The organism is Pedobacter insulae (genome assembly GCF_900113525.1).
Lineage (GTDB): Bacteria > Bacteroidota > Bacteroidia > Sphingobacteriales > Sphingobacteriaceae > Pedobacter > Pedobacter insulae.
On the sequence record NZ_FOPP01000005.1, the window covers coordinates 1 to 115,343 of the forward strand.

General features: G+C 38.1%; 113 protein-coding genes (1 of these 113 running past the window's edge). 58 read left to right on the forward strand and 55 right to left on the reverse strand.

The genetic code is table 11. The features are described from left to right. The 5 genes from BM207_RS19110 to BM207_RS09480 form a co-directional block, all read left to right on the forward strand. On the forward strand, window positions 1–1,097 hold a 1,097-nt coding region (locus BM207_RS19110; RefSeq protein WP_177217095.1), incomplete at its 5' end, for a hypothetical protein. Between the two features lie 51 nt (window positions 1,098–1,148). After that, complete coding sequence (locus tag BM207_RS09465; protein ID WP_090993354.1) at window positions 1,149–1,523, forward strand: hypothetical protein; 375 nt, start codon at window positions 1,149–1,151, stop codon at window positions 1,521–1,523. Between the two features lie 101 nt (window positions 1,524–1,624). Then, a complete protein-coding gene (locus BM207_RS09470) occupies window positions 1,625–2,017 on the forward strand; it encodes a hypothetical protein (RefSeq protein WP_143095943.1) in 393 nt (130 codons plus the stop codon). 15 nt (window positions 2,018–2,032) lie between these two features. Then, window positions 2,033–2,512 carry a hypothetical protein gene (locus BM207_RS09475; RefSeq protein ID WP_090993356.1) on the forward strand — a complete coding sequence of 160 codons (480 nt, stop codon included), beginning with the start codon at window positions 2,033–2,035 and terminating at the stop codon, window positions 2,510–2,512. After that, the gene (locus BM207_RS09480; protein ID WP_090993357.1) at window positions 2,509–2,901 is read left to right on the forward strand and encodes a hypothetical protein; all 393 of its coding nucleotides are present in this window, start codon (window positions 2,509–2,511) and stop codon (window positions 2,899–2,901) included. Before BM207_RS09475 ends, BM207_RS09480 begins: the two co-directional genes overlap by 4 nt. A 214-nt stretch (window positions 2,902–3,115) precedes the next feature. On the opposite strand, the gene BM207_RS09485 is transcribed toward BM207_RS09480, so the two are convergent. Together BM207_RS09485 and trmB are read right to left on the reverse strand one after the other, a co-directional pair. After that, window positions 3,116–3,442 carry an MGMT family protein gene (locus BM207_RS09485; protein ID WP_090993358.1) on the reverse strand — a complete coding sequence of 109 codons (327 nt, stop codon included), beginning with the start codon at window positions 3,440–3,442 and terminating at the stop codon, window positions 3,116–3,118. Beyond that, entirely contained in the window at window positions 3,442–4,092 is a 651-nt protein-coding gene (gene trmB / locus BM207_RS09490) for a tRNA (guanosine(46)-N7)-methyltransferase TrmB (protein ID WP_090993916.1), read from the reverse strand. Before trmB ends, BM207_RS09485 begins: the two co-directional genes overlap by 1 nt. A 106-nt stretch (window positions 4,093–4,198) precedes the next feature. On the opposite strand from trmB, the gene BM207_RS09495 reads away from it, so the two are divergent. Together BM207_RS09495 and BM207_RS09500 are read left to right on the forward strand one after the other, a co-directional pair. Continuing rightward, the gene (locus BM207_RS09495) at window positions 4,199–6,028 is read left to right on the forward strand and encodes a M61 family metallopeptidase (protein ID WP_090993359.1); all 1,830 of its coding nucleotides are present in this window, start codon (window positions 4,199–4,201) and stop codon (window positions 6,026–6,028) included. A gap of 27 nt (window positions 6,029–6,055) precedes the next feature. Beyond that, a complete protein-coding gene (locus BM207_RS09500; protein ID WP_090993361.1) occupies window positions 6,056–7,369 on the forward strand; it encodes a M20/M25/M40 family metallo-hydrolase in 1,314 nt (437 codons plus the stop codon). Here the strand turns inward: BM207_RS09500 and BM207_RS09505 are convergent. Both BM207_RS09505 and BM207_RS09510 read right to left on the reverse strand, forming a co-directional pair. Beyond that, on the reverse strand, window positions 7,359–7,859 hold the full coding sequence (locus BM207_RS09505) for a GNAT family N-acetyltransferase (protein WP_090993363.1): 501 nt from the start codon (window positions 7,857–7,859) through the stop codon (window positions 7,359–7,361). The genes BM207_RS09500 and BM207_RS09505 overlap by 11 nt on opposite strands. Then, window positions 7,856–8,419 carry a thiamine pyrophosphokinase gene (locus BM207_RS09510; protein ID WP_090993365.1) on the reverse strand — a complete coding sequence of 188 codons (564 nt, stop codon included), beginning with the start codon at window positions 8,417–8,419 and terminating at the stop codon, window positions 7,856–7,858. Before BM207_RS09510 ends, BM207_RS09505 begins: the two co-directional genes overlap by 4 nt. Window positions 8,420–8,493: 74 nt before the next feature. On the opposite strand from BM207_RS09510, the gene BM207_RS09515 reads away from it, so the two are divergent. Continuing rightward, on the forward strand, window positions 8,494–8,985 hold the full coding sequence (locus BM207_RS09515) for a DUF1579 family protein (RefSeq protein ID WP_245768068.1): 492 nt from the start codon (window positions 8,494–8,496) through the stop codon (window positions 8,983–8,985). Here BM207_RS09515 and BM207_RS09520 read toward each other — a convergent pair. From BM207_RS09520 to BM207_RS09530, 3 genes are read right to left on the reverse strand one after another with little or no spacing between them, the layout of a single operon-like run. Beyond that, window positions 8,978–9,820: a hypothetical protein gene (locus tag BM207_RS09520; RefSeq protein ID WP_090993369.1), complete on the reverse strand. Its 843-nt coding sequence runs from the start codon at window positions 9,818–9,820 to the stop codon at window positions 8,978–8,980. The two genes, BM207_RS09515 and BM207_RS09520, sit on opposite strands and share 8 nt — an antisense overlap. A gap of 20 nt (window positions 9,821–9,840) precedes the next feature. Continuing rightward, entirely contained in the window at window positions 9,841–10,254 is a 414-nt protein-coding gene (locus BM207_RS09525) for a hypothetical protein (RefSeq protein ID WP_090993372.1), read from the reverse strand. A gap of 11 nt (window positions 10,255–10,265) precedes the next feature. Further along, a complete protein-coding gene (locus BM207_RS09530) occupies window positions 10,266–11,255 on the reverse strand; it encodes a hypothetical protein (RefSeq protein WP_090993374.1) in 990 nt (329 codons plus the stop codon). A 188-nt stretch (window positions 11,256–11,443) separates the two neighbouring features. Here BM207_RS09530 and BM207_RS09535 point away from each other — a divergent pair, with 188 nt between their 5' ends. After that, entirely contained in the window at window positions 11,444–12,376 is a 933-nt protein-coding gene (locus BM207_RS09535) for a hydrogen peroxide-inducible genes activator (RefSeq protein WP_090993376.1), read from the forward strand. Here the strand turns inward: BM207_RS09535 and BM207_RS09540 are convergent. From BM207_RS09540 to BM207_RS09550, 3 genes are all read right to left on the reverse strand, one after another. Continuing rightward, window positions 12,373–12,813, reverse strand: coding sequence for a hypothetical protein (locus BM207_RS09540; RefSeq protein WP_245768069.1), 441 nt, complete (start codon window positions 12,811–12,813; stop codon window positions 12,373–12,375). The two genes, BM207_RS09535 and BM207_RS09540, sit on opposite strands and share 4 nt — an antisense overlap. 124 nt (window positions 12,814–12,937) lie before the next feature. Then, a complete protein-coding gene (locus tag BM207_RS09545; RefSeq protein WP_090993380.1) occupies window positions 12,938–13,546 on the reverse strand; it encodes a superoxide dismutase in 609 nt (202 codons plus the stop codon). Window positions 13,547–13,614: 68 nt separating this feature from the next. Continuing rightward, the gene (locus BM207_RS09550; protein ID WP_090993381.1) at window positions 13,615–14,100 is read right to left on the reverse strand and encodes a nucleoside deaminase; all 486 of its coding nucleotides are present in this window, start codon (window positions 14,098–14,100) and stop codon (window positions 13,615–13,617) included. A 123-nt stretch (window positions 14,101–14,223) separates the two neighbouring features. Here BM207_RS09550 and BM207_RS09555 point away from each other — a divergent pair, with 123 nt between their 5' ends. Further along, window positions 14,224–15,411 carry a class I SAM-dependent rRNA methyltransferase gene (locus BM207_RS09555; RefSeq protein WP_090993383.1) on the forward strand — a complete coding sequence of 396 codons (1,188 nt, stop codon included), beginning with the start codon at window positions 14,224–14,226 and terminating at the stop codon, window positions 15,409–15,411. Here BM207_RS09555 and BM207_RS09560 read toward each other — a convergent pair. From BM207_RS09560 to BM207_RS09605, 10 genes are all read right to left on the reverse strand, one after another. Continuing rightward, complete coding sequence (locus BM207_RS09560; RefSeq protein WP_090993385.1) at window positions 15,408–15,659, reverse strand: DUF6814 family protein; 252 nt, start codon at window positions 15,657–15,659, stop codon at window positions 15,408–15,410. The genes BM207_RS09555 and BM207_RS09560 overlap by 4 nt on opposite strands. 48 nt (window positions 15,660–15,707) lie before the next feature. Next, a complete protein-coding gene (locus BM207_RS09565) occupies window positions 15,708–17,237 on the reverse strand; it encodes an MFS transporter (RefSeq protein WP_090993918.1) in 1,530 nt (509 codons plus the stop codon). Between the two features lie 60 nt (window positions 17,238–17,297). Then, the gene (locus BM207_RS09570; RefSeq protein ID WP_090993387.1) at window positions 17,298–18,059 is read right to left on the reverse strand and encodes an SDR family NAD(P)-dependent oxidoreductase; all 762 of its coding nucleotides are present in this window, start codon (window positions 18,057–18,059) and stop codon (window positions 17,298–17,300) included. A gap of 90 nt (window positions 18,060–18,149) precedes the next feature. Beyond that, window positions 18,150–18,521 carry a helix-turn-helix domain-containing protein gene (locus BM207_RS09575; protein ID WP_090993389.1) on the reverse strand — a complete coding sequence of 124 codons (372 nt, stop codon included), beginning with the start codon at window positions 18,519–18,521 and terminating at the stop codon, window positions 18,150–18,152. Beyond that, entirely contained in the window at window positions 18,522–19,577 is a 1,056-nt protein-coding gene (locus tag BM207_RS09580; RefSeq protein WP_090993390.1) for a nucleoid-associated protein, read from the reverse strand. Between the two features lie 33 nt (window positions 19,578–19,610). After that, on the reverse strand, window positions 19,611–20,537 hold the full coding sequence (locus BM207_RS09585; RefSeq protein ID WP_245768070.1) for an NAD(P)/FAD-dependent oxidoreductase: 927 nt from the start codon (window positions 20,535–20,537) through the stop codon (window positions 19,611–19,613). Window positions 20,538–20,616: 79 nt separating this feature from the next. Continuing rightward, window positions 20,617–21,405, reverse strand: a complete 789-nt coding sequence (locus BM207_RS09590) for a TerC family protein (protein ID WP_090993394.1) — start codon at window positions 21,403–21,405, stop codon at window positions 20,617–20,619. Window positions 21,406–21,482: 77 nt separating this feature from the next. Further along, complete coding sequence (locus BM207_RS09595) at window positions 21,483–22,637, reverse strand: hypothetical protein (RefSeq protein ID WP_090993396.1); 1,155 nt, start codon at window positions 22,635–22,637, stop codon at window positions 21,483–21,485. Beyond that, window positions 22,634–23,164: a hypothetical protein gene (locus tag BM207_RS09600; protein WP_090993399.1), complete on the reverse strand. Its 531-nt coding sequence runs from the start codon at window positions 23,162–23,164 to the stop codon at window positions 22,634–22,636. The genes BM207_RS09595 and BM207_RS09600 overlap by 4 nt, the downstream gene beginning before the upstream one ends. Next, window positions 23,161–23,712: an RNA polymerase sigma factor gene (locus BM207_RS09605; protein ID WP_090993401.1), complete on the reverse strand. Its 552-nt coding sequence runs from the start codon at window positions 23,710–23,712 to the stop codon at window positions 23,161–23,163. The genes BM207_RS09600 and BM207_RS09605 overlap by 4 nt, the downstream gene beginning before the upstream one ends. 149 nt (window positions 23,713–23,861) lie before the next feature. Between BM207_RS09605 and aspS the strand changes: the two genes are divergently transcribed. Beyond that, on the forward strand, window positions 23,862–25,607 hold the full coding sequence (gene aspS / locus BM207_RS09610) for an aspartate--tRNA ligase (RefSeq protein ID WP_090993403.1): 1,746 nt from the start codon (window positions 23,862–23,864) through the stop codon (window positions 25,605–25,607). A gap of 159 nt (window positions 25,608–25,766) precedes the next feature. Here aspS and BM207_RS09615 read toward each other — a convergent pair whose 3' ends face one another. Next, window positions 25,767–28,250: a M14 family metallopeptidase gene (locus BM207_RS09615; RefSeq protein ID WP_090993405.1), complete on the reverse strand. Its 2,484-nt coding sequence runs from the start codon at window positions 28,248–28,250 to the stop codon at window positions 25,767–25,769. Window positions 28,251–28,390: 140 nt separating this feature from the next. Here BM207_RS09615 and BM207_RS09620 point away from each other — a divergent pair, with 140 nt between their 5' ends. Next, entirely contained in the window at window positions 28,391–29,692 is a 1,302-nt protein-coding gene (locus BM207_RS09620) for a UDP-N-acetylmuramoyl-tripeptide--D-alanyl-D-alanine ligase (protein WP_090993407.1), read from the forward strand. Here BM207_RS09620 and BM207_RS09625 read toward each other — a convergent pair. Genes BM207_RS09625 through BM207_RS09635 form a run of 3 tightly spaced genes read right to left on the reverse strand, consistent with a single transcriptional unit; the run spans window position 29,689 to window position 32,690 of the window. Further along, entirely contained in the window at window positions 29,689–30,183 is a 495-nt protein-coding gene (locus BM207_RS09625) for a gliding motility lipoprotein GldH (protein ID WP_090993409.1), read from the reverse strand. The two genes, BM207_RS09620 and BM207_RS09625, sit on opposite strands and share 4 nt — an antisense overlap. Beyond that, window positions 30,152–31,540 (reverse strand): PSP1 domain-containing protein, encoded by a 1,389-nt coding sequence (locus tag BM207_RS09630; protein WP_177217096.1) that lies wholly within the window; start codon window positions 31,538–31,540, stop codon window positions 30,152–30,154. The genes BM207_RS09625 and BM207_RS09630 overlap by 32 nt, the downstream gene beginning before the upstream one ends. Window position 31,541: 1 nt before the next feature. Beyond that, window positions 31,542–32,690 (reverse strand): DNA polymerase III subunit, encoded by a 1,149-nt coding sequence (locus BM207_RS09635; protein WP_090993411.1) that lies wholly within the window; start codon window positions 32,688–32,690, stop codon window positions 31,542–31,544. A 96-nt stretch (window positions 32,691–32,786) separates the two neighbouring features. Here BM207_RS09635 and BM207_RS09640 point away from each other — a divergent pair, with 96 nt between their 5' ends. From BM207_RS09640 to BM207_RS09680, 9 genes are all read left to right on the forward strand, one after another. Then, the gene (locus tag BM207_RS09640; protein WP_090993413.1) at window positions 32,787–33,215 is read left to right on the forward strand and encodes a MarR family winged helix-turn-helix transcriptional regulator; all 429 of its coding nucleotides are present in this window, start codon (window positions 32,787–32,789) and stop codon (window positions 33,213–33,215) included. A 13-nt stretch (window positions 33,216–33,228) separates the two neighbouring features. Next, entirely contained in the window at window positions 33,229–35,655 is a 2,427-nt protein-coding gene (locus tag BM207_RS09645; RefSeq protein ID WP_090993415.1) for an outer membrane beta-barrel protein, read from the forward strand. A gap of 83 nt (window positions 35,656–35,738) precedes the next feature. Next, on the forward strand, window positions 35,739–39,572 hold the full coding sequence (locus tag BM207_RS09650) for a TIM-barrel domain-containing protein (RefSeq protein ID WP_090993417.1): 3,834 nt from the start codon (window positions 35,739–35,741) through the stop codon (window positions 39,570–39,572). A gap of 1 nt (window position 39,573) precedes the next feature. Then, complete coding sequence (gene ruvX, locus BM207_RS09655) at window positions 39,574–39,984, forward strand: Holliday junction resolvase RuvX (protein WP_090993419.1); 411 nt, start codon at window positions 39,574–39,576, stop codon at window positions 39,982–39,984. Between the two features lie 69 nt (window positions 39,985–40,053). Continuing rightward, window positions 40,054–40,689: an O-methyltransferase gene (locus BM207_RS09660; RefSeq protein ID WP_090993421.1), complete on the forward strand. Its 636-nt coding sequence runs from the start codon at window positions 40,054–40,056 to the stop codon at window positions 40,687–40,689. Window positions 40,690–40,708: 19 nt separating this feature from the next. Continuing rightward, window positions 40,709–41,389, forward strand: coding sequence for a glucosaminidase domain-containing protein (locus tag BM207_RS09665; protein ID WP_090993423.1), 681 nt, complete (start codon window positions 40,709–40,711; stop codon window positions 41,387–41,389). Continuing rightward, window positions 41,389–42,255, forward strand: coding sequence for a glucosaminidase domain-containing protein (locus tag BM207_RS09670; protein ID WP_090993425.1), 867 nt, complete (start codon window positions 41,389–41,391; stop codon window positions 42,253–42,255). Before BM207_RS09665 ends, BM207_RS09670 begins: the two co-directional genes overlap by 1 nt. Before the next feature lie 48 nt (window positions 42,256–42,303). Next, window positions 42,304–43,062 carry a hypothetical protein gene (locus BM207_RS09675; protein ID WP_090993427.1) on the forward strand — a complete coding sequence of 253 codons (759 nt, stop codon included), beginning with the start codon at window positions 42,304–42,306 and terminating at the stop codon, window positions 43,060–43,062. Window positions 43,063–43,128: 66 nt separating this feature from the next. Then, window positions 43,129–44,121, forward strand: coding sequence for a DUF3078 domain-containing protein (locus BM207_RS09680; protein ID WP_090993429.1), 993 nt, complete (start codon window positions 43,129–43,131; stop codon window positions 44,119–44,121). Between the two features lie 5 nt (window positions 44,122–44,126). Here the strand turns inward: BM207_RS09680 and BM207_RS09685 are convergent, their stop codons facing one another. The 3 genes from BM207_RS09685 to BM207_RS09695 all read right to left on the reverse strand — a co-directional run bounded on the left by BM207_RS09685 (window position 44,127) and on the right by BM207_RS09695 (window position 49,050). Continuing rightward, window positions 44,127–46,556, reverse strand: coding sequence for a DUF5916 domain-containing protein (locus BM207_RS09685; RefSeq protein WP_090993431.1), 2,430 nt, complete (start codon window positions 46,554–46,556; stop codon window positions 44,127–44,129). 68 nt (window positions 46,557–46,624) lie between these two features. Continuing rightward, the gene (locus BM207_RS09690; protein WP_245768071.1) at window positions 46,625–48,688 is read right to left on the reverse strand and encodes a M56 family metallopeptidase; all 2,064 of its coding nucleotides are present in this window, start codon (window positions 48,686–48,688) and stop codon (window positions 46,625–46,627) included. Beyond that, window positions 48,685–49,050 carry a BlaI/MecI/CopY family transcriptional regulator gene (locus BM207_RS09695; protein WP_245768072.1) on the reverse strand — a complete coding sequence of 122 codons (366 nt, stop codon included), beginning with the start codon at window positions 49,048–49,050 and terminating at the stop codon, window positions 48,685–48,687. The genes BM207_RS09690 and BM207_RS09695 overlap by 4 nt, the downstream gene beginning before the upstream one ends. Window positions 49,051–49,222: 172 nt before the next feature. On the opposite strand from BM207_RS09695, the gene ffh reads away from it, so the two are divergent. From ffh to BM207_RS09710, 3 genes are all read left to right on the forward strand, one after another. After that, window positions 49,223–50,560: a signal recognition particle protein gene (gene ffh / locus BM207_RS09700; RefSeq protein WP_090993433.1), complete on the forward strand. Its 1,338-nt coding sequence runs from the start codon at window positions 49,223–49,225 to the stop codon at window positions 50,558–50,560. A gap of 174 nt (window positions 50,561–50,734) precedes the next feature. Next, window positions 50,735–52,273, forward strand: a complete 1,539-nt coding sequence (locus tag BM207_RS09705) for a YifB family Mg chelatase-like AAA ATPase (RefSeq protein WP_090993435.1) — start codon at window positions 50,735–50,737, stop codon at window positions 52,271–52,273. A 121-nt stretch (window positions 52,274–52,394) separates the two neighbouring features. Then, complete coding sequence (locus BM207_RS09710) at window positions 52,395–53,138, forward strand: zinc ribbon domain-containing protein (RefSeq protein ID WP_090993437.1); 744 nt, start codon at window positions 52,395–52,397, stop codon at window positions 53,136–53,138. A gap of 60 nt (window positions 53,139–53,198) precedes the next feature. On the opposite strand, the gene BM207_RS09715 is transcribed toward BM207_RS09710, so the two are convergent. From BM207_RS09715 to BM207_RS19115, 3 genes are read right to left on the reverse strand one after another with little or no spacing between them, the layout of a single operon-like run. Next, window positions 53,199–55,343 carry a peptidase domain-containing ABC transporter gene (locus BM207_RS09715; RefSeq protein ID WP_090993439.1) on the reverse strand — a complete coding sequence of 715 codons (2,145 nt, stop codon included), beginning with the start codon at window positions 55,341–55,343 and terminating at the stop codon, window positions 53,199–53,201. Continuing rightward, the gene (locus BM207_RS09720; RefSeq protein WP_090993441.1) at window positions 55,333–56,505 is read right to left on the reverse strand and encodes an HlyD family secretion protein; all 1,173 of its coding nucleotides are present in this window, start codon (window positions 56,503–56,505) and stop codon (window positions 55,333–55,335) included. Before BM207_RS09720 ends, BM207_RS09715 begins: the two co-directional genes overlap by 11 nt. Before the next feature lie 42 nt (window positions 56,506–56,547). Then, on the reverse strand, window positions 56,548–56,718 hold the full coding sequence (locus BM207_RS19115; protein ID WP_177217097.1) for a hypothetical protein: 171 nt from the start codon (window positions 56,716–56,718) through the stop codon (window positions 56,548–56,550). A 218-nt stretch (window positions 56,719–56,936) separates the two neighbouring features. On the opposite strand from BM207_RS19115, the gene BM207_RS09730 reads away from it, so the two are divergent. Further along, window positions 56,937–57,191, forward strand: a complete 255-nt coding sequence (locus BM207_RS09730) for a helix-turn-helix domain-containing protein (RefSeq protein WP_090993445.1) — start codon at window positions 56,937–56,939, stop codon at window positions 57,189–57,191. Between the two features lie 5 nt (window positions 57,192–57,196). Continuing rightward, window positions 57,197–58,678: a hypothetical protein gene (locus BM207_RS09735; protein WP_090993447.1), complete on the forward strand. Its 1,482-nt coding sequence runs from the start codon at window positions 57,197–57,199 to the stop codon at window positions 58,676–58,678. A 22-nt stretch (window positions 58,679–58,700) separates the two neighbouring features. Here BM207_RS09735 and BM207_RS09740 read toward each other — a convergent pair whose 3' ends face one another. From BM207_RS09740 to rsfS, 4 genes are all read right to left on the reverse strand, one after another. Beyond that, window positions 58,701–59,774, reverse strand: coding sequence for a 3-oxoacyl-ACP synthase III family protein (locus BM207_RS09740; protein ID WP_090993449.1), 1,074 nt, complete (start codon window positions 59,772–59,774; stop codon window positions 58,701–58,703). Window positions 59,775–59,908: 134 nt separating this feature from the next. Then, a complete protein-coding gene (locus BM207_RS09745) occupies window positions 59,909–60,553 on the reverse strand; it encodes a LutC/YkgG family protein (RefSeq protein ID WP_090993451.1) in 645 nt (214 codons plus the stop codon). Between the two features lie 82 nt (window positions 60,554–60,635). Continuing rightward, window positions 60,636–62,744, reverse strand: coding sequence for an ATP-dependent zinc metalloprotease FtsH (gene ftsH / locus BM207_RS09750; RefSeq protein WP_090993454.1), 2,109 nt, complete (start codon window positions 62,742–62,744; stop codon window positions 60,636–60,638). A gap of 28 nt (window positions 62,745–62,772) precedes the next feature. Further along, window positions 62,773–63,147 (reverse strand): ribosome silencing factor, encoded by a 375-nt coding sequence (rsfS, locus tag BM207_RS09755; protein ID WP_090993455.1) that lies wholly within the window; start codon window positions 63,145–63,147, stop codon window positions 62,773–62,775. A gap of 44 nt (window positions 63,148–63,191) precedes the next feature. On the opposite strand from rsfS, the gene BM207_RS09760 reads away from it, so the two are divergent. From BM207_RS09760 to pfkA, 4 genes are all read left to right on the forward strand, one after another. Continuing rightward, window positions 63,192–63,968 carry a biotin--[acetyl-CoA-carboxylase] ligase gene (locus BM207_RS09760; protein ID WP_090993457.1) on the forward strand — a complete coding sequence of 259 codons (777 nt, stop codon included), beginning with the start codon at window positions 63,192–63,194 and terminating at the stop codon, window positions 63,966–63,968. A gap of 55 nt (window positions 63,969–64,023) precedes the next feature. Further along, window positions 64,024–64,473 carry a protein-disulfide reductase DsbD N-terminal domain-containing protein gene (locus tag BM207_RS09765; RefSeq protein ID WP_090993459.1) on the forward strand — a complete coding sequence of 150 codons (450 nt, stop codon included), beginning with the start codon at window positions 64,024–64,026 and terminating at the stop codon, window positions 64,471–64,473. Window positions 64,474–64,701: 228 nt separating this feature from the next. Beyond that, window positions 64,702–66,390, forward strand: coding sequence for a protein-disulfide reductase DsbD family protein (locus BM207_RS09770; protein WP_090993461.1), 1,689 nt, complete (start codon window positions 64,702–64,704; stop codon window positions 66,388–66,390). A 7-nt stretch (window positions 66,391–66,397) separates the two neighbouring features. Continuing rightward, window positions 66,398–67,381, forward strand: a complete 984-nt coding sequence (gene pfkA / locus BM207_RS09775) for a 6-phosphofructokinase (RefSeq protein WP_090993463.1) — start codon at window positions 66,398–66,400, stop codon at window positions 67,379–67,381. A 47-nt stretch (window positions 67,382–67,428) separates the two neighbouring features. Here pfkA and BM207_RS09780 read toward each other — a convergent pair whose 3' ends face one another. The 4 genes from BM207_RS09780 to BM207_RS09795 are packed head-to-tail and all read right to left on the reverse strand — an operon-like array spanning window position 67,429 to window position 69,828. After that, the gene (locus tag BM207_RS09780; protein ID WP_090993465.1) at window positions 67,429–67,752 is read right to left on the reverse strand and encodes a heavy metal-binding domain-containing protein; all 324 of its coding nucleotides are present in this window, start codon (window positions 67,750–67,752) and stop codon (window positions 67,429–67,431) included. A gap of 54 nt (window positions 67,753–67,806) precedes the next feature. Next, complete coding sequence (locus tag BM207_RS09785) at window positions 67,807–68,652, reverse strand: acyl-CoA thioester hydrolase/BAAT C-terminal domain-containing protein (RefSeq protein WP_090993467.1); 846 nt, start codon at window positions 68,650–68,652, stop codon at window positions 67,807–67,809. 59 nt (window positions 68,653–68,711) lie between these two features. Further along, window positions 68,712–69,281, reverse strand: coding sequence for a Crp/Fnr family transcriptional regulator (locus BM207_RS09790; protein WP_090993468.1), 570 nt, complete (start codon window positions 69,279–69,281; stop codon window positions 68,712–68,714). Window positions 69,282–69,309: 28 nt separating this feature from the next. Then, window positions 69,310–69,828 (reverse strand): 5' nucleotidase, NT5C type, encoded by a 519-nt coding sequence (locus BM207_RS09795; protein ID WP_090993926.1) that lies wholly within the window; start codon window positions 69,826–69,828, stop codon window positions 69,310–69,312. A gap of 139 nt (window positions 69,829–69,967) precedes the next feature. Here BM207_RS09795 and BM207_RS09800 point away from each other — a divergent pair, with 139 nt between their 5' ends. From BM207_RS09800 to BM207_RS09840, 9 genes are all read left to right on the forward strand, one after another. Further along, window positions 69,968–70,621: a 30S ribosomal protein S16 gene (locus tag BM207_RS09800; RefSeq protein ID WP_090993469.1), complete on the forward strand. Its 654-nt coding sequence runs from the start codon at window positions 69,968–69,970 to the stop codon at window positions 70,619–70,621. Window positions 70,622–70,861: 240 nt separating this feature from the next. Further along, the gene (rimM, locus tag BM207_RS09805) at window positions 70,862–71,389 is read left to right on the forward strand and encodes a ribosome maturation factor RimM (protein ID WP_090993471.1); all 528 of its coding nucleotides are present in this window, start codon (window positions 70,862–70,864) and stop codon (window positions 71,387–71,389) included. Window positions 71,390–71,394: 5 nt separating this feature from the next. Beyond that, complete coding sequence (locus tag BM207_RS09810) at window positions 71,395–72,027, forward strand: hypothetical protein (RefSeq protein ID WP_090993473.1); 633 nt, start codon at window positions 71,395–71,397, stop codon at window positions 72,025–72,027. A 155-nt stretch (window positions 72,028–72,182) separates the two neighbouring features. Beyond that, window positions 72,183–73,067, forward strand: coding sequence for a hypothetical protein (locus BM207_RS09815; RefSeq protein ID WP_090993475.1), 885 nt, complete (start codon window positions 72,183–72,185; stop codon window positions 73,065–73,067). Beyond that, window positions 73,057–73,257: a helix-turn-helix transcriptional regulator gene (locus tag BM207_RS09820; protein ID WP_090993477.1), complete on the forward strand. Its 201-nt coding sequence runs from the start codon at window positions 73,057–73,059 to the stop codon at window positions 73,255–73,257. Before BM207_RS09815 ends, BM207_RS09820 begins: the two co-directional genes overlap by 11 nt. Before the next feature lie 107 nt (window positions 73,258–73,364). After that, on the forward strand, window positions 73,365–74,039 hold the full coding sequence (trmD, locus tag BM207_RS09825) for a tRNA (guanosine(37)-N1)-methyltransferase TrmD (RefSeq protein WP_090993479.1): 675 nt from the start codon (window positions 73,365–73,367) through the stop codon (window positions 74,037–74,039). A 126-nt stretch (window positions 74,040–74,165) separates the two neighbouring features. After that, window positions 74,166–74,513, forward strand: coding sequence for a 50S ribosomal protein L19 (rplS, locus tag BM207_RS09830; RefSeq protein WP_055133060.1), 348 nt, complete (start codon window positions 74,166–74,168; stop codon window positions 74,511–74,513). Window positions 74,514–74,642: 129 nt separating this feature from the next. Further along, window positions 74,643–75,869 carry a Glu/Leu/Phe/Val dehydrogenase dimerization domain-containing protein gene (locus BM207_RS09835; RefSeq protein ID WP_090993481.1) on the forward strand — a complete coding sequence of 409 codons (1,227 nt, stop codon included), beginning with the start codon at window positions 74,643–74,645 and terminating at the stop codon, window positions 75,867–75,869. A 5-nt stretch (window positions 75,870–75,874) separates the two neighbouring features. Then, window positions 75,875–77,005 carry a mechanosensitive ion channel family protein gene (locus BM207_RS09840; protein ID WP_177217098.1) on the forward strand — a complete coding sequence of 377 codons (1,131 nt, stop codon included), beginning with the start codon at window positions 75,875–75,877 and terminating at the stop codon, window positions 77,003–77,005. A gap of 48 nt (window positions 77,006–77,053) precedes the next feature. Here BM207_RS09840 and BM207_RS09845 read toward each other — a convergent pair whose 3' ends face one another. Genes BM207_RS09845 through BM207_RS09855 form a run of 3 tightly spaced genes read right to left on the reverse strand, consistent with a single transcriptional unit; the run spans window position 77,054 to window position 80,484 of the window. Next, window positions 77,054–77,710, reverse strand: coding sequence for a phosphatidylserine decarboxylase family protein (locus tag BM207_RS09845; protein WP_090993483.1), 657 nt, complete (start codon window positions 77,708–77,710; stop codon window positions 77,054–77,056). 52 nt (window positions 77,711–77,762) lie between these two features. Continuing rightward, the gene (gene hpt, locus BM207_RS09850) at window positions 77,763–78,299 is read right to left on the reverse strand and encodes a hypoxanthine phosphoribosyltransferase (RefSeq protein ID WP_090993485.1); all 537 of its coding nucleotides are present in this window, start codon (window positions 78,297–78,299) and stop codon (window positions 77,763–77,765) included. A gap of 25 nt (window positions 78,300–78,324) precedes the next feature. Then, window positions 78,325–80,484: a transglycosylase domain-containing protein gene (locus BM207_RS09855; protein WP_090993487.1), complete on the reverse strand. Its 2,160-nt coding sequence runs from the start codon at window positions 80,482–80,484 to the stop codon at window positions 78,325–78,327. Window positions 80,485–80,604: 120 nt separating this feature from the next. Here BM207_RS09855 and BM207_RS09860 point away from each other — a divergent pair, with 120 nt between their 5' ends. The 3 genes from BM207_RS09860 to BM207_RS09870 all read left to right on the forward strand — a co-directional run bounded on the left by BM207_RS09860 (window position 80,605) and on the right by BM207_RS09870 (window position 82,659). Continuing rightward, the gene (locus BM207_RS09860; RefSeq protein ID WP_177217099.1) at window positions 80,605–81,681 is read left to right on the forward strand and encodes an Mrp/NBP35 family ATP-binding protein; all 1,077 of its coding nucleotides are present in this window, start codon (window positions 80,605–80,607) and stop codon (window positions 81,679–81,681) included. Window positions 81,682–81,715: 34 nt separating this feature from the next. Beyond that, window positions 81,716–81,961: a NifU family protein gene (locus BM207_RS09865; RefSeq protein WP_090993490.1), complete on the forward strand. Its 246-nt coding sequence runs from the start codon at window positions 81,716–81,718 to the stop codon at window positions 81,959–81,961. Between the two features lie 116 nt (window positions 81,962–82,077). After that, complete coding sequence (locus BM207_RS09870; protein ID WP_245768074.1) at window positions 82,078–82,659, forward strand: peptidase associated/transthyretin-like domain-containing protein; 582 nt, start codon at window positions 82,078–82,080, stop codon at window positions 82,657–82,659. 4 nt (window positions 82,660–82,663) lie between these two features. On the opposite strand, the gene def is transcribed toward BM207_RS09870, so the two are convergent. Next, window positions 82,664–83,221, reverse strand: coding sequence for a peptide deformylase (gene def / locus BM207_RS09875; RefSeq protein ID WP_090993494.1), 558 nt, complete (start codon window positions 83,219–83,221; stop codon window positions 82,664–82,666). A gap of 41 nt (window positions 83,222–83,262) precedes the next feature. Beyond that, window positions 83,263–84,492 (reverse strand): M16 family metallopeptidase, encoded by a 1,230-nt coding sequence (locus tag BM207_RS09880; RefSeq protein WP_090993496.1) that lies wholly within the window; start codon window positions 84,490–84,492, stop codon window positions 83,263–83,265. 135 nt (window positions 84,493–84,627) lie between these two features. Between BM207_RS09880 and htpG the strand changes: the two genes are divergently transcribed. The 9 genes from htpG (at window position 84,628) to BM207_RS09925 (ending at window position 94,602) form a co-directional block, all read left to right on the forward strand. Further along, window positions 84,628–86,514, forward strand: a complete 1,887-nt coding sequence (htpG, locus tag BM207_RS09885) for a molecular chaperone HtpG (RefSeq protein WP_090993498.1) — start codon at window positions 84,628–84,630, stop codon at window positions 86,512–86,514. A 126-nt stretch (window positions 86,515–86,640) separates the two neighbouring features. Next, window positions 86,641–87,861: a metallophosphoesterase gene (locus BM207_RS09890; RefSeq protein WP_090993500.1), complete on the forward strand. Its 1,221-nt coding sequence runs from the start codon at window positions 86,641–86,643 to the stop codon at window positions 87,859–87,861. 104 nt (window positions 87,862–87,965) lie between these two features. Then, window positions 87,966–90,782 (forward strand): outer membrane beta-barrel protein, encoded by a 2,817-nt coding sequence (locus tag BM207_RS09895; RefSeq protein ID WP_177217100.1) that lies wholly within the window; start codon window positions 87,966–87,968, stop codon window positions 90,780–90,782. 141 nt (window positions 90,783–90,923) lie between these two features. Next, on the forward strand, window positions 90,924–91,619 hold the full coding sequence (locus BM207_RS09900; RefSeq protein ID WP_090993504.1) for a DUF4397 domain-containing protein: 696 nt from the start codon (window positions 90,924–90,926) through the stop codon (window positions 91,617–91,619). Window positions 91,620–91,691: 72 nt separating this feature from the next. Next, window positions 91,692–92,261 (forward strand): RNA polymerase sigma factor, encoded by a 570-nt coding sequence (locus BM207_RS09905; protein ID WP_090993506.1) that lies wholly within the window; start codon window positions 91,692–91,694, stop codon window positions 92,259–92,261. Further along, window positions 92,248–93,507, forward strand: a complete 1,260-nt coding sequence (locus tag BM207_RS09910; protein ID WP_090993508.1) for a porin family protein — start codon at window positions 92,248–92,250, stop codon at window positions 93,505–93,507. Before BM207_RS09905 ends, BM207_RS09910 begins: the two co-directional genes overlap by 14 nt. Before the next feature lie 5 nt (window positions 93,508–93,512). Next, a complete protein-coding gene (locus tag BM207_RS09915; RefSeq protein ID WP_090993509.1) occupies window positions 93,513–94,100 on the forward strand; it encodes a TlpA family protein disulfide reductase in 588 nt (195 codons plus the stop codon). A gap of 8 nt (window positions 94,101–94,108) precedes the next feature. Next, entirely contained in the window at window positions 94,109–94,369 is a 261-nt protein-coding gene (locus BM207_RS09920; protein WP_090993511.1) for a hypothetical protein, read from the forward strand. Continuing rightward, entirely contained in the window at window positions 94,366–94,602 is a 237-nt protein-coding gene (locus BM207_RS09925) for a hypothetical protein (RefSeq protein WP_090993513.1), read from the forward strand. The genes BM207_RS09920 and BM207_RS09925 overlap by 4 nt, the downstream gene beginning before the upstream one ends. Window positions 94,603–94,608: 6 nt before the next feature. Here BM207_RS09925 and BM207_RS09930 read toward each other — a convergent pair whose 3' ends face one another. The 4 genes from BM207_RS09930 to BM207_RS09945 all read right to left on the reverse strand — a co-directional run bounded on the left by BM207_RS09930 (window position 94,609) and on the right by BM207_RS09945 (window position 96,971). After that, on the reverse strand, window positions 94,609–95,034 hold the full coding sequence (locus BM207_RS09930) for a hypothetical protein (RefSeq protein ID WP_090993515.1): 426 nt from the start codon (window positions 95,032–95,034) through the stop codon (window positions 94,609–94,611). A 122-nt stretch (window positions 95,035–95,156) separates the two neighbouring features. Then, the gene (locus tag BM207_RS09935) at window positions 95,157–96,254 is read right to left on the reverse strand and encodes a Nif3-like dinuclear metal center hexameric protein (protein WP_090993517.1); all 1,098 of its coding nucleotides are present in this window, start codon (window positions 96,252–96,254) and stop codon (window positions 95,157–95,159) included. Between the two features lie 56 nt (window positions 96,255–96,310). Next, a complete protein-coding gene (locus tag BM207_RS09940) occupies window positions 96,311–96,673 on the reverse strand; it encodes a TM2 domain-containing protein (protein WP_090993519.1) in 363 nt (120 codons plus the stop codon). Window positions 96,674–96,692: 19 nt separating this feature from the next. Continuing rightward, window positions 96,693–96,971 carry a DUF2752 domain-containing protein gene (locus BM207_RS09945; RefSeq protein ID WP_090993521.1) on the reverse strand — a complete coding sequence of 93 codons (279 nt, stop codon included), beginning with the start codon at window positions 96,969–96,971 and terminating at the stop codon, window positions 96,693–96,695. A 180-nt stretch (window positions 96,972–97,151) separates the two neighbouring features. On the opposite strand from BM207_RS09945, the gene mfd reads away from it, so the two are divergent. Beyond that, entirely contained in the window at window positions 97,152–100,487 is a 3,336-nt protein-coding gene (gene mfd / locus BM207_RS09950; protein WP_090993523.1) for a transcription-repair coupling factor, read from the forward strand. Window positions 100,488–100,489: 2 nt separating this feature from the next. Beyond that, entirely contained in the window at window positions 100,490–100,702 is a 213-nt protein-coding gene (locus BM207_RS09955; RefSeq protein ID WP_090993525.1) for a DUF3820 family protein, read from the forward strand. A gap of 161 nt (window positions 100,703–100,863) precedes the next feature. On the opposite strand, the gene BM207_RS09960 is transcribed toward BM207_RS09955, so the two are convergent. The 3 genes from BM207_RS09960 to BM207_RS09970 all read right to left on the reverse strand — a co-directional run bounded on the left by BM207_RS09960 (window position 100,864) and on the right by BM207_RS09970 (window position 105,404). Further along, window positions 100,864–103,590 carry a M14 family metallopeptidase gene (locus BM207_RS09960; protein WP_090993528.1) on the reverse strand — a complete coding sequence of 909 codons (2,727 nt, stop codon included), beginning with the start codon at window positions 103,588–103,590 and terminating at the stop codon, window positions 100,864–100,866. Between the two features lie 90 nt (window positions 103,591–103,680). Further along, complete coding sequence (locus BM207_RS09965; RefSeq protein WP_090993530.1) at window positions 103,681–104,490, reverse strand: phosphatidate cytidylyltransferase; 810 nt, start codon at window positions 104,488–104,490, stop codon at window positions 103,681–103,683. After that, a complete protein-coding gene (locus tag BM207_RS09970) occupies window positions 104,487–105,404 on the reverse strand; it encodes a CPBP family intramembrane glutamic endopeptidase (protein ID WP_090993532.1) in 918 nt (305 codons plus the stop codon). Before BM207_RS09970 ends, BM207_RS09965 begins: the two co-directional genes overlap by 4 nt. 53 nt (window positions 105,405–105,457) lie before the next feature. Between BM207_RS09970 and dusB the strand changes: the two genes are divergently transcribed. Together dusB and apaG are read left to right on the forward strand one after the other, a co-directional pair. Then, window positions 105,458–106,465 carry a tRNA dihydrouridine synthase DusB gene (dusB, locus tag BM207_RS09975; protein ID WP_090993533.1) on the forward strand — a complete coding sequence of 336 codons (1,008 nt, stop codon included), beginning with the start codon at window positions 105,458–105,460 and terminating at the stop codon, window positions 106,463–106,465. A 30-nt stretch (window positions 106,466–106,495) separates the two neighbouring features. Then, window positions 106,496–106,882 carry a Co2+/Mg2+ efflux protein ApaG gene (apaG, locus tag BM207_RS09980; protein WP_090993536.1) on the forward strand — a complete coding sequence of 129 codons (387 nt, stop codon included), beginning with the start codon at window positions 106,496–106,498 and terminating at the stop codon, window positions 106,880–106,882. 7 nt (window positions 106,883–106,889) lie between these two features. On the opposite strand, the gene BM207_RS09985 is transcribed toward apaG, so the two are convergent. Then, the gene (locus BM207_RS09985; RefSeq protein ID WP_090993540.1) at window positions 106,890–107,585 is read right to left on the reverse strand and encodes a zinc metallopeptidase; all 696 of its coding nucleotides are present in this window, start codon (window positions 107,583–107,585) and stop codon (window positions 106,890–106,892) included. 84 nt (window positions 107,586–107,669) lie between these two features. Between BM207_RS09985 and BM207_RS09990 the strand changes: the two genes are divergently transcribed. Continuing rightward, window positions 107,670–108,809 carry an NAD(P)/FAD-dependent oxidoreductase gene (locus BM207_RS09990; RefSeq protein ID WP_090993542.1) on the forward strand — a complete coding sequence of 380 codons (1,140 nt, stop codon included), beginning with the start codon at window positions 107,670–107,672 and terminating at the stop codon, window positions 108,807–108,809. 21 nt (window positions 108,810–108,830) lie between these two features. On the opposite strand, the gene purU is transcribed toward BM207_RS09990, so the two are convergent. Beyond that, a complete protein-coding gene (purU, locus tag BM207_RS09995; RefSeq protein WP_090993544.1) occupies window positions 108,831–109,670 on the reverse strand; it encodes a formyltetrahydrofolate deformylase in 840 nt (279 codons plus the stop codon). A 58-nt stretch (window positions 109,671–109,728) separates the two neighbouring features. Here purU and BM207_RS10000 point away from each other — a divergent pair, with 58 nt between their 5' ends. Then, entirely contained in the window at window positions 109,729–111,003 is a 1,275-nt protein-coding gene (locus tag BM207_RS10000) for a DNA recombination protein RmuC (RefSeq protein ID WP_090993546.1), read from the forward strand. Window positions 111,004–111,005: 2 nt separating this feature from the next. Here BM207_RS10000 and BM207_RS10005 read toward each other — a convergent pair whose 3' ends face one another. From BM207_RS10005 to nadA, 3 genes are all read right to left on the reverse strand, one after another. Continuing rightward, window positions 111,006–111,809 (reverse strand): alpha/beta hydrolase, encoded by an 804-nt coding sequence (locus BM207_RS10005; RefSeq protein WP_090993548.1) that lies wholly within the window; start codon window positions 111,807–111,809, stop codon window positions 111,006–111,008. A gap of 2 nt (window positions 111,810–111,811) precedes the next feature. Continuing rightward, window positions 111,812–112,852 (reverse strand): thiamine-phosphate kinase, encoded by a 1,041-nt coding sequence (gene thiL / locus BM207_RS10010; protein ID WP_090993550.1) that lies wholly within the window; start codon window positions 112,850–112,852, stop codon window positions 111,812–111,814. Between the two features lie 178 nt (window positions 112,853–113,030). Further along, on the reverse strand, window positions 113,031–114,029 hold the full coding sequence (nadA, locus tag BM207_RS10015) for a quinolinate synthase NadA (protein ID WP_090993552.1): 999 nt from the start codon (window positions 114,027–114,029) through the stop codon (window positions 113,031–113,033). Between the two features lie 445 nt (window positions 114,030–114,474). Here nadA and nadB point away from each other — a divergent pair, with 445 nt between their 5' ends. Further along, window positions 114,475–115,343, forward strand: the 5' portion of a protein-coding gene (gene nadB, locus BM207_RS10020; protein WP_090993554.1) for an L-aspartate oxidase. Its footprint extends 718 nt past the window's final position; only the first 869 of its 1,587 coding nucleotides appear in the window; the start codon lies at window positions 114,475–114,477; its stop codon lies beyond the right edge, outside the window.

A 115,343-nucleotide genomic window follows, 5' to 3' on the forward strand; every position in this document is an offset into this window, starting at 1 on the left:
AAATAGACCCCGCCCGCAAGAAGGAGATGCTCAACTATAAAAACGGCCCAAAAGTTGAAATCATCAACCTGGCCCAGTTCCAGAAAAAAGCCAACCTCAGTGCGCTCGGCAATTTAAAGCAGGAGTTCATGACCGCTTTGCCCTCGAAGTCAAAAAAAATGTCCATCCATACTGACCAAACCTACCTTGGTTTCAGCATCGCTACCGACAGCATCAAAGTGATTAAGGCAAATGGCCATACGATGTACGTTTTCCCTGTAGAACTTCCCAGTAAAAGAGCCGTTGCCTTTCAAAACCTAACGATAGACGAGGGGCCCGATGGAACCATCGCTTTTGTAAACACCTACACCCCTACAAAAAAATGGATAGCGGAGTGGAGGAAGGGGCATAGCGGTAAGTTTGAGGGGGACATAAGCATTACCTATCTCAACCTCAACAACGGAACAGCACCCAAAACAACCAAAGCCCCGACCAAAAGCGGCATCAAAAACCCAAACACAAGCCTTGTTGCCCAGATATGCACTTCTATAGATTATTTCTATGAAATACCTTACGCTTGCGGATCAGGACAACATGCACCTTGGGACACAGGCTGTTACCTGGAAGGGGATGCCAGAGCGGGCTATGTTTACATAGAGTATCGGGTTACAACTTGTGTTGACGATCCGAATCCAGGAGGTGGCAGTGGAGGTACCACCCCTACACCTCCGGGTGATTATAATCCATGTCCAGATGACCCACCCATGGTCTCTTCTAAAAAAACATTGAGAAATAAGGTCATGGTTCTCCCCCCTACGGATTGCGATGAGGTGGTAGACTGTGCCGGGGTAATGGGAGGAAGTGCCTATGTGAACCCCAACTGTGGAACCTGTATGGGTGGTACCACGGGGATAACAGCGTGTCCGCCAGAGATTATCAATAATGTGGAGGATACCTGTTTAAAGAAAACTGTAGCTGCTGTGCTGAATAATGACGTTAAAGGTAAAATAAGCGAGATAATTGCAAACTTAGATAAAAATCTGAGTGTAAAAGTAAAAATATTTGATGCTGAAACAATTAGTGGTGGAGCAGATGGCAACAATACTAATAGTCAATAGCATATAGACCCGAGTACTGGGAAAGTCACAGGTTTTTCCACCGATATTACATTGAGCAAAGATATATTAATTTCATCATCCAAGGAGTTTACTTGTGCTGTTTTAATACATGAGGTTTTACATGCCTATTTCAGACAAACGACCGCTAAGGAAGAGGCTTTCAACGAATTAGACCATCAAACTATCGCCAGTAGTTACATCGAACCAATGGCCGAATTTATCTCTGGGCTTTATGGAATTAGCCTGCCGGACGCCATGGCGCTTTCGTGGAATGGGGTTCGTGGAACAAAAGCCTTTAGAGACGCTACTTCGTTTACAATAGGAAGTGGAACGGGCGTTGCAACTCTTTCAAAACAAGACGTGCTGGACCAAATTAGAGATTATACACTTAAATTAAATGGAAAGGGTCAGGGATTATGTCAATAAATAAGATATCATTGACCTTGTCTATAATTCTTATAATTTCTGGGTCTTGTGTCTGTGCACAGAAACTAGATTCAAACAAGATTAACAATATAAAAATGGCCGTGAAGAAAATAGTAGGTGAGTCTACTAATGCCTACAAAGTAAAGGACTCAACAGCCATTTATAGTTACACCATCACCATAAATGTTCAAAGGGAAAAAAACATGCAGAAGATTACTACTTCTATTAATAATCCCGAAGTCCAATTATTCTTTGATGGAATGGAAAAACTTAAAGAGATAGACTACTTGCCGTTAATGGGTAAAAGGAAAAAAATGACTTTCTTCTTCTCTACATATTTGCTCGTATATGGATCCGAAAGTAATAGAAACACGGTAAATCTCTCAGAAGTTCCAAAGGCTATACGCTATTTGTTCATTCCAAATAAGAATGAAATGTATGACTTAGGTGAAATGGGTATTAAATTAGATAAGAAAGTCTACTATAATCAATAAAAGGTAAATAATAAATTGAAGGGTAATGGGGTAGTCACGGGAATAACGGCGTGTCCAGAACCTAGAGACATTCGCAATAAAACCACTGATACATGCATTTCTAAAACTGTTGAAACTGCATTAAGCGCCAACAAAGATATAGAAGGAATGCTAGCTGGAATAATACAAAGGTTCGATGCAAGTAAGACAGTGACCATAAATATTTTTAACGGATCTACACAAAATGACGCTCCCGGTCAATATCAAGGCGAAGGTTTTGTTAATAATGTTTTTCAAGCAAATATTACCCTTAATACAACCTTGATGTCCGGATCGTCTAAGGAATATGCGATTTCTGTTCTAATTCATGAATTTGTCCATGCATATATCCACACATCAGGGAACCCTATACTACAATCAGATCACAATACCATCGCCAGCAAATATATAACACCCATGGCTTCCTATCTGACCCAATACTTTGAATGGATAGCTATTAAATATAAAACCCGATGATAAAAAAAGTAATAATTGCGATGACGGTGCTTATTTTTTTTATACTGTCAAATTATCCCCCTCTAGATTTAGTTTTTCACACCTTTACAAATGAAGGCTACTATAAATACACCAATTATGATGGCAGTAATATTATGCAAGAGGGCGTCCATAAAAATTATGGTCTTGATAGAATAAAGAGATTGCATCAATTTTGGCTTAATAAAAACCATGAAGCACCAGATAAAGCCTTATATCGCGTTTTTTGGAAAAACCCATTAGCTTTTTGGCGGTGGAAGAACTATTTTCAAGACGAGCGATATAAATTGCCATATAAAGATTGGGATGAAATTAAAGCATTAGCAGAAAAAAATAAGTCAACTACTAAAAATCCCAATAATTCATACTAATAAAGCCAATTATTTGAGCTAAACGATAAACGGTGGTGAGACATATATTCCTAAAGAATTATTTTGAGATTACTACCTTAGGGATTATGCTTATCTAATTCCACAAGAAAGTGTATCATTTTTTGGCATTGTAGATAGAGTGGTCCATGATATCTCATGAGTCCTCTTTATGAATGCATATAGTTTAATATTGGCTCTTTCGCTATCTACGTTCCTAAAGTTCCTCCAACGGATTCCAGCATATCTTTTTAAAATCTTTTACTTTATCATTCTCTACTTTAACCCCTTCTTGTTCTAACATTTGCTGCATTAATGTTGGTGGTGAAAAATGAAACTTACCCGTTAACAAACCACTGCTATTCACTACCCGGTGGGCTGGCACCTTAGGGTGAGCAATGCCTGCGTTACTCATCGCATAGCCAACCATTCTGGCCGAACCTCCGGCTCCCAAAGCTTTGGCGATAGCACCATATGAACTTACCCTTCCCTTTGGAATTAATCTCACAATTTCGAAAACCTGCTCATAAAATGATGCGTCCATTAGGCAAAAGAAAATTGAATATAATTAATATTTTTATCGTGTTTTAAATAAATGCGCTCGTAGTGGGTTTTGATGGATAAAACTTCGTCGGCAAACTCAGATTGATATAAATGAGCTGTATTTTTATGTGTAATTAGGTTTAGTTCTGCTACTTTTTCACAGGTATAGGCATACAACCCATCATTATCTGTTTTGAGGTTTACTTTACCATCAGGTTTTAACAAGATGCGGTATTTAGCTAAGAACCCAGGGAAAGTTAATCGCTTTTTCTCACGACTTATTTGGGGCTGGGGGTCGGCAAATGTAATCCATATCTCATCAATTTCTCCAGGCTCAAAATATTCTAAAATATCTTCGATCTGGATTCTTAAAAAAGCCAGATTAGCAATCCCTTCATCAACGCCGGTTCTGGCACCTCTCCAAATTCTGTTTCCCTTTAAATCTATTCCAATAAAGTTCTTTTCCGGGAACATTTTAGCCAGGTTTACCGCATATTCTCCTTTCCCACAGGCCAATTCCAATACAATTGGATTATCATTTTTGAAATGCTCTTTTGCCCATTTGCCCTTCATCACTTTGCCTAAATGCAATTGATAAACATTCGGGAATGTGTCTATTTCGAAGAATTTTCTTAATTTATCTTTACCCACTTTATAAATTTTAGCGAATACAAAAGTAGGATTGTCAACGTAATAATCTTTATATAATTTAATTTTTACATCGTTAAGCATTAACTTCAAGCAATTAATTTATAATATGAAAAGATCATTACTTGCTGTTGGACTATTTTTAGCTTCATTTTCTGTCAATGCACAACAAGAAATCAGCTACGAATTAAGTTTTCCAAACGCCATCCATCATGAGGCCGAAATTACGATGTCAGTTCCCAATGTTCCCACAGGTACGTTGAAAGTGAGAATGAGCCGTTCTTCTCCCGGAAGATATGCTACACACGAGTTTGGCAAGAACGTTTACCGTTTTAAAGCTTTTGATGAACAAGGTAAAAAGCTTACCGTTCTGCAGTTGGCGGGCGACGAATACAGCATCCCAAACCATGGTAATACCGTAAAAATAACCTATACCCTATTTGGAAACTGGATAGATGGAACTTATGCAGGATTTGATGAAACTCATGCCCATATGAATATTCCGGCAACATTCGCCTATCCCATAGGAATGGATAAAAGACCCCGTACAGTTAAATTTAATTTAACCAACAAGCAAAACTGGAAAGTGGCTACCCAACTTAAGCCCTTAACCAACGGCGTTTATTATGCTCCTAATTTCCAGTATTTTATGGATAGCCCGATAGAGTTAGCTTCCTATCATACGGCCAGTTGGAACGTTAAAAATCCTGATGGAAAAACGCAAACCATCCACCTGGTATCTCATTCAAAGGACGATCAAAAAACAATTGATAATTATGCCGAGATGCTGAAAAAGATGGTCGACGAACATTTTGCTGTCTGGGGAGAATTTCCTGCCTACGATTACGGCAATTATTACTTTTTACATGATGTGTATCCTGATTACGCCGGCGACGGAATGGAACATCGCAACTCTACTGTAATTGTGCAACGCACTCCGAAAATTGCAGGCTATGAATCTAATCTTTTAGGTACTTTCTCACATGAATATTTCCACAGCTGGAATGTGGAAAGACTAAGACCAAAAACGTTAGAGCCTTTTAATTTTGAGCATTCGAATATGAGCGATGAGCTTTGGCTAGCGGAAGGGTTTACACAATATTATGGCAATTTATTATTAACAAGGGCTGGATTTAAATCGGTGGAAAATGCCTCGCAAACCTTCAATGGAATTATCAATACTGTCTTAAACTCGTCCGGGGCCAAAAACTTCTCCCCAATTGAAGCCAGTAGATACGCGGTATTTGCCGATGCGGGCGTATCGATTGATCAAACCAACAAGAACAATATATTCACCTCTTACTATACCTACGGAGCCTCCGTGGCCTTAGCTTTAGATCTCCGTTTAAGGGCTGAATTTAAGCTTACGCTTGATGATTATATGCGTGCGTTATGGAAAGCTTATGGGAAACCAGAGATTCCTTATACGGTGCCTGATTTAGAGAAAACCTTAGGGCTGCTGACTAAAAACACAGCTTTTGCCAATGATTTCTTCAAAAAATATGTATATGGAACGGAAAAGAACGACTACGCAAAACTGTTACTTCATGCGGGCTTCATCTTACGCAAGGCCGATCCCAATGGAGCTTATACCGGCATGGGCAGGGTAACTTTCGAAAATGGGAAAGCGACCTTAGGGTCTACCATGGCGGGTACTCCGGCATATGAGGCAGGGTTAGATTTTGGCAGTATGCTGTTAACAATGGATGGCATTGCCATTAAAGATCAGGCTTCTTTGAACAGTGTAACAAAAGACCATAAACCTGGCGACACTATTAACGTTACCTATAGCTATTATGGAGAAGAGAAAACAACAAAACTTACTTTTAGCGAAAATCCAGTGCTAGAAATAATTCCAATTGAAAAAACTGGCGGATCACTTACCCCGGCAATGCAAACTTTCAGAGATAGCTGGTTAAACAGTCAAGTAAAAAAATAATCAACCCGACAAATTAAACATACAATCATGATCAAAAAAACCATTTACCTGTTATCCTTATTGCTTACAACCTCGGTTGTATATGCGCAAGACATCAATAAAATTATCAGCAAAGAATATGTAGACCACCTCATCAAAACCCTTAGCAGCGACGAAATGCAGGGCAGAAGAACCTTCACCCCAGGTATAGATAAAGCCGCAACCTTTATTGAAGCTGAGTTTAAAAAGATTGGCCTGAAACCCCTTAGTGGAGCAAATTCCTATCGTCAAACCTTTTTTAAATATCAATTAACGCCCGTTTCGACACAAGTAACTATTGATGGGCAAATTGTCGCTCCAGAAAATATTTTTGTCGCAGGAAACAATAGCGAGCAGCTAACTTTTGATCAAAGTAATAGTGAAAATTTTGTCACATTAGACACCTCTAAAACTTTTCAATCTCAATATAGAGCTTTGGCCCGAGGTGGTAAAAAACAGATTGTTCTTTTAGATGCGAAATTTGCTAATGAATTTAAAAGTCTAAAAAACAGTCCTGCACGCCCTACCATCGTAGATGAAGTAATGCCTGCAAAACCTGCCGCCACCATTTTCGTTTTAGGAAAGCAAACTGCCTCCACCTTTAAGGTAGAATTGAAAAATAAAGTTGAAAAACTGCCATTATTTAATGTAGCGGGAGTGATACCGGGCAAATCTAAAGCTAAAGAACTGGTTGTTTTTTCGGGCCACTATGATCACATGGGAATTGTTAAGGCAAAAGACGGCGACAGTATAATGAACGGCGCAGACGATGATGCATCGGGTACTTCGGCTATGATCGCCTTAGCTAAATACTATAAAGCATTAAACAACAACGAAAGGACTTTAATTTTTGTAGCTTTTACAGGTGAAGAGATGGGGATGTTTGGCTCACGATATTTCTCACAACAATTAAATCCCGACGATGTTGTGGCGATGTTTAACATTGAAATGATTGGAAAGGACAGCAAATTTGGTAAAAACACCGCATTTATTACCGGTTACGAGAAATCTGACCTTGGCAAAATCTTGCAAAAAAATCTTGAAGGAACAGAATTTACTTTTCATCCAGATCCCTATATTGCACAGAGTTTATTTTACCGAAGTGACAATGCCACCTTAGCGGCTTTGGGTGTACCTGCGCACACCATATCAACAGATCAGATTGATACCGATAAGCATTACCATCAGGTTACGGACGAGTATAAAACCTTAGATGTAGAAAATATTTTATCTACTATTAAGGCAATTGCCAAAAGCGCTGTTAGTATTGTAAAAGGGGTAGACACACCTTCGCGCATCCCAAAATTAGAGGCTAACCGATAAGCGACCGTTCCATTACATAATCATTCATAAAGAAACCGTTACCAATATCAAGGTCAACGGTTTCTTTAATTTTAAAGCCAGCCATTATGTAGAAATCTTTCGCTTTATTATTTCTATTTACATTCAATTGCAGTGATTTTCCCCCATTGGCCACCGCTAAATTTACAACCTCGTTCATCAATATCTTTCCAACGCCTTTACCATGCAATTCGGGCAAAACATATAATTTATGGAGTTTATAGGTACTGCTTTGCTCATCAATAAGGGAAAACCCCGCAAAGCCCACATCTTTTCCATTTTCTGAGGCGATGATAAAAGTATGGCCGTCCTGCAATTGGGTTAACAATTCCTCCGCGTTATACATTTTATCGAGCATAAACCTCAATTGTTCTTTACTAATATAAGCGCTATATGTTTGAGGCCAGATTTGTTCGGCTAAATTGTTAATGATTGTAATCTCTGCTGCTTTCGCATTTCTTAAATGGATCATAATAGCTCACTCAAAAATAAATAATCGGTCGTAAAGTTAAAGTCCACAAATCCATCTTCCATCACAACGAAATCACCATTGTCGGCTGGTTTTAAGTTACTGGTTTCAAAATAAGAGATGATATCAATGTGGAAAATTGTTCCCTTCGGCTTCCAAATGCTAAAACCAGATTTTACTGCATAGCTTTTCTCGGTTTCCGTAAACAGTACAATATTGATTTCGGGCAGGAAGTCTGCCAGGTCATCAAATCTATTTTCGTTGCTGATGATGTTAACCGCTGGATAACCTTCGTGAATAAGGTACTTCACCACTGTTGGCAAGTTTTCTACTCCTGCATAAATAAATTTCGTGCTTTCTTGGATTTGTATTTGATCATCTATTCCAATTACGACATCAATTTTAATCCCGAGCGAAAGTGCTTTTTCATATTCACTTGCGGCAACCAATACGGTGGGGCTCCATTCTAACAATTGGCCTAAGTTCTCCTCGCTAAAATTTCCTAAATAGTGAATATATAAGGCCGGCTCCTGTTTTTCTCTTACGATATGGTGTGATGACATATGCGAATATAAAATATCCTTACAGCTTTGACAACTTTAGTAAAAGTTCTCAAAGCTATTTTGTAATTTTAGCTATGAGCAAATTTGAAATCTCTAAAGAAAGTGGTCAACACTTAAGACTTGCCAGCTTAGTTGGTAACTGGGAAGGCAACACACGTACTTGGTTTGAAAAAGACATCTTGGCTGATGAATCCCCGATGGAAGGGCAGATGACCATGCTAATGGATGATCGCTTCCTTAATTACGAATATCAGGGTGTTTTGAATGGAAAACCCTACCAAGGCAAAATGATTTGGGCATATGACTTAGGAAATGAAAAATGCCAATGTAGCTGGATAGATAGCTTTCATATGGGAACAGGCATTTTGCACTCCGAAGGCCAGGCCACAAAAAACGGCTTCGAAGTTACAGGTCAATATGGTTGGATTGGAATTCCAGAGCCTTGGGGCTGGAGAACCGAGATAGAGTTAATCAATCCAGATCAAATAATCATTAGGGCCTTTAACATTTCGCCTGAGGGGGATGAAGCTAAGGCAACCGAGACGATTTATCACCGCGTTATTTAACTTTTCTTGTTTTTTCAGAAACGCTTGTTGATCGGGAAACCGCATAGACAACTCCACTGGCAGACATTTGATAGCCTGTAGAGATAGAATATAGGATTTTCTCTTGAATAATTCCTGTTCCATTATCAATCACATATGTTCCATTTTGATTGGTATTGAGCAGTTTGGAGGTAATTGCACTTGAAAATTTAACGATAGTGGTTTTTTCTGTAATATCTTCTACCCAAAACTTTGTAACTAGCCGCTGTTTATCAATTTCAACTGAATCAGTCCACGTAAAGTTCTTTTTGATATTGGGGTTATAAGTAAAACTAGCAATGAAACTTAACATCGTACCCTTCTCAAAAGCCTCTGGCTGTAGTCCGGCAAAAGAAACCAAGGTGTCTGTAGCCATTTCGGCTTTATAATCCGTAAATGATTGAATAATACCTTCTTTATTGACCTGCACATCGATCGATTTATCTAGCATAAAATCCAGGGCCTTAATGATGGTCGAATTGGTATCCTTTTTGCTATCAACACTGCTATAATGGAGTTTTTGGCCCATTATATTAATGTCATTTTCCATCTTTTTAATTTTAACATTAAAAGTATAGCCCCTATCATTCGCTAAAATAGCCGAAAATGCTTTCGAAGCTGTCGAAATCGTGTTTGCCGTTATGGTCTGTTTACCTCTTTGAATAATCGCGTTAGAAGTAGTTAAAATATCTGTTTGATATTCGTCTCCTGTATTAAACTTAAATACACGGTATTTTTGTTGTGCCTCCGCGGTAAAAGTCAATAACATAGACAGCAAGAGTAGCGCCGCTCTTAGATTATATTTATTGTGATCCATGAATTCTGTGTCGTAAATTATTAATTAGCTCCAATGGGAACCCTTATATCGGGCATCGCTGGCAATGCAGGTAAAGGGGGTAAAACCGGTAACTGAGGTAAATTAATTGTTTTAGCATAAGTGATCGATGCAGGTGAACTTCCTACAGGAGGAGCAGCCGGCGGTGCTGGCGCGGCTGGGACTGCTGGCAAGAGCGCAACACCTGTAATTGTTGGCGTTGGCGCAACTACTGGCGGAGTCATTACTTGCAATGGTGGAGCCGCCGGCACCGTTAAAGGAGCTGTAGACACGGCAACCACAGGTGTTGCCTGAGGGGTTGAGACAGGAACTGGCACTCTATGATCTGAGGCATTTCCCGTGGCGTTTTGTGCTTTAGCGTCATTAACGCTTATCGCTGCTGTAAATACTAGCACAATTAATAATAACTTTTTCATAATTCTATCTATTAATTTCTCATGATTAATCCATTTTCTCCACCCCTAAAATTAGGAGGCGTGCGGTCGTCTCTTATCCTGTTTTTATCTTTTATTAACCTATCCGCTTTTTGCCTTTTGTTTTCAAGCCTCCTACCAAGTACAATGGGTAAACCTAGAGAGGCAATAAATTGTATTCGATCACCAGAATATTTAGTCAAATTATAAACTCCAAAGCCAATTGTTAAAGGAGAACTTCTAAGAGGCCTTACTCCACTCGAAAACCCTAAATTCATTCCAGACCATTCTGCATTGAGGTTAACCTGTCTAAATATCTCATAAGAGATATTCGCAAAAAAACCTGTTCCATATTTGCCTTTGCCAGTTAGCGTATCTTGCGGACTTTTATATAAAAAACGTCCAGTTCCGTAACCAATTGTGTAGCCTAAGCCAGAATAGCCCGCTGTTCGCGATCTAACCGATTGTGCGGCATGGCTGTAAGCAATATAAAAAGTAGGGTCTGGCGCATCTGAAACAGCCGGAGAGGCAAATAATTGTAGTCCGCCTACAGAGATACTACTCCCTTTAAATATTTGTCTGCTTAAAATAATATTTGCCGATAAATCCCTTAATTCACTTACCCGGGTAACATTTAAACTCACAGAAGCGTTGACATATTTTACAGGGTTTCCTCCACTAACGCCTACTACACCAATTAAATCTGCCTTTTGTGGATCAGTGTACATTGCGGGGAAAACACCCCCGAGGACACCAAAAATATAAGTTGAATTTCCTCCGCCCCACCCTGAAGGTGTCATGATACTTTGCACGCTATTATTAGGCAATAAAGCCTGATTGAAAAACTTATAATCCCCGTTCTGAGACACGATAGAGTCCATTTTTGCTTTTAAACTATTTTCGAATACTGTTTGCGCAGGAGTAATCCGGGGAAATAGAAAAATAAAACCTAAAATTAAAAGGAAACTAATTTGCTTTAAACCACCGATTCTACTTTCCTTCATAAAATGAAATAGATAATTGTTTTGATTCACTACTTATGATGTATAAATATATTATTATTTATCCATTCATCAATCAAAACTTATACCAATCATTTTTATTTGTTCCTTAACATATTTTTGAAGCAAAAACTTGAGCCGGTTAATAGCTATAATTGGTACCTTTATAGGGATACATTAATGCAGATTTTATGACCTTAGTACAACTAGAATATATTGTTGCAGTAGATACCTATAGAAGTTTTGTGAGCGCGGCCGACAAATGTTTTGTTACCCAGCCTACGCTGAGCATGCAAATACAAAAACTGGAAGAGTTTTTAAACGTAAAAATCTTCGACAGGAGCAAACAGCCTGTTATACCAACAGAGATCGGTGCCCAAATTATTGCTCAGGCTAGAACTGTGTTACAGGAGAATGAAAAAATAAAAGAATTAATTAATAGCCAACAACGCGACATTATTGGAGAATTAAAAATAGGCATTATTCCCACAATAGCCCCATACTTATTGCCAGAGGTGATTGCCGCCATGCTTCAGAAATACCCGGAGCTCAAATTGTTGATTTGGGAATATACTACTGAAGATATTATTAATCATTTAAAAACCGGGATAATTGATTGCGGGATTTTAGCAACACCTTTGGTAGACATAAACCTTTCTGAAACGCCACTCTACTATGAAAATTTCGTGAGTTACATCAGCAAGAACAGCAAGCTGTATCGAAAAAAAATGATTGATGCAGATGATCTTGCGGATGAAAACATTTGGTTGTTAAATGAAGGTCATTGTATGAGGTCCCAAGTATTAAACATTTGTCGCTCTACCAAGAATAACCGGCTACAATCTTTGACCTATAATACCGGAAGCGTAGAAACACTCATCAGAATGGTTGATATAAATGATGGTGCTACCTTGCTACCCGAACTATCTATTAAATACCTTAGTAACAAGCAATTGAACAAGGTGCGCTATTTCAAATCTCCAGAACCTGTAAGGGAGATTAGTTTAGTAACCCATAAGAATTTTGTGAAGAAAAGAATGCTCAACGCCTTGCGCGAGGAGCTATTGGCCATCATCCCAAAACAGATGAAGCAACGTAAGAAAAAGGAAGTAATCGGGATCTAATTATTCCCCGTTTTTAAACCTTCAATACCCACAACCTTTTCTTCCACTTCGCCTTTTTTACGTTTTTTCTTCTTTTTTGAAGGATCTATTCCACTCAACCGCTCCTCAATAAGCTTTTCATATTCTACGACCTGCTCAGGCTTAAGAACCGTTTTTATATTCTTATTTGATTCATTTTGCAGGCGATAATACCGGGTGATATCTTCATCATTGTAACCACTTGCCTGTTGCTTTTTATAAAGGGCCAATTGTTCTTTGGCAATGCTAAACGCATAATTATAGATGACATTTTTTTGGGTCGAACTTAATTTCAAACGTTTTTCCAGTTCATCAATATTTTTCTTTGCTATTTCCTCAGCAGTGGGCTGCTTTTGCGCAAAAGCGGAAAAAAATACCCCAATAATCATCAACATTGTAAAAATTAATCTTTTCATCATTACGCGCTCTATTTTAAAGTGATCTGATCAAAATTAAGAATTATCTCATAATTATTATAATGACCGGCATAAAAAAACCGTCTCAGTACTAATGAGACGGTTTCCTTAATTTTGACATGGGCTGCTATAATGCTTTTTTATAGCGCTCTGCTACTGCATCCCAATTCACTGCGTTCCAAATAGCAGCTAAATAGGCTGGGCGCATATTTTGATACTTTAAGTAATAGGCATGTTCCCAAACATCCACGCCGAAAATTGGCGTACCTTTTACTTCTGCGATATCCATTAAGGGATTGTCTTGGTTAGGTGTTGAAGAGATAACTAGTTTTTTATCTGCGCCAACTGACAACCATGCCCAACCTGAGCCAAAGCGGGTAGCCCCTGCATCTTGAACCTTCGTTTTAAACTCGTCAAAAGAACCAAAAGCATCGTTTATAGCTTTCGCTAAATCGCCAGTTGGCTCACCACCCTTATTAGGGCCTAAAACCGACCAGAATAAGGAATGGTTAAAGTGACCACCGCCATTATTACGAACGGCTGCAGGAAATTTTGAAATATTTTTAATGATATCTTCTATACTTGAATTCGCTTCAGGTTTACCTTCTAATGCCTTATTTAAATTGGTAACGTAAGCCTGGTGATGTTTTCCATGGTGAATTTCCATGGTTAGTTTATCAATATGTGGTTCTAGTGCGTCTGTAGCGTATGATAACGCAGGTAATTCAAAAGCCATAATGTTTATTATTTAAGTTTAAAATGTTACTGTACAAATATAACTCACAAAAGTTGTGTTTTATTCGGTTATTTGTCAAATTCTTTCCTCTTCTGTTTAAAAAAACTGGTCATTAAAGCTCCGCATTCCTCAGCCAAAACTCCCCCTGTAACTAACGTTTTTGGATGTAATATGTTTTCGTTAATTCTTGTAAAACCCCTCTTCTCTTCTCTAGCGCCATAAACTACTCTGCCAAGCTGTGTCCAATAGCTAGCTCCTGCACACATAACACAGGGTTCAATGGTTACATAAAGCGTGCAGTTTTTCAGATATTTTCCGCCAATAGTTTGTGAAGCAGCCGTAAATGCTTGTATTTCTGCATGCGCCGTAACATCATTCAGTTGCTCAGTTAAATTATGTCCGCGACCAATTACTTTCCCGTTGCACACTATTACTGCGCCAATAGGGATTTCTTGGAGAGCAAAAGCTTTTTGCGCTTCATTTAAAGCTAATCGCATAAAATGCTCGTCTTCTTCTGGCAAGTTTTTACTTACTTCGAAATTATAATAACTCATTTTGATGGTTAATTATCAATTATTTCTACCATCCTTCAAAAATACAAATTTTCTCCCAACCCGACTTCGTAAGTCGCAACGAAAGACTTGCTGACTATAGACACATTTCACTACCTTTGCGATATGGTAGAAATCAGGCTCAAAAAAGGAAAAGAAAAAGCAGTTTTACAACTTCATCCCTGGGTATTTTCTGGTGCCTTGGATAAGATCATGGGCTCCCCGGTAAATGGGGAGGTTGTTAAAGTGATAAGTGCTAATAACGAATTTTTAGCTTATGGTTATTTCAATGATCAATCTCGCGTTGCAATTAGATTACTTGAGTGGAACGAGGGTGTAATGATAGATGAGGAATGGTATGCTAAAAAGATTAATGCTGCCATTAGCTCCCGCGCCCAGCTTTTAGCCAATGCCGAAACCAATGCTTATCGGTTAATTTTTAGCGAAGCTGATTTTCTACCGGGATTAATCGTAGATAAATATGCTGATTTTCTATCCGTTCAGATTTTGAGTAGTGGGATTGAAAGTGCAAAATCTATAATTATCCGCATTTTGTGCGATACTTTGCAGCCTAAGGGGATTTTTGACCGAAGTGATGCGACCGCCAGAACACATGAAGGAATTACCGCAGAAAATGGGTTATTGTGGGGAGAAGCTCCGGCAGAATTTATTGCGGTAAAGGAAAATGGAATCACCTACCACATCAATATCGCTGAAGGACAAAAGTCCGGCTTTTATTGCGATCAACGTGATAACCGTCGAATTCTTGCTGAATATGCTGCGGGGAAAAGTGTTTTAGATTGCTTTAGTTACAGCGGGGGATTTAGCTTAAATGCGTTTAAAAACCATGCTAAGGAAGTTTTTAGCGTTGACAGTTCTGCATTGGCCATTGAAACTTTAAAACAAAATATCGCCCTTAACAAATTTGATCAAAATATCCATACAGCTATTCAGTCTGACGTAAACAAGCAGCTAAGGGCTTTTAAAGAAGAAGGGAAAAAGTTTGACATTGTTGTCTTAGATCCGCCAAAATATGCTCCATCTCGGTCGGCTTTAGACCGTGCAGCAAGAGCTTATAAGGATTTAAATAGACTAGGTTTATCTTTATTAGAAAGTGGCGGACTACTCGCAACTTTTTCCTGTTCGGGGGCTGTTGATATTGAAACTTTTAAGCAAATCATTGCTTGGGCAGCGCTGGATGCAGGTAAAGAAGTTCAAGTAATTAAACAGTTTTCCCAACCTGAAGATCACCCTGTTCGTTTATCTTTTCCAGAAGGCGAATATTTAAAGGGGTTGCTGGTAAGGGTTGTTTAAAGCTCTTTAGAACTTTCGGGCAACTTCTCATATTCCCCAGATAAAGCATATCGACCAAAAATAACAAGACCAACTGCAATTGGAATGAAAATAAGCAGAATAATGCCCCATTGCAAGGCAGTGTTGGTTTGCGCAATTCCCGCAGGGGCGTTGCTAACCTTGTCCCAGGCTTGGAGAAACATCAATATAACGGAAGCTGGGCCAAGAATAATCCAAACTATGCCTAAGATTTTTTTTAATGCGTTCATTTTATAAAAATTATACTTCAACAAAGTTTTACGCTTTGTAAAAGTGGTTTAATCATTAACGTTTTCGTCTGTTTTATTCGATAAATAAACTGCACCGATGATAAAACTTAAAGCTGCAATTCCAATTGGGTACCATAATCCGGAAAGTGGTGTGGAGCCCGCAAAACTTGCAATTAAAGTGGCTATAAAAGGCACCAATCCTCCAAAAACTCCATTCCCTACATGGTACGGCAATGACATCGAGGTGTACCTAATTTTAGTAGGGAATAATTCTACTAAAAATGCTGCAATTGGTCCGTAAACCATTGTTACTAATAAAATTTGAAAAAATACAAGTCCCACAAAAATCCAGAAAACCGGCGTACTCAGCTTCTTATCTTGATAAATTGTTGGAGCGTGGCCAAGTGCTTTATTTGGATCAGCATAAACGGTATCTACTTCCAGTTTTACAAATGAAGACCCATCCGTTAGGTGAAATTTACGCGCAGTATTTACCAAACTATCCTGTCCATCGTGAATAGCAACCTTAGTCATAACAGGCGCGTCAACTTGCTTAATCATACTCACGGCTACTTTGCTTACGTCGGTTTGATCAATAAACATTTGATATATCGGCCGATAAAAGATAATCCCCAATAGCATTCCGGTTAGCATAATCCATTTTCGACCTACCTTATCGCTCCAGGCGCCAAACACTACGAAGAAAGGAGTAGCAAAAGCAATGGCCCATAGTAAAATATACCGAGAATCATTAAAATCAACCTTACAGGTATTTTCAATAAACGATTGTGCATAGAACTGTCCTGTATACCAAATAACGCCTTGTCCCATTGTAGCGCCAAAAAGAGCGAGCAATACCATTTTAAAATTACCTTTTTTGCTGAAGCTTTCTTTTAGTGGGTTTTTAGATATTTTCCCTTCTGTTTTAAGTTTGGTAAACATTGGAGATTCGTGCATCTTTAGTCGTATATATATTGATACGCCTACCAATAAAATAGAAAGTAAAAAAGGAATTCTCCATCCCCAATCGGCAAAGGCTTCAGCTCCGATTATATTTTTTGATAAAACTATGATGCCCAGTGATAAAAATAACCCCAGTGTTGCGGTAGTTTGGATCCAACTCGTAAAAAACCCTCTTTTCCCTTTTGGTGCATGTTCGGCAACATACGTAGCCGCTCCCCCATACTCACCTCCAAGTGCAAGTCCTTGAACCAATCTCAAAATAAGAACCAATATCGGAGCAGCATAGCCGATGCTCGAATAAGAGGGGATTAAACCTATTAGAAAGGTAGAACCACCCATTAAAACAAGCGTCAATAAAAAGGTATATTTTCTTCCGATTAAATCTCCCAACCGACCAAAAACTAAGGCTCCAAAAGGCCTCACAATAAATCCGGCAGCAAATATGGCTAGCGTATTAATTAAAGCTGAAGCACCCGCGTCGGCCGGGAAAAGCTGTGCGCCAATGATACTAGCTAAGCTCCCAAAAATATAAAAGTCGTACCACTCAATTAAGGTTCCTAATGAGGAAGCTCCAATTACTTTGAAGATGCTATTTTGTTTAGTCGAGTCGTTCATAATTCTTAAAACTAATAGTTTAGAATTAGAATTACAACAACCAGAATAAAAAGCAGCCATTTAAATAAATTGTCCGCCCGAAACTTCTATTCGTTGTCCATTTATCCACCTACCTTCTTCTGAACAAAGAAATGCAATAACGCCGCCGATATCATCAGGCAAACCAACTCTTCCCAAAGCAGTATTCGATGCTATTATTGCATTCATTTGCTCGTTATCGCGCACTACTCCACCTCCAAAATCTGTTTCTATCGCACCGGGCGCAACAACGTTGGCGGCGATTTTTCGAGGGCCTAATTCTTTCGCTAGATATTTTGTGAATATTTCTATTGCACCTTTCATGGCGGCGTACGCACTATATCCTGGCAAAGTAAACCGAGTTAAGCCCGTAGCAAGATTAATTATTCTTCCCTGATCGGCCAAAATTGGTAGCGCTTGCTGAGTTAAAAAGTAGACTCCTTTAAATTGGATGGCATTTAACAAATCGAATTGATCCTCAGTTGTATCAGCAAAAGGGACATTAATTCCTATACCAGCATTATTAATTAAGAAATCAAACTGCGACTTCTCCCATTTTTCTTTTAATACTTCTTTTACCTTGGCTATAAAACTGTCAAATGATTTAACATTTCCCGCATCAAATTGAAGTGCTATAGCTTGCTGCCCTAGTAACTCGATTGTGGAGACTACCTCATCGGCTTCTGTTTTTTTACTTTGATAAGTTAATATTACGTCAATACCCTTTTTGGCTAAAGCTAAAGCCATGTTTTTCCCTAATCCCCGGCTACCACCGGTTACGAGTGCTATTTTCTGTATTTGCATATCTTTCTTTTTAGTGATATACAAATGTGAGAGGAAATTATGGTAAAAAAATGGTGCTAGTTTCCGAATTAATGGTGTTAGTTTCCGACTCTATAGTTTTTTACGGAATTGTTTAGGGGTAACCCCTTCAAACGACTTAAAAAATTTGGTAAAGTTAGTCGGCTCATTAAAAGTAAGTTTATAGCTTATCTCGGCGATAGACAATGGCGTTTCACTTAACATTTTACGCGCCTCAACCATCGTTCTTTCTTCGGCAAAATGGCATGGTGAATAACCAGTGGTTAGTTTTATGGTATTACTAAAATGAGTTGGGTGAATGAACAGAAGTGCGGCAAAATCTTTAATCTTATACATTTTATCACACTTACCCGATAAGATTTCCTCAAAATGTCTTTCAAGCAAATCGAAAAATTTGGCAGTAATTTCATCTTTGCGTGTAATTATTTTCTGAGGAATTGCCATTTATTCTTCGTCTCTAAAGTATACTTTATAGTAGTTCATCGATTTGTCGTCATCAAAGCCCTTTTCTATGAGCTCTTTATTTCCATGGATATAAATATGGAAATTTTTATCAAGTTTTAAAATGCTCTTAAAAGCCTTTGCTTGTTTCTTAACCGCTGCGTCTGAAATATCAAAAGTATCAGCTATAGCCGTATCAAATTCTTCTTCATAATTCTTTTTATAGCTTTTGAAAGACTCAATGCCTTCTTTATTTGCGATGACTTCATTAGAGAACTCATCTATATCAAAGCTGTCTTTTTCTTTGAAGTATTTCATCGACCGGTTCAAAAGGTCTATTTTATCGGTTTTGGAAATCTCAAAATCATCGTCCAATTTTTGTGTTACAAAATTCTTGTATACACCTAAAACATTTTGGGTCTGGTTATAATTGTCGTTCCTTATTTTGAGCTTTAAAAATTCATCTTTCCAATATACGGCATCTACACTACGATTAGTTTGATCTATCACCGCAACCTTAAATCCTTCATCGGCCTCTGTATTAAAGATCAAGCACCCTTTATCTAATTTGTTAATGTTAATCGCCTCCTGCTCATAGCTTAATCCAAAACCACCCTGCTCTGGCGCAACTTTTAAATAACTCTCTTTAGTTTCCGATTTAAAAATACCGATAGCATCGTGTAGATCCCCTTCGATTTGCACATTCTCAAAAAATGCCACATAAAGCTCTCCAGATTTAATTTTTGGATGATTTGAGATTTCATAAAGATAAGTAGCCAACTTCTTGCTATTTTCATGAAATGTGGTGCCATCTTTAAATATTTCGGAAGCAAAATGATAAACTTCGTTCAAGTTTAGGTCATTGTTTGGATGTGCCAACCGATAAATCTCATTTACTTTTTCATAGGGAGATAGAAAATATTGTAGCAAAAGCCGCTGCAACATTTCATCTTGGATATTCATTGAACTTTCTGAGAGCACATAAAACTCATCCTGTAATTTATTACCGATTCTATGAATGGAAAGTTCTGCTAAGGAGGCTTCTGAAAAAGAGATCATAATTGTACTTAGTGTTGGGCAACAAAAGTAGGTTTATTTCCCAAAATCTTCTTCTATTAATTCCTTATTTGCAAAAACACCGGCTAGGTTACCGGCATATACCGACTCTGAAATAGCGCGCATCATATTTGTGCAATCGCCAGCGGCAAAAACACCGGCTACATTCGTTTTCTTAAAATTATCAATATTTATATACCCTTGATCGTTAAGTGTAATTGCTAATGCTTCAATAACTTCTGTGTTGTGTTCCATACTCCCTCTAGCATAAATCGCTGCCAGCTTATGGGAGCTTCCATCTTTAAATTGAAGCCGGCTAACCTTACCGTTTTCATGAATTATTTCTTCAATTTCTTTTTCCGAAATCTGAATGTTTTTACGGGTTAACTTTTCAATATCTTTCGGATCTAGCGTTATTGGCCCGTTTGTAAATAAAGTAAGGTCTTTCGTCCAATTGCTAATCAGCTTCGCAAACTCGAAGCCAATTTCCCCATTGGCTATAATACCTGTTGGTTTATGGGCAACTTCATAGCCATGGCAATAAGGGCAATGTAAAACAGAAATTCCCCAACATGCTGCGAAGCCTTTTATGTTGGGAAAAATATCTTTTATACCAGTAGCAAGAATAAGTTTTTTACCAGAAAATAATTGCCCATCTGAGCATGTAACACTAAAACCGTCCATGGTTTTCGAAGCGCTGTTTACCGTTCCATTTAAAAAAGTAACAGTAGGATATGCCAAAACCTGAGCTTTCGCAATGCCCGCAATATTCGCCGGAGTTTCACCGTCTCTGGTTAGAAAGTTGTGTGAGTGTGGCGTTTGCCAATTGCAAGGTTTTCCGCTATCAATGATTAAGACTTCCCTTAATGATCTTCCCAAAGCCATTGCGGCAGATAAGCCAGCATAACTACCCCCAATAATAATTACATCGAATATTGCTTTTTCTGTTTGTACTTGCATCATACAAATCTAGTGAAAATGAAGCAGACGCAACAGTGTTGCAATGGCTGTTTTGTTAGAATATTGTCATTATAAGCCAGGCTTACTTTCCTGTTTCTTCCGTAGGAACGTTTCTAAGTTTAACAGGTTTTTTCTTATTCTTTTTCATTTTGAGATTTAACAGCTCTACCAAAACTGAAAATGCCATGGCAAAATAGACATAACCTTTAGGAATATGTTGATCTAACCCTTCAGCCAATAAGGAAACTCCAATTAGCAATAAAAAGGATAAGGCTAACATCTTAACAGTTGGATGTTGATTAACGAAACTACTAATTGCTCCTGCAGAAATCATCATTACAATCACCGCAATAACTACAGCAGCAATCATGATTTCTATATGATCTGCCATCCCCACGGCAGTAATTACTGAGTCTAGGGAGAATACAATATCAAGGATTAATATTTGCACAATAGTGCCAGAAAATGAATGTACTTTTCTTTTGCCTTCTACTTCTTCATCTCCCTCCAATTTGTTATGGATTTCGTGTGTGCTTTTATAGATTAAGAACAATCCTCCGATTAACAAAATTAAGTCTCGCCCTGAAATAGCCAATTTATCTAACCATCCCTGACTTGTTATACCAATCCAATCGCCCATATTAAATAATGGAGAAGTAAGGCTCATTACCCAACTTAACGATAGTAAGAGTAACACCCGGGTAATCATAGCTAACGCTAAACCAAGCTGTCTTGCCTTTTTTTGTTGTGCTTCTGGCAGTTTTCCAGATAAAATAGAAATAAATACAATATTATCTATTCCTAAAACAATCTCTAAAACTGTTAGGGTTAGCAGAGAAATCCAGGCTTCCGGTGTGGCTAAAAAATCCATATTTAAGTATTATATCTTGCGAATATAAAAAAAGCCCGTTGAATTTACTCAACGGGCTCATTTATTTGTTTGGTTATTTAATTGAAAGTAACACTATTATATTGAGCCTTAATAATCACTTTGGCGTTTCCGCCTTTGCCTATCTGGCCTGTATAGTTTTTATGCTGACTGTAGCCTCTTTCGTTATCGCCTGATGTTTTTGCGGTAACATTAGCGCCGTATTTGAAACCTGCATAGCTTGTTTTAACATCAAGATCACCATGGTAATTTGTTGCGAAGCCTAAATTTACCGCAGCATATTGTGCATCAACATCTACATCTCTACCTGCTTCGATATTACCGATAACCATCTTTCCATATTGTGTTCTACTTGTTAAATTACCCCGCAAATTATCGATTTTAATTGTACAATATTGTGTATTCACATTTAGAGCACCGCTAACGCTTCCGATTGTTGTTCCAGCGCCATACTGGTGTTTGATAGATGCAGCCCCTTTCACCGCAACAACTTTGACACTGGTATACTGTGCATCCAAATTTAAATTATTAACAGTACCCAAGGTAATTCCTCCGCCATACTGATGTTTAATTTGAGCTCCTCCCATATCTTTAACCTCTCCTTTGCCGTATTGAATAGAAATATAGTTATTGCCGTTTGTTAAATTACCCGCTATAAGATTACCGTATTGTACTTTTATAGATGTGGGGCCAGCGAAATCTCCCATGGTGATGTTTCCATACTGTTGCGACGTAGTTAAAGAATTAGACGCTGGCATAAAAACTGTATAATAGACCTTAACTTCCCTTCTCCATACAGTTTTCCCATTCTTTATACTCCTTCCCCATCTACCGTTTCTTTCTCCAATATTTGTTTTATAGCTCACTAAATCTCCGTTTTTAGTCGCGTTAATTGAAACATTATCTAACAATTCTTGTGCTTCTGCCTCAGATTTCGCATAAGCCTTAATATCAACATCAACCTTAATTTCATTTTTATCCCAAGTTTTGATAGTTGTAGCGCCATATTGATTTGCAAGCTCTATCTTGTCATTTTTATCCAAGGTAAATGATTTGGAAAAGGTCTTAGTTTTCATCGGATCATCCTCTTGATCTTGAACCTCCGCATCTGAATATGCATAAGGTTTAGTCGACGAAGTTGTGCTGCTCTCTGCGGCATTAACCTGCACAACGAGCAACAACGCACTCGCCAGGGTTAAGATTGATTTTTTCATATTGAGTTCTCCTTTATAGTGTATTGATTGACTTGATTTATAATCATTAGCTGCTGTTTAAGCACCTGCAGTTGCATTTCGCGATTTCTCACCATCGCCCTTACTATAACCAGTTGGTTAGGGCTCTCCGGCAATTCTGTCTTTAGTCTATTGTATTCTTCATCAAGCGTTTTTAAATCTTGGGTAAACTTTTTATACAAACCTGGATTTTCTGAAGCATAGGTTTCTAAGCTATCTCGTTTCTCCTCGATCTGATTGACAAAGTTCACCTCTTTTTTTCCAAACTCTGGATTAATATCTGCAACGTGAATATTTTTCGACTGCTTATAGTTATAAGCAAAATATAAGCTCAAGCTCACCAACAATATTGCGGCAATATTCAACCAACGATAAGGTTTAATGGCTTGTTTTGACTTTTCTTTTTTATCCAATTCTAACGAAATCTTCATCCACAGTTTATCAGATGGTCCCTTTTCCTCGAACGCACCTTTGTTTTCTTTTACGAATTCCTCTAATTTATTGTTCATCTTGCTACTCCTTTCATTTCTAATAAACTATTTAACTTTCTTTTTGCTCTCATATATTGTGAGCGTGATGTATTCTCGGTGATTTTTAAAATATAGGCGATCTCTTCATGATCATATCCTTCAAATAAATAAAGAGTTAAGACCACTCGGTATCCATCTGGCAATTCATTTAATGCTGCTTTTATTGCTTCAACTTTAAATGATGTTTCTTCTACATCTAGCGTCCCCTCATCGGCCAGTTCAACCCCATCTAAACTTACAAACTCGGCCTTACGTTTTCTTAAATAATTAATGGCTCTGTTAATTACAATTTGCTTTAACCATAGCCCAAATGTTGTTTCCTGTCTGAAGTCGGCGATTCGGTTGAAAGCATCTAAAAATGCTTCCTGCAACACATCTTCGGCTTCAGCATCATCATTTACGATGCGAAGGGCTACATTATACATCGCAGTAGCGTACAATTTGTATAGCTCAAATTGTGCTTTCCGATTGCCAGTCCGACACTCGTCTACAAGCGACACATGTTTATCTATATATACAGTTTCCAAATGCTAGCGTTCTGATTAAAAGACAAGATAATTTTTAAAACGTTGCATTCAAGGTAAGAAAATTTTTATCTGAGCTGACAGCTTAAAGCAGTGTTCTTTCCGCTTTCTTGAAAACTTATTGTATTTTTGCGGCTCAAAATTTGATTTAAATGTTAAGAACAACTACTTGCGGGGCTTTAACACTGCAAAATTTAGGCGAAAATGTGACACTATGTGGCTGGATGCAGAATTCACGAGATTTAGGCGGGATGACTTTTATCGATATCCGTGACCGTTACGGCATTACCCAATTGGTTTTTAACATGAATGATAATGTTGATTTATGCGAAGGCGCCCGTAGCTTAGGTCGTGAGTTCGTTATTAAAGTAAGTGGAACTGTTGTTGAACGTTCTAACAAAAATAAAGAAATCCCAACTGGAGAAATTGAGATTAAAGTAAGCGATTTAGAGATATTAAACACGGCTAAATTACCTCCATTTTTAATTGACGATAAAACGGACGGCGGTGATGATTTACGTATGAAATATCGTTATTTAGACCTCCGTCGTAATCCAATAAGGAATAACATGATTTTGCGTCACAGAATGGCTCAATCTGTTCGTCGTTATTTAGATGGCTTAGATTTTATCGAAGTAGAAACTCCTGTACTGATCAAATCTACTCCCGAAGGAGCAAGAGATTTTGTGGTACCAAGCAGAATGAACGCCGGCGAATTTTATGCTTTACCACAGTCGCCACAAACCTTTAAGCAACTTTTAATGGTTTCTGGTTTCGATCGTTACTTTCAAATTGTAAAATGTTTTAGGGATGAGGATTTGCGCGCTGATAGGCAACCGGAGTTTACACAGATCGATTGCGAAATGTCGTTCATTGAGCAGGAAGATATATTGAATACATTCGAAGGGTTAATTCGTACATTATTTAAAGAAGTGCGCAATTATGACCTGCCTGTTGTACCGCGTATGCAATATGCCGATGCCATGCGCTTATACGGATCAGACAAGCCTGATACACGTTTCGATATGCAATTCGTAGACTTAACGGATATAGTGAAAGGAAAAGATTTTGCTGTATTTGATAATGCCGAGTTAGTGATTGCTATTAATGCTAAGGACTGCGCTCATTATACCCGTAAGCAATTAGATGAATTAACAGATTTCATTAAACGCCCTCAAATTGGTGCTACCGGTTTAATTTATCTTCGTCACAATAGCGACGGGTCACTAAAATCTTCTGTAGATAAATTTTATAGTGAAGAAGAGTTGGTAAGATGGTCGGCCGCACTTAACACCCAGCCTGGTGATTTAGTATTGGTAATGGCCGGCGGTACAGATAAGGTGCGTAAGCAATTGAGTGAGCTTCGCTTAGAAATGGGTACGAGATTAGGTTTACGTAACAAAGATACTTTTTCGGCGTTATGGGTGCTTGATTTTCCATTATTGGAATGGGATGAAGAAACTGAGCGTTACCATGCCATGCACCATCCCTTTACTTCTCCTAAACCAGAAGACATCGCTTTACTAGATACTGATCCTAAAAATGTACGTGCAAACGCTTATGATATGGTCGTTAATGGTACAGAGATAGGCGGGGGTTCCATTCGTATTCACGATAGGGCTTTACAAGCGTTAATGTTTAAACATTTGGGTTTTAGCACAGAAGAGGCTCAAAAACAATTTGGCTTTTTAATGGATGCCTTTGAGTTTGGTGCGCCTCCTCATGGCGGTATTGCCTTTGGTTTTGATAGATTGTGTTCTATCTTCGCCGGTTTAGATAGTATTCGTGATGTAATCGCATTCCCTAAAAATAACTCTGGCAGGGATGTGATGATTGATAGTCCGAGTACAATTGACGAGAAACAATTGAAAGAGTTGAAGATAAAAACTGATTTATAATTTTCCGTCATTGCGAGGTACCCTCCGTTGGGAGGTGCCCCCGTCATTGCGAGCGAAGCGAAGCAATCTGTTCGTTAGATTGCTTAGTTGCTAGCTCCTCGCAATGACGGTTTAGTTAGCTCACACTGACGGTTTAATTAGTCCCCCCAACTGCGCTTGTTAGTTCACTAAAAACAACGCATTGGTAAACAATTGCTTCCCATTTTCCCAAAAAGAGCGGAACAGGACACTAGCCCCTAGATAAATAATTGTACCTCTTCCCGATTGCTGAGCACCAAATAACATGCCTGTAGCAAGTTTCTTTTTCACTTTTTCTCCTGCAATCCCAGCCACATAACTATTCTCCTTTAAGGTTCCCACATTCCATCCGTTATCTAACGGCTCATATATTTTCTCATCTGTTTTCAGGGTATAATAATATTTCCCTAAACCCATTGCCAGAGGGTGACTACCGTCTAGGTTAACCCTATAAATTGCTCCTGGAATAGCATTCTCCAGATCATCTTTATCCTTTTGTGCGTAGGTCCTTTGAATTGTTTGTTTTTCATCCTTTTTCGGGTATTCTTTTTTCTTGATATCAAATGGCCTTTTACCAACAATTGACGTAATGGCATCTTCAAGTAATATAATTTTTCCTCCTGCTGCAATCCAAGTGCTCAGTTGGTCGCCTAGTTTTTCGCCGTAATTGCCATCAGGCAAAATCAAAGTATTGATTTTATTGATGTCGAGATTATTTACACTTTGGGCACTAATCATGGTAATTGGATAATTCAACTCTTGCTCAAAAAAATGCCAAATTTCACCTATACTTTGCGACGACACTTCTTGCCCTGTTACTACAGCAATTTTAGGTGCACTTAAAAGTCGGTAAACCTGTGATCCGAAGTCTTTCCCTCTTTCAACATAGCCGCTACTAATTGGATAAAATGAGGTGTTATAATCTTTCGCCACCTGACCAAGTATCGATATTAAGTCTCTATTTATTTTTTCATTCTCTGTACGATAAATTAATAAAGAACCAGCAGGGTATGATCTACCGCCAATGGTAAACCCTTCATCTGCCATACGTATTTTTATGTTTCTCTTTTGGAGTGCTATTAACGTTTGCGCATCATTTACGGAGTTCCATTTAACTGCCCATGCGTAGGGTCTTTGAACAGCTGGAATGCTTTCGCTCTTTTCTGCAATGAAATTAAAACTACCAGAAATTGCTTCTTTTACACCATAGGTATTTAAGCCATAGGCGTAAGGTAATGCCCAAGCGGTGATGTCATAGGTATTGGAATCAGTAACCAATGTTTGCGGTTCGAACAGCACGTTTGCCATTACTGCATGAGGTTGCTGCAAATTTACAATCAGGTCATTTCGATCAATTTTAAAGTTCTCTACCTTTTGGGTCTCATAGTTATAACCGCTTAAACTTCTATCGCCACCAAAAGCGAAGTTTATTTGATTTCTCCTTAATAACTCTGCCAACTTACGTAAACGACCAATATTTTGCGCTTTAACGATATAACTTTTGTAGATTCCCGGAGGGTTAGTAGTACTTTGATCGAAGTACTTTTTAAACTCACTCAATAATTTATCCGAGTGTGTTGCTACTGTTTCCAGGGTTGCCATGGAAGTAGTAAAATGATGGTCTATGCGGTCTTTTAAAGTAAGCGTATCTCCATCTGAAGTTATGACTGCAAGGCCCGCCCTAATCCCTCCCTGTTCATAGGTCATTCCAATTGCCCCATTATATAAGGGATAGGTATCGCCATAAGATGGATAAAGTAGGTCAAACCGCTCTTTGGTAAAATACTGCCAACCATTTTCATCAAAATATTTCGCATTATTTTTGCCTACGGTTACCTGAAATTCCCGCTGCCATGCTGTGATGTCTTGATGAACTGGCTCAGCTGCCGGGGCAAAATAGTAAGGTTCATTATAACTTTGTTCATGAAAATCTACATGTACTTGCGGCAACCAATTATGATAGGCTACTAAACGCTGTTGGGTTTCTATTTGAGTTTGCCATGCCCAGTCTCTATTTAAATCGTAGTAATAGTGATTGGGGCGGCCTCCTGGCCAAGGTTCGCTGTGTTCTCTAGAGGAAGGGTCTGGATTTGGGACTTTGCCGCTAACCATGTTGAAATAGCTTACATATCTTTCCCTTCCATCTGGATTTAAGCATGGATCTATAATCACCACCGTATTCTTTAACCACTGTTTCGTTTGTTGATCGGTTGCATTTGCCAAAGTATATAATACACGCATAGAGGTTTCAGTCGAATTTGCCTCATTGCCATGAACATTGTAACTTAACCACAAAATAGCGGGTTGTTTGGCAGAGCGAACCACATTTTTATCCCCACTAGCCAAATTCAGGTTATTAGTTCTAATTTGCTCCAATCGGCTCATATTGGCCTCATCCGACAGTACCGCTAGTAATAATTCTCGTCCCTCATAGGTTTTTCCATACACCTGAAGCTGGATATTTTTTGCCGTTGAGGCTACTTTTTTAAAATAATCCACCACTTTTTGATGAGGGGTAAAGTGACTTCCCAGAGGATAACCCAAAAACTCATCGGGAGAAGGTACCTGAGCAGTTGCTATAAGTCCACCCAATAGTAATAGGGACAGCGTAACTAATTTCTTCATATTAATCTGTATATGTCCGTTGACAAAGTTTCGGCAATGTGCATAAAAACTTTGTCAATGTTTGATGAATATACTAAAAAGAATAGTTGTATTTGCCTTTGCATTTGTAATTTTACGATAAGAATTAACTTGTAACATCAATGACCAGCATCGAAGTCCTTTATCAGCATTATTTAAATCACCCTATAGTCTCTACTGATACTAGAACGATTATTAAGGGTTGTATGTTTTTTGCTTTAAGGGGAGAAAATTTCGACGCAAATACCTTTGCTGCTGAAGCTTTGCAACTGGGTGCCGCATTCGTAATAGTTGACAGAGAAGAATTTGCGCTAAATGAAAATTGTATCCTGGTTCCAGATGTTTTAACTGCCTTACAGGACTTAGCTACATATCATCGGAAGAAATTAAATATACCAGTGATTGGCCTCACAGGAAGCAATGGAAAAACTACTACCAAAGAATTAATTAAGGCTGTTCTGTCCGAAAAGTATCAAGTGTTTGCGACAAAAGGGAATTTAAATAATCACATTGGAGTGCCCTTATCTATTTTGTCAATATCGCATGCCGTAGAAATCGCTGTGATTGAAATGGGTGCGAACCACCAAAAAGAAATAGCCATGCTTTGTGAGATCGCTCAGCCTACACACGGATTAATCACTAATATCGGCTTGGCTCACTTGGATGGCTTTGGAGGCTTTGAAGGCGTAAAAAAGGGTAAGGCAGAATTGTATGCCTACCTTAAAAAAGCTCATGGCTATACTTTTATTTACCGAAACAACCCCTATTTAATCGAGATGAGTAGCACAGCGGATTTGACTAAGGTTGTGTACTATGGCACGGCTAAAGAAAATTCTATTAGCGGTGAGCTGATCGATACCGATCCGTTGATTGAATTAAAGTGGTCATATCTTGAGCATACCTTTAATGCGAAAGCTAATCTGACTGGCACCTATAATTTTGAAAATATACTCGCTGCGATTTGCATCGGCAATTTCTTTGCTATTAAACCCGAAGAGATCAATAGGGGATTAGCTAATTACTTTCCTGTTAATAACCGTTCTCAACTTACTAAGACAACCAACAATAGCGTAATTTGCGATTTTTATAATGCCAATCCGAGCAGTATGATGGCGGCTTTGAATAACTTAAAATCTTTATCTGCCAAACACAAAACTGTTATTATTGGCGATATGTTTGAGCTGGGTGATGAAGCGGCAAAACAGCACCAAAACATCATTGAACTGGCGCTCGGCTTTAATTTTGACGAACTAATTTTTATAGGAGAGAACTTCTTCGCCTTTAAAAATCAATATCAAGGAAAATTTTTTAACACAAGAGCTGAGGCTCAATTGTATTTAACTCAGCATACCCTCAAAGATAGTTTGATCTTGTTAAAAGGAAGTAGGGGAATGGCTTTAGAGCAACTATTACCCTTACTTTAAGGGTTCACTAGATCAACGGTCAAACCTATATCACTTACGCCAACCAAGGGGTTATCGCGCATATTTTGTTCCACTTCAAGCACATAATTACCCGCTTTTGGAAAATGAAAATCTTTTAACAGGGGAAAAGTATTGCTGTATAAGTTTCCAGATCCTTTACCCAACCATGATCCATCAGCTTTAGCGAGCTGAAACTGATATCTGGTGCTTTTAGACAATGTATTCCCTTTAAGGCGTGCAATTACATATATATTGGCATAACGGTAGTCGGCAGTATTCCGGATCTTGAAGAAAACATTGTAGCCTTTTGAGGAATCCTTGATGTCTAAAGTTGCTCTTACACTTTTAGCATACATCCAACTATTATCCGGCACCTCCATGTTTACATCAATCAAATTATTACTTGTACAGCCATTAAATAGCAGTACCAATGTCAACGACAGCAGTATAGTTTTCAGTTTATTCACTCGCAGGTTTCTCTGTTGCTCCATCGGCCGACCTATTTTTATTTCGATTCTTATTCCGGTTTCTATTATTTCTATTCGCGGGCTTTGGTGAATTTTGTTGTGTTGGATTCGCGGACTTTTGTTGTTGTCCAGGTTTAGTTACAGCATTCGGATCTTTAGCTCTCTGTGGCTGTTGCTTTGGCGCATTTGATCTAGCTTGCTGATTTGGACCCGGCTGATTGCGATTTGGATTGCGGTCGTTTCTGTTATTATTTTTATTACGATTGTTTTTGTTTTTCGACCTATCATCCAAACGAGTTAAGCTATCTTGGCCAACTACATTTTCATAATCGTGAACCTTCTCTACAATGGCCGTCTTTTTTAACTCAACTGCTTCATCTTTTAAATTGCTAGGCTTTTCTCCTTTTTTGTTCATCGCCATTATTTCTTTAACGCGATCTACTTTGAGAGGAATCCAGTCTTCCTGGTTAGCATAGCTAAACCACATGAGTTTTTTAAATATGTCTGTTTTTTGGTGACGGGCAACGCCCACTTCTGTCTGCAATGAGTCAATACGATCTGGGATATCTTTCAAGGCATCTAAATAGGTGTCCAATTCATAATTTAAGCAGCACTTTAATTTACCACATTGTCCGGCAAGTTTTAAAGTATTCAGAGACAAATTTTGATAGCGCGCCGCAGCAGTAGAAACTGTTTTAAAGTTTGTTAACCAGGTAGAACAGCAAAGTTCTCTTCCACAAGAGCCAATTCCGCCCAATCTCCCCGCTTCTTGTCTCATACCGATTTGACGCATTTCTATTCTAATCCTAAAGGTTTCCGCCATCTTCTTGATCAGTTCTCTAAAATCTACCCTACCCTCTGCGGTATAAAAGAAAGTGGCTTTGGTTTTATCCCCTTGATAGTCGACATCACTAATCTTCATTGACAAATGTAGATCCAAGGCTAGCGTGCGAGCTTTATGCATGGTTTCCCATTCCTTCGCCTTAGCAGATTTCCATTTTTCTACATCAGTTTCTGATGCCTTTCTGTAAATTTTTCGCGTTACCTGATCTAGCGGTGTTTTACGGCGTTTCATTTGCATCCTAACCAATTCCCCGGTTAAAGAGATATGGCCAATATCATATCCGCCTGTTGCGCCTTCTACAGCAACCAACTCACCTATTTCGAGATAAATATTATCGTTGTTTAAAAAAAATTCTTTCCTAGCACCTTTAAACTTTACTTCAACTACTTGAAAAGGAACATAATTAGCGGGCATATCCAGATTAGCAAGCCAATCATGAACTTCCATTTTCTGACATCCACCAGTAAGGCAAGACCCGTTACTTTTGCATCCAGAGGGGGCACAACCACCACCTGTCGAACAACTTCCACATCCCATATTAATTATATATATATTGAGTCCCTTTCGGGAGCGATTTAAACTTAATTATTTTAACTAGTTGTAAAGATACATCTAAAAACAGAATTTTCGGATTCGCATTACGCTCGATATGATAATGTGCTTTTTCCAACTCTCCAATTAACGCTTCAACCATTGCTAGATTTAACACATGGGTTGATAGCTTAATAGCGACCTCCAGGCTTTGAGGCGATAATTTAACCAACTCATCTCCGCCGCTTAACAGCAAGCTACACTCGCGAAGAAAATTAATACCATATTTCAAAAAATTCTTCTGATTTTCCCTTCCCCAGCCTGCGGCGGTTTCAGTAAAAGATATCATAGCAGGTACTTTATTTCCAAAACCCATCCTCAACCACTCCGCAAAATAACTGGCATTGTTATTTGGCGAGTCGTTCAAAAGCAGCTTTGCATCAATTAAATTTCCATCAGCCAAAAAACTATATTCTTCCGCTTGATGTGGCATCATCTGTGCCTTACTAAGCAAATACCCTTCTATTTCCGAGCTATTAAGTTTTGGGATCTTAACTAACTGGGTTCTCGATAAAATGGTAGATAAAATTTGTTCCTGATTTTGAGCCACTAAAATAAAAAGTGTGTTTGCAGGTGGTTCTTCAATAATCTTTAACAATGCATTTCCTTCTTTATCTAAAAATTCAGGTAGCCACATAATCAATACTTTCGTTTCAGCTTCGAATGCTTTATAACTTAGTTTTTTGATAATGTCATGACACTCGGCTATGTTAATATTGGCCTGTTTATTTTCAGCGTTCAGCTTCGAGCGCCATATATCCAAATTAAAATAAGGATCATCAAGAAGCATTGCACGCCATTCTTCCAACACATCTATAGAAACTTTTACATCTTTTGAAGCGAAAAAAGGATAAGAAAAGTGAAGGTCGGGATGAATATATTTTTCGTATTTACGACATGAAGCGCACAAGCCACAACTATCAGTTGCTGTTTTATCCTGACAATTAATATATTGTGCATAAGCAATCGCTAAAGGTAGTGCTCCACTACCTTCGCTAGATAAGAAAAGCTGGGCATGGCTTACCCGGTTTTCTTTTACCGTTTGTATTAGCTGGCTTTTTATATTTTCTTGGCCAATAATCTCTTTAAACTGCATCGGTGCAAAATAGGGATAATTAGCTAATTGACCTAATTGTAAAATATTAGTTGATATATCAATATTATACCTCCATTCCTTATTTTTGTATCAGCTATGGAAAAATTAAACGACACCTTTTTGTACACGATCGACAAGTGTTTTAGAAGCTATCATCAGTTTGCCCAAAAAAATGTACGTAAAGCAGGATTTAAGATAACCATAGATCAATGGCTAATTCTAAAAAACGTTTCCGAAAATCCTGACATCACCCAAAACGACCTCAGCAAACTTGTTTTTAAAGACAAAGCATCTATTACACGCATCATTCAATTACTCATTAATGCGGGTTATCTGATACGAGAAACTCATCCCGGCGACAAAAGGAGAGTAAACTTAACCCTCACCACAAGTGGTGAAAAAATAACAGCCGAAGTCGAAAAAATTGCTTTTCAAAATCGGGCTGCTGCGCTAAAAGGTGTGAACCTTGAGCTTATGGCAGAAATGAAAATTGCTTTACAAGAAATCATCAACAATTGCTCTTAACCACCACACAATAATGAAATCAATATTTAAGGTTCTATTTTTCTTTCTTTTGCTTTGCGGAAGCGAAAATTTGCTGGCGCAGGCTGCAAATCCAGATTTTAGCATTATCGTTTTAGACAACCAACAGCAGCCTATCGCAAATGCAACGGTGGAGCTGCGAGGGGCCGAAAATAAAGTACTGGTGAAAACAGTAACCACCACAATTTCTGGAACGGCAGCATTTTTTATGTTAAAAGAAGGTAAATATTACGCCGTAGTGAGTGCGAATGATTATAGCGCAAAAAATACGGCAATATTCCAAATTCCGTCGCCAACCAAAACCTTAACGCTTTCATTAAGCAGCGAGACGAAGAACCTTCAAGAAGTAACCGTTACCGGCAAAAAACAAATGATTGAACGTAAACAAGGGAAGACTATTGTTAATGTTGACGCAGCGGTAACGAATGCCGGAACCACGGTCCTGGAAGTGCTAGAGAAATCACCAGGGGTAATGGTCGACAAAAATGGAAGCATCAGTTTACAGGGAAAGGCTAGCGTATTGGTGATGATAGATGATAAACCCACCTATTTATCGGGCACTGAATTAAGTAATCTGTTGGGAAGTATGAGCTCCAGTCAAGTTAATCAGATAGAGCTCATTACTAGCCCATCTGCCAAATACGATGCTAATGGAAATGCTGGAATTATCAATATTAAAACAAAAAAGAATAAGCAAGAAGGATTTAATGGCAATCTTACTACGAATTTAGGACATGGAAGACACCTAAAAAGCAATAATTCATTAATGCTAAATTACAGACAGGGGAGCATAAATGCTTTTGTAAACTACAGCATGAATTACAACAAGGGATTTATGGATATTTATGCCTATCGCAAGTATTTTGATCAACAGAATGCAATTATTTCAACCCTCGATCAACCTAGTCATTTAGGAAATGAAAACCTGAACAATTTGATTAGAACTGGGCTTGATTTTTACGTAAGTCCGAAAACTACCTTGGGCTTAACCCTTACAGGTACACTGGTATCGAGAAAAGGGCTAGGTAACGCAACGGCAACATGGCTAAGCCCCCAGATGGTGCAGGATTCGGCTATTACAACGAACAGTAGTAGCGATTTTAATTTGAAAAATGGCTCCGTAAATCTTTATGGCAGACATACGATTACAAAGACTCAAGAACTGGGGTTTGATATAGATTATTTGAGATATGGCGTTGCTAACGACCAAAATTTTCAAAACATTAGAACAGGAGCAGTAAGTTACAATCAGGGATCGAGAGGGGATATTCCCTCTCAACTAGAAATTTTCGCGGCAAAAGCAGACTATACACTGCAACTGGGGAAAAGTGCGAAATTTGAAGCCGGATTGAAATCGTCCTCTATCAACACTGACAACACCGCAAATTATCAACTCTTTAATGGTACTAACTGGACAGAGGACCTTAAAAAGAGTAATCATTTCTTGTACCGAGAACATATTAATTCGGTATATAGTAGCATTGAACAAAAAGTTAACCGGTTAAGCTATCAAATAGGTCTGCGTTATGAAAACACGAACTATACTGGTAATCAATTAGGGAATGCGTTGCAACCTGGCAGCAAGTTTGCTAGAAATTATCAAAACTTATTCCCTTCTGGCTACCTTACCTATGAGGTGGACTCTGCCAACTCATTGTCTTTTACAACAGGCCGAAGAATCGACAGACCTGCCTATCAAAAGCTAAATCCTTTCGTTTTCATTATTAATAAATATACTTATCAGCGAGGAAATCCATTTTTCTTACCGCAGCATACCTGGAACTTCGAACTGAGCCACTCTTATAAACGGTTTTTGACTACGGCAATTTCTTATAGTGGCACCAAGAATTATTTCTCGCAACTATTCTTATCAGAAGGAAATGACATCTTAGTGTATACAGAAGGAAATGTTGGCCAGATGCACAATTTAGGTTTTTATGTGACCGCTCAGGTATCTCCATTTAAATGGTGGTCTGTAACTGCCCAAAGTAATTTCAATTATAAAAAACTCAGTGGTTATCAAAATGTAGACTACAAATCTTCGGTAAGGCAACTACATACTACCGTGAATAATCAATTCCGAATTAACCCTACCTTAAATGCCGAGATTTCTGGATTTTATACCACAAAGGCCCGTAATGATTTACAGGAACTTTTATATCCAACAGGGCAAGTTTCGGCTGGCATTATTAAAACGATCTTGAAAGGAAAAGGAAGTTTTCGCTTAACAGCCAGAGATATTTTTTACACACAGGCTATGGAAGGATTAACGGATTTTCCAGGTGCCAATGAATATTTTATTCTATGGAGGGATACCCAGGTACTTAACATAGGCTTCAATTATCGATTTGGAAAACCCTTGAAAGCGGCTAAGCGTTCTGCCGGAGGTGCGGCCGATGAAATTAATAGAGCAGGGACTTAAATAGTCTTTTAAGATAATTCTAGTTCAAAAACGGCTATTTTTTCAGATATTTAGCAGGTAAAATAAAATTTCCTGTAATTACTATGAACAGAATAAGCCGCAACTTCGGAATTAATCCACTAATTGCATTCGTTTTTATATTGTCAATTTTGCCAATACTAACGTTTGCTGATGTTATATTAAAAAATCCTAAAATTACTGTCGCCAAAATCATTAATACCACAACTGTGGAAGTTTTATATAACGATAGCCAGCGATTAACGATAGATTTTTATGGAGAAAACATTTTCAGAATGTTTCAAGATAACAATGGTGGAGTAATTAGAGACCCTGAGGCTAAACCAGCAGCTCAAATTTTAGTTAACAACCCACGCAAACCAATATCAAAGCTTGATTTAAAAGATGAAAGCGGACAGATTTTTATATCCACTGCCCAGGTAACTATCTTATTTGATAAGTCATCGACCCTGTTTAAAATTATTAATCGCAAAAATCAAACGCTTGTTGTTGAAGAAATTGCGCCAATCACCTTTGATAAAGAAAAGGTATCCCTTACTTTAAAAGAACATCCTCAAGAATACTTTTATGGTGGTGGCGTACAAAACGGCCGTTTTTCGCATAAAGGAAAGTCTATAGCCATCGAAAATCAAAACAGTTGGACAGATGGAGGAGTAGCCTCACCAACTCCTTTTTATTGGAGTACTAAAGGTTACGGAGTAATGTGGCACACCTTCAAAAAAGGACGTTATGATTTTGGTGCAAAAGAAAAGGGAACTGTAAATATTTTTCACGAAACAGGCTATTTAGACCTGTTTTTCATGATCAGTGAAGGGATGGTTCCTTTGTTGAATGATTTCTATCAATTAACGGGAAACCCCATTTTACTTCCAAAGTTTGGTTTTTATGAGGGGCACTTAAATGCGTTTAACCGCGATTATTGGAAAGAAGATCCTACCGGGATTTTATTTGAAGATGGCAAAACCTATAAGGAAAGTCAAAAAGACAACGGTGGAATAAAAGAGTCGCTGAATGGCGAGAAAAACAATTACCAATTTTCGGCTCGCGGGGTGATAGATCGTTATAGCAAGCATGATATGCCGCTCGGTTGGATTTTACCAAATGATGGATATGGAGCAGGATATGGGCAAACGGAAACTTTAGATGGCAATATCCAAAACCTAAAAAGTTTCGGTGAATATGCCCGAAAAAAAGGTGTCGAAATAGGTTTGTGGACTCAGTCCGATCTGCATCCCAAACCTACCGTAAGTGCTTTATTGCAACGAGATATCTTAAAAGAGGTGAGAGATGCCGGGGTGAGAGTGCTGAAAACAGACGTGGCCTGGGTAGGAGCAGGTTACTCGTTCGGCTTAAACGGTGTTGCTGATGTTGGAAAAACAATGCCTTATTATGGTAATGATGCACGGCCGTTTATTATTTCTCTAGATGGGTGGGCTGGTACTCAACGCTATGCAACCATTTGGAGCGGTGATCAAACGGGAGGCGTTTGGGAATACATTCGTTTTCATATTCCAACTTACATTGGCTCAGGCTTATCTGGCCAACCTAACATTACCTCGGATATGGACGGTATCTTTGGCGGTAAAAACATGGCCGTGAACATTCGGGATTTTCAGTGGAAAACCTTTACCCCAATGCAATTAAATATGGATGGCTGGGGTTCTAGTCAAAAATACCCTCAATCTCAGGGAGAACCAGCAGCCTCTATTAACCGCATGTATTTGAAAATGAAATCTACATTGCTACCTTACCAATATAGTATCGCTAAAGAGGCAGTAAATGGATTACCAATTATAAGAGCAATGTTCATAGCTGATACGAATGCCTATACCCAAGGTATCGCAACACAATATCAGTATCTCTTTGGTCCGAACTTTCTGGTAGCACCTGTTTATCAAGCCACAAAAGCTGATGAAAAAGGAAATGATATCCGCAATAATATCTACTTGCCAAAAGGCACTTGGATCGATTATTTTTCAGGAGAAAAATATGCTGGGAATACTATACTCAACAACTTTGAGGTGCCCATTTGGAAAATCCCGGTATTTGTTAAAAGCGGGGCAATTATCCCGATGACAAACCCTAGCAACAATGTATCAGAAATAAATAAAGCGTTGCGTATATATGAAATCTATCCCGACAAGGAAAGTAGTTTTACCGCATACGATGATGATGGAATTACTGAAGCTTACAAACGGGGCGAGGGATCAACCACCTTAATTTCATCTGTTGTTGATAAAACAAAAGCAACTATTACCATCGAGCCCACCAAAGGTGATTTTGAAGGTTTCGTTAAAGAAAAGGCAACTTCATTTGTAATTAATGTAACCGCAGCACCAAAAAAGATAAGTGCAACAATTGGCGGAAAAAGTGTGAAACTTATGGCAGTTAATTCGATTGAAGAATTTGAGTCCATACAAAACGGTTATTTCTACAACGCTAAGCCAAACCTAAATCGCTTTGCAACCAAAGGAAGTGAATTTGAAAAAATAGTGTTAGCTAAAAACCCTCAGGTATTAGTAAAATTGCCACAAACTGATATAACCAAAAATGATATTAAACTAACCATCAACGGCTTTGTTTTCGAGCCTGCGGATCACAACAAAGTTTCTTCGGGACCATTAGTGGCGCCGAATTTGGCTCAGGTTAGTGCAAAAAACGCTAAAGCATTTACCTTAATGCCATCTTGGAAAGCTGTAACAAATGCAGATTTCTATGAGATTGAATTCAACGATATGTTATTCACCACAATTAAAGACACTACCTTATTGTTTGACAACCTAACCCCAGAAACAGCCTACACATTTAAATTGAGGGCAGTAAATAAAGAGGGTCATTCTGATTGGGTCGCAATCAAAGCAACTACTAGTCCAAATCCATTGCAATTCGCAATAAGAGGTATCAAAGGAGAAACAACCGCATTAAATCAAGGCGGCTCTGGTATTAACAAGTTATTTGATTTTGATGAAGGAAACGATTGGCACACCAAATGGGGCGTAAATTCATTACCATTTGATATGATTTTAGACTTGAAAAGCATGAATCAAATAGAGAAATTTCAATATTTACCGCGTACAGACGGTGGAAATGGGATTTTGCTAAAAGGATCAGTTTTTTATAGTGTTGATAAAACTTCATGGACAACTGCAGGAGAATTTGAGTGGGCAAGAAACGGTGAGGTAAAAACTTTCAATTTTAGCAACTTGCCAACTGCCCGCTATATAAAATTGTCAATTACCAACGGAGTGGGTGGATTTGGCTCAGGCAGAGAACTATATGTGTTTAAAGTTCCGGGAACAGAAAGTTACATTCCCGGCGACATTAATAATGACAAAATAATTGACGTAAACGACTTGGTTTCCTACACCAACTACACTGGTTTACGCAAAGGAGATGGAGATTTTGATGGTTATATCAGCAATGGAGATATCAACAAAAACAATGTCATAGATGCTTTCGATATCTCTCAGGTAGCCACACAATTGGATGGCGGCGTAGAAATGGGCAAAGCAGAAAAATTAGCTGGTAATTTAATTTTAACTCCGTCAAGAACAACTTTAAATGCCGGGGAAATTGTTGAAATTAAAGTTAAGGGCTCGAACTTAGTTGGCATAAATGCTTTAAGCTTTAGTTTACCTTATAACCAGCAAGATTATGAATATGTAGGTGTGCAAACATTAGCAACTAAGGCCATGAATAACCTAACATATGATAGACTTCACACTAATGGCGCAAAAGTATTGTATCCAACTTTTGTTAATATTGGAAATCAAGACACCCTAAATGGTAGCGAAGAGCTCTTTATCATCAAATTAAAGGCTAAACGTAAAGTCGCTTTTAATTTAGTTGCTATTGAGGGTTTATTGGTTGACAAAAATTTAAATAGTTTAAAATTTTAACATGGCGCGTATTTTAGCTTTTGATTACGGGACTAAAAGGATAGGGATTGCGGTTACAGACCCCTTGCAAATTATTGCAACCGGTTTAGATACTGTCCACCCTAAAGACATAATGGAATATTTAAAACAATATCTATTAAAAGAAGAAGTTGAAGCCTTCGTAATTGGTGATCCCAGACAAATGGATGGAAGTCCCTCAGATTCTGCACAACATGTTAAGGGATTTTCTACGCTGTTAAAGAAATCTTTTCCCTCCATTCCTCAACACTGGATTGATGAACGCTTTACTTCGAAATTGGCACAACAAACCATTATGAATAGTGGGTTAAAAAAAATGGATAGACGAGATAAAGAAAGAGTGGATACCATTTCCGCCACCATAATTTTGCAGTATTTTATGGCCGGTAAATGAGCTAAGCTTTGTCGCCAACCATATTTATAAAAAACAATAACTTTGTAAAAAAAATCGTTTATAATCACAATGATTAGTGAAGACCTTCAAAACTTATTATTGAAATACTGCGAACCCGAGCATAAACTATTACAACATATTGATAGGGAAACCCAGCTAAAAGTACTCATGCCGCGTATGTTAAGTGGCCATTATCAAGGCAGGGTTTTAAGCATGCTTAGCAAAATGAACCGGCCTAAAAGAATCCTAGAAATAGGAACGTTTACGGGTTATGCGACTTTGTGTTTGGCAGAGGGCTTAGCTGATGATGGTATGATTTACACCCTCGACATAAATGAAGAATTGGAAGATACAGTAAGGAATAATTTTGCAAAATCAACATTCGATCACCAGATTAAGTACATTATTGGCGATGCTCAGCATAGCTTAAAAAGCTTAGACGGTGAAACATTTGATTTGGTTTTTATTGATGCTGATAAGAAAAATAATGGTACCTATTATGATTTAGTTTTTGAACAAGTGAGGCCTGGCGGATTGATTATCGTTGATAATGTATTATGGAGTGGAAAAGTTTTAAGTAACGCTCAGGATAATGACACCAAAAACATTCGTACTTTTAACGACAAAATTGCTTCCGATAAAAGGGTTGAAAAATTAATTCTTCCAGTGAGGGACGGACTTTTTGTAATAAGAAAAAATGATTAACTGTTTTAAATAAACAGGAATGAAAAAAACATTTCTACTGCTTTTTTTACTTGGTTTGAGCATACTCTCTATCAAAGCTCAATCTACGCAAGATTATATTTTGGCCAATGTAAACCATGCGCAATACCTCATGCAACAATATCAATTACCTGCAAGTATTATCTTAGGGGTTGCCATCCATGAATCGGCTGCAGGAAGAAGTAAAATTGCGAAATATTTGAATAATCACTTCGGGGTTAAAGGAGCAAATAGCAATGCTGAAATCCAATCTGCTTATCGAGACTATCCCTCTGTTGATTCTTCGTATAGTCATTTCGTTTCTTTCTTACAAAGCAGGAAATACTTTAATGTACTCTTTGACCAGTATGATCAATATGATTATAAAAATTGGGCACGTGGAATTCAGCGAGGTGGTTATGCTGCGAGTAGAACCTGGGCGACACAAGTTATTGCAATCATTAAGAAATATGAGCTCTTTCAATATGATAATCGGCCTGAAGGATATATAGAACCCATTAACCCCCCAGAAGCTCCGAGCCGAAAAACATTAGCGCCTAAAAAAAATAAAATATATACAATTAAGCCTGGCGATAATTTAAGTACCATAGCAAAGAAAAATCACACAACCGTTACTTCTATAATGCGGAAAAACGGTTTAAAATCACCAGCTTTAAAACCTGGTCAAAAAATTAAACTCTGATGAAGAAATCTACCTTTTATTTAATAATTACAACAACAATAATATTCGGCAGTTGCGCCTCGCACAAGTATAGCCGCAACAATAAACAAATTGAAAAGGAAGCTATAGCGCAAACCCCAAATTTTCCGAACTATACTACACTAACTTATATCGAAGCTTTTAAAGATGTAGCTATTGAAGAAATGAATGCCAACGGGATTCCGGCGAGTATTACCTTGGCTCAGGGGATTTTAGAATCTGGAAGTGGCAATAGCACCTTAGCAAAATATGCTAATAATCATTTTGGCATTAAATGCACCAGCGATTGGAAAGGTAAGGCCTATTATAAAAATGACGATCAAAATAATGATTGTTTTAGAGTTTATCAAGATGCAAACGAATCGTACAGGGATCATTCAACTTTCTTAAAACGTAAACGCTATAGTTTCTTATTTGAATTAGACAAGAATGATTATAAAAACTGGGCAACAGGTTTAAAAACAGCGGGATATGCAACCAATCCCAAATACCCTGAGTTACTAATTAATGTAATTGAAAAGTACAGCCTATTTCAATATGATCAAGCTGAAACTGAAAAGGATAAAATTACTCGCGAAGACCGGGTATTTACGGAGATCAATGCAAACATTCCGCTAGAAACAAAAAAATTCAAACCCGTAGCTGTTGCTCCAAAAGATCCGCCAAAACAAGAGGATTCGGCGAAAACGACAGATACTCCTAAGGAAACCCATTATATTGTTAAGGCCGGAGATACTCTTTTTAAGATCGCCAACTTGTATAATTTAACAGTCGACGAACTAAAGGCCTTGAATAAAATAACTGATACGACAATTAAAGTCGGACAAAAACTGTTAGTAGTTAAATAATGTTAAGACTAACAAGAACTATTTACTTATATTGTAGTTTTGTTGCGAATGAAGTTATCTGCCCTTTTCTTGCTTATCTTTTTAAGTGGCCGTCTCTTTGCCCAAACTATTCCTGTTCAAGGTTTTGTTATAGATAAAGACACCAAGGCCAGATTGGCGCGGGTATACATTTATAATCCTGCTAACGATGAAGGTATTTATAACAATTTAAAAGGAGAATTTACCACAAAAGCGAAAGTTGGAGACACTATTTTTGCTGCGCTTTCTGGCTACGCAATGGATACGGTTGTATATAATGGAAAAGGATCAATTATCATTCAGCTAAAGGCGCTCACTATTACCTTAAATCAGGTAGAAATTTATGGGAAAACGCCAACACCACAAGAACTGTACGCCAAAAAACTTAAAGAATATAAGTACGCACTCGATAAGGGAAGCACCAAAGACCTTTTAAATTTAGGTTCTGGCGGTGTAGGCCTAGGAATTGATGCGATCTACAATTTGCTCAGTCGGCAGGGTAAAAATGCACGCCATCTGCAAGCCATTCTTGAAAAAGATTACCATGAAGCTATTATTGATTATCGCTATAAACCAGCGTATGTAAAGTCTGTTTTGGGGTCACCAACGTTCGATATCGATGACTTTATGCTACAATATAGACCGACCTACCAGTTTGTCCTAAACGCCAGTGATTATGCTTTTGTGTTGTTTATTAAAAACAGCTATAATTCTTATAAGCGTAATCCAGCTACCTTTAGATTACCTAAACTACCCAAAATGACACCTACGCAACCACTAGGGCAATGAATAAATGCATTTCTTTTTTAGCTAATTAACCTATAATTTTCAAATTTTTTGTTTTTCTTTGCAACAATGAAGCGTTTATTTTTACTGTTATTCCTTCTATTTGCCCTTTCTCCTCATCTCTTAGCACAAGAAATCGATACAATTCCTATTTCTACTAAAGACCTGGATATCAAACTGAAAAGAAGCCCTTTACCTTCACGTACAGGTAGTATTTCTTTTAATCCAGTTAGCCTTACCCCTGTTATTGTGAACGCAAAAGTAAATTACTGGAAAACAAAAACCCAAATAGGAGTGAATATTAATCAGGCCGCATTTAGTGATAACTGGAAAGGTGGCGGAGTAAATTCATTTGCTCTAGGCGGGTTAATTAACTATAAAGCAGAATATAGCAAAGAGAGCTACAGTTATGTGAGTGAAGTTATTTTGCAATATGGTAAAATAAAGAATAAAAGTCAGCTGCAAAAGAAAACGACCGACCGGATTTATTGGGATAACAAAGCTGCGGTTCAACTCTCCAAAAACTGGTACTTCTTTGGTTCTGTAAACTTCGAATCACAATTCGATCGCGGATTTGCCTACAGCAAAGATGCGAGTGGAAATGAAATCGAAAAGCTTCTATCGAAATTCATGTCTCCGGGCTATTTAACAGAGTCTATAGGTTTTGAATATAAACCAAATAAGTTTTTCTCAACTCGAATTGGCACCGGTACTGCCCGTCAAACTTTTGTGCTAGATACCGCACTATATCGAACCAACCCAAATAATTTTGGGGTAATAAAAGGTAAGAACTTCAGGAATGAGCTAGCTTTTCAGATTGTAACCGCTTATGAAAAAGAAATCTTCAGTAATATAAATTTAAAAACAAGGTATAATATGTTTATCCCTTACGATAATTTCGGTCATATCGATTATCGTTTAGATGTAAACTTAACTGCTAAGGTGAACCGCGCGATAAATGTTTCGGTAACTGGGGTAGGAATATATGATAGAGATACCGATACAAGGATACAAGGTAGCCAAACGCTCGCACTAGGGTTTACCTTTGTTTTTCCAAGATAATTAGTTTACTTTTTCTTCTTTACTAAGTTTAGATAATCCACATAGTACAGCACTTTTATTGACAAGCTGTTGTTTTGAGGGCCGGACAATACATGATCAAAATTCCTTCCATAGCGCTTGGTATAAAATCGCTCATTGGTTTCTGCCGCATTTTTATAGGTGATACTCAGCTCACTTCCTGGTGAAAACTGCCAGATATAAACTAAGTCGATATTAAATACGTTATAGTTACGATCCACATCTTTTAACACCGCACCGTTATACGGATCTAGACGGCCGCTCGCATTTAAACTATAAAAGTCCTTATTTCGTCTGTCCGACCAATAATGTCTAACCCCTAAACTAATTCCCATTTTATTTGTGAAACTATATTTAGCATCCATGGTATTTTCTACTGTATTTCTATCGTACCTTGAAAAAACAGACTGGTTGCCATTAAGCGCCACCCAGTTTACAAAATTATAGCTTGGTTGAAAATTTAAGTCTAAACCAAATGCCAGTTTATCACTTACCCTTAAGTTTTGAAAAAAGTAAAAGTTATAGCTAACCCCATCCATCAAGTCTCTTTTTTCACGTACAATATTACCCCCAAAATTATACGCCTTTGTTCGATTAGGGTTTACGTAAACCGCTACCCGATAACTACTTGGCGCCTTATATACCTGACCGTTTCTTGACTCATAGAAATCATTGGATTCGGCCAGGAAATTTCCAATTAACTCTGTCGACCAGAAATTCTTATATTGAATATAAACGCCTGGGAAAATCCCTAAACTCTGGAAGTCTCCGGGTTTATACCTTCTCGAATATTCAATCTCTGTCCAAGCCTGAATCTGATTATACCATTTACCCGGTTTATAAATATTATATCCAAAATTTACCGACTGATCAAAAAAGTTATTATTGGTATAAAAGCCCATATCAGAGGGATCAAATCGAGTATCCGAAAATTCTTGCTCATAAACGACGGTAAACGTGCCACTTTTTTTACCGCCTTCCAACTCATAACTATATCCGTTTCGGTTTTTCTTAACAGGGTCAGAGGTAACATAGCTCATTTTCCCTTCTCCACTCACAAAATATTCATTGCTCTTGTTGCTGATATTGAAAAGTGCGGCGCTAACATTCGCATCATAGGCACTCCCTTGTCGCAATACGTTGGTATTAATTACGCTAATGGAGCTGTTATTTTTCAATGATTGATCCAGCACAAAAATATTATAGTTAGTTAATGGCTGGCTTTCAACGTTTCTCCTAGTTCCTGTTGCGTCTTCTACCACTGTAAACATCTTATTGGTAACCGCATTAAACAAACCTATTCCTAAGCCCTTTGCTGTACGTCCAGATATTTTGGTCGCATTTAGCACCTTCCCTTCCTGGGGGCTTTTAATAACCTTATCAGTACTCTTTATGCCGCTATTATCGAAATAGGAAGGAATAGACCCAATTCTTTTTGAATAGAATAAATCTCCTTTATTAAAGAGTTCCGTTCCTTCGGTAAAAAACTGTCGGTTTTCATTAAATTTTACTTCAAAGGGTGTCAAATTTAATACCCTGTAATCACTCTGTACCTGCCCGAAATCCGGAACCAATGTCATGTCAAGTGTAAAACTTTGATTGATGCCGTACTTTACATCCATCCCTCCATTGAAAGCCGCCTGCGTGTTTTTTACCCCCGGCGTATTGTATGGATAGTTACTAATTAAAGTAGAAACATAAGGTGAAAAGGACAACCGAAGCGGTGCTTTAATATTTTGCAATCCTTCTAAGATCCCGCTCTGATTTATAAACCCATTTATCTTGGGATCCACATAATTCCAAAAAGTTTGGACATTTTTACCTGTGCGCTTTCGGGTTACATTCATACCCCAGTTTTGAATTTCTTTGCTCGAAAAACGCAATGCTGAGTAAGGAATCTTCATTTCGGCGGTCCAACCCTTGCCATCAATTTTTACGCTGCTTTCCCATACAGCATTCCAATTAGGATCTTCATCTCCTATTAGGGAATATTTGGCATCAAATTGTACACCTGCCGCTGTAACAAAGAACCCATTTCCATTCACCCCATCTAAAAAAGTGTCAAAAACAATTCCTATAAAATCGGCATTACCAATTTGGTCCCTAGCAACTAATTCTCTTACTACGCTATCAGGATTATCATACATCCTCGCCGAAAGATAGATCGCGTGATCATCGTATAATATTTTTATTTCGGTAGCGCCTTCTTTTGTTTCAACTCTGCCAGGAACAGGTTTTAACTCGATAAAATCTGTTGCCACAGCTGCTTTTGCCCATACTGCATCATCCAAATTTCCGTCTATTTTGGGACTTTCAGAAGTTCTTTGTGCAACTAGCTTCTTTTTTGGTTGTGCATTTTGTGCCGCACTAATTGTAACACTCAGCGCAATGACCAAGCCAGTAAAAAATAATTTCATTCAATTTGTTTGTTTACATTAGACTGTTAAAGCCAATGAAATGTTGCACCTCAAAATAAATTTTATTGTTACAGTCCCAAAAGAACCTTTTTCTCTACGTACTTATCTATAGAAGGATAATTGTATCCTCTCTTTTTCATTTCTTCAATATAGGTTGGCGTGGTTCCCGTTGCCATTGCCCCCACCACCGCTTCAACTGTTAGGGTTTTAAAGCCCAGCTTTTGATAGTTTTTGTAATCTTCGGCAGTTAATCCAAGAGCCTTCATAGAGACAAACGCTTCGGAAGTGAGTTTACCAAGTCCTAAATTTTCAAAACTCTTACAGTATGCTGGCGTTATGCCTAATGCTTTAATGGCCATAAGTTCATCATCAGAGAATTTTAATCCCGCATTTGTAAATGTTCTGATATAATCTCCAGTAATATTAAGCGCCTTTTTTGCAATTATCATCCCCAATTCAGACATATCATCCTCGTCGTCGTTACCATTTGTTTGATGGTTCGTATTAGTATTAATTTTTGGAGATTTAACGCCTGCATGAACGGTTGCATCACTAGCGCTTTTGGCATTTTTTAAAAATTCGCCATCTATACCCTGAGCTTTTAAAGTAATTAATTTACTCGGAGTAACGGTCTTATAACCCGATTTTTTAATTCCAGCAACAAAAGCCGCGTCTACGTCTAGCGCTTTGAGTGGAATAAGATCCTGCAGACTTACATCGTCCAATCCCTGGTTTTTTAGAGAATTAATATACTGCTCTGTAACACCCAGTGCAGAAAGCGGAATTAAATCATTTTTAGACAATCGAGTATAGCCTTGGTTTTTAAGCATTTTGATGAAATCCTTTTTTAGATTTACCATATAGAAAACCATAGCATCTTTTTCTTTGTTGGCAGCAATACCTTCCCTTTCTAAAAGTTTAAAAAAATCCTCATCCGCTCTAAACTCATAACTGCCCATCCCTGCATTGCCATCAAACTTTCCAGTAAAATAGATCGTTCCAGCTTCTCTTGTTAGCGAAAAATTTCCTTTCTCCGCTGTTGGTATATTTTTGAAGTCTGCTAAAGCAAAATCGCTGTTGTTATGATTATTGGTGTTGTCTTCATCTTCAAAGCGGATACTGATTTTATCCTTTTTGATAGTCGCAAACCAAGTCCCCTTATTGGAGACCTTTAAAAAACTACTGCTGCTTTTCCCATCAGTTGATTTTCCAAATGCTACGGGCTCATTTAATAGGGAAACAAATACAAGCAGTAGCGGAACAATACATAGATATTTCCATGTAGCGTTGATATTTGATTTTTTTGATTTCATCATTAATAATCTTTTTTTAAGTATTGATTGATTATAATTTGTAGTTAAACTTGCAGGGAAATTTGGAGCAGAGACCTTTACCAAGCTCATTTGGTAGCTAGCCGGCTCAATATCAGAATGCGTCAACAATTCGTTATCAGTTAAAAACTCCAGGTTATCCTCCATGGCTTTCCGATAATACCAGGCAAAAGGATTAAACCACTGAAAAATTAGCGCCAACTCCGCAAAAATGATATCGTAACTATGGCCCTGTTGGATATGTATCTTTTCGTGTAATATAATCTGGCTATAGGTATCCCAGTCGTATTTATCAGGATTGATAAAAATATTATTAGCAAATGAACAGGGAGCCTGTTCTCCTGTAAGTTCCACTATCCTAAATTTTCCATCCTGTATAAATGGCCGGGCATAACTCTTGTATATCAAAACGCAAAGTTGGAACAAGAAATTTAGGCCAAAAATGAGTACTCCAAGCCAGTATATCCATATAACTAAGGTAAGCGGTGAGATTTCTTTGAAGACTGACGCTTTTGTGGCGCTTGTTTCTTGCTTGGCTAAGTTGACACTATTGGTGGATGGTACTGGAACTCCTTCCACTTTCGGCGTGCTGTTTAATTCGGCGCCTAAAACAGCATTATTTGCTTTTCTAAAAGATAATTGCTGCGGAACAGGAATTAAAGGCAAACTAAATGAAAGGAATAAACAGCCTAATAAAACAAAGCGATTTAATGGGAAAAAGGTTTCTTTCTGCAATAACAATTTATAAAATATAAAGCAGCCAGCAAGCATCAAAGCCACATTTAAAGCATAGTTAATCATGATTCCTTGTTTTTAATCAGGTTTACGATTTCCGTTAATTCATCTTCTGAGAGATTTTGTTCTTTTGCAAAAAAAGCTAACATCCGCGGGTAAGAGTTGTCAAAGTATTGACTTACTACATCTTTTAATGCGTGTTTTTGATATTCCTCTCTACTAATTACCGGGAAGTAACAAAACATATTTCCCACTACATCATGCCCCAAAAACCCCTTCTCCTCTAAAATCTTAACCATAGTAGCCACACTATTATAATGAGGTTTTGGTTCTGGGAGCAAAGGAATGATGTCTCTGATAAACGCTTTATCAACATCCCAAAATGCCTGCATGATTTGCTCTTCTCTTTTTGCCAATTTGATCATCATCTTAAAATTATATAACGAAGGTAGTACTAATAAATTAATAACAAAACTAATCGATTAGTAGTTTGGTAACATTATAGATACAAATCAGTCGTAATGAGTTTAACAGCCATCCATTTTTAGTCTTAAAACATTTGCGCAAATTTTAATACCTTTGTGCTTTAATATTAGGAATATGTTTGAAAATTTACAGGATAAGCTAGATAGAGCATTTAAAGTTTTAAAAGGACAAGGAAGTATTACTGAGATCAACGTGGCAGAAACCATGAAAGAGATCAGGAAAGCGTTATTAGATGCCGATGTAAATTATAAAACCGCTAAAAGCTTTACCGATGATGTTAAAGAGAAAGCACTCGGCTTAAATGTATTAACATCTGTTTCTCCAGGTCAGTTGCTAACCAAAGTTATGAATGATGAGCTTACCGCATTGATGGGTGGTGAAGTAACTGAGGTAGACCTAAAGAACAATCCAACTATTATTTTAATTGCAGGCTTAAACGGAGCAGGTAAAACTACTTTTACGGGTAAGTTAGCGCTTCACCTGAAAAGCAAAGGAAAGAAGCCTTTAATGGTTGCCGGTGATGTTTATCGTCCGGCTGCAGTAGATCAGCTCCAAATTTTGGGTGAGCAGATAGGTGTTCCTGTATATGCAAACACGGCTTCAAAAGATCCGATTGCGATTGCCTTAGAAGGTGTTGCAGAGGGTAAAAGAAACAACAACAATGTAATTATTATCGATACTGCAGGTCGCTTATCAATCGATGAGAGCTTGATGAACGAAATTTCGGAAGTTAAGGCGCAGACCAAACCTCATGAGATTTTATTCGTGGTAGATGCTATGACAGGGCAAGATGCCGTAAATACGGCTAAAGTCTTTAACGACCGCCTTGATTTTACCGGGGTAGTTTTAACAAAACTGGACGGTGATACCCGTGGCGGTGCGGCACTCTCTATTAAATCTGTTGTTAACAAACCCATTAAATTTATTGGAACGGGCGAGAAGATGGAAGCACTTGATGTGTTCTATCCAGATCGGATGGCTTCTCGTATTTTGGGTATGGGTGATGTGGTTTCCTTAGTAGAAAGAGCGCAACAACAATTTGATGAGAAAGAGGCCGCCGAACTACAGAAAAAAATCCGTAAAAATAAATTCGATTTCAACGACTTCTACAACCAGATTCAGCAAATCAAAAAGATGGGGAATATGAAAGACCTTGTGGGAATGATTCCTGGCGTGGGTAAGATGATGAAGAATGTTGACATTCAGGATGACGCTTTCAAAAATGTGGAGGCAATCATTCAATCAATGACGCCTTTTGAAAAAGAGAATCCAGATAGCATACAACAAAGCAGACGCCTGCGTATTGCCAAGGGTTCGGGCAACAAAGTGGAAGAGGTAACTAAACTGATTAAGCAGTTTGAAGACATGCGTAAAGTAATGAAGCAGTTTTCTAATCCCGCTGCCGCAGCCAAAATGATGAAGAATATGCCAAAGATGCCACAGGGGCGGTAACCGTTGGTAGCCGCTTAAGCTAGACCGCGGGGAACTTAATTTTGAGTCTTGGCTTAAGAAAAAAGAAATTCTCCATCCTGTCAGATTAAACAAATTTCTTGCTGATTTGAATCGTAAAAAATCGCCTTAGAGAATACAGCAAATCCATTTTGCTTTGCATACATTTAATTACTTATGCTAGTAAAAACCTATGGAAGTGCCGTTTACGGGGTCGATGCTTTAACGATTACTATTGAAGTAAACGTAAGTAGTGGCACCAAATATTTTATGGTGGGATTGCCTGATAATGCGGTAAAAGAAAGTATGTTTCGAGTGGCGAGCGCCATTAAAAATTCTGGTTACCACATGCCACGACAGCGAATTTTGGTAAATCTTGCTCCCGCAGATATTCGAAAAGAAGGTTCCGCATACGACTTAGCGATTGCCATCGGTATACTCGCTGCCTCCCGACAAATAGACCCAGAAACGCTGGAGGATTATTTCTTGATGGGTGAACTTTCCTTAAATGGCGATTTACAACGTATAAAAGGGGCATTGCCAATCTCTCTGCAAGCTAGAAATGCCAACTTTAAAGGCTTTATCCTCCCAAAAGAGAATGCCAATGAAGCGGGAATTGTAAACAATGTGATGGTATATGGAATGGGGACTCTACTGGATGTCATCAATTTCTTTAAACATAAAGCCAAACCTCTTCCCGTTATCATAGATACGAGTGCTCGGTTTCTGAAGCAGATTAATAGCTACGAACAAGACTTCTCAGACGTAAAAGGTCAGGAAAACATTAAACGGGCATTGGAGATTGCTGCGGCAGGCGGCCACAATGTAATTCTGATTGGTCCACCAGGCGCTGGCAAAACAATGCTTGCGAAGCGGCTACCTACTATCTTACCTCCATTAAACCTGCAGGAAGCTTTAGAAAGCACTAAAATATACTCGGTCGCAGGCAAACTAACTTCCTCCAATGCTTTGATGACCGAAAGACCATTCCGCTCACCGCACCACACAATTTCGGACATAGCCTTGGTTGGTGGAGGAATGAATCCGCAGCCCGGTGAAATTTCACTTGCGCACAACGGCGTATTGTTTTTAGATGAATTACCCGAGTTTAAGAGAAGCGTATTAGAGGTTATGCGGCAACCACTGGAAGAAAGGAAGGTGACTATTTCGAGAGCTCGCGTTTCTGTTGAATATCCAAGTAGTTTTATGTTGGTAGCCTCAATGAACCCCTGTCCTTGTGGATTTTATAACCACCCGGAAAAAGAATGTATCTGTGCGCCAGGCATCGTGCAAAAATATCTCAGCAAAATATCAGGACCTTTGTTAGATCGCATAGACCTCCATGTAGAAGTGACACCTGTTAATTTTAATGCCCTTTCCTCCTCCCGAGAGGCGGAAAAAAGCAGTGAGATTAGAAAAAGGGTAATGAAAGCAAGAACTTGGCAAGAAAAGCGATTTGCAGATGATGAATATGTACACTTCAATTCGCAAATGAGCCCTAATCGAGTGCGGCAGATTTGCAAGATAGACGAATCTGGGCAAGCCCTCATCAAAAAGGCGATGGAGAAACTGGGCTTGTCGGCCCGGGCCTTTGATAGGATTTTAAAAGTAGCTCGTACTATTGCCGACCTAGCAGGAAGCATGAAGATTGAACAAGAGCATCTGGCTGAAGCGATACAATACCGAAGTTTGGATAGAGATAGCTGGGCAGGATGAAGCGATCAATTGTTCCGAAAATTTAATCTAATTTGTTGATAGATAATATTCAAGAAAAATTTCCTAACTTTGCAATCCGTTTAACGGAGCATAATACAAACCCCATAAATTATTTCATTTAATGGAACAAACAGTAGAGCAAAAGCTAAAAGCTTTATACGAATTACAGAACTTACACACCAAAATTGATAAAATACGTCAAATTCGCGGCGAATTACCAATGGAAGTCGCTGATTTAGAAGATGAAGTTGCTGGATTAGAAACACGCATACAAAAGATTAAGGCAGAATTAGACGATACTGAAGATGCAATCGTAAATCGTAAAAACATGATTAAGGATTCACAAAACTTAATTAAAAAATACGAAACTCAATTAAAAGATGTTAAAAACAATCGCGAATACGATGCTTTAACTAAAGAAGTTGAAATCCAAAATCTAGAGATACAAGTTTGTGAGAAGAAAATCAAGGAGCATGGCTTTGAAATCGCCTCAAAAACAGAAATTTACGATCAAGCTTTAGCAAATATTGAGACTAGGAAGGGTGATTTAGAACTTAAAAAAGCAGAACTTGAAACCATTACCTCAGAAACGGAAAAGGAAGAGCAGGGATTGGTAAAGAAAGCAGAGAAAGCAGCAACTCAAATTGAGGAACGTTTATTAACCGCTTATCATAGATTGCGTACTAACGCAGTAAATGGGTTAGCAGTAGTTACAATTGACAGGGATTCATGTTCAGGTTGCTTTAACCAAATTCCACCTCAGCGACAATTAGATATTCGCCAGCGCAAAAAAGTAATCGTTTGTGAGCACTGTGGCCGTATCTTAGTTGATGAAGCATTGACACAAGAACTAGCAGAAGCATAATAATTATGCACATGATATTTGAAGGGCTGGATTAAAATCCGGCCTTTCTTGTTTAACGAATTAATACTTTCCAAATTGTCGCTGCCACATGGCGGAATACGGACCTTTTGCAGACATCAGAACCTTATGACTTCCCTCTTCCATAATTCTTCCCTTATGTAGCACCACGATGTGGTTGGCGTGGCGTATAGCGCTTAATCGGTGAGTAATCATAATAATGGTTTTGTGTTGTTTAATCAGCAGGTCAATTGTTTGCAGTACATAGCGTTCTGATGCGGCATCTAGAGAAGAGGTGGCTTCGTCCAAGATCAAAATATCTGGATTTCTATACAAAGCTCTTGCAATAGCAATACGCTGTTTTTGTCCGCCAGATAAGGTTGCGCCGTTTTCCCCGAGGTGGGTTTGAAAACCATTGGGCAGACTTTCTATAAATTTAATGATATCCAACTGCGTACAGACATCTACAATCCGTTGCAGATTAGGTTCACGGTCTCCAATCGCAATATTGTCTATCATATTACCAGCAAACAGTGCTACTTTTTGAGGCACAACACCTAATCGATTTCTAAGGGATTCATTGCTAAAATACCTTATGTCATATTGACCGATAAATATATTTCCTTTTTTTAAAGGATAAGTATTTTGAATCAATGACATTAAAGTTGATTTTCCCGAACCGCTCTCGCCAACTATAGCAGTAAAGCTGCCCACTTTAATATTCAAGCTTAGGTTTTCAAATACATTAACATTACCCGTATAGCTGAAAGTTACATTTTCAAAGCGTATATCCCCTATCAGGCCTGAAGTTAGTGCGATAGTTAAAACATCACTTTCTACCGCTAAATCCATCACGTCGAACAGCCTGTCGGCGGCTATCAATGCTTCTTGAATGGCTTTATTAGCGCTAATTAATGAGGCAGCAGGACCGGTAAAATAACCAATTAAGGTATAAAATGAAAAGAGCACTCCAGGGGTGATTTCATGAGCAAGGACATAGCTGGCACCCACCCAAAGCAAGACAATGGTCAGCATTTGCGAGGTCAATTCTACAGCAGAACCCGAGTAAACCATAGCTGTCCCCGATTTATATACTGTTCGCAGCAGTTTTATGAATTGAGTTTCAATTTTAAGGTTAGCGAATTCTTCCAAGCCGAAACTCTTGATAGTACCCACGATGGTTAAGCTTTCAACCATTTGCGATTCGAGCTCTGCCGCATTTTCCATTACTCTACGCTGTATTCTTTTATTTATAGCATTACTTACAACGTAGATGAACATATAGAGGGGAACTATTACGAGAACAAACAAAGCCAGTTTCCAATAATAAGCGAACATCAGGATAACAGAAAAGAGCACAATGAATATATTTAGCATTAAGCCGATAGAGACCTCATTGATAAATGTTCTTATTTTAACTGCATCACCCACCCTAGCCATAATTTCACCAACTCTCATTGTGTCAAAAAACTGTTGTGGCAACTTTAGCAAGTGTTTATAATATCCTAAGATTAAACTCGCATCAATTTGCTGACCTATGCGCAGGATAAATAGGTTTTTTATCGTTCCGGTTAATACTTGTGTTAATAAAATTCCAATCATTAGTATACCCATCAGATTGAGTAAACTCCCGTTACCATCGACTAACACATAGTCGGTTATTTTTTGAACGAAAATTACCATACTCAACCCCAGAATGGTATAAATCAAAGAACCAAATATCACTTGAATAATGATGCTTTGATGGGGCTTTATCAATTGCCAAAAACGCCTGTAGTTGGATATTTTTTGATTTCCGGGCCTAAATTGTTGATCTGGCAACAACAGCAGTAAAGACCCTGTCCATTCATTAGTAAATTCAGCAATTGCTTGTTGGTGGATTTTACCGTCAATGGGATCCATTACGGAGACTTTATTCCTGCTAACTTTATAAATTACCACATAGTGCGCCAAGTTTCCTTCAAGAATGGTATGCGCAATGGCCGGTAAGGGTATTTTACCTAGACTGCTTTGTTGTCCTTTAACGCCCTTGGCTTCAAAACCAAGTTTTGTTGCGGCTTCGATCAAACCCATTAAATTGGTTCCATTTACACCTGTGTTGGCATACTGCCTAACTTTAGCGATTGGTAATTTTAATTTGTAGTGAGCTGCTATAGAAGCCAAGCAGGCGGCACCACAGTCCGTTAGGTCTTGTTGCTTAATTCGCATAGCACTGCAGCCAGTCGCTTACATGGTCAAATAATAACTGATAAAAACTCCGTTCGGTTATAATAAAATTAGCTTTCAAGGTCATTCCTTTCCTAATTTTACCTTTATACCTACTTTTCAATGCTAGATACTCGCTATTTAATTGACACTTTACCTTGAAATAAGCGTTATTATTTAGCACAATCACATCATCCGAGATATCAACAACCTTTCCTGTCAGCATGCCCCACTGGGTGTAGTTAAAGGCGTCTATCTGAAAACGAACAGACTGACCTTTTTTTATGAAACCGATATAGGACGGACTTACATAACAAATGGCTAATAATGAACCATCCGGACTAATCTCTCCTATTTTTTGATTTGCATACACATGCGCACCAATTTGTAATCCAATTAAATTTTGGACAGAACCCGTTATGTTCGCTTTTACAATATATTTTTTCCCTTGTTCATTAAGCTGGTCTTTTTGCGCATCTATAATTCTCAATTCATCACGATATCGAATTCCTTCAAGCAGCCATTGGCTCTTATACTTTCTATCTACCCTCTGCTGTTCCACCAGCGCTTGTTCATAATTAAACTTATACTTTTCAAGTTCAGCAAGAGAAATTACATTTTTAAGAAACAATTTTTGATGTCGTTGAAAACTAAGATCCGCGTGTTGCCTTATGTTTACTGCGTAGGCTCGCTCTTCCGCGAATAGATGCCAACTTGCACTATAAACTGCTGTTTTTAGCCTGTTCAGCTGTATTTTCGAGCGAGCGTCTATTGCTGCCGTAAGCTGCTCTACATCTAATAGTTGATCTCGTAATTGTAATTCATGCTCCGCTAGTAGTTCGCTTTGCTGCTTGCCTAAGGTGTTATCGATCATTAATAAAGTTTCCCCCTTCTTTACTTTTTGGTTATCGGATAGATTAACTTCTACTAGTCTGCCGTTAATGGGCGCAATTAATTCCGCCTTTGCACACGCACTTTGAATTATACCTTGAGACCTCACACTTATCGTTGTCGTTAAAAAAGGTAATAGGCCCAACGACGTTATCAAAAACAGGAGAAAAATAGTATAGATCACCTGGCTTTTAATTCCAATTTGTTTAAGATAAACCAGCCGAGTATTTACTGTTGCTTCTTGTTTAAATTCCTGCATAGAAAATGGCAGCATAATTCAAAGGCTATCTAGTCCGTTTAGATAGCCTTTGAACGACTATTTTACAGTGAGCCCTGCATTTCTACCCCCTTGTACACTAAACCCCCAAAGCCCGTTCATAACGATTCCAGTGGCGTAACCTATTTCAAGCCAAATACTCGAACTCGTTGAGGTACTGCCACCCACAATCTTTTCACATGCCAGACGAGTCAACGCTTCACAATCCATCTCTTTTAAATTTCTCATAGGTATAAAATTTTATATTTAACTTTCTTAATCATCTCGGCGGACTAAGCTTGAGCTAAATTAAAGTTGGAAAAAACAATAGTCAAATTTTTGTAGTTGATATAATATCAACCAAGAGTATAAATGAAAATTACTACTTTAGTAAAAATGTATGCCCAATTAATTCATCCCTGAATTATTAAAAATGTAAAAGTCATTTCATGGATAGCATTGGTGAAAACATTAGAAAAATAAGAGTTCTTTTAGGTATTAAGCAGGCCGTTATGGCTAAAATGCTTAAGTTATCCGTAAACTTCTACGGTAAAATTGAAAGAAATGAGGTTGATATTAAAACAGAAAGACTTGCACAAATAGCTCGCATATTTGATATTGATCTTATTTATATCATCAATTTTAACCTCTTTTTAGAAAACTTAAAAGGTAAACCATCAGATTTAGAAGTGAAACAAGATTGATTGCAATGAGAAGGAATAAACGAAGAAAATTACTATTACTGTTATTGTTATCTCCACTATTTACGTTCGCCAATTTCGATTTTAATGCAAATTGTTTAAAGGCCTATCAGCACATTTTTGAGCTTAAATTAAATACAGCAAGGCAGCTTATTGCGAATGAAAGAAAAATACATCCAAATAACTCAATTATACCACTTCTTGAGAACTATGTGGATTATTTCTATTTACTCGGTACTGATAATAAACAGGAGTTTGAGCGTTTACAGAAAAACAAAGAAAAAAGACTCGCACAGATAAACGACGATGACGTAAAATCACCTTATTATTTATATGCTCTTGCAGAAATAAATCTCCAGTGGGCCCTAGTTAGGGGAAGATATGGAGCCTATTATACAGCCTCTAGAGAAATTAATAAGGCGAACAATTTGTTGGAAGAAAACACTAAAAAATTTCCTGGGTTCCATTTAAATGCCAAAGGTTTAGGGCTAATCAATACATTAATGGGTACCTTACCAGATGGCTTCCTAAAATCTGCGCTTTCTGCCTTCGGAATTAAAGGCAATGTACAAACTGGCCTTGCCATGCTTGACAAATTGGCGGAGAACCTTCCTAGGTCGGCATATGAGCCTTTTTTTGAAGAGGTCGTATTTTACTATGTGTATGTATTAAATGATGTGGTACATAGCCCACTAGCTTATGCCAAAACGTTTAAATATACAGAACGTTTTACAGACAGTAGTTTATTAAAGACTTATTTACAGGCCTATACTGCTTCAAAAAATGGGAAAAACGATCAAGCTATTGCCATCTTAACTGAAAAACCAAGTGGGATTTCCTATCAACCCTTTCCCTATTTAGACTACCTTTTAGGAGTAAGCCTCTTAAATAAGTTAGACTTAAATGCTGCCAGCCACTTTGACAAATATTTACAAAGCAACAAGGGTACAAGCTATATAAAAGACACCTATTTACATTTGGCATGGATTGCGCTTTTGAAGAATGATGAAGCTGGATATGCAGACTATGTTAACAAAGTTAAAACGAGGGGATATACATTCCAAGAAAAAGACAAACAGGCACTTAATGAAGCAAATGCAGCGCTTCCTCACAAAGTATTACTAACTGCCCGCTTACTCTTTGATGGGGGCTATTTAAGCAAGGCCGATGAAACCTTGGCACCATTTGATAACGAAAGCTTCAACTCATTAAAGGATAAGGCAGAGTTCAATTATAGGCAAGGTAGAATTAATGATGATTTGGGAAAAGACGATATTGCATTAAGCCATTACCAAGATGCCATAAACTACGGCAAATCTTTAAAGCAATATTATGCGGCCAAAGCTGCAGTTTTAACGGGCAAAATATACGAGAAAAAGAAAAAAATCGATAAAGCTAAAGCCTATTTTACTATAGCCATAAATCTCAAAAACCATGAATATGAAAGCGGCATTGAAAATGAAGCTAAGCAAGGCTTAAAAAGACTGTAAACAATTATAATGCAGCACTCCTTTAAAACTTGTAAACAAAGGCATTAATATGCATCCCTGCCCCAACTGAAGCAAACACAGCGTATTCTCCTTTACTTACCTTATACCCTTTTACCTGCTCGTTGCGGACTAAATCCAATAACGTTGGTATAGTTGCAACCGAACTATTCCCAAGCCACGAGATGGTCATGGGCACTAAATTATCAGGTACAGTATCTACTTGATAAAGTTTAAAGAGGCGTTTCATGATTGCATTATCCATTTTACCATTCGCTTGGTGAATAAATACGATTTTAATCTGATCTAAGGACACCCCCGACTTGTCGATTACTTTTTTAACTACCTGTGGCACATTAATTACGGCGAATTCATACAGTTTGCGCCCATTCATCTTCAAATAGGTGTTTCCGTTGCGCTCGTCAGGATTGTTGCTCGACCCCATTACCAATAGCGAGGCGTAATCAACTGCAAAAGTCTGCGTTTTATGCGCTAAAATGCCAATTGGCTCGCGCGACTCCTTGCCTTCAAATATCACTGCTCCAGCACCATCAGAAAAAATCATGCTGTCACGGTCATGCGGATCAATAATGCGGGAAAGCGTCTCTGACCCTATTACCATTACCCTTTTGGCATCTCCACTTCGTATTAGATAATCGGCCTGTATAGCGCCCTGAACCCATCCCGGGCAGCCAAAAATAATATCGTAAGCTACGCAATCTGGGTTATTGATATTTAAGGCCTGCTTAATTTTGGCTGCTAAAGCAGGTAGCATATCCATTCGGTTTGACCCTGTTTTTACATCCCCGAAATTATGGCAAAAGATAATATGATCTAATGTTTCCTTGTCAATCCCCGCATTGTCAATAGCTTTTTGTGCCGCTATTGCCCCGATGTCACTATTTACAAGATCTTCGTCCGCATATCGACGTTCGATAATTTCCGTAATCTCGCTAAACTTATGAATAATCTCTTTATTTTCTTTGTCCAGCTTAACGCCGTTATCAAAAAAAGAAGCTTCCATGAAATGGTCGCCCGATATTATATTTCTTGGAATATAGCTTCCAGTGCCAGTTATTACCGAATAAATGTTGTTCATGTTCACAAATCTGTACCGTATACTAAAATAGTATTCAGTATAAAATTATTATATTTTATCGAAATTAAAAATTATCAACGATAAAAATAACTTTTTCATCAAAAACCTCTAGTTGTACAGACGAATTCTCAGCGCTAACTAAAATCATCAATCAAAAACACAAAAAGCTCTTTCGGGCCATGTGCGCCCAATACCAGCGTTTTTTCTATGTCTGCGGTACGACTAGGTCCCGTAATATTACTGATCATAGAAGGAATTTGCGTGCCGTATTTATTTTTAAGAATCGAAAAAGCATCCTTTAAATCCAGCACCAATTGTCCTGTCCGGGCAATAATAATATGATGATTCGGAAAAATACTTAATCTACGTCCTGCGGCATGCTGATTACTTACCATTACCGAGCCGTTTCTTGCAATGAGTGCTTCGCAAAGGGTGATGCCTACCTCTGCCTGTTCAAAATCTTTGTCTGTTTGGTAAAAGGGAAACTCGTAGTGCGATAAAAGTGCCTGTAACTCTGGTTCCCAACAATAGATCTTTCTCCAGCTAAATTTATCAGCTAACTCTAACATATTTTCTATAAAATCAACCCCGTTTTCGCAAAAGATAAAATTACCTGATACTGCCGTTAATTGTTCGGCAAATAGAATTTCCAGCTCTTCCTCGTTTTGTTTATAAAGTGCGCTTTCTTCCAAATTAGGATATGGGTTATCCCGCTTTTCCAGCAAGGCCTTCCTTATCTTTTTTAGCATTAGTTCTTTCGAAGAAATATTCTCTTTCATCCTATCCTATATCGTTTGCCAAAAATAACTTTCGTAAATCATATAAACAAAGCAGCCTGCTAGTAGGCAGGCTTGCTTTATTTTATTTTGCTTCTTCCTCTGCGTGCGTGGCAGGTGCACTCGGATCAGTTGTTGGACCAACACCGTCGTGAATTAATCCTTGAGCGGCAGGAGTTTGATCGCCCGTTCCATTTACAAACTCGTCATACGTAGTCCGGTTATCGAATGGGCGTTTACCTAAAATCTCTTCTAAATCTGCTTGAAAAAGAATTTCCTTTTCAATTAATTTCTGTGCCAACTTCTCTAAGCCGTCTCTCTTATCTGTTAATAATTGTTTAGTCCTATCGTATACTTCGCTAATTAATATCCTAACTTCATGATCAATCATCTCAGCTGTTTTTTCTGAATACGGCTTGTTGAAATTATATTCGTTTTGAGGATCATGGAAAGATACGTTTCCAATAGTAGAGTTCATACCATAAATGGTGACCATAGCATACGAAAGTTTCGTAATACGCTCCAAATCGTTTTGAGCACCAGTCGATATTTTTCCAAATACGATATCCTCTGCCACACGACCACCCATGGTCATACACATTCCGTCGGTAAGTTGTTCGGTGGTATATAAGAATTGTTCTTTAGGTAGATATTGTGCATAACCTAATGCGGCAACTCCACGAGGAACGATTGATACCTTCACCAATGGATCCGCATGCTCTAGAAACCAGCCTGCAATAGCATGACCTGCTTCATGATATGCAACAATCTTTTTCTCTTCTTGTGAAATGATTTTATTTTTCTTCTCTAAACCACCAATTACACGGTCAATTGCGTCTTGAAAATCTTGCATATCTACACTTGCCTTATTGCGACGAGCAGCTATTAATGCGGCCTCATTACACACATTGGCAATTTCAGCGCCTGCAAAACCAGGAGTTTGTGCAGATAGTTTTTTAGCATCAACCTCTTCAGCGGTTTTAATTGGTTTCAAGTGAACTTTGAAAATCTGCTCGCGACCGTTCAAGTCGGGTTTATCGATGGAAATTTGTCTATCGAAACGCCCTGGACGCATTAATGCCGAATCCAATACATCTGGACGATTAGTGGCTGCCAAAATGATAATTCCAGAATCCGTTCCAAAACCATCCATTTCTACCAACAATTGATTTAACGTGTTTTCACGCTCATCATTACCACCCATCATGCTATTCTTTCCACGAGCACGACCAATCGCATCAACCTCATCAATAAAAATAATACAAGGTGCCTTGTCTTTAGCTTGCTTAAACAAATCGCGAACGCGTGATGCGCCAACTCCCACAAACATCTCCACGAAATCAGACCCCGATAAAGAGAAGAATGGCACTTGTGCCTCTCCAGCAACTGCTTTAGCTAATAAGGTTTTACCAGTACCCGGAGAACCTACCAATAAGGCTCCTTTCGGAATTTTACCTCCTAAATTCGTGTATTTTTTAGGGTTTTTAAGGAAATCAACAATTTCCATTACCTCTTGTTTGGCTTCCTCTAAACCTGCAACATCGTTAAATGTTATATTAACCTGACTTTCTTTGTCGAACAAAGTGGCTTTCGATTTTCCAATACTAAAGATCTGGCCACCGCCGCCGCCACCGCCACCACCCATCCGACGCATCATAAAGATCCAAAGTCCCGCAAACAATAACAGTGGCAATACAATCTGCAAGAAGCCACTTAGCCAGGGACTCGATTTCGTTTCCACTTGTACACGAACCTGATTCGCCGCAGCAATTTTAGCAGCGTCTTGAATATCTTTAATATCTTTTTTAAATGAATCTATGGTAGAAACGTTAAATGTCACCAAAGGTCCTTTGTCTGCTGCCCCAAAAGAGTTTTTAGAAATATATTTTTTGTATTTCGGATCCCCTAGTTTTTCCTTTTTAATATAGACTTCAGCAATCGCAATATCTTCAGATTTATAGGCGACAATTTTTTCAATATCTCCCGAAAGAAGCATTTCTCTCTCAAACGTAGATTGCTCAATTTGCTTTGCAGTACCATTACTAAACATAAACTGCAACACCAATAAGCCTACAATGATAGCGGCATACACCCAAAATATATTGAATTTTGAGCCTTTTTGTGGCTTTTTCGGAATGTTAGGCAGTCGCTTATTCTGCTTTGGCTGTGGATCTGTATTTTTATTCTCTTTCATGTTGGTTCAATTCTGTGTGTTTTAAAAATTAGGCACTTTTATAGGTGGTGGTTTCTGCATCGCCCCATAAATCTTCAATACCGTAAAAATCACGCTTTTCTGTTCTAAAAATGTGAACTACGATATCAAAATAGTCAAGTATAATCCATTCGGCATTATCCAGACCTTCTTTGCGCCACGGGTTAGTTTGGGTAAGTTTATATATTTCTTCTTCCACACTGTCGGCAATGGCCTTGACTTGCGTGGTAGAATCGGCATTACAAACGATAAAATAATCAGATACAGAGCTATTTAAGTTTCTTAAATCCAAACGAACTATATCATTTCCTTTTTTTTCTTGAATGCCATGTACGGCTATTTCTGAGAGGTATGTAGAAAGGTTTGCTGTTTTCTTTTTTACCATTAAAATTTTTTAATTTTGGTGATCAACAAATATAAAATCAACACTTGCAAAATAACACTTTTTCAACATTATTTGTTGGTCAAAATCTTATCAAATTATCAGCGGTCGATTCTACCAATAACTTTTTAAAAAACTTAGTGTCAAATTCCGAGCCATTGCCAGAGGGAACTGTAATTATGGCAGACGATCAGTTCGCTGGCCGCGGACAACAAAACAATGTCTGGAAAGCAGAACCGGGAAAGAACCTTACTTTTAGCATTTTACTAAAGCCAACATTTCTGGCGGTCGACAAACAATTTTTTTTAAATTTGTCTGTTAGTATAGCCATAAATAATGTTTTAACACGTATTTTAGGGAAAAACACAAGCATTAAATGGCCGAACGACCTCTATTTCGGGGATCAAAAATTAGGGGGGGTATTGATAGAAAACACCTTAGTGGGCAACACCATAAAAAACTCCATTGTCGGAATAGGTATTAATGTAAATCAGCAACATTTCGAAGAAGAACTGACAGTAACGGCGACTTCGGTATTTCAAATTTTACAAAAAGATGTTAATTTACTGAACCTATTGGCAGACATTTGTAGTGAAGTGGAAAGCTTATATTTGCAATTGCGAACAGGTAAGCATACTAATTTAAAAGAGAACTACGTTGATAAGCTATATCATTTGAACAAACCAGCCCTCTATCAAAAAGATGGCGAAGTTTTTGAAGGAATTATCAAAGGGGTGTCGGATGCCGGATTATTACAAGTAGAGCAGCACGGTGAACGACTAGAATTCAATTTTAAAGAGCTAACCTTTTTAAACCATTTGTAAAAAACAATATCCTAATAAGAAGTTAACTTAATAAAACATTAATAACACATACAATATGAAACGAATAACACTAGTACTAACGCTATTATTCTTTACTACACTTGGTGCCTTTGCACAAATAGAGGATCCAATTACCTGGGCAACCGTCGCTAAAAAAACAAGCGCTACAGAAGCTACGGTTTATATTAAAGCAACAATTGACGATGGTTGGCACTTGTACTCGCAAACAGTTAAACCTGGCGGACCAAGTAAAACCGTTATTACTTTTGCTCCATCTAAAGATTTTACTTTAGTAGGAGGAACAATAGAACCGAAACCAATTAACAAGTTTGAGAAAGTATTTAATATGAATGTTCCATATTTTGAAGATCAAGTTGTTTTTCAACAAAAAATTAAACTAAAAAAAGGAGCTACCTCCGTAAAGGCAAAAGTTGACTTTATGGTGTGTAATGATAAACAATGCTTACCACCGAGTGAGATCGAGTTTACCATCCCAGTAAAATAGTATAGTATATAACCTTTTAACAAGGGATGTCCAGCAAAACTGGTCATCCTTTTTTTATGCTCGTTCCTATAACGGATTGTAAAGTGTTCAAGTAGGTATGAAGTAGGCTATATACTTACTTCATAAAAACCGTAAAGCTGTAAAATTGACCTTCACTTAACCTAGCAAAGTGTTAAATTATAAAATAATCATTAATTTCACCCTCTTATTTAAAAAAGTACCATCAGAATGAAACGAATTATCATTTTAATTTTCTTAGTAGGCTTTTTTTTGAGCTTTACAACTGAGAAAAGCTTTGCACTAAGTGTACAAACAGATACGACTACTGCAATTCCAGACGACTTAGAGTTTACAACTGTTGGTAGTGAAGAAGACAGCCTCGCAAACGACTCTATCGCAAAGACTGAAAGTATAAAAACAGATACTGCTAATGCTGTAACACCGATAGCGGGCATAACCGCTGACGCCTCCAGAACGCTGTGGCAAACGTTTATGGAAGGTCTTCTGGGTGGTTTTCTTGCTTTTTTGATGCCCTGCATTTTCCCCATGGTGCCTCTTACAGTAAGCTATTTTACCAAGAGGGCAGGCAGTAAACAGAAAGGAATTGGTCAGGCAATTATATACGGCCTTTCCATTATTGTGATATATGTAGCCGTGGGCTTATTAATCACGCTGCTTTTTGGTTCTGCTAAACTAAATGAGTTAAGTAGCAGTGGCACCTTCAATATCTTTTTCTTTGCCTTGCTCGTGGTATTTGCCGTCTCGTTTTTTGGGGCATTCGAAATTACGTTACCTAGTGCTTTTGTAAATAAAATAGATGCCAAGGCCGACAATAGTAAAGGCCTGGGAGGCATATTCTTTATGGCCGCGTCATTGGCATTGGTTTCATTCTCCTGTACAGGTCCCATTATTGGAACTTTATTAGTACAGGCAAGCGAAAAAGGGGATGTGTTAGCCCCTGCCATTGGCATGTTTGGCTTTGCATTAGCGCTAGCTTTACCATTTACATTATCTGCAATATTTCCTGGGTTTTTAAACAGCATGCCTAAATCTGGAGGTTGGTTAAACAGTGTAAAAGTTTGCCTGGGCTTTTTAGAATTGGCTTTAGCATTAAAATTCTTATCATCGGCAGATTTAGTTTGGCATTGGAACTGGTTCGACAGGGAAGTTTTCCTTGCACTTTGGATCGTTATATTCGTGTTGATGGGATTCTACTTGTTAGGCAAGCTGAAATTTTCGCATGATAGCCCGCTAGCCTTCATAAGTGTTCCCCGTTTATTATTTGCAACGGTTTCTTTTGCTTTTGCTGTATATATGGTGCCGGGCTTATGGGGAGCGCCAGTGAGTGTTTTAAGCGGTTTAGCCCCACCCATGAACACACAGGATTTTGTGTTGGGGGGACCATCTGCCCAGTCGGGGCCGGTTGATACAACCTTTCCTAAAAAAGTAAAGTATAGTGAAAAGATACATGCCCCAAAAGGCTTTAATGTATTTTTCGATTTAGACGAAGGGGTGGAATATGCAAAGAAGGTTAACAAACCGATTATGCTAGATTTCACGGGATGGTCTTGCGTAAATTGCCGAAAAATGGAAGACCATGTTTGGGTAAAACCTGAAGTTGGTAACCTTATTAAGGAGAAATATGTATTAATCCAACTCTATGTAGACGAACGTACAATAGAAATGCCTGAAAATAAAGTTCATTATTCGAAATATCTAAAAGGAAAGACAACCGATTTGGGTAAATGGAATCAAGATTTCCAGGCAACTAGGTATAAAGCGAATTCGCAACCTTATTATGTACTTACGGATCATTCATTAAATCCTCTGGTTCCGCCAGTTGGGGCTATTTTGGATGATGACAAGGCTTATGTAGCGTTTTTACAAAGTGGTATAGATAAATTTAAGCCACTATAATATAATAATGAGTTCAATTAAAAATATAGGGGTTTTAACCTCGGGGGGCGATTCGCCCGGAATGAATGCAGCTATTCGGGCTGTAGTAAGAGCAAGTATATACCATAATTTAAAAGTTACCGGCATTCTAAGAGGCTACGAAGGGTTAATTCAGGCCGATTTTATCCCCATGGATGGGCAATCCGTAGCCAACATTATTCAACGTGGGGGAACCATTCTAAAAACCGCCAGATGTGATGCTTTTCGAACTAAGGAAGGAAGAGAGCTAGCCCATAAAAATCTGGTGGAAAGTGATATTGATGCGCTGGTTGTGATAGGTGGAGATGGAACGTTTACAGGTGCTGATTTATTTTCGAGTGAATTTGACTTTCCGATCATTGGTTTACCCGGCACGATAGACAATGATTTAGCTGGGACAGATTTTACGATCGGTTACGACACAGCGATCAATACCGTAGTTAATGCAGTAGATAAGATTAGGGATACCGCCGAATCACACGATCGTTTATTTATTGTGGAAGTAATGGGCCGTGATTCGGGACTAATTGCTTTGCGAAGTGGCATTGGTGTAGGCGCGGAGGCTATTATGATTCCTGAAGCTAAAATGGGCGTTGACGACCTTATTTGTCGCTTAGAAACGGGCCGTAAAGACAAAGCATCGAAAATTATCATTGTTGCCGAGGGTGATGAGGCCGGAGGTGCTTATGTAGTTGGCGAAGCATTAAAAGAAAAATTTCCCAAGTCAGACATTCGTATCTCCGTATTAGGGCATATTCAGCGGGGGGGAAAACCAAGTTGCATGGATCGCGTTTTAGCCAGCCGTTTTGGAGTGGCTGCAGTTGAAGGATTGTTAGCAGGCAAAACCGATGTCATGGTAGGCCAAATTAACCGTGAAATTGTGTTTACGCCTTTTTCACAAAGTATTAAACACATCGATGCAAAGGCAATTAGCCCTACTTGGTTAAGATTGGTAGAAATTTTATCATTATAGTGTCACCCATTAGCTAATTAGCAAAATGCTAATTAGCTAATTTCATTTTAGTCTTCCAGTACTACCGCTGTTCCGGTTGCCGTTACCATGAGCATACTTCCACCACTACCAACGGTTTCGTAATCCAAGTCTACTCCTATTACCGCATTTGCACCCATTGACGAAGCGTACTGTTGCATTTCATTTAAAGCGGTGTTCTTGCCTTCGCGTAAAACTTGCTCATAAGAGCCTGATCTTCCGCCTACGATGTCGCGGATGCCTGCAAATAAATCTTTAAAAATATTGGCTCCAATAATCGTTTCGCCGCTAACAAGGCCTATGTACTTAACAATTCTTTTGCCTTCTATGGTGTTTGTGGTTGTAACTAACATAATTTTTAGGTTTTATATTTCGATGCAGATTGTAGAGAAATGTTACAAAAGTACTTAAAGTGGGGGGAAATTTTTTTCCAAGAAATCAAACACTAAATCAAAATGTTTAAGCGGTTCGGCGTGACCTCCTTCAATAGCAATATGTTGATAATTCGCACTGAATTGCTTTGCGCTAAGTCGTTGCATCATTTTGTCGGCCATTTGTTGCGAGGGACAGATCTCATCTTTGGTGGCAGAAAGTAAAAAGACCGGTCCGTTAATCTTTTCTACTTTAATGATAGCCCTTTGCTCTGCTAAGCTATCCTTTAACATTGTTTGAAATGTTGCCCGTAAATCTCCTTTCATTAAAGCAGGAACACTTTCTTCATTTACTGGTACAAATGGCAGTTCCTTCCCTTTAAAAGACCATGCAGAAGTAGAGAAATGATTGGTATGTCCGGGGAAGGCAACATGGCTCCCGACTACGCTAATCACACACTTGATGTCTTTATAGTAGCTTCCCAAAAGTAAGGCCAGATCGCCACCACGAGAACCTCCAATAATTGCAGTTCGCTGCGCATTCACCAGCAAATTTTGCTGTGCCTTTACGATGACTGCATGTACGTTTTCAAGCTCAATTTTATTTAAGGTATCCGGTGCTCCTTCACTTGCAAAGTAACCGATCGCTAAAAAAGCATAACCTTTCTCAATAAACTGGTCCCTTATTTTTTTCCAATAATCGCTTGCCCACGCATTACCCCCTTCTGAGCCACCTAATCCTACAATTAAAGGCTGTCTCTTCCCCTCTCCTAAAAATAATTGAGCATTTACACCAGGGCTCTTTATTTGCTGGGCCTGGGCAATTGAGGTGAAAGAAATAAATAAGATGGTAAAAAATAGCTGGTTAATTTTGTTCTTCATAATTGATTTGATTTTGAACCAAATATGGACTTCATTACCTGAAACTAATTTGATTTAAATCAAAAAGATTTACCTGCTCTAACCCTACTTAATGTTTCTTGGGTAATTCCCAGGTAGGAAGCAACCATTCCCAATGGGATACGATGATAAATGGCTTTGTAAAAGGAACAGAAATGTTCGTATTTTTCTTTCGCAGTGGTAAAGCGCATTGATTCGATCCGTTCTAAAATCTGTCCAAAGACGGAGCCCATTGATAAGCGGGCATAACGTTCCATTTCCGGGAAATGATCAAATAGGTATCCTAAATTTCCAATATCGATTCCAAATACCAGGGTATCTTCGATGGCGTCGATGTAATAATGGTCCAAACGTCGCTGCATAAAACTTCGAGGAGAATTTGTCCACTCTCCATTACTGCAAAAGTATTCACTTACTTCTTTCCCCTCTTTATAAAAGTAGGTTCTTAAAATACCTTGTTGAATAAAGTAACTGTGGTTATATACTTTTTCAGCATCATGAACTAGCTCGCCCTTTTTAAAAGACCTTATTTGTATTCTTTTGGTAATCTCAACCGTAAGCTCGTCGCTCAGTTTAATATAACGGCTAAAATGTTCAAGGATTTGCTCCATAGGCTAAATTCTAAAAATCTAAATAGTTTTACAATAACTTCTCAAGCACTTGATGCCAGTTATCAACCCGCTCATATTGTGTTAATAAAAGATTATGTGGAGAGGTAAATAGCAAGGTTCTTCCTTTAAAATTGATAAAATTCTTCGCTCTGTCATCGATCATTACATCGGTGTTCACAATTTTCTCACCACAGAAAATAATATTCTTCCAGCCAATAAAGGGAAAATGTTCTGCTAGCCAATGATATTTGTCTTCCAAGGAGTTGGGAAATTCCATTGCTGCCGAAACTATGTAAACTTCATGCTGCTCTTGAAGCCTTTTAAGGGCTTCAACTGCCCCTTCGATCACTGGCAAATCTCTGAAAAAACCCTTAGCATTGATATAATCAAACCATTTATCATTAATATGTTCGGGCACATGATGATAAATTTCATTACCCGCATGAATCTTAAGGTCGAGCGGAATTCCGTAATCACGGTGATAAAGTTGGATGAATTTGTGAATTGGGTCTGCCAAAACCTCATCCATATCTATAGCTATTTTCATGTTTACAAAGGTAGTTAAAAGCTGAAACACTAGCATTTACTAAACCTAATTTGCAAATCATGAAGCATTTGCTTACTTTTGCATCCCCGCAAGCACGAAGCTCCGGGAACTATGTTGAATACATAAACTTAATACAGAAATGGCAACTAAAATCAGATTGCAAAGATTCGGTAAAAAAGGCAAGCCTTTTTTCCACGTGGTAGTAGCGGATTCTCGCTCTCCAAGAGATGGTAAATTTATTGAGCGTTTAGGTTCTTATAACCCAAATACCAATCCTGCTACTATTGAAATTAACTTCGAAAAAACGTTAGACTGGGTAAACAAAGGTGCTGAACCTACGGATACTGCTCGCGCTATTCTTTCTTACAAAGGTGTTTTATACAAGAAACACTTACAAGGTGGTGTTAAAAAAGGCGCTTTAACAACTGAACAAGCTGATGCAAAATTTGCAGCTTGGTTAGAAGCTAAAGGCGGTCAAATCGAAGGCAAAAAAGACAGCTTAAATGCAACTAAAGGTGAAGCTAAAAAAGCTGCCCTAGCTGCTGAAGCTAAGAAAAATGCAGACCGCGGTGCTGCTATTGCATTGAAAAATGCACCAGTAGTGGAAGAGGTTGTAGAAGAAGAAGTAGTTGCTGAAGAAGCTCCTGCTGTTGAAGCTGCAACTGAAGAAGTAGCGGTAGAAGAAACTCCAGCTGTTGAAGAAACTGTTGCGGTTGCTGAAGAGGCTCCTGTTGCAGAAGAAACACCTGCTGCTGAGGCTTCAACTGAAGAAGAAACAAAAGAAGAAGCTTAATCTAAAGATTTTGCTTTAATTTTATTATAGCGTTCTGATTATTCAGAGCGCTATTTTTTTTACTTATATTTATTAACGTCGCATCATTGCGAGCGTAGCGAAGCACGAACCAACGCAATCCGTTTATATTAAGCTGCGTCATTGCGAGGAACGAAGCAATCTCACTACTATGGGTGGTGAAGCAACACGTTTTAAGATTGCTTCGTTCCTCGCAATGATGACTTGCAAAAGATTTGATTTATGAAACACGAAGAAGCATTTTATATCGGCTACATCACCAAAACAAAAGGTTTAAAAGGAGAAGTTCAATTGTTTTTTGAATTTGATGCTTATGAGGACTTAGATTTTGACGTTCTTTTTGCCGACATTAACGGCAAAATGGTTCCTTTTTTTGTGGCCTCACATAAATTATATCCAAATAGTACCGGCTTATTTTATTTTGACGACATAGATCATATCGACAAAGCCCAGGCTTTAGTTAAAAAGAAAATCTATCTTCCGCTAACAAAAATGCCCGAGCGCGGAGAAGATGACTTTACCTACGATGATTTAAAAGGCTTTATCGTTACAGATGAAACTCATGGGGAGCTTGGTAAGATTATTGCCATCAATGAATATCCCCAACAATTTGTGGCTACTGTACTTTATAAAGAAAAGGAAATATTGTTTCCGTTAAATGAAGATATGATCGTGGAAATTGATGAGGAGGAAAAAACACTGCTGGTTGATTTACCAGAAGGATTATTGGATATTTACTTATTAAGCTAAAAGCTATGAAAAATCTATTTTTTTTTATTTCAACAATGTTAATCCTCAGCAGCTGCGGAAATAACAAAAAAGAGGCAAAAACGGTGTCCAAAGATACCGCCGAAGTTGTGAATGCTCCTGAAACAACAGGGCTAACCCAACAAGATTCAATTAAAGCGACAGCCCGACAGATTCTAGTGCTTTTAAAAGAAAACAATATTCCCGAGCTAACGAAATACTTCTCTAACAATGGTGTGCTTTTTTCTCCCTACGGCCATATAGATACTATAAAAAGTAAAAAATTACACTCCGCCGATTTACTCGCTGCCATAAATAATAAATGGATATTAACATGGGGAAACTACGATGGCACTGGCGAACCCATTAAATTAACAGTGCCTGCTTACCTAAAAAAATTTGCCTATAGCGCCGATTACTTAAATGCTGAAGCGGTTGGTTATGATGAATTAATTAAGGAGGGAAATTCGCTTAATAATATCAAAGAAATTTACCCCAATCATCACTTTGTAGATTATCATTTTAGCGGCTTTGATCAAAAGTATGAAGGGATGGACTGGACAAGCTTACGTCTGGTCTTTGAAAAGCAAAACGGAGAGTATTGCTTAGTTGCTGTGATACACGACCAATGGACGGTTTAACTCTTAATTTTATTGTGTTGATTTACAGCTTTTTGTAAACTATTTTATTCTTTTTGTCAATTTTACTTGACATATACGTAAACTTTGTTTTACATTTGTTCAAGCAAACTTGATGCGCGCTCATGGATTTGCCATTAACTTAAAAGAATAAAAAAATGAAAAGCAAATACTTATTTCCAGCATGGTGTAGCTTGTTTGGCTACCTATTAACCATCCCAGGCTTTGTACTGGGCTATCTTAATGTAATGAAAAATTTTGAAATCTCCGGTTTCGGTTTTAAAATGCGAGAAAAAGATGGGTTTTTTCAAAAGGGTTTTGAAAATTTCACAAATGAACTATGCGTGTTCTTAGTCGTAATCGGTTTGATTTTAATCGCCTTCTCCAAAAGTAAAAACGAAGATGAACTGAATGCCAAACTTAGGCTTAATGCTCTTTACTGGGCGATTATGATTTATTATGGATTTTATTTTATATGGGTGTTCCTTACTGTCATTATTGGAGAAATTCCATTTTTTAGCGGACACATGGGAGAACTTAATTTATTTACCCCCTTGTTAATCTTCATTTTTAGATTTTATTACCTTAAACATATAAAGAATGAAAGCTATTTAATTAGCGAACCAAAGTTCTTGCCACATCAACCATTTAAAAGGATCGGCATTATTATGTCGCTCACCTGTTTAATTGGACTTATTGTTGGTTTAGCCATAGATTTGCAAAGCGATGTGAAAGACTCGGCGCTGGCTATCATTTATGCAGGCCTTATAATTGGGCTTTTATTATGGGCTTTTTCCAAAAACAAAATAGAAGATGAAATGGTGATGCAGCACCGACTTGAGAGTTTACAAATGGCAGTTTATTTAAATTATGGATTAATTTTAATCGGTACATTATTACTTTATTCCCTCAGTTACTTATACTTTTTGCTATATGCTGAGTTTTCTTTGCTTTTATACTTTGTGCTGAGGATGGAGTATGTTAACTATAAGAATGTAAGGTTATTGAACAGAATTGAAGGAGGGATTTCTTATGAAGAATAATTTAAGGGTACAACGTGCCATCAAAAATATAACACAGGCCGAACTTGCCGATTTAATACAAGTTTCTCGTCAAACAATTAATACCATAGAATCGGGAAAGTATGTTCCATCAACGGTGTTGGCTTTAAAGATGGCGAAAGTATTTGGCGTCAATGTTGAAGAAATATTCGATTTAGAAGAGGGAGACTAGTTCATACAAAATAGTAAAAAACCTTTTACACTAGTCTCGAATTCGAGACTAGCCTACCACTTTGACAATCTTTAAAGATTGTCAAAGTACATGCTTATCTTTGTCCCATGCGTTTCGATATCATCTCCGTTTTACCCGACCTGTTAACCAGTCCTTTTGCACATTCTATTTTACAACGTGCACAAAAGAAAGGGATAGCCGAAATTGTGGTGCACAACTTAAGAGACTACGCAACTAATAAACAAAAAAGTGTTGACGACTACCCATATGGTGGAGGCAGCGGCATGATCATGTCTATCCCGCCATTTGCCGCTTGTATTGAAAAACTTAAAAGCGAACGGGATTATGACGAGGTGATCTTTATGAGCCCTGATGGTGAGACACTAAACCAGACAATTGCCAATCAGCTATCCATCAAAAAAAACATCATCATTTTATGCGGCCATTACAAAGGAATAGATCAGCGTATTCGTGATATTTTTGTAACCCGTGAAATTTCTATTGGCGATTATGTGCTATCTGGCGGCGAATTGCCCGCAGCTGTGGTAGTTGATGCTGTAGTTCGATTAATCCCAGGAGTATTAAATGATGAGACCTCTGCCCTTTCGGATAGCTTTCAGGGAGAGTTGTTAGATGCCCCGAATTACACGCGTCCGGCCGATTGGCAAGGCCACAGGGTGCCTGATGTGTTGTTAAGCGGGCATGAAGCTAAGATTAACGATTGGCGACATGAAGAAGCTCTAAAACGTACGCAGGAGCGCAGACCTGATTTACTTAAATAATGTGGAAAACCTGCTTCTTGTTAAAAAATAAATTATTTTCCCTAAACCCTTTTATTTTTAAAATAAAATTCCTAATATTGCAGTCCGATTTTAAACAACAAAAAATCGGCTTAACAGCTTAAAATCATGGATTTAGTAAAATTTGTAGAAGAGCAGGTAATCGCGAAAAATGAGTTTCCTTCTTTCAAATCAGGAGATACAGTGAGTGTTCACTATAAAATTCGCGAAGGTAATAAAGAACGTATTCAAATTTATCAAGGTGTTGTTATTCAACGTAACAGCGCTGGTGCAAATGAAACGTTTACTGTTCGTAAAATGAGTAATGGTGTTGGTGTAGAGCGTATCTTCCCAATTAATTCTCCAAACATTGATAAAGTAGAAGTTAATAGTCACGGTAAAGTGCGTAGAGCTAAATTGTTCTACTTACGTGAATTAACTGGTAAAGCTGCTCGTATCAAGTCTTTAAGAAAATAATATTTCTTTTTAAAAAATATAACCTTCACGATATTCATCGTGGAGGTTTTTTTGTTTATATCTTTGCCCCACCAAATATAAAAAGGCAATGAAATGCATTACTCATTGTCGCTAAAATAAACGAACAACATGAAAGACCTGTTAAAGAAATACGAAGAAAAACAACCAGAAATTGTTTTTGAATGGAAAGACAAAGAATCGGAAGCCGAAGGCTGGGTAGTTATTAATTCATTACGTGGAGGTGCTGCCGGCGGCGGCACGCGTATGCGCAAAGGATTAGATAAACGAGAAGTTGAATCGCTCGCAAAAACAATGGAAGTAAAATTTACCGTTTCAGGTCCCCCGATAGGTGGCGCAAAATCGGGAATTAACTTCGATCCGGCAGACCCCCGTAAAAAAGAGGTGCTGGAAAGATGGTATAAAGCAGTAATGCCGCTATTAAAGAGTTATTATGGAACTGGGGGCGATTTAAACATCGATGAAATCCACGAAGTTATTCCAATTACAGAAGGCTATGGCCTATGGCATCCACAGGAAGGTGTAATTAATGGACACTACCAAGCGAGAGAAAATGAACGCATTCACCAAATTGGCCAATTACGCTATGGTGTTTCAAAAGTGTTGGAAGACTTGGAGTATACGCCAGATATTAAAAGAAAATATAAAGTGGCCGACATGATTACAGGCTATGGCGTTGCCGAATCAATTAAGCATTATTATCAAATTTGGGGAGGCAACATAGAAGGCAAGAAAGCAATTATCCAAGGCTGGGGAAATGTTGCAGCAGCAGCCGGATATTACCTTGCTCAAAATGGTGTTAAAATAGTAGGAATCATAGACCGCGTTGGGGGCTTAATTAAGCCAGAAGGTTTTACGGAAAGAGAAATAAAAACTCTTTTTAATGATAGAATAAACAACACTTTAATTGCCGACAACCTGATTCCTTTTGAAGAAGCCAGTGAAAAAGTCTGGAATGTTGGCGCAGAAATTTTCGTGCCCGCAGCTTCTTCCAGGTTAGTACAACAAGCCGAGGTCGATAAAATGATAGCCGGTGGATTAGAAGTAATTGCTTGCGGTGCAAATGTACCTTTTGCCGATAAGGAGATTTTCTTTGGAAGTATAATGGAACACGCAGATAATCATGTAGCCGTAATACCTGATTTCATTGCAAACTGCGGAATGGCAAGAGTTTTTGCCTACCTTATGCAACGCAACGTAGAAATGAGTGATGATGCGATCTTCTCTGATGCCTCAGCAGTAATAGAAAACGCTTTGAAAGCAGTACATAAAGTATCAGAAAAAAGAACAAATTTATCTAGCACAGCATTTGAAATCGCACTAAAGCAATTGGTATAATTTAAATGGATCAGCAATTCTTTAAACAGGTATTTTGGGGTAACACCTTACAGGCATATTTTATGTTTGCCATCATTATTTTATTAGGCCTTGTGTTCAAAAGGATTGTTTCCCGATTTTTGAGCCACCTGCTTTTTAAATTGTTTAGAAAATTTGCTGACGAAATAACGTTTGAGGCTTTTGTTGCGCTCTTGCTAAAACCGTTTGAGTTCTTTATCACTGTTTCGTCGATATATTTAGCGATTAACCAATTAAAACATCCGCTAGAAGTCGTCCTTTTCCATTATCACAAAACCATTGAGAAGGTTAAGATTATACAAGGCTTCACTTTAGGGGAGTTGCTAGACAAGCTTTTTCTCTTCTTGATTATCCTTTCGGTATTCTGGATCTTTTTGAGAATAATAGATTTCGTAGCACACGTATTCATGTATAAGGCCGCAAAATCGGCAAATAAAGCAGATGACCAATTGGTGCCTTTTTTAAAAGAACTTTTTAAGTTCTTCGTTTATTTTATTGGGTTCTTTGTTTTGCTTGGTTACGTATTTGAAGTAAACGCTTTAAGCTTAATTACTGGATTGGGCATTGGGGGTATCGCAATCGCCTTAGCCGCTAAAGAAAGCCTGGAGAATTTAATCGGTTCGTTTACAATCTTCATCGACAAGCCATTTACCGTAGGCGATTTGGTCAAAGTAGATGGCGTAGAGGGCACGATAGAGAAGGTTGGCTTTAGAAGCACGATTATAAGAAGTACAGACAAGACAACTATTATTATTCCGAATAGGGCAATGATAGATGGCGTGTTAGAAAATTTAACCCGTAGAAACTATCGACGGGTTAAATTTAATATCGGGGTAACCTACGAAACAAGTTCTGAAACGATCAAGACCATTATTGCTGAGATTAACACCTTTTTAAACGCTCACCCACACACTTCAGACAATACGGTTACGTTTGACAGTTTTGGTGATTCAGCGTTAAATATCCAAGTTTTGTATCTTGTTGAAAATATTGATTATAGCGAGTACCTCAAAATAAAGGAAGAGGTAAACTTCAAGATAATTGAGTATGTAAATCAATATGGGTCTGAGTTTGCCTACCCAACGCAAAGAACGGTAACAGATAAAAAAAAGGAGTAAGCAAATAGTTGTGCCACTTCCGTTCCCTGCAATGAAGCTTAACGATTATTACAATTCCGCCAATACCGTAATTCCACCTTTAACCACTTGTCCGAGAACCAATTTAACGTCCGTTCCAACTGGGAGGAAAATATCTACTCTTGAGCCAAATTTAATGAAGCCAAATTGCTCGGTTTGTACAACCTGATCGCCTTCTTTAATATACCAAACAATTCTTCGGGCAAGCGCTCCAGCAATTTGCCTGAATAAAATCGGCGTTCCGGTTGCGTGCTCTACTACGGTTGTTGTACGCTCATTCTCTGTACTAGATTTTGGATTCCAAGCGGCCAAGTATTTACCTGGGTGATATTTGAAAAACTTTACAACCCCCGAAATAGGGTTCCTATTGATATGCACATTCACTGGCGACATAAATATCGAAACCTGTAAACGCTTATCTTTGAAATACTCTCCCTCTTCTGTTTCTTCGATAACCACCACTTTTCCATCGGCCGGACAAATCACCAAATTGTCACCACTGGTAAAAACACGACTAGGATTCCTAAAAAATTGTAAAACCGTAACGAATAACGCAAAGGATAAAATATAAACAAACCAACGAAGCCATAGTATATCCGAAAACTTATACTCAACCAAGGCGTTGATTACGAAAATGAATAAGACAGAAATTGCTATGGTGGTATAGCCCTCTTTATGAATAGTCATGGAGTTTTAATTTAATTCGCCACAAAATTGCTAAAAAAAAAGGAGATTTATCTTAAACCGCCCTATAAATATCCTTCAAATTTCTACCCAAGTCATTATAATCTAACCCATAACCCACTACAAATTCATTAGGGATTTCGAAGCCAACATAGGTCAACTCGGGAATTGGCGACTTTAATGCCATTGGTTTAAATAACAAACTACAAACCTGAACAGAAGCAGGGTTTTGAGCTTTTACTTTCTCAAGGATATACTCCAGTGTTAAACCTGTATCAACAATGTCTTCAATAATAAGCACATCTCTGTTCTCCAAGCCATCAGGAAGTCCGAACGCCTCTTTGATCGATCCCGAACTCTCGGTGCCTTCGTAGGATTTTATACGGATAAAGCCAATCTCGCATGCAATATGGACTTCTTTTAACAAATCGGCCATAAAAACAAAACTGCCATTTAAAACCCCGATTAAAATAGGGCAGCGATTTTCGTAATCCACATTCAGTTGAATTCCTATTAAGCGTATTCTTTTGCTAATGGTTTCATTCTCTAGAAAGATCTCAAAACTTTTACCATCCACTTGAATTTTATTCATCATAACTGATTAATTTTCTTTCCAATTAATTATCACCATCCTCTTTTTCCTTCCTTCGCTGTTCCCTTCGCTCTTGTCTAAGCTGTTTTTTTGTTTTGGCAGTATCCGTTTTTATATCCACCCGAACAAGCGTGTCTTTTTTGGCAGGGAAGAGGCGGTCAAAAAGTGTCTTACCTTTATCTGGTGTAATTTGCGGAATAATCATTCCGTCCTCATCAAGTTCTAAGGCCGAGGTGTCAACAACGACCGAATCGGGCAACAGGTACTGCCGCAGCCCTTCTCGCAGCCTAACATTATAAAAACCATACCCACTAGTATCTGCGTACGTTAAGCCTCTTCTGGCCATTGTATTGCCAATAAAATTAAAGTATGGCAAAAGATAGGGCTTTAAGCCGCCATCGTTCGCAAATTTATACATAGCTGCTTTAGGCCGAGGAACAATGTTAGCTAAGAAAATGCCTTCTCCGACACTTAGTTCGGATGGGTGCTTCCCGAAATAATGACTTGCCGCTTCTCCAATACCATACACATTTGGCCCCATCTCTATGATATTGAAATAAACCTCTAACATTCGTTCCTTACTAATCAATCGGTTATTCTCTATAAGCCAAACAATTAAAACCTCTTCTGCCTTACGAGATATAGTTTTGTTTCTACTCAAGAAAACGTTTTTAACCAACTGCATAGAGATTGTACTCCCTCCACGCTTAAACCGTTTCTCTTTAAAGTTAACAGCAATCGATTTTCGAAATGATTCTTCAACAAAACCATGATGTCTAAAGAAAGAAGGGTCTTCGGATGTGAGTAGGGCATTTCTAAAATTAAACGAGATATCCCCTAACCTGGTAAAATTTGGGTTGGAAGGTCCTATCAAAATGTTCCTCATAGGTTTGCCATACTCATAAGGCGTATATACAAAATCTTTATTTATTTTTTGAAGATCTGTTTTACCCCATTTCAAAATCTTGAAATTATTGGGGGTTAGGTTAGAACTGAACTTTACGCTGTCTGGGATTGAAGTGTCCAGATAAAAATCGAGGTTATACTTTAACTTTCCGCTAACCTGCATCCCATCTAACGATTCGAACAAGCCTTCGGGGAAGGCCTCCAAGAAGGCCTGTGCGTCTTGCTCCTCAGCATCGAGCTTTAGCTCATATACTTTGTTTGGCGATAAAGTGTACTTAATATAGGGATGAACCTTCGCATCCTTTAAAAAAATGGTCGAGGTACTGTCCAAAGAAAGATAATTTGGCCCAATTAGCAAATCTGCGTCAATCTTGGCGCTACTTACCACAATGTCTGTTGCCGCAATCCGCGCCTGATTGATCAAAAGATTTTTCACCGACCATGACCCAGAGATTTTAAAGTCATCCCCTTTATAATCTGCATCTTTCATTTCTGTCCTAACTGTGTCAAAGCTAATCTTTGTATGTAGTTTTTGCTGAAGATATAGTGGAAGTTCTACCTGCTGTTTATTAGCTGCATATAGCATTACATCTAACCGTTTCTGATTAGGCTTTAAATTACCCGTCATGTGCCAGGTTGCTAAGGTGTCGTTAACCAGAATAGTCGATTTAAGTTTCCCGTCATCTATCGTTGCTGTGGTAGTCAGAAATTTTAGGGAGGCCGTATCATTGTCGTTAAGCTGCATCATAAAGTTCTTTACCTCCATGTCATCAGGAATCTTGTAAAGCACCTCATTTAATAGGTTGCTTGCGATTTCGCTTAGGTCTAATTTATTTTTTGTGGTGTTGGTGCTGTCTTTGCTTTTCCTTTTTAGAATAAAATCAAGGTTGGTAAGTGAGTCTCTAATTACAACATTCAATTTACCGTCATTCAATTTGATTTCCGAAAGCTTAACATTACCAAAAAGCAGTGGAAATATTTTAACCCCAACACTTAAGCTACGCATGGAAGTCAGGGTGTCTCTATCTTTGGGAACTACTGAAATACGCTCCATACTTACGGTACTTAATCCGCTAAATCCTGCTTTGCCTATGCTAACAGTGAGCCCATAATTATTTTTGGCTTTTGCAATCGCTTTCGCCATGATGGTTTTCAGCATGGCTTCTCTTTTACTGTAGGCAATAGCGCCCAAAGAAATAACCAGGAGCAAAAACACGCCTAAAACCCAGGCTCCAACTTTATAATATTTTTTGGGGATGCTTATTTTCGGTAGCTGCATAAACTAATTTAAAAATTAATGCTTAACAAACGTTTATCAGAAATGTTTATTTCGTGTTAAAATTACAATAAAAAGGGTGATAGAAAATTTAATATAGTTATGTTTTGTTAATTTTGAGGAATGATAATTACCAATGAACAGGTTTTAGAAGCCTTGCGCAACGTGGAAGATCCGGATTTGAAGAAAGATCTGGTTACTTTAAACATGATTAAAGATGTTAAAATCGACGGTAAGCAAATAGCTTTTACACTAGAATTAACTACCCCAGCATGTCCGATGAAGGAAATGCTAAAGAATGCCTGTACAAATGCAATTAAGCATTTTGTCGACGCAAGCGCTATCATTCTTATCAATGTCACTTCTCGCGTTACCAAACCGAATGACACAACGCAGTTAAACGCAATTAAAAATATCATATTAATTTCCTCAGGCAAGGGAGGGGTAGGTAAGTCGACCGTAGCCAGTAACCTTGCGGTAACTTTAGCCGCTAACGGCGCCAAAGTAGGTTTAATCGATGCAGATATTTATGGCCCCTCCGTTCCAACGATGTTCGACCTCATTGGTGCAAAACCCAGCGCAAGAGAAACAAAAGATGGGAAAACCTTAATTTTACCAATTGAAAAATATGGCATTAAATTGCTGTCATTAGGTTTCTTTGCCGACCCAGATCAAGCTGTGCCCTGGCGTGGACCAATGGCTTCCAATGCGATTAAGCAATTGTTTAATGATGCAGATTGGGGGGAACTGGATTATCTGATTGTAGATTTACCTCCTGGAACGGGAGATATCCACATTACCATCAGTCAAAGCTTCCCTATTGCGGGCGCAGTAATTGTTACTACGCCACAGCAGGTTGCCCTGGCAGATACCAAAAAAGGATTAAACATGTTCAGAATGCAAGGGATAAATATTCCCATTTTAGGCGTTATAGAGAATATGTCTTATTTTACACCAGCAGAGCTGCCTGATAATAAATATTACATCTTTGGTAAAAATGGAGGTAAAACTTTGTCTGAGCAGTACAATGTGCCGTTTTTAGGTGAAATACCATTAATTCAGGCTATTGCCGATGCGGGCGACCAAGGAACTCCGATTGCGATGGATACGTCCAGTCCTTTACAGTATGCATTTAATGAAATTGCAGGTAAAATTGCACAACAGATCTCAATAAATAACATACAGTCAGCGAATTGCTAAAAATTTACTATTTTTATACTTTAATACAGATAAAATGAGTTTAACGGAACAAGTGGAGCAAGCATTAGAAACTATCAGGCCATATTTAATAGCCGACGGTGGAAATGTTGCCATAGAAGAGATTACACCAGGCTATGTTGTTAAATTAAGATTATTAGGCAACTGCGGCTCATGTAAAATGAGCTTTATGACGATGAAAGCAGGCATTGAGCAGGCAATAATGAAAGCCGTACCAGAAATTACCGGCGTTGTTGCAGTAGATTTGGCAGAGCAGGAATAAGGTTTATTTAACACAATTTAACGAATACATTAAGCATTTACCTCTATTTTTGTAAGATGAAGTATTGTTTAACAATCATATTGCTTTTTTTTGTTACTACTATTTTTGCCCAAAACATGCAGAAAAGTAACAAATTGGTGCAGTTTTCGGGAATCATTACCGATACTGACAGCAATTCGGTTGTGCCCTATGTTACCATTACCAATTTGAGTAATAAAGGGATAAAGTATGCTGCCAACTATCAGGGTTATTTTTCAATCATTGTTAATCCCGGAGATTCATTAATATTTAGTGCAATAGGATTTAACAATAAAGTGCTGGTACTCCCGACTGAAATAAATGATTTTAAGTACACAGAAATGGTCAAGATGAAACCAGAAACTGTGTATTTAAAGGCTGTAAGGATCTATCCATGGGCAACCATAGAAGAGTTTAACAAAGACTTTTTATCAATGAAGGTTGCCGATGATGATATGGCTATTGCCAAGAAAAATCTTTCTCCAAAAAGCATTCAGGGGATGATTTTATCATTACCTCGTAATTCGGCAGAGATTAGCAACAGCAATTATCGTTACAATTTTGATAGAATGATGAATGTAAATATGCGTCAAACCAATCCATTGCTAAATCCATTTGCATGGGGTAAGTTAATGCAGCAGATTTTCGCTGGAGATAAAAGCAGAGAATCCGATAAATAAGCAATTACCGTTTCTTGTTTTGTCTGGGGTAACGCATTTTGTAATCCGTTCTAACATTGCCTTTTGCAATGGCATCCAATTTACTTTTCAATAATTGCTTACGCAACAAGCTCAGCTTATCAGTAAAAAGCTTGCCCTCAATATGGTCATACTCATGCTGAATTACTCTGGCGGCAAATCCGCTTACTTTTTCTTCATGAAGCTTCCAATTCTCATCATAATAGCTGATCAAGATATTGGGCTTTCGCATAATATCTTCTCTTACTTCGGGAATACTCAAACAACCTTCGTTAAAAGCCCAAGGTTCGCCGCTTTCTTCTAAAATCTGTGCGTTAATGAATACCTTTTTAAAAACCTCTTCCCCTTCATCCGCCTTTGTGTCGACAATAAACAAACGGATAGGCAAGCCAACTTGCGGTGCAGCTAAACCAACTCCGCTTGCATTGTTCATTGTTTCGAACATATTGGCAATAAGCTGTTGCAGATCAGGATAGGTCTCCTCAATATCTACACAAACTTTCTTTAAAACAGGATCGCCATAGGCTACAATTGGTAGTTTCATGCAACAAAAGTACAAATTATTAAGAAATAGGGGAAATTGGATTAAGCGGTTGGATAGAATGTCAATGAACTTAAATTTCCTTCGTCTAAAACATCATTCGCAATCGCATCCATATCAGCTACGCTAACGGCTCTGATTTTATTAAATACAGTTTCCAGGCTGTCGATTTTATCATAATCTATCAAGCTTTTAGCCATGGAAATAATTAAACCAATGCGGTTCTCCTCCCCTAATGCAATTTGGCCAATAAACTTATTCTTAGCCTTTTGTAATTGAATTTCGGTCATTTTAGCAGACCTGATCTTTTTAAACTCTTTAAAAATCAAATTTGTAGCGCGCTCTACTTTCTCTTTATCGGTACCAAAATAAAGCGCAAAAATTCCGGCATCACTTAATGGACTGTAATTAGATTCGATTGTATAGGCTATGCCATACTTTTCCCTGATTTGCAAATTAAGGACAGAACTCATTCCATTTCCACCCAGGATATTGTTAAGCAATAACAAACCTGCCTTATAAGGATGATGCAAAGAATAAGTTTGCGTCCCCAACATGCTATGGGCTTGCATAATCTGCTTATTCACTTTAACATGTTGTGGGGCATTTACAATAGGGGCAACTCTTTTCGATAGGGAACTGTTTTCGGGAACATCACTAAAATACTTCTCTCCAATTTTTGCAACCTTATTAAACGAGTAATTACCTAAAACTGCCACAACAATTTCGTCGGTTCGATAATTATTTTTTATAAACTGTTTAATATCATGCTGATCCAGTGCCGTTACCGTTGAAGGAGTTCCTAAGATATTTCTGCCCAAAGCATGGTTCGCAAAAAGCATATCTTCAAAATCATCGTTAATCGCTTCTTCTGGTTGATCAAGATAGGAAGTAATTTCATCTAGGATTACGCCCTTTTCTTTATCCAGTTCCTCAATTGGAAACACAGAATGGAAAACGATGTCATTAAATAGCTCGAGCGTTCTGTCTACATAGGGCTGTAGAAAGGATGCGTGTATGCAGGTGTACTCTTTAGTTGTATATGCATTTAAATCCGCTCCAACACTTTCCAAACGGTTTAAAATCTGATTTGTGGTCCTTTTTTCAGTCCGCTTAAAAATAAGATGCTCGATAAAATGAGCTAAGCCCATTTGCGAATCCTCCTCGTCTCTTGAGCCGCTATTTATTAAAATACAAGCGTGGGAAATAGGTGATGCTGAAGGCACATGTAAAACCCGAATGCCGTTGCGTAAAGTATGAACGTTATATTCCATTTAAGGGGCAAAGATACTTAATAGTATGATAAATCGCCGTATCAATGGTAAGTAAAGCCTGTCATTTTGACTTATAATCTACTTTGGAACACCGCTTGATAAGTATAGGTATAATCAAAAATTATAAAATCAATTATGACAACAGAAAAGGGAAGTATTTCCATACACACAGAAAACATTTTTCCAATCATCAAGAAATTCCTGTATTCGGATAATGAGATCTTTTTAAGGGAATTAGTTTCTAATGCGGTTGATGCAGTTCAGAAAATTAAGCGCTTAGCTGCATTAGGGCAATATAACGGAGAACTAGGTGAGCCATTAGTGGCTGTTAGTTTAGACGCACCGGCAAAAACCATTACCATTAGCGATAATGGTTTGGGTATGACGGCCGAAGAAATCAAAAAATACATTAATCAGGTTGCTTTTTCTGGAGCTAGCGAGTTTGTAGAGAAATTTAAAGATGCGAAAGATGCAAATGAGATTATCGGTAAGTTTGGCCTAGGTTTTTACTCAGCATTCATGGTAGCTGATTTAGTGGAGATTCAAACATTATCGTACCAGGAAGGGGCTGAAGCAGCGAAATGGACTTGCGACGGTAGTACTTCTTTTGAGATTTCGGCAGGCGATAGAACAACGCGCGGCACGAGTATTATCTTACATATTAATGCTGAATCTGAAGAGTTTTTAAGTGAGCATAAATTACAGGAGATTTTAGATAAGTACGCTAAATTCTTGCCTGTTCCCATCCAATTTGGCACAAAAACTACAGAAGAGGAAGATGGGGTTGATGAAGAGGGCAAGACTAAGTACAAATCTGTTACTGCACCAAACATTATCAATACCACGCATCCAATTTGGGCAAAGGCACCTGCTGATTTGTCAGACCAAGATTATTTAGATTTCTATAAACAACTTTATCCTTTTGCGGAAGATCCGTTATTCTGGATCCATTTAAATGTTGATTATCCATTTAACCTAACAGGTGTTTTATATTTCCCTAAGGTGAAGGATGATTTTGATATGCAACGCAATAAAATCAAGTTGTTTAGTCGCCAGGTATTTATCACAGATGAAGTAAAGGATATTGTACCAGAGTTTTTGATGCTATTACATGGCGTGATTGATTCTCCTGATATTCCATTAAATGTTTCCAGAAGCTTTTTACAAGCAGATAGCAACGTGAAAAAAATTAACAGCTATATTACTAAAAAGGTAGCCGACAAATTGGGGGAACTTTATCAAAAAGATCGTAAAAGCTACGAAGAAAAATGGAGCAACATTGGCTTATTCGTAAAATACGGTATGATCAGTGAAGAGAAGTTTTATGATAAGGCAAAAGATTTTGCTTTGTTAACCAATACAAAAGGCGAGCATTTTACATTTGAGGAATACAAAGAAAAGGTAAAAGATAGCCAAACAGACAAAAACGGGAATATTGTGTACTTGTATACAACAGACCCTGATAAGCAAGATGGTTTCATTCAATCGGCCGAGAAAAAAGGGTATGATGTACTGATCATGAATACTCCTATAGATGGTCACTTTGTGGGCAGCCTGGAGCACAAACTAGAGAAAACCCAGTTAAAGCGTGTTGATGCAAGTGTTACCAACCAATTGATTGAAAAAGATGAAGTACTGGAATCTGTTCTAAGTGAAGAACAATCTGCTACGGTAAAATCAATTTTTGAGAAGGCCATTGTAAAACCAAACTTTAGCGTGGAGGTTGTTGGTCTTAGTCCGGACGATGCGCCAGTAACTGTAACGATGGACGAGTTTATGCGCCGTATGAAAGATATGGCAAAAATGGGCGGTGGAATGAGCTTTTATGGTAACATGCCAGATAGTTATAAGGTGGCCATCAATGGAAACCATAAACTTGTAGGTAAAATCTTAGCTTCTGCTAACGAAGAAGAACAAAGTAAGTTTGCCAAGCAAGCGGTAGATTTGGCTTTACTCTCACAAGGTATGCTAACCGGCGCAGAATTAACTGCCTTTGTAAGCAGAAGTGTAGAGTTGATATAGCCCAATAATTACCTCAATGCGAGGGTTCCCGTCATTGCGAGGCACGAAGCAATCTCACGACGAGATTGCTTCGTGCCTCGCAATGACGTTTTTGTAAACCGCAATGACTTTTTAAGCCCTGTTTAGATGAAGAGAAAATTCCAATTACTACCCTTAATCATTTTTGCTGTCCTGTTCTTATTACTGAGCTGGTATGCGTTAAGTGGCCTGCAAATCGTAGCTAACTCAAGCTATGTTACTGGTATTTTCTGGTTGATTATTTCTGGGAGCATTTTTGCATTGCTGTATGCCCTTCAAGGCATTCAAACCAGGGGAATGGGAACATTCTTTAAAATAGCTACACATTTCTTCCTAATCCTTCTCGTAAGCGAGCTGTTATTCGCAATGTTAATATTCATTGGCGACATATACAGGTTGATAAATGGTATTGGCAGCCTGGCTTCGAAGCATGATTATTTATTGCCAGCGCGAAACCCTTATTGGATTATTTTTGCCGGGACGATTTTTATAGGTGCTGTTTTCTTATTCCTATATGGAATGATAAGGGGTAAATATGCATACAGAGTAATTAAACATACTTTGTATTTTAAAGACCTCCCTCAAGCATTTGATGGCTTCACGATAACCCAAATATCTGACGTTCATGCTGGAAGTTTTACAAATCCCCGAGCTGTTCAAAAAGGAGTCGACCTAATTAATGCACAACAATCGGATCTATTTGTTTTTACCGGCGATTTAGTTAATAATAAAGCTGAGGAAATAAAACCCTGGATAGGGCATTTCTCTCAAATAAAAGCTAAATATGGCCAATTCTCCATTCTAGGAAACCATGATTATGGAGACTATGTAAAATGGGAGAACGATTTAATAAAAAGAGGAAATTTACAGCAGCTCAAAGAATATCATGCTGATTTAGGTTTCCGTTTATTATTAGATGAGCATGTTGAGTTAAACAAAGATGGAGAGAAAATAATTCTAGCGGGGGTTGAAAACTGGGGCTTGGGATTTGGGGAACGAGGTGATTTAGAAAAAGCGTTAAACGGCACAAATATTGACGATTTTAAAGTCTTACTGTCTCACGACCCTTCACATTGGAATGCCCAGGTTAAAAATCACCCTTCTAAAATTAATTTAACTTTATCAGGCCATACCCATGGGATGCAATTTGGCATAGAAGCCTTTGGGATAAAATGGAGCCCTGTTAAATACCGATATAATCATTGGGCAGGTATTCTGGAAGAAAACAGCAAATTCTTAAACGTAAATCGGGGCTTTGGATTTCTTGGCTTTTCTGGAAGGGTAGGAATATGGCCCGAAATAACAGTAATAGTCCTTAAAAAAGGATAGCTATTTAATTTTCTGCTTGATTTGTTAAATTTTGTGAAAAATATAAATTACAACTAACTAAAGATTAAGTTTGTAAGTGTAACCAAATTCTCTTGAAAACACTTTTGAACATCTTTATACTGTTGCTATTTGCTGCCCAAAGCGGCTTTGGCCAAACTAGCAGACGGATAAGTGGTTTGGTAACCGACTCGACCGAAAATGGCTTAAGCCATGCCAATGTAATATTAATTGCTGGAAAGGATACACTTCAAACCACTACAAACGAGGAGGGTTATTTCAATTTCTCCAAAATAAAGGCAGAATCTTTCCTATTGCAGATTAATTGTCTCGGTTATCAATCTTATAGTAACACCTATGATTTTGCTAAAGGAAAGCTCTTAGAGATTAAAAGAATTGAATTGAAGCAAACGCCTAATATGCTCAAAACTGTGGAGATTAAGGGCAAACCAAACCCCATCCGCATTATGCAGGACACCATCGAGTATAATGCCGCCGCATATCAGGTGTTTGAAGGCGATAACGTTGCCGACTTAATTAAACAGTTTCCTGGTATGGAGGTAGACGATCAATACAATGTGAAAACAATGGGTCAAGAAATGACCAAACTTCGCATTAATGGTAAGGATTTTTTCACCAACAATATCAAAGATTTTATCGGGAAGCTTCCCGCAGGAATTGTATCGAAAATTCAAATTATTGATGATTTTGGAGATGAGGCAAATTTTACAGGCATAAAAGTTGGTGAACCTAAAAAAATGCTAAACATTGTAACCAAGCCCGGGATGAATAAGGGGAAATTTGGCAGTACCGGTATGAACGGCGGAACAAACCAGCAATATGGAGGAAGTGGAAGTTTTAGCTTTTGGAATGATAGCAAACAGAGGATGGCAGACATAGGTTATCATACTTCAAATAATGGCGCAGGCACAAGTGAAAATGCAAGGGTAACGCTTAACCACCGAGATAAACTCGGTAAATATGGAAATTTTAGTATCTCCAATGGGTTTAATACGAATAACAATGCCTTTGAGTCAGAACAAGCGGTTGAAACAATTAATCCGCTAGGCACCTTCTACAACAATTCACAAAATAAGGGTAAGAGTAACCGCTCTAGTAATATTTTCAATTCCAGTTATACCTTTAACAATAAAAAGATCCGCTTATCAGCAAATTTTGGAGGAACGCTTAGCCAAAATAGTAATACTAGTGCCTCGTTTAACAATCAAACTGGGGTAATTAGGCAGGATTTAAAGAATAACAACCAGCTAAGCAGCAAGTCTCCAAGTTTAAACGGGAACTTGAGCCTTGCCAAGATTTTGAAAAATAAAAAAAACTCCTTTTCAACAAACCTGGCTTTTTCAACCAGCCCTACAAATTCAAATCAAAATATTAGCACCAATACGCTTTATTACGACAGGGATACTGAGCTATTGAAAAAAGATTCGTTGCTAAACAGAAACTTGATTACTAGCGGAAGCAATCAATACATTAATTTTGGGCTCAATTATAGCCTTGGTTTAAAAACACCAAGCGACACTTTAGCAAAAAGCAGCTTAAACTTTACGTATAATGCTTCGGTGGGTAAAAGTAATAGCAACCGGACTACATTTGTTTTAGAAAACGCCATCCCGATCTTTATTGATTCGCTGAGTACTCATTACACCTCCGTATTTATCAATCAATCGCTAGGGATGAGTTATAGTTATAGCAATAAAAAAATGCGTTACAACTTTGGCTTTAATGCCCGTCCGAGTTTAATGAGCAACAACTACATTAACCTTAATCAAAAGATAAAAAACAACAATTTAAATTATGCGCCGAATATAAATTTAAGTAGAACTATAGTAAAAGGGAAAACGATTTCGCTTTCTTATACCGGAAATAACAATGCCCCTTCAATCGACCAGATACAACCTATCCGGAATACCCAAAATTTACAAAACATTGTTATCGGCAATCCTAACCTAAAACCATATTTTAGACATTCTCTAATGTCTAACTACAATTATGTAAATATTAAATCTGGTATTTCCTTACAAGCCGGATTCACTTTTTCAGCTACGCAAAATGAAATTGTAAGCAACGTTATATTAGTGCCCGATACATTGAACAGCCTAAAGCAAGAAACCCGATTTGAAAACATCAATGGAACCTATAACGCAGGAAATAACTATTCGCTAAACATCCCGATTAAAAAAAACAAATATGCTATTTCCTATGGAGGAAACCTTGGGCTTTCAAACAGGGCAATATTTATTAACAATAACAAACGGTTCAATAAAGGATTTAATTTTTCTCAAAATGTTAGAGGGTCCATTAATTTAAAAAAGCTCACTGTATCTGCTAGTACAAACTACAATTTTACATCTAACACGAATGTATTAAATACCAATAATATTAGTGATCTTTATTATTTAAACCTCGGGCAAATTGGGGGCACCACGCTTTTTAATACACATACCTATGCAGCCAATCTCAATGGCTCTTTAAGATTGAAAAAATTGGTGGTTACTGCCAACATCGATTACAATGCAACTAACAGCGATGCAGAATTTAATGCAAACGCGCCTAGAAACATTAAGAACTTAAACCTCGCTTTTTCAACAAGATTGACCATTAAAAAGAGGTTTCTATTTGCGGTAAATACAAGCAAAACCATTAACAAGGGGTATTCCTTAGCCAATGCAAATCCGTTGATCATAAACACTAGTTTAACGGCAGGATTTCTAAAGAACAAAATGCTTAATTTAAAAATTAGTGCGGACGATCTGCTAAACCAGGGAAATAACTTATCGCGATACATCTCCGGAAACTCAATAATAGATAGCAGAACTAACCAGGTTACGCGTGTTTTTAAGATCGGATTGAGCTACAGCCTATCCTCTTTTGGGGGCAATGTGTTCAGAGTAGACGCGGACTAATCTTGTTTTAAGAGATAATAATTGGTATTTTTATAATTATTTTTTGAGTGCCGTGTAGCGTTTTGTTGCTTTAACTCGTATTCTATAAACGTGTTAAATGGACGTTGACCATTTGTTTTTTATTTTACCAGAAAATTAATCATGAACCCATCAATAAATTATAAAAATATTATTGCGGCTTTCATCGTATCAATATTACTAACTTCTTGCAAAAAAAATGAAGGTCCTAAGTTTATTGATGTTTCTGGACTTAGTATCGTTAATGCCTCCCCTAGTACCGAGAAGTTAGATGTATATGTTGATAATACTAAAGTAACAAACGCTGCAACTGATTTTGTTTTCGGAGGGAAAATAGATTACTTATCGGCCTATTCAGGAAGCCGAAAAATGACGATAACTAGAAAGGATTCTCCCATTCCGTTAAAATCAGAACTGTTTGTTTTAGAACCCCAATATGGTTATACGCTTTTTATCCTCGACAGGTTTGCAGACATTAAATTTATGATGCTTTCTGATAATTTAACCAAACCACCAAAAGGTAAAGCTTCCATAAGGTTTGCAAATCTAAGTCCCGATACTGACCCGCTTACTTTGGCTGTCGCGGGCTCAAATTATTTAATTACAAATGTTGCCTTTAAAAATTATTCCATTCCAATTTTTATTGACGCTGGAGATAAGGTTAATTTTGAAGTAAGAGAACATAGTACGGGAAGCTTAATTGCAACTTTGCCCAATGTAAAAATTGAAGAAGAGAAAATTTATACGATTTATGTTAAAGGACTTAAAGCGTCGACTGACGAAATGAAATTAGGTGTTGCTATTTATACACACAAATAGGATCGCTTTTTTTAATAACCTAACCAAATCATTTTATATGATTAAAAAGAAGAACCAGGCCTAACAATACGAATGCTCAATTTTGAGGAAACTATTGTAGGCTGCCTACGTAACCAAAGCAAGAGTAAAGAAATGGTTTATAAATCATTTTATGGCTATTTAATGGCTGTTATTTTGCGTTATGTAAATGATAGAGATGATGCAGAAGAGCTTGTAAATGACGCCTTTATAAAGATTTTTAACGCTGTAAAACAATTTAAATTTCCAGCAAACAAAGAAGAACACCAAAAAGCATTTAAAGCATGGATTTCGAAGATTGCCTCACGTACCGCGATAGATTTTTTACGTACTAAACGCAATTTAATGTCCATCGAAGAAATAGTTGAAGAACAAGAACCATTAACAGAAATAAATATAATTACCGCATTAAATGTGAAAGACATTCTTAAACTCCTTGATGCGCTGCCAGAGATACAAAAATTGATTTTTAATTTATACGAGATTGAAGGATTTTCTCATGATGAGATTGCCAAAACCTTAAATATTCCTGAAAGTTCCAGCAGGGTTTATTTAACAAGGGCAAAAAACAAATTGAGAACCCTTTACTCCAAAACAATAGCAAATGCATATGCAACCTACTGAACATAAGCACAAAAATGATGTGGAGCTAATTGATCACATCAAGCAAAGCCTAAAAACTCATGAAGAGTTATACGATTTAGGCGCGTGGGAAAAATTTAATGAAAAGCAAAAGACCAAAAAACGCCCGGTTTTTTGGATAATGAGCTTAAGTGGTGCAGCAGCTGTACTGGCGGTTTGTATTACGCTTATTTGGTTTACAAAAGATACGCCTAAAGCAGAACAACTCACTCAAGTTGGTTCTCCTAAAACTACTGAATTGCCAACTCATCAACCGCAAAAAACCGAAGCAAGGAGCACGGAACAACAACTTGCATTAACCCCGTTAAAAGCGAGTGAGTTGAGAAATAGCGTGATCACTGCTGACGTTGTTCAGATTGCAGCTCAAACCCCGGTGCTAAATATTGCTAACAGCCCAAATGTTGACAAGACGGACACACCTACTCCCGCAGCAGACCAACAGATTATTGCCCAGGTGGTAGAAGTAACTACGCCAGGCACATCCGAATTTCTTGCTAACGAAAGCCAAAAAAATGCTGCTTCTCAAACCAAGTTCGTCCCTAATCAACGACAAAGCAAATGGGCAATGGGCCTGGTATTAGCTCCTTCATTTAGCAACACTAACGAGTTAAATATGGGCTATGGGATTAGCATGAGTTATAATTTCTCCAATAAACTTTCCTTAAGTTCTGGCATTGCCTATAACAAGATGAGCGCAAGTAAAAATTTACCGACAAACATTGGCGCTTCATCTATCATAATTGGAAACACCAAAAGCTTAGAGGTGATCAATGAAGAAGTGGTTGGCCTAGACATCCCATTGGAATTAAAATATAACATCAATAAAAATCTATATGCAAATTTTGGTGTTTCTGGTTTCGCAGTACTTAATCAACGTAGAAATAATACCTTCGTAGAGCAAGTAGTCGTTAAAAGAAACCCCACCCCTTCCGGAGCGGCTAGCGTACCCTCTGGACCAGATGGCGCCTCCAGTAGCACCGACCCTTCTGGTGCAAAAGGTCAATTTGCCAATTCTTACATTGTAAATCAACGTACTACGGAACGGGCGTCGGCTATACAAGACGTGAACTATCTCGGATTTTATACCCTTTCGTTTGGTTATACTAAGAAGGTTTATAAAAACCATTCTTTATCCATAGAGCCTTTTGTTAAATTACCCATAAAAATCGTTTCTCAAGACCATTTAAAATTAATGGGAACAGGCCTAAGATTAAGAGTGGGCTTTTAGAAAATATGAAAAAGAGCGTATTTACAAAGAAAAATATTGTCAATGCTTTGTTTATTGGCTTGTTTCTGACCATACTTTTTGTTCCGTCGGCCAAAGCTTTAGTCATGCGAGGCCTTATGGAAATTGGTCTATTCAAGCCCTCAATTAGCGAGCAAAAAAACACACTGCCGGTAGACCTTTCGAGTATCAAATTTAAAGATGCCACCAATAAAGTTGTGAGTTTGGGCGACCTCAAAGGCAAAGTTGTCTTTTTAAATTTCTGGGCCACCTGGTGCCCACCATGTTTAGCGGAAATGCCTGCTATTCATAAATTATATCAAAAGTTTGCGGCCGATAAAGAGGTTGTGTTTCTGTTAGTTGATGCAGATGGCAATTTAAAGAAGGCCCAAGCTTATCTGGATCGAAAAAACTATTCTTTTCCACTTTTTAACGTTGCTAGTGAAATTCCCGATGTGATTTTCAATGGATCATTACCTACAACAATTGTTTTCGATAAAAAAGGAAGAATAGCTTATAATGGAGTGGGGGCAGCAAATTATGCAAGTCCTAAGTTTATTTCCTTTATCAAAGAGCTTAAAGCCTTAAAAGAATAAAATAAGTTATGCAACAACCCTTTGATTTAACAATCGGCCCAGTTAATTATGCCATATTCCCAGAGGGGAATCACACCTATGTGGTATTTAAGGATGGAAAAGAATACCTACAGATCCAAAAAGATGATGCAGCACAATGGATCAAGTTTGACAAAGAAACAGGAATTCCACTATTTGAACTTGACGAGGAAGTGAATCAATTAGGCAAGCTGATTGACACTTACCAAGAAGATCCGGACAACTACGAGGATGAAATGGACTTAGAATGAGTGACGGATCTTTTTACTTTAAGATAGGCAAAGTTATTTATGAGGCTCTTCCTGAAGATGACGGCGTATATACCATTTTTAAAGATGGCGGCGAGTATATACAGGTTACGCAACATGCCAGCCTCAAATGGCTTAGAATTGATTACAAAACAGACCTTCCGGTCATTGAAGAAAATGAAGAAGTTGACGCCATTGGAAGAGTAATTGTTCGATACCTAAAAGAAAACCCTTAAAGTTACTTATGGATGCCCGTAGGTGTAGCGAAATGACTCCGTAGTTGAATTTACAATCACAATAAGGCTTGTTTCTGTGAGCTCGTTTATCTCCATTAAGTTCCCCTCCTCTATCTGAATGCCTTTATCTACAAAACTCCAAGACCCATAGGCGATAATCTGAGCATCTCCAGGTAATTTTAAAAGTCCCGCATCAATAGCCCATTTATACCAAGGATCAAAGATCAAGGCATTGTCCTTTTCATGCGGAAGTGGAGTTCCGGTAATATCGAGCCAAGTACCCGTAGATGATTTTTTTTCCACCTTTAACGTAATCCATCCAGAACGCTTGGTTAAAAGCGCCATCTTTTCCTGGGTTTCTTTGAATTCCTTTTTACAAGATGAGGTTAATACAACAAGTAAGACGAAGAGTATTTTAAGAGCTGATTTCATTTATATGGTTAATGTGCAATACTAAATTACTGTTTTAAAAGTCAACCTCCAAAACCTGGCTTGTTGCTCATATTAGGTTATACGGTTAAATGTTTGGAAACGCTACAAAGCCTTATTGTTTTTCAGCTAAAATAGTTTACCGGGTTAGTGTTATGCCCTGTTAAATAAATAGCTAAGTTTGGAAATTTTGTGAACAATGAATCCCTCAGTAAGTTGGAAGTAAATTGCTCACTCTCATAATGGCCAATGTCGCAAATGATGAGCTTATTCTCGGCATCAAAAAATTCATGATATTTAAAGTCGGCCGTTACGAAGGCATCTGCTCCCGCAGCGATAGCATCTTTTAATAAAAAGCTGCCCGCACCCCCACAAACTGCTACTTTTTTAATCTGCTTAGGTAAAACTGCCGTGTGACGGATTACCTTGGTGTGCATTTTGTCTTTAACATGCTGTAAGAAATCCATCCCCTCCATTTCTTGCGAGAGCCAACCTATCATACCCGCCCCAACATTTGCCAAACTATTCGAAAGTGGATAAATATCATAAGCAACATCTTCATAAGGATGATGCTCCAATAAAGAAATCACAATCTTACGTTCATCTTGCACCTTAAAAATTACTTCGATACGCTGCTCTTTCTCGTGATGACGGCTGCCAGGAACGCCAACAAAGGGGTCAGTATTTTCATTGCCATTAAATGTGCCGATACCTTCACTGCTGAAGCTACACTCACTATAATTGCCTATATTACCAGCTCCTGCGCTAAATAATGCCTCTTTAACAGCGTTTGCCGAGGCCGTTGGACAAAAGGTAACGAGTTTCTTTAACAAGCCGCTTTTAGGTGCTAAAACCCTGCCGTTCATAATGCCCAGGCGTTTGCAAATCTCTCCGCTTACGCCATTAGCAACGTGATCTAGATTAGTATGGATAGCATACAGAGCGATATCGTTTTTAATTGCTTTTTGCACCACCCGCTCTACATAGGTTTTACTATTGAATCTTTTTAACCCTTTAAATACAATGGGGTGGTGGGTAATAATCAGGTTGCATTGTCTGGCAATCGCTTCCTCAACTATTAGCTCTGTACAATCCAGGGCCACTAAAACTCCGGTAATTTCTTGTTGGGGCTGACCAACAATCAGCCCCGCATTATCATAATCTTCTTGATAATTAAGCGGCGCCACACTTTCTAGATAATCTGTGATCAATGCTAGTTTCATGCCCTAAAAGTAAGAAATCCCTACAAGGTTTCAACCTTATAGGGACTATTTATAATCTACTGAAAATTTCCCATTCTAACCATTTGCAAGCTTTCAAACACCATACGCTGATTATGCTCAAAGGCTAGTTCTTTATGGTTAATGATGTCTACAATTGACCCGATAAAACACAATCCTATTGTAAATAGATATAAAATACCCATGCCTATTTGTCCAATGATAAACCGTTGTAATCCCGGTAACAGAAACAAACCAATGATACAGAAAAGCAGCATATCGCTGGGGTTCTTACGTTTGCCCGAATAAATCATCAGGAAAGTGCGCAATTGCTGCTCGCTTAAACCGTTGGTTGCGGTTTGTAAATACGAATATTCTTGTGGGGTTATACCCGGTAATGCCATGAATTGTGAATCGAACATTGTTAATCCTCCTTATATTTTAAATTAAATTTCCTTTTATTCTTATTGTAATCAGTTTCGTTATTCTATAAATTATCACCATTAAGGCCGGTATGCCAAACCAATGAAAATTTAAACTCTCTTTGAACTCTCCATGAAACAACGCGCTAATCGACCTTCCTAAACCACAACCCGGACACCATTCTACTCCCAAATTTGCTAAGGGACAAAGGCTAAAATGGTGTGCATGAGGGTTTGCATTTGCCAACAACACTAAAGCCGTGATCCAGAAAACTAATTCTATCGGAAAGCGCTTCATGGTTTCATATTCCTTTCTTTTATACTAATTAGAGGCTATGTTAAACCCTTTGTTACTGTAAAACGGGCAATTTCGACGAAAGGTAAAAAAAATCCGACAAACCGCCTGTATTACCAGAACAATTCCAATGTTTATAGGTTATCTCTAATAACATCAAACAAAATTTATTACCTTTGATTAGTGAATATTCGGGACCTTGTAAGTAGATATAAAACCGATGAGCGTGTTGTAGCTTTTGCACAAGCACTCCAAAAAGAAAAGGGCAATAAAACCCAATTAAGGGGATTAGTGGGTTCGGCTGATGCGGTAATTGCTACTGCAAGTTATTTTCTGCTTCATCAACCACAACTTTTCATCTTGCCAAATAGAGAAGAAGCGGCCTATTTTTTATCCGATCTGGAAGGCATTTTGGGCAAAGAGATATTACTCTTCCCGTCTTCATTTCGCAAAGCATTTGAATTTACCCAAATAGATACGGCCAATGTTTTAGCAAGAGCGGAGGTTTTAAATGAACTTAACCATCAATCTGAATACGGTAAAGTGGTTGTCACTTATCCAGAGGCCTTAGCCGAAAAAGTAATAGATCGAACAGTTTTAGAAAAAAACACCCTCGAGATTAGCATAGGCATTAATTTGGGCATCGATTTTATCAATGAGTTTTTATTTGATTATGATTTCGAGCGGACAGATTTTGTCTACGAACCAGGTCAATTCTCTGTACGGGGTGGCATTGTAGATATTTTCTCTTTTTCTCATGAACTACCCTATCGTATCGAGTTTTTTGGAGATACTGTTGAGCGCATCCGTACTTTTGAGATCGAAAGCCAGCTCTCCGTTGATGATGTAAAGAACTTTACCATCGTGCCCAATGTACAGGCAAAGTTTTTAACCGAAAACAATATAAGCCTGTTAGATTACATAGAAAAGGGCACACAACTTTGGTTTAAAGACGTAGAATTTACGCTGGATGTGGTGAAAGGAGGCTATAAAAAGGCCGTTGAATTATGGAAAGCATTGGGCATTGCCGATAAGCAGCAAAATCCGAACTGGTTAGATCCTAAGTTCTCTTTTTCGGACGAGAAAATGCTGGCCGACCTTTTTCAAGACTTTAGTCTCGTAGAATTTGGAAAGCAGTTCTTCTATCAAACACCGCATGTTTTTAATTTCGAAACGAAACCCCAACCCTCTTTCAATAAGGATTTTGATCTTTTGATTAAAAACCTCAAAGAAAACGAGAACTTGGCTATTCATAATTTTATCTTTACCAACTCCATTAAACAAACGGAGCGTTTATATGCTATTTTAGACGATATTGATAAAACTGCCAAGTTTACGCCCGTTAATATTCCCCTTCGGGAAGGATTTTTAGATCCCATACAAAAGGTTGCATTTTATACTGACCACCAGATTTTTGATCGTTTTTATAAATATCAACTAAAAAGAGGCTATCAGCGTAGTCAGGCCATTACATTAAAAGATTTACGAGAACTTAAGCCTGGCGATTTTGTAACACACATAGATCACGGCATTGGAAAATATGCAGGCCTGGAAAAAGTAGAGGTAAATGGCAAAATGCAAGAGATGATCCGTTTGGTATATGCCGATAATGATCTACTCTACGTAAATATTAACTCTTTAAATAGGATTGCGAAATTTAGTGGCAAAGACGGCACTCAGCCCAAAATGAACAAGCTGGGGACCGAAGCATGGGACAAGCTTAAGAAAACTACAAAAAAAAAAGTTAAAGACATTGCCCGAGACCTCATCAAACTTTATGCCATGCGCAAGGCACAGGTGGGTACGGCTTTTAGTCCAGATGGATATTTAGAAACAGAGCTTGAGGCTTCGTTTATTTATGAAGACACGCCCGATCAGGTAAAGGCAACTGCCGATGTTAAAAAGGACATGGAGGCCCCTCATCCTATGGATCGATTAGTTTGTGGTGACGTAGGCTTTGGCAAAACAGAAATCGCTATCCGTGCTGCTTTTAAAGCCGTGGCAAACGGAAAACAAGCGGCTGTTTTAGTGCCTACCACTATTCTAGCCTTGCAGCATTTTAAAACATTCTCGTCGCGCTTAAAAGAATTTCCTTGTTCGGTAGATTATATCAATCGTTTTAAAACCAGCAAACAAATAAAAGAAACCCTGGAAAAAGTTGCCGCAGGTAAAGTGGACATCGTTATTGGCACACACCGTCTATTAAGCAAAGATGTGAAGTTTAAAGACCTGGGCATTATGATAATTGATGAGGAGCAGAAATTTGGAGTTGCCGCTAAAGAAAAATTGCGTGCCTTACGAGTCAATGTAGATACGCTAACCTTAACTGCAACACCCATTCCCAGAACGCTCCATTTTTCATTAATGGGTGCGCGCGATTTATCAATCATGAGTACTCCTCCACCAAATAGGCAGGCCGTTAATACCGAGTTGCATGTTTTTAATGATAAGTTAATTCAGGAAGCGGTACAATTTGAACTGGATCGAGGGGGACAAGTATTCTTCATCCACAACCGTGTGAATGATTTACCGCAACTTGGCGGATTGATCCAGAAACTGGTTCCAAAAGCTAGAATTGGTATTGCGCACGGGCAATTGGATGGGGACCAGTTAGAGGACGTTATGCTAGATTTCATCAACGGGGAAAAGGATGTGCTGGTTGCCACTACGATTATCGAGGCCGGATTGGATATTCCAAATGCCAATACCATTATTATTAACCATGCGCATATGTTTGGTTTAAGCGATCTACACCAAATGCGCGGCCGTGTTGGTCGATCGAATAAAAAAGCCTTCTGTTACTTGCTAAGCCTACCCCTATCTACACTCACCAACGAAGCTAGAAAACGACTCAGCGCAATTGAGGAGTTCTCTGACCTGGGAAGTGGATTTAATATCGCCATGCGCGACTTAGATATTCGTGGCAGTGGTAATTTATTAGGCGGTGAACAAAGTGGATTTATTGCGGAGATTGGCTTCGAGATGTACAATAAAATTCTAGATGAGGCCATACAAGAACTGAAAGACGCAGAGTTCAAAGATTTGTTCAAAGATGAGCCAGAGCGTGCTTATGTAAGCTTTACACAGGTTGATACTGATGTTGAACTCCATATTCCTGATGATTATGTTACAAGCATCACCGAACGATATAACTTATATACCGAGCTATCGAAGCTAGAAAATGAGGCCGAATTAAACGCCTTCGAGCATGAACTCAGAGATCGATTTGGCCCTGTACCACAACCCGTAAAAGCCATGCTGAAAGTGTTGCGCTTGCAATGGGTAGGAAAAAGGCTAGGCTTTGAAAAACTAAGTTTTAAAAAGAATATTTTAAGAGGTTATTTTGTGAGCGATAAACAATCAAAGTTCTTCGATTCGGAGGTGTTTAACCGTATCTTGGCCTTTGCCCAGCAACATCCTCGCTTGTGCAACCTAAAAGAAATAAAAGATAGCTTGCGTATTGCTTTTGATAACATCAACAATGTTGATGAGGCCATAGAAATGTTAGAATTAATATAAAAATGGATTCATCCCTATTATTAGAACTTGTGAAGATGAAGATGCCTTTTGGTAAATACCAAGGATGGACGATTGCTTCGCTGCCGGAATCCTATTTGGTTTGGTTCCATTCAAAGGGATTCCCCCCAGGCAAATTAGGCATACTGCTCGGTACCATGTATGAGATTAAACTAAACGGACTAGAGTATTTACTGCAACCGTTAAAGGGTAGATAGGTTAAGTGATTTCTATCTTCAGGAGGTAAGGATACGATCGGATAATTTTACTCCGTAAGCCCTTGTAAAAAATTCGTCATTGCGAGGAACGAAGCAATCTAATTACCCTGCCCTTTTAAGATTGTTTTGCTTTATGCTTCGCAATTCCTCGCAATGACGAGCTATTTGTATAGCTGATTAAACATCCATTTAAAAGTTCCATGTGTCTGCGCTCTGAACGTTATTTCTGGTCCGAAGGCAAAAACTTTCCCTTTCCCATAATTCGCTTCAAAGGCCACTACGCCGTCTTGTAGATAGCTTTCTCCCCAAGCCCATCCACTACGTAAAGGCGTTGCACTTCCAAACCAGGCTAATGGTCTAATTTGTCCTGAAGATACCGCGTTTGGATTTAGCTTAAACACAGGGCTATTGTCGAAATAAACATCTGTTGCCGCGTCCAATCCCCAGTTAGCTGTTTGTGTCTTATCAACTGTGACACTTAAAACACTTCCTGGAACATAATATTTGGTAGCTGGTAATCTTTTCTCCTGCCCATCAACCATTTCAACCATTGCATTTCTAACAGGCAAATTTAAATGCGCAGCGATATTCGTTGCCGAACCGATCGCTACAATATCACCGCCAGCCGCTAAGAATTCCTTTAACTGAGGAATTGATTTATCCTGGCTCATTCTACCTATTCTAGCTTTGAACTCTTCCGGTATTGATGCATTAGCAGCAGTTCCGCCAAAATTACCCCTTCCTCCTTCGCCTCCTGTAGTTAAAGCAGGAATTGATCCCCCAACAAAAATAATCACATCATATTTTTCTTTCAGCTTACCTGCATCAATATCCGGGGCGTAGATCACGGTAGCATCAAAGTGGTATTGCTCCATAATAAAGCGTATCCATCCCGATGGCATTGAACCGCCGTAGGTATCCCATAAGGCGATGCGTGATGGGGCTATTTTCACCGCTTTAGCCGGTTTTGACCCTGCTGTTATACGCATTCCAAAACCATGTTCTGCTTTGTTCAAAATGGTTTTAGCTTTAGCAGACGCCGGGACATAAAATGATCCATCAGCAGTATTTCGGAATACTTCCACGCCACCTTTTAACAATTCATTCACTGCTAAGAAACTTTCATTTGCGAGCGCGCTTAGCACAAAGCCATTGCCAGATGGAAGCGGTTTTGGCGTTGCTTTTAACAACTCCCCATGAGGAAGTTTTTCAAATGGCCCATCAAATTTATCTTGGATACGGTCAAATTTAACATTCATCAAATAAGCTAATGTCCACCCGGCAGCGTCGTAAGGAGCTACAGGAGGTCCGCCTTCATATTTAAAATCATTCGGATGGTCTTGCGGCTCGAACATATCCAAAACATGGGGTCTAAAAGCCTGATCGGTTTTAACCACATAACTTCCAGAAGGATAGTTCTTCCCTGCTACGGCAAAAGCTGCAGTGGCTTTGTGTACTACAACGCCCGTTCTGATTAAAGCATTTAAAAAACGGATTGCAGTCGTAAAGTCTGGCTGGTCTGCCGAAAGAATGTAACCTCTTGCATCACGATTTTTAGGCGCTTTCATCACCGTGTCCAAATATTTAGTTGGCATAGCAGGCGTTCTACCCCCAAAACCACCCGTATTCGCCCCAGCTGGTCTATCCTTTTGGTAAGCAGCATTGATAGCCTCGATCTTTTTAGGAGAAAAAGACCAGGTATCTTTACTACCCCTGTCGATGGAGTTTTTACCCATTTGGTAAATATTATAAAGCAGCTCATCGTAATGACGCTGCGCATAGTTTAACACCGCATAATTTAAGGAAACCGAATAATCTATTGAGTTCCTAAAAAACCATTTTTGTGGCAAAACAGGGTTTGGCGAATCACCATTTGGCAATAACCGGGAAGGGACTAAAGGGATTTCGGATGGTGTAGGGCTACCTACGATCTCCGTTAACAACCCAATCATATTATGAAAGTAAGTGGTGGTGCGCAGACCTCCATTATACCATGTTGAAAACACAGATCCGCCACGTTGAGTGTAGCCCGGCTTTCCTTCTACATTCATTCTGCTATGCATTGCGGCACCTACAGCATCTAAGCTGGTAAGTACCATAGGGTCGAACACGTAATTATAGGGATCACGATATGGGGGGCCTGCAACTACTGTCCCGGCCGGACCAGCCTGATGGTGATTATACATAATTTGCGGGATCCATTCGATAAATAACTGACGGCCCATGTTTTGAGTTTCTTTAAGATTAAGCATAAAAAAATCTCTATTATTGTCATGGCCAGCATATTTTTCATACAAACGAGGTAAACCACTTAAAGACCTTTTTTTAGGGTCTTTTTCTCTCATATACCAATCGCTTTGGAGTTCTTGTCCGTCGGGATTGGCATGCGTCATGAGCACAATTACATTATCCAAAATCTTAGTCGTTTCTGCGTCTGTGCGACTTGAAAGGTTATAGGCCATTTGAATTAACTGATGCGCGCCTACAACCTCATTGGCATGTAATCCGCCGTCAATCCATACTACAGCTTTCCCCTCAGCAGCTAATGCCTTTGCTTGCGCAGGAGTTAAACCTTCGGCGCGGCCAAGTTTCTGAGAAATCTCTTTGTATTTTTCAAGGTTTTTCTGGTTTTCCGGAGAAGTGATGATTAACATATATTGTGGTCTTCCTTCTTCCGTTTTACCAATATCTACTAATTTTACCCTTTTAGATGTCTCTGCCAGGATTTTAAAATAAGCCGATGTCTGTGTGTAATTTGCCAGTTGATAATCATCTCCGATTGTGAAGCCAAAGTGATCTTTGGGCGATGGGATGTTTTGAGCTATGGTTGTTTGAACGCAAAAGAGCATTGCAATAAACCATACAGCACGAGGGTAAAATTTTGCCATGGGGGTTAGTTTAGTTAATTATCCAAATATAAATTACTAAACAATTGAATCTATAGCTGTTGTAATTTTGTTACAAGGCGCAAACTCCTGTTAATGAATAATCAAATATAAATAAACGTACACAACGGGTGCGGCGATTAACAACCCGTCAAACCGGTCTAGGAATCCCCCATGCCCCGGTAAGAAGCTTCCCGAATCTTTGGCATCCAAACTTCTTTTCAACATAGACTCAACTAAATCTCCGAGGGTGCCAAAGCAGGAAATAAGTACCGCCATTCCTACCCATGTGGCAGTTGTCATGTCAGGAAAAAATCTGGCCATCACAAAGGCCACAACTACGCTGGTGAAAATGCCACCAAAAAACCCTTCCCATGATTTTTTTGGAGAATGGCGCTCAAATAACCTTCGTTTTCCAAATTTAACACCAAACAAATAAGCGCCAGTATCATTTGCCCATAACATTAGCAAAAAAGCCAAAGGTAAATGGTAATCATACGTTAATACGTTCGCTAAAAAGCCTAATGAATAAAAGAAGCAAAAGGGTATAGTTACATAGATAAATCCCACAAAAGTATAGGAGATGTTAGCAAATGGAATTTTATTCTTTTTGTATAGCTCGCTAATGAATACCGAAAAAATAAGAGGTACAACCAGTAAAAGATATTTTGTTTCAAACTGCAAGAAATGATAGGCCGCTGTCATTAAAAATAATATTACCGCCACTAACACGCCAATGTTGCGATGAGGTCTGATCCCTCCCATTTTTACAAGTTTATAAAACTCTAATAGCGCCACAATGCTTAATATCAAATAAAAGCCGGTAAATGTGTAGCTCCCTAAAAAGATGGAGCCTAACATAACGATAGTAAAAAAGAAAGCGGTTATTGCTCTGGTTTTCATTTGGAGGTTTGAGTTGTTTTATTTTTCAATAATTTAAACAAAGCTAGGGTTAATATTGCACTAATAATATAGCCATACCATTGCACGGGAATTTCTTCCTCGCTATTTAAGGGTAAATTCTTTTGTTGAAAATACCAGGCTATGCTCACTGCAAATCCATTGTTTAAAAAATGTGCAAAAATGGTATACCATAAGCTCCCCGTCCAAAAATAGATATAACCAAAAGCAGCGCCTAAAAATAACCTTGGGAAAAATCCATAAAACTGAAAATGTATCACGCTAAAAATGATGGCAGAAATCCAAATAGCTAGATGAGGGCTCCTTACCCACCGTAAAAAGATGCGCTGAAGTGCGCCCCTAAACAGAAATTCTTCGCAAATTGCCGGCATAACTGCAATCACAAAAAGCGTGATTAGAAAGTCGCCAACAGATTTCATTTTTAAGATGGCTACCGTCGTCTTTGCAGCCTCATCTTCCATTTTACGCATCCACGTTTCGATGCTCCTCAAAAAGTCGGGCAAGTACATCTTTTGGTTGGCTTCATTAGTCCAGCTCATAAGTGGCATAGAACAAGCCATGATTAGAAACACCACAAAAAGTATATTGATATTTGGCCTCCTTAGGTGATAAAAATTTTGCGGTTTTTTCCCTTCAATTATTCCCAACAATAAAGCCGGTGATAAAAAGAGCCCTACTTGCTGTGCGGTCAATAAAATTTTAAGCGCACCTATGTTCTTCGGATCATTCCCGCTTAGCCAAGCGGTGTCTGTTAAAATATTGCTGCCATAACATAAAAGCGCAATTCCAAACCCTACAACCATCGCCACTAGCAATCCCCCGATGGCAAATGCGCCTAGGAATAGCAGTTGTAAATAAGGGCTGTTCTCTTGCTTGGATGTTGGTATAAACTGCATTATTTGTAAATTGTGTACCTTTGTAGCTTTAATTTTGCATTGAAGATAGAAAAATGTCTGTAAAGATAGGAAATATAGATTTGGGAGCGTTCCCTTTATTGCTTGCGCCAATGGAAGATGTGAGTGATCCACCATTTCGTTATGTGTGTAAGCAAGGTGGTGCTGATTTGATGTATACCGAGTTTATTTCTTCTGAAGGGTTAATTCGGGATGCCGCAAAAAGCAGAAAGAAGCTTGATATTTTTGAATATGAACGACCGATTGGGATACAGATTTTTGGAAGCGATATAGAGAGCATGCGGGAGGCAACTGAAATTGCTACGCTTGCTGGTCCCGATTTAATGGATATAAACTATGGGTGTCCGGTTAAGAATGTTGCCTGCAGAGGCGCTGGAGCTAGCTTACTTCAAGATATAGATAAGATGGTTAAAATGACAGAAGCAGTGGTTAAAGCAACCCACTTGCCTGTAACCGTTAAAACAAGATTGGGCTGGGATGACAATACCAAAAACGTTGAAGAAGTTGCGGAACGTTTACAGGATATTGGTATTCAAGCCTTAACGATTCATGGCCGTACAAGAGCCCAGCTTTATAAGGGAGAAGCCGACTGGACATTAATTAGAGAAATTAAGCGGAACCCCCGTGTTAAGATTCCGATTTTCGGAAATGGCGATGTCGATAGTCCGCAGAAAGCTGCCGCTTGGAGAATGGAATATGAAGTGGATGGTATTATGATTGGTAGGGCCGCAATAGGGTATCCTTGGATTTTCAGGGAAGTAAAGCACTTCTTCGAAACAGGTGAACTCATGGCTGGCCCCACGCTAGAAGAACGAATAATTGCCTGCAGAACACATTTAGACAAATCTATCGAATGGAAAGGGCCAAAAGTTGGGGTGTTTGAAATGCGGAGGCACTATGCCAATTATTTCAAGGGTTTACCTGATTTTAAACCATACCGGATGATGCTCGTCAAAGAAGAAAACATCGCCACAATTCATGAGTTATTAGACGAAGTGGCAGTGAAATACGAACACGTTTTGCCTTTTTCAGAAATGGCTTGATTATTGAAATGCAATTCTTAAATTTAAATGATGGTTACCGCTATTACCCAAGGTATAAAGATTTCAGTTGATACCACTTATGAAGAGGGGTACTCTGATTCGGCAAACGAGCACTTTATGTTTGCTTATCGCATTGAGATACAGAATTTAGCTGATTTCTCCATCCGCCTAATGCGTCGCAAATGGGTGATTTTTGATTCAAATGGCACACAAAGAGAGGTAGATGGAGAGGGTGTAGTAGGAGAGCAACCAATCATCAACCCAGGAGAATCTTACAACTACGTTTCGGGATGCAATCTTAAAACTGAAATAGGGAGCATGAAAGGACATTATCAGATGCTCCGCTTAAGCGATGAAACACTATTCAACGTTGATATTCCGGAGTTTCAGTTAATAGCTCCTTACAAATTGAATTAAGGTTTCTTTAATCTCTACTTCTTCCAAATAGCATTGAAGCATAATAAATTAAGTTGGCAAGTGCGCCCAGCGCAGCGATAACATAGGTCATGGCAGCCCACCAAAGCGCATCCTTCGCTTGTGCATTTTCTTCGGCAGTATGCATTACAGTCTGATTATTCCTTAACCATAACAATGCCCTTCTGCTTGCATCAAATTCTACGGGTAGGGTTATTATACTAAACACTGTCACTAAAGCTAGGCCCGCCACACCAATTGCCAAAACAATTGGATTTCCGGTAAAACCAATTAACAATACGCCAATTAACAATACCCATTGCAACAAGTTTGAAGAAATACTAACAACCGGAACCATGCTCGACCTGAATTGTAACCAATGATATGATTTAGCGTGCTGAACAGCATGGCCACATTCGTGGGCAGCAACCGCTGCTGCTGCAACACTTCTTCCGTAATACACATCGGTACTGAGATTTACTGTTCTATCGGTTGGATTGTAATGATCTGTTAGCTGACCTTCGGTGCTCATGATTTTGATATCGTAAATGCCATTATCATATAGCATTTTTTCGGCAACTTCCTTTCCCGACATGCCCGAATTGAGCTGCATTTCGGCATATTGAGAGAATTTACTTCTAAATCTCCACTGTACGAGCATACTCAAGAGCAATACAGGGATAATTAAGATTAAATACGATTCCATTTTTTTAAATTTGTCTTTTTACTCTTAAATCAAAAAGTGTTCCCATATTTAATAGCTGTTAAAAAAATTACATAAACCATCATTATGGCTCATCATCAATCTTATTGGGAAAAGCAAAACTTCTTTACTGCTGACGTAATCATAGTAGGTAGTGGTATTGTTGGATTAAATGCGGCCTTAACAATAAAGCAGGGTAGTCCTAACACAAGCGTAATAGTGTTAGAAAGAGGGTTTTTACCAAATGGAGCCAGCACAAAAAATGCTGGTTTTGCGTGTTTTGGAAGCATTTCAGAATTGATCGAACAAGAAAAAATTTGTGGAACCGACGGTCTGCACGAGCTGATTTCCAAACGATGGAGCGGTCTTTTAAAACTTCGAGCTTTATTGGGTGATGAGAAGATTTGTTATGAAAATTACGGAGGGTACGAGTTATTTAGGCCGGCCGAGAACTCGTTGGCAGAAGAATGTGTATTAAAATTAAGCCATTTTAATGCCCTAATTGCAGACATAGTTTCGGAAAAGGAGGTATATAGCGTTGCGAATGATCAAATTCCTTCATTTGGTTTTAAGAACATCTCTACGCTTTTAAAAAATAAGTTAGAAGCTCAGATTAATCCAGGAAAAATGATGAAAAATCTGCTTGCTAAAGTAAATGGGTTAGGCGTATTGGTGCTAAATTCCTGCGAGGTTAACAAGATTAACGAAGAAGAAACACAGATCGTTCTCGAAACTAGTCAGGGTAACTTTAAGTGTAAAAAAGTAGTTTTAACCACAAATGCTTTTATCAATCAGTTTTATCCTATGCTAAACGTTGTGCCGGGCAGGGGACAGGTGATCATCACTAAACCTATTCCCAATTTGAGGCTAAAGGGAACTTTTCATTACGATAAGGGCTTTTACTATTTTAGAAATGTTGATGACCGAATACTTTTGGGAGGTGGTAGAAATTTGGATTTCAAGTCTGAGGAAACAACAGCATTCGGTGAAACCGACAAGGTACAAGCAGCGCTATTAAAGCTTTTGCAGACTATTATTTTGCCGGATACGCCCTTTGAACTTGAGCAAACATGGAGTGGAATAATGGCGTTTGGCGATAAGCTACATCCTATTATTGAAGAAATAAATCCTAACATCTTTTGTGCTGTTCGATGCAATGGCATGGGCATTGCCATTGGCAGTAACACGGGGCAGGAAGTGGGAGAGTTGGTATTAAAAGACTTGTGAAGTTAGGCGGGCTAAGCCTTTCTATTCAAATACAATCGTTTTATTCCCACTAATAAAAACCCTATCTTCTAAAACCTGTTCCAGTGCTTTACTCAATACCGCCTTTTCAATTTCTCTTCCTCCAATGGCCATTTGTTTCGCATTTAAAGTATGGTTTACATGAATTGTTTGCTGATTAATAATCGGCCCTTCATCTAAATTATTGGTTACAAAGTGTGCGGTAGCGCCAATAATTTTAACCCCTCTTTCAAAAGCTTGCCTATATGGACTAGCCCCAACAAATGCTGGTAAAAAAGAATGATGAATGTTGATTATCTTATTTGGGTATTGCTGTATAAATTCAGGAGAAAGTATTCTCATAAATTTAGCCAATACAATATAATCTAGCTCATAGTTTATTAATAATTGTACCATTTCCCGTTCAAAATCTGCTTTACTTTTATTTTCATGAGCTACATAGAAAAAAGGAACTCCCATCTTTTCGGCAAACTCTTGCAGCGTGGAGTGGTTTCCGATTACACATTTAACAACTGCTCCCAAAGTTTTAAAATGAGCTCTAACCAAAAGATCAGCTAAACAATGAAATTCTTTAGTTACTAAAACAGCTATGTTTTTCTCTTTTTTTGTAACGAGATTAACTTTTGCCTCAATGGGTAAAACAGCTATCAATTCTTGCTTTAAAACCAACTTGTCTGTTATAATTCCACTACAGGCTATTCGTGTAAAAAACTTGTTTTCCGTTTCATCCACAAACTCTCTCATAGCAATAATGTTAAGTTTGTGTAAAGCCAAAATTCTTGTAATGTCAGTTACCAAACCAACCTTATCTTTACATTGTATAAGAATTAACAAATTGTTCATGGGGTAAATATAATCTCCCTTAATTTATATTTTGTTATTTTGACTAAAAATTTAAAGAATGGAAATCGCTGCTATCGCTCTATTGTTGCTTATTTTATTGGTCCTTTTCATCCTGCTGTTGCGTAAACCGCTTGTTCATAAAAACGATGAAACATTTACTTATCTGAAAGAAGAAAAACAAAAATTAGCAGATGAGTTAAATGATCTACGTGAACGTTTTAATGATGAACGTAGTAAGTTAATACAAACGGAAGCACTTTTAAATTTACAACGAGATAAATTTAAAGAACAACAGCAAAGCCTGGCAGAATTACAAGAAAAATTTACGCTCACTTTCTACGATATAGCTCATAAAATATTAGACGAAAAAACTGCAAAATTTACACTGCAGAATCAAAATAATCTCGATACAATCTTGAGTCCGCTAAAAGCAAATATTAAAGCTTTTGAAGAAAAAGTCGATAAGGTTTACAAAGATGAAGCCGCAGAAAGAAACCATTTAAAAGGAGTTATCTTTCAATTAATGGATCAAAGTAAGCAAATCCAAACAGATGCAAATAATTTAACCAAGGCATTAAAGGGTGACAATAAAAAACAAGGAAACTGGGGAGAAGTAATTTTAGAGCGCGTGCTGGAAAGTTCTGGTTTAACGAAAGGGAGGGAATATAGGACTCAGACTAGCCTTAAGAACGACGAGGGCGCTAAATTACAACCAGATGTAGTCATTGACCTTCCAGATGAAAAACATTTGATTGTAGACGCTAAAATTAGTTTAGTTGCTTATGAAGAAATGATGAATGCATCCACAGAGGAGGAAAAAGTTTTAAATTTAAAGCGACATTTAATTTCTATAAAGTCTCATATAGATGGTTTAGCAAGCAAAAATTACCAAAATCTTTATCAAATTAACTCTCCTGATTTTGTGCTGCTCTTTATGCCTATTGAGTCTTCTTTTAGCATTACCGTACAGGCCGATCATGAGCTATTCAATTACGCTTGGAATAGGAAAGTGGTAATTGTGAGTCCAACAACCTTGTTAGCTACTTTACGTACCATTGCCAGTATATGGAAAGTAGACCGACAGAACAAAAATGTTTTCGAAATTGCCGAAGAGGCTGGTGCATTGTACGATAAGTTTGTAGGTTTCTTAACAGATATGGAAAAAATCGGAAAACATTTAGATCTTTCCCAAAAGGCCCATGAAGAAGCTTTTAAAAAACTACAATATGGCAGTGGAAATCTCATTGGTAAAGTAGAAAAAATCAAAAAGCTAGGTGCAAAAACTAAATCGAATAAGCAGATAGATGCAAGATTTTTGGGAGAGGAGGAATAACATTACTTCCCCTTTGCATACATCTTCAACAGCGTTTGATAAATGCTATTATGAAGTATTGTTAAATGATTTTCCTTTTCAAAAAATTCAAAACTTACTTTTAAGCCTTTAGATTTTAGGAGGCTTTCAGCAAGTTTTTTGGCATCTTCTTTCATTACCTTACCTTCTTCGCCAACGGCAATAAAGACATTGATATTGCTAATTTTTTGTCTGTTTATCTTATCATCAACATGGTTTAAAAGCGATTCATTATCCCACCATAAGCTTGGGCTAACAATAATGTAATTGTTAAAAATATGAGCTCTTTTTATTAAAATCTCTGTGGCTAACAAGGCCCCAAACGACTGTCCAATAACAGTTTTTGATTCGTTAGTCTTAAAATTATTTTCAACAAAGGGCTGTAATTCTTCAGCTAAAAAGTTAATGAATTTAGTTGAACTACCTGTAGTTGGAAAATCGGTTTTATCTTTTACGATCGTTGTTGGAAAGGTAAAATCCTTTCTTCTATCAACATTTGCAATGCCAACAATAATAGATTTTGGCATTGCTTCAATCATCGTCAAAAACTGAACTAAACCTGTAATGTGTATAAAATCTTCATTTACAGAACCATCGAGCAGATAAATAACCGGGTAAGTCTTTGTCGAATCCGGATGATAACCTTCTGGGGTGTATATGTTTAAAACTCTGTTTTCATTTAATATTTTTGAAGGCAGCTCATATGTTTTTCCTATGATAAGATTTTTTTGAGCCAAACAAAAATTAGCTATTAATAATAACAAGAAAAATAAACTGCCTTTTTTCATATTTAACCTTTAAAAGCATTCCAACCCTGCGCTTTTAATTCATGCGAAACGTTTGATTTGGAAATCATATTACATCCAGCATTTTTATCTGTTATATGGCCAATGATGCTAATATCCACATCGTTTTTTAGTTTGCTATAATCGGCTTGTTTAATCGTAAATAATAGTTCATAATCTTCTCCGCCATTAAGTGCACAAACAGTTGGGTCTAAGCCCAATTCCCGAGCTGTATCGTAAGTCATCGGATCAATGGGAATTTTCTCTTCGTAAAGCGTACATCCCTTATCAGACTGTGTACAGATATGCAAAATTTCCGATGCCAAACCATCAGAAACATCTATCATCGATGTTGGCTTTATTTTCATTTGAGATAATAAATCAACAATATCCCTTCTCCCTTCTGGCTTTAACTGACGCTCAATAATATAATCCTTACCTTCTAAATCTGGTTGTAATTGTGGATTTTCTAAAAAGATCTGCTTTTCTCTTTCTAAGATCTGCAAACCTACATAAGCTCCTCCCAAATCACCAGAAACGCATATTAAATCTCCTTCTTCAGCACCATTGCGATAGCAAACATCTGCAGCATCTGCAAAACCAACACTGGTTACGCTAATAACCAATCCCTGTTTACTCGATGAGGTATCACCACCTATTAAATCAATATTAAACTTATTGCAAGCTAGTTCTATCCCTTTATAAATTTCTTCAACTGCTTCTAATGGAAATTTACTTGATAATCCTATCGATACAGTAATTTGCGTTGCAATACCATTCATGGCATAAATATCACTTAGATTAACCTGAACCGCTTTATATCCAAGATGCATTAAGGGTACGTAAGCTAAATCGAAATGAATTCCTTCTAATAATAAATCTGTTGAAATTAAGGTTTGTTTCCCAGTAAAATCTAATACCGCTGCATCATCTCCAATGCCTTTTATGCTGCTTTCATGTTGTATTTTAAAGCTATTTGTCAAGTGTTTTATTAAACCAAATTCTCCTAGTTCTGAAATTGCTGTCCGTTCTTTATTTTCAAACATGTTTTTCTTTTTTATTTTATAATATTGGTGTCATTAATAATAATATTACCGTCGTTGCGAGGAGTATTATCGTCATTGCGTGTAATATTACCGTCATTGCGAGCGCAGCGAAGCAATCGTTACTCAAATTATACTTTAGATTGCTTCGCTGCGCTCGCAATGACGCAAATTTGTGCGTCTACAGCCCTAATTTTGCTGATATTTCTAACATTCTTTCAATTGGTTTACGAGCCTGAACAATAATATCAGCTGGCACAGTAACTTCTGGTAAACCATTTTTAAGACATAGGTATAATTTTTCCAAAGTATTTCGTTTCATGTAAGGACAATCATTACACGCACAATTGTTATTCGGTGGTGCCGGAATAAACGTTTTATGAGGATTAGCTTTCTCCATTTGATGAATAATTCCACTTTCCGTAGCAACAATAAATTCGGTAGCTTCGTTATGAATACTATATTTCAATAAGCCAGTTGTACTGCCAATGTAATCAGCCATTTGCAATACGGATTCTTCACACTCCGGATGCGCAATAAATTTTGCATTTGGATGACGCTCTTTTAACTTGGTAATTTTCTCTCTAGAAAATATTTCGTGTACCATACAAGCTCCATTCCACAATACTAAATCTCTGCCCGTTTTTTTAGCTACCCAAGCGCCTAGGTTTTTATCTGGGCCGAAAATAATTTTCTGATCCTTAGGTAAACTTTCCACAATTTGCACCGCATTTGTCGATGTACAAACTATATCACTTAAGGCCTTTAACTCTGCAGTACAATTCACATAGGTAATCACTAAGTGATCAGGATATTTTTCTTTAAATTTTTTAAATAGATGAGGCGGACAACTATCTGCTAAAGAACATCCGGCCTTCAAGTCTGGTAATAAAACAGTCTTTTCTGGCGACAATATTTTGGCTGTTTCTGCCATAAAATGAACACCTGCGAAAACGATTACATCAGCTTCTGTTTTTGCCGCTTCTTGCGATAAACCCAGGCTATCGCCTATATAATCTGCAATATCTTGTATATCAGGTTCTTGATAATAGTGTGCTAAGATGATTGCATTCTTTTCCTTTTTTAATTTTTCAATCTCTTCAAACAAATCCAATGTTGGATCTATCTGTTCTTCTACAAACCCCTTTCTGTTTAATTCTTCTAGGATATCTATGCTCATTTGTATAAAATTTTATTAGGCTCTTTTTGATGGTGTAAAGTTAACAGCTTTTAACACTTCAATAATTATTAATTATTTTAAATAAATAGATTCTTATTGTTTATTAGGATGTTGGTACTGTGAATAAGTTATTAATTAAAATAGTAAGATATGAGTTATTAGATACTTACTAACATTGATATGATATTTTTATTTTAAATATCAACTGATTCACAATGGTATACTATTTAGACTAAAAACTTACCAATATAAAAATGTGCATTGATTGGTGTGTTGTTAAAAGTTAATAAACTATGCAAAGTTGCTTAAAAATAATGTAAAAGATTGTGTCAAATTACCTTTTTACCTTAGCTTTAAACATTCAAAAATAGTTGTTGGTTTAATTTAGACATTCCTTCCACATAAATAGGGGTGTTATTAACAAGTTTGAATTTATTAACGTTTAATGAGAGAAGTTGATTTTTTAGTTATAGGATCGGGTATTGCGGGTTTAAGTTTTGCATTGAAGGCAGCAAACTATGGAAAAGTATTGATTGTTACGAAGTCTAATGAAGACGAATCTAATACAAAATATGCCCAGGGTGGGGTTGCTGTGGTAGTTGATGAGTCTGATTCGTTTGAAGATCATATCCATGATACCCTAGTTGCAGGAGATGGATTATGTAATCAAAATATTGTTGAGATAGTTGTTAAAGAAGGACCACAACGCATTCAGGAAATTATTGATTATGGAATTAACTTCGACAAAAATACTGCCGGAGTTTTTGATTTAGCAAAGGAGGGAGGGCACTCTGCACATCGTGTACTCCATTATAAGGATATTACTGGGTATGAAATAGAAAATGTGTTGCTTAAGCAGATCCATGAAAATGAGAATATTGAGATATTAACACATTACTTTTGCTTAGAGTTAATTACTCAACATCATTTAGGTGTACATGTGGATAAGAGTAGTGATAATATAAGTTGCTTTGGTATATATGCCTTTAACACAGAGCTTAACGATGTGGAAAAGATTTTAGCAAAGGTAACAGTTATGGCGTCTGGTGGTGCAGGGCACATTTACGCTAACACAACCAATCCAGTTATAGCCACTGGAGATGGAATGGCGATGGTATATCGTGCTAAAGGTAAAGTAAGGAATATGGAGTTCATTCAATTTCATCCTACGGCACTTTATCACCCTGGAGAGTACCCTTCATTTTTGATTTCGGAAGCGGTAAGAGGTTTTGGGGGTATTTTAAGAAGGAGAAATGGCGAAGAGTTTATGTATGAATATGACGAGCGTGGATCTTTAGCACCACGCGATATTGT

What these genes read in the sequence shown, in the direction of transcription:
- BM207_RS09480 (WP_090993357.1), top strand. Translation starts at nt 2,509, where the DNA reads ATGATAAAAAAAGTAATAATTGCGATGACGGTGCTTATTTTTTTTATA.
- BM207_RS09485 (WP_090993358.1), bottom strand. Translation starts at nt 3,442, where the DNA reads ATGGACGCATCATTTTATGAGCAGGTTTTCGAAATTGTGAGATTAATT.
- BM207_RS09495 (WP_090993359.1), top strand. Translation starts at nt 4,199, where the DNA reads ATGAAAAGATCATTACTTGCTGTTGGACTATTTTTAGCTTCATTTTCT.
- BM207_RS09500 (WP_090993361.1), top strand. Translation starts at nt 6,056, where the DNA reads ATGATCAAAAAAACCATTTACCTGTTATCCTTATTGCTTACAACCTCG.
- BM207_RS09505 (WP_090993363.1), bottom strand. Translation starts at nt 7,859, where the DNA reads ATGATCCATTTAAGAAATGCGAAAGCAGCAGAGATTACAATCATTAAC.
- BM207_RS09510 (WP_090993365.1), bottom strand. Translation starts at nt 8,419, where the DNA reads ATGTCATCACACCATATCGTAAGAGAAAAACAGGAGCCGGCCTTATAT.
- BM207_RS09515 (WP_245768068.1), top strand. Translation starts at nt 8,494, where the DNA reads ATGAGCAAATTTGAAATCTCTAAAGAAAGTGGTCAACACTTAAGACTT.
- BM207_RS09520 (WP_090993369.1), bottom strand. Translation starts at nt 9,820, where the DNA reads ATGGATCACAATAAATATAATCTAAGAGCGGCGCTACTCTTGCTGTCT.
- BM207_RS09525 (WP_090993372.1), bottom strand. Translation starts at nt 10,254, where the DNA reads ATGAAAAAGTTATTATTAATTGTGCTAGTATTTACAGCAGCGATAAGC.
- BM207_RS09530 (WP_090993374.1), bottom strand. Translation starts at nt 11,255, where the DNA reads ATGAAGGAAAGTAGAATCGGTGGTTTAAAGCAAATTAGTTTCCTTTTA.
- BM207_RS09535 (WP_090993376.1), top strand. Translation starts at nt 11,444, where the DNA reads ATGACCTTAGTACAACTAGAATATATTGTTGCAGTAGATACCTATAGA.
- BM207_RS09540 (WP_245768069.1), bottom strand. Translation starts at nt 12,813, where the DNA reads ATGATGAAAAGATTAATTTTTACAATGTTGATGATTATTGGGGTATTT.
- BM207_RS09545 (WP_090993380.1), bottom strand. Translation starts at nt 13,546, where the DNA reads ATGGCTTTTGAATTACCTGCGTTATCATACGCTACAGACGCACTAGAA.
- BM207_RS09550 (WP_090993381.1), bottom strand. Translation starts at nt 14,100, where the DNA reads ATGAGTTATTATAATTTCGAAGTAAGTAAAAACTTGCCAGAAGAAGAC.
- BM207_RS09555 (WP_090993383.1), top strand. Translation starts at nt 14,224, where the DNA reads ATGGTAGAAATCAGGCTCAAAAAAGGAAAAGAAAAAGCAGTTTTACAA.
- BM207_RS09560 (WP_090993385.1), bottom strand. Translation starts at nt 15,659, where the DNA reads ATGAACGCATTAAAAAAAATCTTAGGCATAGTTTGGATTATTCTTGGC.
- BM207_RS09565 (WP_090993918.1), bottom strand. Translation starts at nt 17,237, where the DNA reads ATGAACGACTCGACTAAACAAAATAGCATCTTCAAAGTAATTGGAGCT.
- BM207_RS09570 (WP_090993387.1), bottom strand. Translation starts at nt 18,059, where the DNA reads ATGCAAATACAGAAAATAGCACTCGTAACCGGTGGTAGCCGGGGATTA.
- BM207_RS09575 (WP_090993389.1), bottom strand. Translation starts at nt 18,521, where the DNA reads ATGGCAATTCCTCAGAAAATAATTACACGCAAAGATGAAATTACTGCC.
- BM207_RS09580 (WP_090993390.1), bottom strand. Translation starts at nt 19,577, where the DNA reads ATGATCTCTTTTTCAGAAGCCTCCTTAGCAGAACTTTCCATTCATAGA.
- BM207_RS09585 (WP_245768070.1), bottom strand. Translation starts at nt 20,537, where the DNA reads ATGATGCAAGTACAAACAGAAAAAGCAATATTCGATGTAATTATTATT.
- BM207_RS09590 (WP_090993394.1), bottom strand. Translation starts at nt 21,405, where the DNA reads ATGGATTTTTTAGCCACACCGGAAGCCTGGATTTCTCTGCTAACCCTA.
- BM207_RS09595 (WP_090993396.1), bottom strand. Translation starts at nt 22,637, where the DNA reads ATGAAAAAATCAATCTTAACCCTGGCGAGTGCGTTGTTGCTCGTTGTG.
- BM207_RS09600 (WP_090993399.1), bottom strand. Translation starts at nt 23,164, where the DNA reads ATGAACAATAAATTAGAGGAATTCGTAAAAGAAAACAAAGGTGCGTTC.
- aspS (WP_090993403.1), top strand. Translation starts at nt 23,862, where the DNA reads ATGTTAAGAACAACTACTTGCGGGGCTTTAACACTGCAAAATTTAGGC.
- BM207_RS09615 (WP_090993405.1), bottom strand. Translation starts at nt 28,250, where the DNA reads ATGAAGAAATTAGTTACGCTGTCCCTATTACTATTGGGTGGACTTATA.
- BM207_RS09620 (WP_090993407.1), top strand. Translation starts at nt 28,391, where the DNA reads ATGACCAGCATCGAAGTCCTTTATCAGCATTATTTAAATCACCCTATA.
- BM207_RS09625 (WP_090993409.1), bottom strand. Translation starts at nt 30,183, where the DNA reads ATGGAGCAACAGAGAAACCTGCGAGTGAATAAACTGAAAACTATACTG.
- BM207_RS09630 (WP_177217096.1), bottom strand. Translation starts at nt 31,540, where the DNA reads ATGGGATGTGGAAGTTGTTCGACAGGTGGTGGTTGTGCCCCCTCTGGA.
- BM207_RS09635 (WP_090993411.1), bottom strand. Translation starts at nt 32,690, where the DNA reads ATGCAGTTTAAAGAGATTATTGGCCAAGAAAATATAAAAAGCCAGCTA.
- BM207_RS09640 (WP_090993413.1), top strand. Translation starts at nt 32,787, where the DNA reads ATGGAAAAATTAAACGACACCTTTTTGTACACGATCGACAAGTGTTTT.
- BM207_RS09645 (WP_090993415.1), top strand. Translation starts at nt 33,229, where the DNA reads ATGAAATCAATATTTAAGGTTCTATTTTTCTTTCTTTTGCTTTGCGGA.
- BM207_RS09650 (WP_090993417.1), top strand. Translation starts at nt 35,739, where the DNA reads ATGAACAGAATAAGCCGCAACTTCGGAATTAATCCACTAATTGCATTC.
- ruvX (WP_090993419.1), top strand. Translation starts at nt 39,574, where the DNA reads ATGGCGCGTATTTTAGCTTTTGATTACGGGACTAAAAGGATAGGGATT.
- BM207_RS09660 (WP_090993421.1), top strand. Translation starts at nt 40,054, where the DNA reads ATGATTAGTGAAGACCTTCAAAACTTATTATTGAAATACTGCGAACCC.
- BM207_RS09665 (WP_090993423.1), top strand. Translation starts at nt 40,709, where the DNA reads ATGAAAAAAACATTTCTACTGCTTTTTTTACTTGGTTTGAGCATACTC.
- BM207_RS09670 (WP_090993425.1), top strand. Translation starts at nt 41,389, where the DNA reads ATGAAGAAATCTACCTTTTATTTAATAATTACAACAACAATAATATTC.
- BM207_RS09675 (WP_090993427.1), top strand. Translation starts at nt 42,304, where the DNA reads ATGAAGTTATCTGCCCTTTTCTTGCTTATCTTTTTAAGTGGCCGTCTC.
- BM207_RS09680 (WP_090993429.1), top strand. Translation starts at nt 43,129, where the DNA reads ATGAAGCGTTTATTTTTACTGTTATTCCTTCTATTTGCCCTTTCTCCT.
- BM207_RS09685 (WP_090993431.1), bottom strand. Translation starts at nt 46,556, where the DNA reads ATGAAATTATTTTTTACTGGCTTGGTCATTGCGCTGAGTGTTACAATT.
- BM207_RS09690 (WP_245768071.1), bottom strand. Translation starts at nt 48,688, where the DNA reads ATGATTAACTATGCTTTAAATGTGGCTTTGATGCTTGCTGGCTGCTTT.
- BM207_RS09695 (WP_245768072.1), bottom strand. Translation starts at nt 49,050, where the DNA reads ATGATGATCAAATTGGCAAAAAGAGAAGAGCAAATCATGCAGGCATTT.
- ffh (WP_090993433.1), top strand. Translation starts at nt 49,223, where the DNA reads ATGTTTGAAAATTTACAGGATAAGCTAGATAGAGCATTTAAAGTTTTA.
- BM207_RS09705 (WP_090993435.1), top strand. Translation starts at nt 50,735, where the DNA reads ATGCTAGTAAAAACCTATGGAAGTGCCGTTTACGGGGTCGATGCTTTA.
- BM207_RS09710 (WP_090993437.1), top strand. Translation starts at nt 52,395, where the DNA reads ATGGAACAAACAGTAGAGCAAAAGCTAAAAGCTTTATACGAATTACAG.
- BM207_RS09715 (WP_090993439.1), bottom strand. Translation starts at nt 55,343, where the DNA reads ATGCGAATTAAGCAACAAGACCTAACGGACTGTGGTGCCGCCTGCTTG.
- BM207_RS09720 (WP_090993441.1), bottom strand. Translation starts at nt 56,505, where the DNA reads ATGCTGCCATTTTCTATGCAGGAATTTAAACAAGAAGCAACAGTAAAT.
- BM207_RS19115 (WP_177217097.1), bottom strand. Translation starts at nt 56,718, where the DNA reads ATGGATTGTGAAGCGTTGACTCGTCTGGCATGTGAAAAGATTGTGGGT.
- BM207_RS09730 (WP_090993445.1), top strand. Translation starts at nt 56,937, where the DNA reads ATGGATAGCATTGGTGAAAACATTAGAAAAATAAGAGTTCTTTTAGGT.
- BM207_RS09735 (WP_090993447.1), top strand. Translation starts at nt 57,197, where the DNA reads ATGAGAAGGAATAAACGAAGAAAATTACTATTACTGTTATTGTTATCT.
- BM207_RS09740 (WP_090993449.1), bottom strand. Translation starts at nt 59,774, where the DNA reads ATGAACAACATTTATTCGGTAATAACTGGCACTGGAAGCTATATTCCA.
- BM207_RS09745 (WP_090993451.1), bottom strand. Translation starts at nt 60,553, where the DNA reads ATGAAAGAGAATATTTCTTCGAAAGAACTAATGCTAAAAAAGATAAGG.
- ftsH (WP_090993454.1), bottom strand. Translation starts at nt 62,744, where the DNA reads ATGAAAGAGAATAAAAATACAGATCCACAGCCAAAGCAGAATAAGCGA.
- rsfS (WP_090993455.1), bottom strand. Translation starts at nt 63,147, where the DNA reads ATGGTAAAAAAGAAAACAGCAAACCTTTCTACATACCTCTCAGAAATA.
- BM207_RS09765 (WP_090993459.1), top strand. Translation starts at nt 64,024, where the DNA reads ATGAAACGAATAACACTAGTACTAACGCTATTATTCTTTACTACACTT.
- BM207_RS09770 (WP_090993461.1), top strand. Translation starts at nt 64,702, where the DNA reads ATGAAACGAATTATCATTTTAATTTTCTTAGTAGGCTTTTTTTTGAGC.
- pfkA (WP_090993463.1), top strand. Translation starts at nt 66,398, where the DNA reads ATGAGTTCAATTAAAAATATAGGGGTTTTAACCTCGGGGGGCGATTCG.
- BM207_RS09780 (WP_090993465.1), bottom strand. Translation starts at nt 67,752, where the DNA reads ATGTTAGTTACAACCACAAACACCATAGAAGGCAAAAGAATTGTTAAG.
- BM207_RS09785 (WP_090993467.1), bottom strand. Translation starts at nt 68,652, where the DNA reads ATGAAGAACAAAATTAACCAGCTATTTTTTACCATCTTATTTATTTCT.
- BM207_RS09790 (WP_090993468.1), bottom strand. Translation starts at nt 69,281, where the DNA reads ATGGAGCAAATCCTTGAACATTTTAGCCGTTATATTAAACTGAGCGAC.
- BM207_RS09795 (WP_090993926.1), bottom strand. Translation starts at nt 69,828, where the DNA reads ATGAAAATAGCTATAGATATGGATGAGGTTTTGGCAGACCCAATTCAC.
- BM207_RS09800 (WP_090993469.1), top strand. Translation starts at nt 69,968, where the DNA reads ATGGCAACTAAAATCAGATTGCAAAGATTCGGTAAAAAAGGCAAGCCT.
- rimM (WP_090993471.1), top strand. Translation starts at nt 70,862, where the DNA reads ATGAAACACGAAGAAGCATTTTATATCGGCTACATCACCAAAACAAAA.
- BM207_RS09810 (WP_090993473.1), top strand. Translation starts at nt 71,395, where the DNA reads ATGAAAAATCTATTTTTTTTTATTTCAACAATGTTAATCCTCAGCAGC.
- BM207_RS09815 (WP_090993475.1), top strand. Translation starts at nt 72,183, where the DNA reads ATGAAAAGCAAATACTTATTTCCAGCATGGTGTAGCTTGTTTGGCTAC.
- BM207_RS09820 (WP_090993477.1), top strand. Translation starts at nt 73,057, where the DNA reads ATGAAGAATAATTTAAGGGTACAACGTGCCATCAAAAATATAACACAG.
- trmD (WP_090993479.1), top strand. Translation starts at nt 73,365, where the DNA reads ATGCGTTTCGATATCATCTCCGTTTTACCCGACCTGTTAACCAGTCCT.
- rplS (WP_055133060.1), top strand. Translation starts at nt 74,166, where the DNA reads ATGGATTTAGTAAAATTTGTAGAAGAGCAGGTAATCGCGAAAAATGAG.
- BM207_RS09835 (WP_090993481.1), top strand. Translation starts at nt 74,643, where the DNA reads ATGAAAGACCTGTTAAAGAAATACGAAGAAAAACAACCAGAAATTGTT.
- BM207_RS09840 (WP_177217098.1), top strand. Translation starts at nt 75,875, where the DNA reads ATGGATCAGCAATTCTTTAAACAGGTATTTTGGGGTAACACCTTACAG.
- BM207_RS09845 (WP_090993483.1), bottom strand. Translation starts at nt 77,710, where the DNA reads ATGACTATTCATAAAGAGGGCTATACCACCATAGCAATTTCTGTCTTA.
- hpt (WP_090993485.1), bottom strand. Translation starts at nt 78,299, where the DNA reads ATGAATAAAATTCAAGTGGATGGTAAAAGTTTTGAGATCTTTCTAGAG.
- BM207_RS09855 (WP_090993487.1), bottom strand. Translation starts at nt 80,484, where the DNA reads ATGCAGCTACCGAAAATAAGCATCCCCAAAAAATATTATAAAGTTGGA.
- BM207_RS09860 (WP_177217099.1), top strand. Translation starts at nt 80,605, where the DNA reads ATGATAATTACCAATGAACAGGTTTTAGAAGCCTTGCGCAACGTGGAA.
- BM207_RS09865 (WP_090993490.1), top strand. Translation starts at nt 81,716, where the DNA reads ATGAGTTTAACGGAACAAGTGGAGCAAGCATTAGAAACTATCAGGCCA.
- BM207_RS09870 (WP_245768074.1), top strand. Translation starts at nt 82,078, where the DNA reads ATGCAGAAAAGTAACAAATTGGTGCAGTTTTCGGGAATCATTACCGAT.
- def (WP_090993494.1), bottom strand. Translation starts at nt 83,221, where the DNA reads ATGAAACTACCAATTGTAGCCTATGGCGATCCTGTTTTAAAGAAAGTT.
- BM207_RS09880 (WP_090993496.1), bottom strand. Translation starts at nt 84,492, where the DNA reads ATGGAATATAACGTTCATACTTTACGCAACGGCATTCGGGTTTTACAT.
- htpG (WP_090993498.1), top strand. Translation starts at nt 84,628, where the DNA reads ATGACAACAGAAAAGGGAAGTATTTCCATACACACAGAAAACATTTTT.
- BM207_RS09890 (WP_090993500.1), top strand. Translation starts at nt 86,641, where the DNA reads ATGAAGAGAAAATTCCAATTACTACCCTTAATCATTTTTGCTGTCCTG.
- BM207_RS09900 (WP_090993504.1), top strand. Translation starts at nt 90,924, where the DNA reads ATGAACCCATCAATAAATTATAAAAATATTATTGCGGCTTTCATCGTA.
- BM207_RS09905 (WP_090993506.1), top strand. Translation starts at nt 91,692, where the DNA reads ATGCTCAATTTTGAGGAAACTATTGTAGGCTGCCTACGTAACCAAAGC.
- BM207_RS09910 (WP_090993508.1), top strand. Translation starts at nt 92,248, where the DNA reads ATGCAACCTACTGAACATAAGCACAAAAATGATGTGGAGCTAATTGAT.
- BM207_RS09915 (WP_090993509.1), top strand. Translation starts at nt 93,513, where the DNA reads ATGAAAAAGAGCGTATTTACAAAGAAAAATATTGTCAATGCTTTGTTT.
- BM207_RS09920 (WP_090993511.1), top strand. Translation starts at nt 94,109, where the DNA reads ATGCAACAACCCTTTGATTTAACAATCGGCCCAGTTAATTATGCCATA.
- BM207_RS09925 (WP_090993513.1), top strand. Translation starts at nt 94,366, where the DNA reads ATGAGTGACGGATCTTTTTACTTTAAGATAGGCAAAGTTATTTATGAG.
- BM207_RS09930 (WP_090993515.1), bottom strand. Translation starts at nt 95,034, where the DNA reads ATGAAATCAGCTCTTAAAATACTCTTCGTCTTACTTGTTGTATTAACC.
- BM207_RS09935 (WP_090993517.1), bottom strand. Translation starts at nt 96,254, where the DNA reads ATGAAACTAGCATTGATCACAGATTATCTAGAAAGTGTGGCGCCGCTT.
- BM207_RS09940 (WP_090993519.1), bottom strand. Translation starts at nt 96,673, where the DNA reads ATGTTCGATTCACAATTCATGGCATTACCGGGTATAACCCCACAAGAA.
- BM207_RS09945 (WP_090993521.1), bottom strand. Translation starts at nt 96,971, where the DNA reads ATGAAGCGCTTTCCGATAGAATTAGTTTTCTGGATCACGGCTTTAGTG.
- BM207_RS09955 (WP_090993525.1), top strand. Translation starts at nt 100,490, where the DNA reads ATGGATTCATCCCTATTATTAGAACTTGTGAAGATGAAGATGCCTTTT.
- BM207_RS09960 (WP_090993528.1), bottom strand. Translation starts at nt 103,590, where the DNA reads ATGGCAAAATTTTACCCTCGTGCTGTATGGTTTATTGCAATGCTCTTT.
- BM207_RS09965 (WP_090993530.1), bottom strand. Translation starts at nt 104,490, where the DNA reads ATGAAAACCAGAGCAATAACCGCTTTCTTTTTTACTATCGTTATGTTA.
- BM207_RS09970 (WP_090993532.1), bottom strand. Translation starts at nt 105,404, where the DNA reads ATGCAGTTTATACCAACATCCAAGCAAGAGAACAGCCCTTATTTACAA.
- dusB (WP_090993533.1), top strand. Translation starts at nt 105,458, where the DNA reads ATGTCTGTAAAGATAGGAAATATAGATTTGGGAGCGTTCCCTTTATTG.
- apaG (WP_090993536.1), top strand. Translation starts at nt 106,496, where the DNA reads ATGGTTACCGCTATTACCCAAGGTATAAAGATTTCAGTTGATACCACT.
- BM207_RS09985 (WP_090993540.1), bottom strand. Translation starts at nt 107,585, where the DNA reads ATGGAATCGTATTTAATCTTAATTATCCCTGTATTGCTCTTGAGTATG.
- BM207_RS09990 (WP_090993542.1), top strand. Translation starts at nt 107,670, where the DNA reads ATGGCTCATCATCAATCTTATTGGGAAAAGCAAAACTTCTTTACTGCT.
- purU (WP_090993544.1), bottom strand. Translation starts at nt 109,670, where the DNA reads ATGAACAATTTGTTAATTCTTATACAATGTAAAGATAAGGTTGGTTTG.
- BM207_RS10000 (WP_090993546.1), top strand. Translation starts at nt 109,729, where the DNA reads ATGGAAATCGCTGCTATCGCTCTATTGTTGCTTATTTTATTGGTCCTT.
- BM207_RS10005 (WP_090993548.1), bottom strand. Translation starts at nt 111,809, where the DNA reads ATGAAAAAAGGCAGTTTATTTTTCTTGTTATTATTAATAGCTAATTTT.
- thiL (WP_090993550.1), bottom strand. Translation starts at nt 112,852, where the DNA reads ATGTTTGAAAATAAAGAACGGACAGCAATTTCAGAACTAGGAGAATTT.
- nadA (WP_090993552.1), bottom strand. Translation starts at nt 114,029, where the DNA reads ATGAGCATAGATATCCTAGAAGAATTAAACAGAAAGGGGTTTGTAGAA.